We start from the raw sequence: 112,622 nt of genomic DNA, 5'->3' as shown, positions 1-112,622 counted from the left end.
TGCATTGATCCGCTGGGCCAATGTGCACTATCACCTGGAACTTGGGCAGTCGGCGGCAGAGCGCTTCAAGGACGCAGGCCAGATCGCGCCGCGCCTTGCGCTGTGGAAATACGGCTGGACGATGTTCAAGGCGCATCCGCTACTGGGTGTCGGCTGGGGCGAGTTTCCGAGTTACCAGTTCGAGTATGTGAAGTCGCTGGGCGGCGTCGAGATTGCGAACAACTCGCACGACATCTTCATCGACCTGCTCGCGAAAACCGGTTTGATCGGTCTCGCGATCGTGCTGTTCGGCCTGATCACGTGGCTGGTGCGCGTGGTCCGCGCACCGCAGAGCGCCGCGCGCGTGTTCGGTATCGCGCTGATCGGCGTGCTGGTCATGCATGCGCTGGTCGAGTATCCGCAGCAGTACATGTTCTTCCTGCTGCCGGCGATGTTCGTGTTCGGCTTGCTCGAGACACGGCCGCTGCGGCTCGTGCCTGCCCGCCTGTCATTCGGTGCGTTCGTGGTTGTCGTGTTCGGTGGGCTGGCTGCGCTGTATCCGGTGTACAAGGATTACGCGCGCTCCGAGGTGCTGTATTACGGCTCGCGTCCTGCTGAGCAGTATCGGGCGGACCCGTCGTTCCTGTTCCAGGCGTGGGGCGAGTATGGTCTTGCAACGTTGGAGCCCATGAACTCGATGAACCTGCAACACAAGCTCGCCATGCACAAGCAGGCGCTTGCGCTGTTGCCGGGCGAAACCGTGCTGCGCCGGTACGCGGTGCTGCAGGCACTGGGCGGCGATACGGCGGGCGCATTCGACACCGTCGAGCGCCTGAAGATCTTTGCTCAGGAGTTGAAGGACTGGCCATCGCAGTTGGCCTACCTGTATCAGCTGTGCGACGAGCAAAAGACGTTGGCCGGTTTCAAGGCGGAACTGGTCAAGCGCTACGGCATGCCACCGGGCGACGTCAATCCGGACGACGACAGCGACGAGGATTGAGCCGCGCTGTCGTTTTGTAGCGTTAGCCGTAACCGTAGGGGTGGAGCGGGGCGATGACGTTGGCCGGCATCAAACCGCCACCTGATCCCCCGACTTGCCGCCGTGCTTCTCCAGCACTTTCACATCGGTGATCGTCATTCCGCGATCTACCGCCGTGCACATGTCTGGATGCCGTTCATAGCCTTGGGTGACGGTCTTATAAATCAATGACTTGCGGGCTGAGATCTGTTCGATCTTGACCAAATTGGTTAATGAATTTGGACAGCGTTTGGACCGGACTTGCACAACAATCCTGACTACGCAAGTCGCAACTTTACCTGACCGTCTCGGTTCACGGTAGATGAAGTGGTGCGCGGAAGACGCCATCTCGCGACGGATTCTGGGACACGCCCCGAAACGTTCCGACGTGCTTCACCGACACTACGTCAGTCTTGATGCCGGGGATGTGGTTCGTTCGCTTGAAAACATTCAGGCAGCCCTTACTTCGTCGGTCCCTCAGTCCTCATTGTCAGAGATTCATTCCCGTTGACGACATCAACCGAACAACACGACCACTGTCTGCTAGTACACGTGATCAGCCACGGCCCTGTTGCGGGCATGGCATTGCCAGTGGCGACCCCCTATGCCGTATGGCGGTAGAGCTTGTTGCGTGACACACGCCGAGTGCGGGTGCGGTACGATGGTGTGGCATCAATGGAGGCGAACATGGCATGGGGCTTTCAACCAACCACGGCATCAGACCTAGGGCAACGCTTGTCAGAGTTGCGGGAGGAAGCGCTTGCTGCTGTGCACGGTCGGTATTCAGGTGATCTGTGCGGGAAAGTGCTTGACCTGATCGACCATGCTGAACGGCTTCTTGTGCTTGATGCCTTCGATGAAGAAGCAATTGTCATTTCTAGACGGCTTCTCGACGACGGGAACCCTCGTCTTGCGTTGGAGAAGCTGGCTCATGTAATCGAGCCACGTTTTTTAAAGCAATCACCCTGATGGTGGGTTGGTCAGACCGAGATATTCCCTGATAACCTGCGTTTGGAACTGTTCCAGCGCGTGGTAACTGTCAGTCTCGAAACGATGAAGATCGTCAGGTCGCTTCCACGTCTCGATGTTCAGCAGTCGGTTCAGGCCGACTGGCAGCCAATGCAAACGTGGGCGACCCCCAGCGCGTTGGCAATCTAACTTCGCTGACTTGCTTGATCGCCTGCGTCGGCTGCATGGCGATTGCCATATGCAACAACGGATATCGTTTCCTTACGTGGGGCTTTCTTGAGGCTCGGGACCACAGCATGTCGCGGGTTTGCGCACGGACTGCGGACATCCTGGTCGATATGGCGGTCGAACAACAACAGAAGGGGGGGCAGCGTGAGCAGCAAGATAACGAACAGCAGTGTCGTGGTCGAATTCCTGACGAGCACCGGTTAAGAGGAACGATGTCGCTGGTTCGACAGAGATTCGACGCCGCTGAAGATCACAGTTCGTGAAATCATGCGAATGCTCTTTGCATATGGCGAGGGCGATGAAGTTGACGCGATCCTCGCCGAAGCGAAGACTGCTGTCGAGGAGGACCGGAAACGGACGAGTGAACCGCGACGCGGTTGGAGCAACGGAAACGGTGGCTTGATGTGCGTCCTACCGCTGGCGTTGTGGCACATCGGTCCCGACGATTCGTTGGTTCGCGAAGCCCATCTTCAATCGTTGCCGACACACGCACACGCCCGTTCACAGGTGGCATGCGCGTTCTACGTTCTCATCGCACGGGGCTATTTGCAGAAGCTGCCGGACCCGTGGGTGTGGGCTGACCAACGTCTGGAAGGAATCTACCGCGTCTGGTCCGATCAGCAGGGACGAAAGACGTTTCTGGCCGAACTTAACGTGCTCCGCAGCTTTTCGAAGACCGATCAACCGCGTGGGACTGGTTACGTGCTTGATACGATATGGTCGGCACGCTAGGCACTGGAAGCAGAATCGTTCGAGGATGTTGCCCGGACTGCGATCCTGTTCGGACAGGATATGGACACGACTGCGGCGGTCGCGTGCGGGTTGGCCGGAATCAAGTTTGGTTTGGACGGTATTCCGGCTCGATGGCTGCCGCAGTTGCGAGGGTTCGACCTTGTTGAACCGTTGATTGAACCGCTCCTTGCAAGGTCACCGCACAATTGATGGTCACCCCGCACCTAAAGAAAACAGGCCATCGGTCGTAAATAGATTGACACCGACCGCTCTCTACAAAGGCTGAGGCATGAGAAGCAGACTTCTGGCCTGTACTTTAGGACTCGCATGCACGCTCCTGGCCGGCTGCATGACGACCGTTCCTCACGTTGACGCGCAACACGCTGATAGCGTCGAGACAAAACATGCGATTGCCAACAGCATTCAGCCACCGAGGATTGACGCAAACGGGTATCTGGTGACGCCATGGATACGCGTCACGATGATGCATGCGTTCTACGAGAGAGCAGCGCACCTCGGACTAAAAGTTAGTAAAAACGGAGACGGAGTGCCAGTAACCATTCGCATTACAGGTGTAAGAAGTCGATCCGACACTGCTCGAATTCTTTTCAATTTTATGGACGGGGCGGACTATCTCAGTGCCGTCGTTCAGGTGGGCGATACGAGTTTCAAGGTCGAGGAAGATACTTGGCTATATTGGCTCTTTACGGACTTTCGCACAATTACGGACGTTGCCAACGCGGTCGGTGAACAGGCCGCGAACGGTATAGCGCTGGTGGCCGGACTGCCGATTGACGATTAACGCGCGGGACGCAGTCCAGAAGGACGCTGAAGGACTTGCGCAACTGGCCGTGGACACGACAAAGACAAGAATTCGATGGCCGATGCGGTGCTGATCGAAACGTACTTCGAGTATGTACGGACGATGGGCGGCGCGGGGCAACGGTTCGCCTTCGTCACGCACAACAAACACGACTTTAGCGCTGCGGAACACCGCCTGATTCACGATTGTTCGGGATCGCGCTCATCTACAACAGGTTCGGGCGGGGGCTGTACATGGTTGGTGAGATGCTGCCGACACCGTGGCCGGAATTGACGGCGAGTTACACCTTCACGCCCCGCTGACGAGACACCGCTGCTCATAAAGTCTGTCGTTGAGAATCACGGGTTCGCTTTCGCGGCGCATCCCCGTCTGTTACGTTCCGGGCTATTTGAGAGTCGGCATCTCGATCTGAAGGTCAGGTGCGCCGATAGCGACGCAGGTTGCGGCGGCGCGCATTTCGACGGCCCAGCATGCACAGCAGCGCCTCAACGCCCAGCACGAATGAAGTTATCAGGGCCACCGCGAAACCAAACGCGACGGTGAGCCGAACCAAAACAGTAAAAAGCCCAGCCAATTACTTCTCCCGGTCGCGTCACCTTGCCCATTTCTTCATACTATTGCACTTGCCATTCCGATACTGTCTTCCTATTGTGCCGACTTGTTAAATCGGGAAAACGCTACTTAACTTAGGCGAAATCGGTAATTTTTCGATGCGCCCGTCCTGCAAGGCTACCGGGGCGGTGTGCGATGAAAAGCGGCGTTTTATAGGCTCTTTTCGGCGGAAGGATGACGCTTTTTTGCAACAGTTCCCTGACCATATCGGTCACGCGAACCATGCTTCCATATGCGTTCAATGCGGTCTGGCCGGTATCAAATACGGCATCGATGGCATCCCGGCGCGATGGTTGGCGCACTTGCGAGGATTTGAGATAGTGGCACCGTTGGTTGCCCGGCTATTGACGATAACCGCCAACTCGGGCGCTTGATGAGCGCGTGCCGTCTGCCATGACGGGTGCCGCCGCACGCTATGTACCCTTTCGATGTGCTTTCTTGAAGGACAGGTATGGAGTTAGGCCAAGTTGTACTTTGTCGCGCCTTGTGTTCTGAAGCAGAAGGGTATCTTTCCCGCAATACCGGGGTTCACGTCGGACTTGCCGTCTCGATAGCGCAAGATGCGGTCGAATTGTTTCTGCGTGCAGTTATGAAGGATCGACCGGTCTCTGGGCTGAAAATCCCGGACGAGTTCGTCAAGTGCATGGACTACATCGACGCCGCAGCGAACCAAGATGAGAGCAAGTACGTTCCCTTCCGCGCAAGGTTGATCGAGTTAAATAAGGCTCGCGTAAATTTCAAACACTATGGCCTGATCCCCGACAAAGCAGACTCGCGGCGATTGCTCGGGTATGTTGGAGATTTTTTCGACGTTGCAGCCAAACGCTTTTTCGATGTTCGGTTTTCTGAACTGTCCGTGGCTGACCTGGTGACATCAACGGCTGTGCGGAACCGGTTGAAGGACGCCGAGCGTAGTTTGCAGGAAGAAGATCTCGAAAAAGTGTTTGGGTACAGCGCAGAAGCTGTTGAAGTGGCGACCGGTGAATTAATCGCGCTGCTCTATAGTCGGTCGCACCGCTGGTCGCCTTCATCTTCTGCGGGGCTCGACGATGCTGCCATACGATTCGCCCGCGAACTTGAAGGGTATCTCGATGATGCCGCCGCCGGGAGCGAGCGCATGACCATAATGCTCGCCTTGGCTGTAAACATCAGTGAGCTTGTTCGATTCGAATCGGTTGTACCCGTGATGCACCGTATGATCGGGGGACACTACAAGTGGGAACGCATGCAGGATGCATCGGCGTTGACCATATCCGACGCAGCTTTCGCCGTGGACTTCGCAACCAAGTTTGCATTGTCTGTTCAAGGGCGGATGTCCCCCGCCGACTAGTGTTGGTCGCCGTCGCTTGCGTTTGAAGCCCACGCGCTACGCCGTTGAAAACAACGATCTATACCCATGTTTAATGTACTGATCGACACCAGTGTTTGGCTGGACCTTGCGGCAGATGCGAAGCAGACGCCGTTGCTGGACCTGCTAGAGAGTCTGCTTTCGGATGGACGGGTGACGCTGCTAGTACCACGCATCGTTGTCGATGAATTCCACAAAAATCGCGACCGGGTTGCCAAATCAAGCGCGAAAAGTCTTTCGAGTCACTTCGATCAGGTGAAGAGCGCCATTCGCAAGGCTGACGGCGATAAGCGGCAAAAGGGCCGGGTGCTGGACTACCTGTCAGACTTGGATCACCGCATCCCCATCTTAGGTGGTGCCGCTGAAAGCATACTGGCGCGGATCGCTGCGATCCTGTCTGCGTCCACCGTCATCGAAGCGAGTGACACGGCTAAACTTCGGGCCGCAGACCGTGCGCTGCATAGAAAGGCTCCATGCCATGAAAACAAGAACTCGATGGCTGACGCTGTGCTTATCGAAACGTACTTTGAGTGTGTGCGAACGATGAGCGGCGCGGGCCAGCGGTTCGCATTTGTCACGCACAACAAGCACGACTTCAGTATCGTCAACGGCAATCAGAAGCTGCCACACGCAGACTTGGCTGCTTCCTTCTCGAAGATCAAGTCAATGTACTTCATCAACTTGGCCGAGTGCTTGCGACGTATCGACCCGATGCGCGTTACCTATGCAATGTGGGAGCAGGAATGGGACCAAGAGCCGAGAAGTCTTTCGGAGATGTTAGATGCTATGGACCGGCTGACGACGCAGGTCTGGTACAACCGGCACAAGTACACCGAATGGCAAATCGAAAAGGGCAAGGTCAAGATCGTCAGTCAGGAAGAGTGGGACGAAGGATGGAGCAAGAGAAAGTTGAATTCCCAAACCCACATCGCGGAAGACGTTTGGAAACGTGCGCTGAAGTCCGCCAAGAAGTTAGAACGGACGCTGGGCACTTGGTGAAGACTGGGACGAGTTGTACACGTAGCCAGTCGATCTCGGGAAAGCGCTGTTTCGACCCACTGCCAAGTCAGGTAGTGGGTCCCGCGACGGCAATATCTTCCTGTCATTCAGCCAAGTTTTTGAGCCAACTCGGTTGCATGGTAGTACCGCTTCAACATCGCCAAGCTACGATGCCCGGAGACAGCAGCCAGTTCGATGACGTTCGGTAGCTTCTGCGCCAGTCGCGTAATCGCCGTATGTCGAAGGTCGTGCCAGTGGAAGTCGGCGATCCTTGCTCGTTTGCACGCCTTCCTGAAAGCCGCATGCAACGTGTTGCCTTTGACCGGAATGACTCTGCCGTCGATGGATCGTGGAAGGGCGACCAAGGTAGCAACGGCTTTCTTGGACAAAGGAACTGTCCGTGCTGTCCCGTTCTTGGTCATCGGTAAATGAGCGGTCTGGCCTTCGAGATTGACGTTCGTCCATCGCAGTTCAACTAGTTCGCCACGTCGCATCCCTGTTTCCAAGCTCAATATTGTTGCCGGGAGCAGCCATGTGTTCCTTCGTCCAGTCGGAACCAGTGCGGCAAGTAGTCGGGCTTCTTCGTCGGCGGACAATACCCGATCTCGACCTTGGGGTGACGGCGGTTTGCGGATCAACGCGACGGGGTTCGCAATGTTGATGTCCAATTCGCGACGTGCATGATTGATGATCGCAGACAGATACGCTAGTTCTCGAATTACCGTGGCTGGCTTTACCTTTTTCAGACGTTCGTCCCGATAGGCCGCAACTGCCTTTGGTGTCAACGCGGCCATGCTGAGTTTCGCGAGTTTGGTGCGGCAGGTAGCCCGAAGCCGCGATATTTCGTCCGCACCGCTACGCCTTGTGGGACAAACGTCAGTGATGTAACGCTCGATGATGTCTTCGAGAGTGTTCGCTTCAGCTTCACTGCGACTGACGAAACTCCCACGATCCATCTCGGTTTCGACGGATCGCGCCCATCGTTCTGCATCGGCGCAGACGTTGAACGACTTTGTTTCAGCCGGGTATCCCGCACGGCAAACGCGTGCCTGCCACTTGTTACCTCTTTTTCGGATTGATGCCATTTCCTGTCTCCAACTTGGACAGAATTTGGACAAGATCGATTTTTCGTATGCTAGCAGTCAGATTTGTAGCGATTCTGTCAGGCGATGGCTTCGTTGCAGAATCAAGCGTAGCGTCGAATTAAGACTGTAAAAACAATAGTTTAACTCTCTGCCACCCAATCCCCCGACTTCCCGCCGTGCTTCTCCAGCACTTTCACATCGGTGATCGTCATCCCGCGATCCACCGCTTTGCACATGTCGTACACCGTCAGCAGTCCAACCTGCACGGCGGTCAGCGCTTCCATTTCCACGCCCGTACGCCCGAGCGTCTCCACCTGCACCGTGCAATGCACGCCGGGCAGCGTCTCATCGAGATCGAAGTCCACCTTCACGCGCGTCAGCGCGAGCGGATGACATAGCGGGATCAGATCGGCGGTGCGCTTCGAACCTTGAATCGCGGCGATGCGCGCGATGCCGATCACGTCGCCCTTCTTGGCATTGCCATCGCGGATCAGCGCGTATGTCTCCGGCAGCATGCGAATCGAGCCACGCGCGACGGCGATGCGCTTGGTCTCCTGCTTGCCGCCGACGTCCACCATATGCGCCTGGCCGGCGGCGTCGAAATGAGTGAGTTCAGGCATGGTTGGGCTCCTTCAGAGGGCGCCTATCATAGCAGCGTGGTCGGGCGGGCCGGGATGATTACAATTGCCCTATGCCCGCTATCTTAGTCCGAGCGGCGGGCGTCGCTTTTCGACTTCGTCATACCGACCTCGCGATGCGTTCGAAACGGTTTCTTGCTGCGTTGTTGTCTGTCGCGCTCGCGGCGCCGCCGGGTGCGTTTGCGCAATCGCGCGCCGCTCCAGGCACGAACCTCGCGCTCAACGTGCAGCCCGCGGAACCGCCGTTGGTAAGCGGCTCAGTCGAAACTTTCGCCGATCCCATCGTGCCGCCTGACATCGCCCAAGGCGTATTCGGCGTCTATGGCGGTGCGCAGAGCCGCTTCTCCGGCAATAGTGGCGCGACCACCAGTTGGCGTGCCCCGATCGTCACGCAGCAACTGCCCGACCTCGGCAACGGCGGCTCCGGCTCGTTGACGCCACAAGCCGAGCGCAAGCTTGGCGAGCGCGTGATGCGCGAGTTGCGCCGCGACCCCGACTATCTCGACGACTGGCTGGTGCGCGACTACCTGAACTCGGTCGCCGCGAAACTTGCCGCGGCGGCGAGCGCGCTATACATCGGCGGCTATCGTCCGGACTTCGAGCTGTTCGCGGTCCGCGACACGCAGATCAACGCCTTCTCGCTGCCGGGCGGTTTTATCGGCGTGAACACCGGTTTGATCGTGACAACGCAAACCGAGTCCGAACTCGCCTCCGTGCTTGGCCACGAAATGGGGCACGTCTTGCAGCGGCACATCTCGCGGATGATTACCACCGGCGAACGCAGTTCTTATGCCGCGCTCGCCGGCCTGTTGTTCGGCATTCTGGCGGGCGTGCTCGCGCACAGCGGCGACCTCGGCAGCGCAATTGCGATTGGCGGACAGGCTTATGCGGTCGATAACCAGTTGCGTTTCTCGCGCTCCGCCGAGCATGAAGCAGACCGCGTCGGCTTTCTGCTGTTGGCCGGTGCCGGCTACGACCCTTATGCGATGACGACGTTTTTCGGCCGCCTCGATCGCGCGGCAATGAGCGAAACGGGCGTGCCGGCCTACGCACGCACCCACCCGCTGACTGGCGAACGGATTGCCGACATGGCAGACCGTGCGCGTCGCGCGCCTTACCGGCAGCCGCATCAGACGTCCGAATATGGTTTTGTGCGGGCGCGGGCGCGCTTGCTGCAGGACCGCTCGCGCAGTGAATACGCTGATGAGATTTCGCGCCTACGCTCCGAAATCGAGGACCGTACCGCGGTGAACATCGCTGCGAACTGGTACGGGATTGCATATGGGCAGATGCTGCTCGAGCGTTACGACGATGCGGTGGTGTCACTGGCTTCGTCGCGCGCGGCGTTTACAGCCGGCGAACGCGGTGAAGGCGAGCCCATGCGCAGTTCGCCGAGTCTCGATGTGCTGACGGCCGACATCGCGCGCCGCGCCGGGCATAATGACGAGGCGGCTCGTCTGGCCGAGTTTGCGCAGAAGCGCTGGCCGCAGTCGAACGCCGCGATCGACATGCATATCCAGACCTCGCTGACTTTGAAGCGATTTGCCGACGCGCAGGCTTTGGCCCTGAAGGAAACGCGTGCACAACCCGATCAGCCTGCCTGGTGGATGTATCTCGCGCAGGCAAGCGCTGGCAGTGGCGACGCGTTGACGCAGCATCGGGCGTTGGCCGAAAAATTCGCCCTCGAAGGGGCTTGGCCGTCGGCCATCCGGCAACTGAAGGAAGCGCGGAATCTGAAGGCGATCGGATACTACGATCTCGCTACCGTCGATGCCCGGTTACATGAGATGGAGCGCCTCTATAAAGAGGAACGGCTCGACGAGAAGAGTTAGTGGTTTGCGGTCTTCGCTCTCTGACCAGAACGTGGCCTGTGCAAAGGAGCCAGGCGGTAAGCAGGCAAACGACCTAAGCACTTGCCGCCGGACTATCGACAAACCCGAACCGCGCGGCAACGTCATGTCGCTGCACGCCCTGCAAGGGCAAAACAACGCCATTGTTCCAGCGAAGCTCCCCGCTCATCGAGTCATCGCCCAACGCTGCGTGATCAGAAAAAACCTCGAGGTCGTGATCGTGCAAAACGGCGACTCTCGGTGGCGCGGAGCCATCGACAAACAGAATCCCACCTTCATCGTCGACAAACACAGCCGAAGGCTCGAAAGCCCCACCGGCCTGGTCAGTCAAAGAAAGCGCGCCAGCGGCATCGGTATCGGCTGACAACCTCACCACCCACGGCGTATAACCCAACTCGATATACACCCGCTGCGGCCCATTCTGGAAAAACCACTGCCCGCGGTCGTCGGCGTCGTAATTCCGATTGATAAATCCGAGCAACGCCTCATGCCGAATCGGCGTACCGGGCGCACCGCTGGCCTGAGCGGCTTCATCCCGCATACGCCAGTTGCCGCGCCGGTCCAGCATCAACCATCCCGTGCAACTCGGCACGTTCGGCCATTTGGCCAAAGCCTGCTTGACGATTTCATCCATGATCGACGTACCGCTCCAGGTAACCGAGCACGCGCCGCGACAACCAGTCGAGGCGGCCCGGGAAGGGTCCGGTCATAAAGCCGGCGTGGCCGCCGTGGCGGGGTTGATCGAGCTCTACGAATGCCGACACCTCATGCTGCGCCGGTAACGCTTCGGCCGGTAAGAACGGATCGTTGCGCGCGTTCAGCACGAGTGTCGGCACGACAATGCCAGGCAGCAACGGCCGCGTGGTCGCGCTGCTCCAGTAGTCGTCGGTATCGCGAAAGCCGTGCAGCGGCGCCGTCACGACGTTGTCGAAGTCGTACATCGTGCGGCTCGCCAGCATCGCGTCGCGGTCGAACAGCCCCGGAAATTGCGCGAGCTTCTGTTCGGCTTTCTGCTTCAGCGTCTTGAGGAAACTGCGCGTGTAGACCATGCCGAAGCCCTGCGATAACGCACGGCCGCCGGCATGCACATCTATCGGCGTCGAAATCGCCGCGGCGGCCGAGAGCACCGGCGACGCATCTTCACGCCGTTCGCCGAGCCAGCGCAGCAGCACATTGCCGCCGAGCGACACGCCCGCCGCCACGATCGGCCCGCGGTGCGTGGCGCGCAGGCGGCGCAGGATCCAGTCGACTTCGTTGCTGTCGGCGAGATGATAAAAACGCGGCAACAAATTCAGCGGTCCGCTGCAACTGCGAAAGTGCGGCACGACGCCGTGCCAGCCGTACTCGCGGGCGGCCGCCATCAACGCGGCGGCATAGTGCGACGTGGAACCGCCTTCGAGACCGTGAAACAGGACGAAAAGCGGAGCGTCGCTTGCGGGAAGGTGAGACGGGGAGGCGAGCGCAGAGGTGGGTTTGCCGCCGTCATGCACTACCCAATCGAGATCGATGAAGTCGCCATCCGGCGTATCCCAGCGCTCGCGCCGGAACGTGATTGCCGGACGCCGCGCGAACAGCGCAGGGACGATGGTCTGCACATGCCGGTTCGGCAGCCAGAGCGGCGCGCGGTAGAGCAGGTCGACGGTGGCCTCGACAGCGGTCGCGGCGCGTGCTGCGCCGGTAGAGGCGGATTTATTGTGCGTCGTCCGCCAATCCCCCAATCCCCCAATGGGACTTCCTTCCGGGCGGTGGACTTCGTTTGGGGCGGGGGACTTCCTGCGGGGCGTGCTCATGCCAGCGTCAAAGCAAAAAGGTAAAACCGGTAAAACAGGCGAAACGCCCGTCAGGCGTCAGTGCAACGACCCCTGGCCATGCCGCATCTTCGTGGCGAACTGGCTGGCGGCCTCATTCGGCATCGGACTTGCGTGAATATGCGCAATCCGCCACTCGCCGCGTTCATGGACCATCACGTAAGTGGTGAACACCATCGCGGGCGCTGCCTTCGGATCGGCGGGGCGGTGCGCTTCGGCAATGGCGTAGACGACGGTGCCGAGGCTGTCATAGACGCGAATATCGAGCGGTTCAATCGAAACGGGCGCGGTTTCGAGCTGGATTTGCAAGCCGGCGCGAATGCTGTCGAGGCCGTGCAGGTGGGAGCCGTCGGCGCAAATGCAGCTAACGAACTCCTCATCGATCCACAGGCCCATCAAGCTGTCGATATTCACCGCGGCGACGGCCTGGTAATAGGCGTTCAGCGTATCGGCGGCGGCTTCGAAGATATGGGCAAAACGTGGCATGGCTCGTCAGTCTCTTGTGCGCGGCGCGCGGTTGCGGGGCAGCGGTCAGCGGGACAGTCCGGAGCACCGGACAATCGCACCCAAGCGCGAGAATGCCCGCGCCGCAAGGCGCGAACATGACGCGACGCGCTCAGAGGCGTGCGGTGTTGCGTGCAAGTATCAGTCGAATCAGTTTGGTTCAACGTTGCGCAAGCAACATGCCGCGCAAATCGCCGAATACCTGCTCGGCGCTCAACTGCTTCAGGCAGTTCAGATGCCCTAGCGGACACTCGCGCTGAAAACAGGGACTGCATTCGAGATGGAGCCATTGTACCTTCGCAAGCTCGGACAAGGGCGGCGTGTGGCGCGGATCGGTCGAACCGTACACGGCCACCAGCGGCCGGCGCAATGCGGCGGCTACGTGCATCAGGCCGGAATCGTTGGTGACGATTGCGTTGGCTCGCGAGATTAGCGCGCAAGCCTCGCTCAGCGCGGTCTGGCCGCACAGGTTACGCACGTTCGGCGCCTTCTCGGCGATGACCTGGGCCAGCGGCGCGTCTTTTGGCGAGCCGAGCGCGACGATCTGCGTGTACGGGAACGACTGGCCGACCATCTGCGCGAGCGCTGCGAAATGCTCGGGCGGCCAGCGCTTGGCCGGACCGTACTCGGCGCCCGGGCAGAACACCAGCAGTGGCACGCGCGTATCCAGATTGAAGCGCGCCGATACCCGCGAGGCTTCGTTCAGGTCCGCGTCGAGCCGCGGCATCGGCAGGTCGTCGGGGACCTTGGCGCCGGGCGCGTAGGCGAGGGCGGCGTAGTGGCCGACCATCGGCGGGCGCTCATCTTTGCGCGGATTCGCGTGACGCACGTTCAGCAAGCCGTAGCGGCTTTCGCCGGTATAGCCGATGCGTAGCGGAACGCTCGCCATCCACGGAATCAGCGCCGACTTGAGCGAATTCGGCAGGACATAGGCCGCGTCGTACCCGACATCGCGCAAGTCGCTCGCCAGTTGCCAGCGGCGCAGCATCTGCAGCTTGCCGTGCGCAAGGTCCGTGGCGTAGACGTCGCGGATCTCGGGCATACGTTCGAGTACGGGTGCGACCCATGAGGGCGCGACCGCGTCGATCACGATGCGCGGATGCAATTTCACGAGGCGCGCAAACAGCGGCTGCGCCATCAATGCGTCACCGATCCAGTTCGGTGCGATAACCAACGCGCGACGCATCAGAGTGAGTGTCCGGTATCGAAACGAAGCGCCGCGCGAACCATGCGCGTGGCGTTCGATTGTGTCAAATGGGAAAAGCCACGAGCTTTGCTGTGCGGATCCGGCAAGGCCGGCCCTGCCGCGGCTGCGGCTTTGCTGCGAAGCGCTCGCTTTGCCGTTACCTGCTGCAATAGCAAAGCCGGCCCGTCATGTGGCGAACCGGGCAGTGGGCGGGCCGGCAAAGAGCGCAGCAAGCGATCAGCGCTCAGTGCGCAGCGTTCAGGTTTAATGACCCCTGACCACTTCGCCGTCACGCAGCTTGTAGCGCGTGCTGCAATACGGGCATTTGGCTTCGCCGTGCGTGACGTCGATAAAGACGCGCGGATGCGCGCTCCAGCGCGGCATGGCTGGGTTCGGGCAATACGCCGGCAGGTCTTTTGCCGACAGTTCGACCAGCGGCATTTCCTTGATTTCGCTCATGGGGACTTTCTCGTTGAGTGCAGGGTGCGTGCGTTGCGCCGGCAAAAAGCCGAGGGCCCGGGGCCGGCGCAGCGCGCGTTAAATCTTGGTCAGCCAGTGCGCGTACTTCTCGCTCTTGCCGTTCACGATATCGAAGAAGCCCGATTGCAGCTTCTCGGTGATCGGGCCGCGTGCGCCCGAGCCGATCGTGCGGTTGTCAAGTTCGCGGATCGGTGTGACTTCCGCGGCGGTGCCGGTGAAGAAGGCTTCGTCGCAGGTATAGACTTCGTCGCGCGTGATGCGCTTTTCGATCACCTGGATGCCCGCGTCGCGCGCCAGCGTGATGACCGTGTCGCGCGTAATGCCGTCGAGGCACGACGCCAGATCCGGCGTGTACAGCTTGCCGTTGTTCACGAGGAAGAAGTTCTCGCCGGAGCCTTCCGACACGTAGCCGTCCACGTCCAGCAGCAGCGCTTCGTCGTAACCGTCGGCAATCGCTTCCTGGTTGGCGAGGATCGAGTTCACGTACCAGCCCGACGCCTTGGCGCGGACCATCGACACGTTCACGTGATGGCGCGTGAACGACGAGGTCTTCACGCGGATGCCCTTGGCAATGCCGTCTTCACCGAGGTAAGCGCCCCACGGCCACGCGGCGATCGCCACGTGGATCGTGTTGCCCTTGGCCGACACGCCGAGCTTTTCCGAGCCGACCCAGATGATCGGGCGCAGGTAGCAGGATTCCAGCTTGTTTGCACGGACCACTTCGCACTGTGCGGCGGCGAGCGTTTCGTGGTCGAACGGCACGGCCATCTGGAAGATCTTGGCCGAGTTCAAGAGGCGCTTGGTGTGTTCCTGGAGGCGGAAAATCGCCGTGCCGCCGTCCGCCGTCTTGTAGGCGCGTACGCCTTCGAAAACGCCCATGCCGTAATGCAGCGTGTGGGTAAGCACGTGGATCTTGGCGTCGCGCCATTCGATGAGCTTGCCATCCATCCAGATCTTGCCGTCGCGGTCGGCCATTGACATACGATTCTCCAGCAGTGCGGTGAAAGAGCGTCATTTTAGCGTCTTTTGCACACGAAACGGGCATTTGGCCGCATACCGGGCGCTATAATTCGGCGCACGCATAATTCAAATCCGGATGCGCCAGCGGGTGCTTGACGACCTGGCGCCGACTTCCCTTCGTTGCGGCGCCGCCTCGTGCCCGCGTTTCGCCTCATGCTCGCTCGACTGTCAGATACCGATCGCCGTGCCTTCCGTGAGGGCGCGCGCGACTATTCGCCCACGCTGATGGCGATTTTCTCCTGGGGCCTCGTGACCGGCATTGCGATGAGCAAGTCCGTGCTCACGCTGCCGCAGGCGCTCACCATGTCGCTGCTGTGCTACGCCGGTTCGTCGCAACTGGCCGTGCTGCCGCTGCTGGCAGCCAAGCTGCCGATCTGGACCGTGCTGCTCACTGCTGCCATGGTCAATACGCGTTTTGTGATCTTCAGCGCCGGCCTCGCGCCGCATTTCTCCTATCTGCCGATGTGGCGGCGCATCGTGCTGGGCTACTTCAACGGCGACGTGATCTATCTGCTGTTCCAGAAGAAGAGCTTCCAGACCGGTTACCTGCCGGGCAAAGAGGCGTACTTCTGGGGCATGGCGATCTGCAGCTGGTTGTCGTGGCAGGTGTCGTCGATCGCCGGCATCCTGCTGGCGAGCCTGATTCCGGACAACTGGGGCCTCGCGCTGGCGGGTACGCTGGCGCTGCTGCCCATCATGGTGTCGGCGATCGCCACGCGCTCCACGCTGGTTGCTGTCAGTATCGCCGGCCTGGTGTCGCTGCTCGCATTCGACCTGCCGTACCGGCTCGCGCTGCCGCTCGCGGTGATTGCGGCGATTGTCGCGGGCAGTGCCGCCGACCTGATGGTCGAGCGTGCCGACTTGCGCCGCATCCGTAACAGCGCCGGAGATTCCCAATGACATCTACGCAGATCTGGCTGTCCATTATCGGCATGACTTTCGTCACTGCAGTGACACGCGCCATGTTTCTAATCGGCGGCGAGCGCACCGTTTTGCCGGAGCGCGTTCAGCGGATGCTGCGCTATGCGCCGGCCGCGGCGCTTGCCGCCGTCGTGCTGCCCGATGTGCTGGCGACGCCAGAGGGGCTCTCGTTCGCGCCATCGAACCACGAGTTTTACGCGTCGCTGTCCGGTCTTGCGTGGTTTTTGTGGCGGCGCACCATGCTCGGTACGATTGTGGTGGGAATGGTCGTGTTCACGCTCTTGCGCCTCTTTATGTAATTGATTGAGCTGAAAATGTTGCGTTGCGACATGCGCGGCGCATTCTTCAAATACGGGACATTCGCCTAGGTGCGGGTCAGAAGGCAGTGTGGATCAGTTAAAATGGCCGTTTCCGGGATAAGCGCGCCGGTGCATGGCGCGACAGCTGCGGCCATGCCGCCGGCGCCCGATTCAGTGGAGCCGCTGCCGTGCCGAAGCGCTGGAGTTTGCCGCGCTTGAGGCCCAGCGCGTCGTCCGCCACCGCCTTCTCATCAACTCGCACATACACGCCCATGAACAAGGTATTGCGTCTCTCCGATCTGATCGCCGAAGGCAAGCTATCCGGCAAACGCGTGTTCATCCGCGCCGATCTGAACGTGCCGCAGGACGATCAAGGCAACATCACCGAAGACACCCGCATCCGCGCCTCCGTGCCGGCGATCAAGGCCGCGCTGGACGCAGGCGCCGCCGTGATGGTCACGTCGCACCTGGGCCGCCCCACTGAAGGCGAATTCAAGCCGGAAGACTCGCTTGCGCCGGTCGCGAAGCGTCTGGCCGAGCTGCTCGGCCGTGACGTGCCGCTGGTCGCCAACTGGGTCGAAAACGGCGTGAACGTCGCACCGGGCCAGGTCGTGCTGCTGGAAAACTGCCGCGTCAACAAGGGCGAAAAGAAAGATTCCGACGAGCTCGCGCAGAAAATGGCGAAGCTCTGCGACATCTATGTGAACGATGCTTTCGGCACCGCGCACCGCGCCGAAGCCACCACGCACGGCATCGCGAAGTACGCGCCGATCGCCTGCGCCGGCCCGCTGCTGGCCGCTGAGCTCGAAGCGCTCGGCAAGGCGCTGGGCGCACCGAAGCGTCCGCTGGTGGCGATCGTCGCCGGCTCGAAGGTGTCCACCAAGCTGACCATCCTGAAGTCGCTCGCCGACAAGGTCGATCAGCTGATCGTCGGCGGCGGCATTGCCAACACGTTCATGCTGGCCGCCGGCCTGAAGATCGGCAAGTCGCTCGCCGAAGCCGATCTGGTCGCCGAAGCCAAGGCCATCATCGACGCAGCGAAAGCCCGCGGCGCCTCGGTGCCGATTCCGACCGATGTGGTCACGGCGAAAGAGTTTTCGCCGACCGCCAAGGCCGAAGTGAAGGCCGTCGCCGATGTGCAGGACGACGACATGATCCTCGACATCGGACCGGAAACCGCGAAGGTGCTCGCCGCACAACTGGAAAAAGCCGGCACGATTGTGTGGAACGGCCCGGTTGGCGTGTTCGAATTCGATCAGTTCGGCAACGGTACCAAGACCCTGGCTGACGCGATCGCCAAATCGCCGGCGTTCTCGATTGCAGGCGGCGGCGACACGCTGGCGGCGATTGCCAAGTACGGCATCCACGACAAGGTCAGCTACATCTCGACGGGCGGCGGTGCCTTCCTCGAGTTCCTCGAGGGCAAGACACTGCCCGCTGTCGCAGTTCTGGAATCGCGGGCTTAACGTGGCGACGCGCTCCCCCTCAGTGAAGTCTGCAAAAGCGCGCGGCAGCAAGTCGCGCAACACCGCAGCAGCAACGGCAGGGGAGCGCGCAGCGCGCTCCGCCGCCACGACGGCCGCGGTCGAATCTGTTGAATCTGTTATTGCGCAGCAGGAAGAATCCGGGTCGCCCCTCGCGCTCGCGGAGTTGACCACTGCCAGCGAGGCAGCGGAATTGTCCCACGGACAAGCCGCCCATTCGCCGGCAGAACTCCCGGACGAAGAGGTCGCGCTCGCACCCCCACCGGCACCCCCCGTGCTGGTGTCGAACACCGCTTCACCCCATAAAGCGACGCTGGTTTCAACCGGCGCGCAGCCCCCAGCAGCACCCTTCGGTGCGCAGCCTCCGCATCCGACTCGCAGCGCTCATTCCAGCGACCCCACCCAGACGAGGAGACTCATGCATCGCGCCACCAAGATTGTCGCTACCATCGGACCGGCTTCCAGTACGCCGGAAATTCTGCTGCAAATGATTCGAGCAGGGTTGGACGTGGTGCGGCTCAATTTCTCGCACGGCACCGCCGACGACCACCGCCAGCGCGCCGAATTCGTGCGCGAGGCGGCCCGCCAGGCCGGCCGTGAAGTCGCCATCATGGCCGACCTGCAAGGCCCGAAGATTCGCGTCGGCAAATTCGAAAACGGCAAGATCATGCTGGTCGCCGGCGAGCCGTTCGTGCTTGACGCCGAATGCGAACTCGGCAATGAACAACGCGCCGGTCTCGACTACAAGGACCTGCCGCGTGACCTGAAACCGGGCGACGTGTTGTTGCTCAACGACGGCCTGATCGTGCTGGACGTCGAGCGTGTGATCGGCAGCGAAATCCACACCACCGTGAAGATCGGCGGCGAGCTGTCGAACAACAAGGGTATCAACCGCCAGGGTGGCGGCCTGTCGGCGCCGGCGCTGACCGCGAAAGACATGGAAGACATTCGCACGGCGATGTCGCTCGGCGTGGATTTCGTCGCGGTATCGTTCCCCAAGAACGCCACCGACATGGAAATGGCTCGCCAGCTCGCGAACATCGCGGGCGCGCCCTACGGCATCAAGCCGAAGATGATCGCGAAGATCGAGCGGGCGGAAGCAATTCCGGCGCTGCAAGGCATCCTCGACGCATCGGACGGCATCATGGTCGCGCGCGGCGATCTGGCCGTGGAAGTGGGGAATGCCGCAGTTCCCGCACTGCAAAAGCGCATGATCCGTATGGCGCGCGAATCGAACAAGTTCGTGATCACCGCGACCCAGATGATGGAGTCGATGATCTACGCCCCGGTGCCGACCCGCGCGGAAGTGTCGGACGTCGCCAACGCGGTGCTCGACGGCACCGATGCGGTGATGCTGTCGGCGGAATCGGCAGCTGGCAAGTACCCGGTGCAGACCATCGAAACGATGGCTGCGATCTGCCTGGAAGCCGAGAAGTCGGAAAAGTCGGAGCTGGACAAGGATTTCCTCGACCGCACGTTCACGCGAATCGACCAGTCCATCGCCATGGGCGCGCTGTTCACGGCCTATCACCTCGGCGCCAAGGCGATTGTTGCGTTGACCGAATCGGGTTCGACCGCGCTGTGGATGTCGCGGCACTCGACGCACGTGCCGATTTTCGCGCTCACGCCGCGCGTCGGTAGCGAACGGGCGATGGCGATCTACCGCAATGTCACGTCGCTGCATCTGGACACCAGCAGCGACCGCGACACCGCGTTGCAGCAGGCGTTGGAAACCGTGGTCAGCAAGGGCTACGCGTCGCGCGGCGACATGGTGGTGCTGACCGTCGGCGAGCCGATGGGCCAGGCAGGCGGCACGAATACGCTGAAAATCGTGCGCGTCGGCGAGCCGTTTTGATTCGGCGGCAACCATCCTGCCGATCGACACAGGCTTGACCTAAGCGAAGCAGGCTGTCATGCCCCGCGAGAGGCGGCGCACAGACTCCAATCGCGCGTGAAGGAAAACGCGCTTTAGGGAATGTGTGAACGGGTATGCAGCTTGCTTCGCGTAAAATCGCCAAAAAAGATGCCGACGGCACAGAATTCGTTTCAATCTAAGGAGTTACAGCATGCCTCTCGTATCAATGCGTCAATTGCTGGACCATGCCGCCGAAAACGGTTATGGCATTCCTGCATTCAACGTGAACAATCTGGAGCAAGTGCAGGCCATCATGGCCGCGGCCGACAAGGTCAACGCGCCGGTCATCATGCAGGCGTCGGCCGGCGCGCGTAAGTACGCGGGCGAGCCGTTTCTGCGCCACCTGATTGAAGCCGCGGTCGAATCGTACCCGCACATTCCGGTCGTGATGCACCAAGACCACGGTCAATCGCCGGCGGTCTGTATGGCGGCGATCCGCAGCGGTTTCACCAGCGTGATGATGGACGGCTCGCTCGAAGCCGACGGCAAGACCGTCGCATCGTACGAATACAACGTTGAAGTCTCGCGCAAGGTGGTTGAAGCGGCTCACTCGATCGGCATCACGGTGGAAGCGGAACTGGGCGTGCTTGGTTCGCTGGAAACCATGAAAGGCGACAAGGAAGACGGCCACGGCGCGGAAGGCACGATGACCCGCGAGCAACTGCTGACCGACCCGGAGCAGGCTGCCGACTTCGTCAAGCAGACGCAATGCGACGCCCTCGCGATCGCGATCGGTACGTCGCACGGCGCGTACAAGTTCAGCAAGAAGCCCACGGGCGACATCCTGTCGATCCAGCGCATCAAGGAAATTCACCAGCGCATTCCGAACACGCACCTGGTGATGCACGGTTCGTCGTCGGTGCCGCAGGAACTGCTCGCGGAAATCCGCGAATTCGGCGGCGACATGAAGGAAACCTACGGCGTGCCGGTCGAAGAGATTCAGGAAGGCATCAAGCACGGCGTGCGCAAGGTCAATATCGACACCGACCTGCGTCTTGCGATCACCGGCGCAATCCGCCGCTACATGGCGACCAATCCGGGCAAGTTCGATCCGCGCGATTATCTGAAGCCGGCGCGCGAAGCCGCGATGAAGATCTGTCTCGAGCGCTTCACGCAATTCGGCTGCGAAGGCCAGGCTGGCAAGATCAAGCCGGTTTCGCTTGATAAAATCGCGGAGAAGTACAAGTCGGGCGAGCTCGCGCAAGTCGTCCGCTAAGCTATAACCAAGCTCTACACTTGGCTGATTGGCCAGGTTGTCGTTCGATCGCCGTTCCCGCATCATCCGGGGAACGGCGTTTCCCTTTTGTTCCGGTCACACTTTTTGCCCCACTTTTAGCGAACCACGACGATGTCTACCCTTTACGAATCCACGCTCCACTCGCTGCCGCTGCTCGGCCGCGGTAAAGTCCGCGACAACTATGCGGTGGGCAACGACCAGTTGCTGATCGTCACGACCGACCGTCTGTCGGCGTTCGACGTCATCATGGGCGAGCCGATTCCGAATAAGGGCCGCGTGCTCAACGAAATGGCGAACTTCTGGTTCGAGAAGCTGAAGCACGTGGTGCCGAACCACCTCACGGGCGTGGCGCCCGAATCCGTGGTGGCGGCAGACGAAGTCGAGCAGGTCAAGGGCCGTGCGGTGGTGGTGAAGCGCCTCGAGCCGATCCTCGTCGAAGCGGTGGTGCGTGGCTATCTGGCCGGCAGCGGCTGGAAAGACTACCAGGCAACCGGTTCGGTGTGCGGTGTCGAACTGCCGCCGGGTCTGCAAAACGCGCAAAAGCTGCCTGAGCCGATTTTCACGCCGGCAGCCAAGGCCGAAATGGGCCATCACGACGAGAACATCACGTACAACGAGATGGAGCGCCGCATCGGCACCGAACTGTCGGCCACGATCCGCGACATCTCGATCAAGCTGTACAAGGAAGCGGCTGACTACGCCGCCACGCGCGGCATCATCATCGCGGATACGAAGTTCGAATTCGGTCTGGACAACCACGGCCAGCTGTACCTGATGGACGAGGCGCTGACTGCTGACTCGTCGCGCTTCTGGCCGGCTGACCAGTATCAGGTCGGCACCAACCCGCCGTCGTTCGACAAGCAGTTCGTGCGCGACTGGCTCGAAACTCAAACGTGGAAGAAAGAGCCGCCGGCACCGAAGCTGCCGGACGACGTGGTCACGAAGACGGGCGAGAAGTACCAGGAAGCGCTCGAACGCCTGACCGGACACAAGCTCGCTTGATTACGCGCACCTGGTTAGTCCGCATCGCGTGAGAAAACGCCGGGCCGCCCCAAGTTTTATCACCCCCCTCGGGGGGCCTGGCGCGAAGCGACAGGTTTGGGGGCGCTCTCAAGAAACAAGGAAGCCGTAAGATGAGTGAAGTCCAGACTGCCCATACGCATGGCGCGCCCGTTGTCGGCGTGCTGATGGGTTCCAGTTCCGACTGGGAAGTGATGAAGAACGCCGTCGCGATTCTGCAAGAATTCGGCGTGCCGTATGAAGCCAAGGTCGTGTCCGCGCACCGGATGCCCGACGAGATGTTTGCGTATGCCGAAAGCGCGCGCGAGCGCGGCATTCGCGCGATCATCGCGGGTGCGGGAGGCGCCGCGCATCTGCCCGGTATGTTGGCCGCCAAGACCACGGTGCCGGTGCTCGGCGTGCCGGTGGCGAGCAAGTATCTGAAGGGCGTCGATTCGTTGCACTCTATCGTGCAGATGCCCAAGGGCGTGCCGGTCGCCACGTTTGCAATCGGCGAAGCGGGCGCAGCGAATGCGGCGCTGTTCGCGGTGTCGATGCTGAGCGGCACGAGTGCCGAGTATGCGGAGAAACTGGCTGCGTTCCGCATGCGCCAGAACGAAGCGGCCCACGCAATGGTGCTGCCGGCGCTGTAAGCGCCAAGGCTGATTGCTTTTAGACGTCCCCCCTGTCTGACCCCCGGCCGGGTGCTGCTATTGCACGTTTTGCATGCGCATCCGGCCGTGACCGACCACTAAGATGAACCCAGACAACACACCGGTTTCACCGATTCTGCCCGGCGCATGGCTTGGCATGGTCGGTGGCGGCCAGCTCGGCCGCATGTTCTGCTTTGCCGCTCAGGCGATGGGCTATCGCGTCGCCGTGCTCGACCCGGACGAAAACAGTCCCGCGGGCGCGGTTGCCGACCGCCATATCCGTGCGCCTTACGACGACGAAGCGTCGCTCACCGAACTCGCGCGGCTGTGCGCGGCGGTGTCGACTGAGTTCGAGAACGTGCCGGCGGCGAGCCTCGATTTCCTCGCGAAAACCACGTTTGTGAGCCCGGCCGGCCGTTGCGTCGCCGTGGCGCAGGACCGGATCGCCGAGAAGCGTTTTATCGCGTCGTCGGGCGTGACGGTGGCGCCGCATGTCGTGATCGAATCTTCGGATGCGCTTGCCGCGCTCGACGATACGAAGCTCGAAGCCGTGCTGCCCGGCATTCTCAAGACTGCGCGCATGGGCTATGACGGCAAAGGCCAGATCCGCGTGCGCAACGCCGAGGAAGTGCGTGAGGCGCATGCGTCGCTCGCGGGCGTTCCGTGCGTGCTGGAAAAGCGCTTGCCGTTGAAGTTCGAAGTGTCCGCGCTGATCGCGCGCGCGGCGAGCGGCGCGTCAGTGGTGTACCCGCTGGCGCAGAACACGCATCGCGACGGCGTGTTGTCGCACACCATCGTCCCCGCGCCGGATGCAAGCCCGACGCTGGTCGGGCAAGCGCAGCAGGCTGCGCTGCAAATCGCGGACAAGCTCGGCTATGTCGGCGTGCTGTGCGTCGAGTTCTTCATTCTCGAAGACGGATCGATCGTCGCTAATGAAATGGCGCCGCGTCCGCACAACTCCGGCCATTACACCGTCGATGCCTGCGCGACCAGCCAGTTCGAACAGCAGGTCCGAGCGATGACCGGTATGCCGCTCGGCGACACGCGCCAGCATTCGCCGGCGGCGATGCTGAACATCCTTGGCGACGTCTGGTTCCCGGGCGGCCCGAAGGGCGCGTCGGTCACGCCGCCGTGGCACGAAGTCGCCGCGATACCGGCCGCGCGTTTGCATCTGTACGGCAAGGAAGAAGCACGTTGCGGCCGCAAGATGGGTCACGTGAACTTCACGGCCGCGACGCTCGAAGAAGCCCGCACGGCGGCGCGCGATTGCGCGCGGCTCCTGCACATCATCACGCGCTGACGCGAACGCCATGCCGGACCAAAGCAAACCTGCCGAAGGGGGCGCCGCGAGCGCCTTGCCTGTGAGCGCCGAACAGATCGAGTACGCCGCCGAGCTGCTCGACGCGGGCGGCCTCGTCGCGTTCCCGACAGAGACTGTCTACGGACTCGGCGGCGACGCCGAAAGTCCGGACGCGGTCGCGCGTATCTACGCGGCGAAAGGCAGGCCGGCAAATCATCCGGTGATCGTGCATCTGGCGCCGCAGGGCGATCCGAACTACTGGGTCGAGCATTTGCCCGCGGAGGCGCAGCGCTTGATCGATGCGTTCTGGCCGGGGCCGCTCACGTTGATCCTGAAGCGCGCGGCGCGAATTAACGCGGCGGTGAGCGGTGGGCAGGATTCGGTGGGTTTGCGCTGTCCGTCGCATCCGGTTGCTCAGGCGTTGCTGGAGGCATTCAGCGCGTTACGCAACGGGCATGGTGGTGTTGCTGCGCCGTCGGCGAATCGTTTTGGTCACGTGAGCCCGACGACGGCGCAGCATGTGCGCGACGAGTTCGGCAGCGCGATTCATGTGCTCGACGGGGGCGCGTCGGACGTCGGGATCGAATCGACGATTCTGGATTTGTCGCGCGGGTTTCCGGCGTTGTTGAGGCCGGGGCGGGTGACGCCGCAGGATATCGCCGACGTGCTCGGCGAAGCGCCACGCTTGCCAGATGGATCGGATGCGACGGCTCCGCGGGCTTCGGGTACGTTGAAGGCGCACTATGCGCCGCGTACGCCGTTAGCTTTGCTGCCTTTTGATGCATTGCAGACCTTGCTCGCGACGCGCCAGAGCGATGAGCGCGTTGCCTTGGTAGCGCGCGCTTCCCGCGCAGGGGAGTGGGCTTATGCCGAGGGCGTGCATTTCATTGCCGCGCCTGAAGATCCGCACGTTTATGCGCGTGAGTTGTATGGCTTGCTCAGGGCGCTGGATCGCGCGAACGTGTCGCGGATTCTGATCGAGAAGCTGCCTGATACGATCGAATGGATCGCGGTCAACGACCGGCTCGGCCGGGCGGCTGCCGCATTCGAAGCGCAAGGGTAAGGGGCGACTTGGTTTGTGCGGCCTGCCCACTGGCGCCGCCGCAACCCGTCGTTTCAACTTGTCTTTTCGACCCGTCGTCCCAACCAGCGTGCCGCGCGCAACAAAGATAAAAAAACGCCCGGCTTGACCAGCAAGCCAGGCGTTCGCAGAACTCGCATCCTGCTGCCGCTACGCGGCAACCCTCAACTTATTTCCCCAAACCCGTCGCCGCGATCTGCTGCTGGACGAACTGCGCGAACAAGGCGTTCAAGTGCGTGCTCGCGTGGAGCATGTCCGCGAACATGTAAGTCTGGTCAGCGCCAGCCACCGTGTAGGTCTGCGGTGAGCAGAACAGCGACGAGCCGAACAGGGAGCCGTACTGGGCCGGGGTCAGCCCGTTCGTTGCGCTCGGATTGGCGGTGGCGTACGCGGTTGCGTTGGTCTCCATCGCTTTCACGTTACACGCCGTGCCCGTGTTGGACACCGTGAAGCCCAGCGCCTGGTAGTTCGGCAACTGCTGATCCAGCCACGTGAACGCATCAGCCACGATGACCTTGCCCGTACCCAGCAGGCCGAGGCCCGTCAGGTTCTGGACCAGGAGGTAGTTATACGCCGCGGTAATCCCCGATAGCAGTGCAGCCGTGCCAGGCGTCTGCGCGTTGGCTGCGACGCCGAGCGGCGCATTGCCGATGTCCGGCACCGTCGCCACCACCACGTGGGTCGCACCCGAGTTGACGATGGTCTGGACTTGCGCGGCGAGCTGGGTGGCGGCCTGCGCGACCTGGGGGTTGGCCAGCTGCTGCAGGTAGCCGACGATGAACGCTACCTGGCCTGCCTGCGAGTTCGGCAGTTTGCCGGCCTGCACGAGCTGCGGGTATTGCGTCTGCAGCGCGGTACCGAGCGCCGTCAGATTGGCGGTGGTCGAGAACTGGAGGATGTCGTCCGCGCCGCCGTTCACCAGCACGAGCTGGTTCGAGTTGAAGCTCGTATGCGCGCCCAGGTAGTTTGCCACCTGGGTCACCACCGGCACCGTCGTCGCCCCCATGCTGTTCGGTGCCCAACCTATGCCCTGGGCGTTGACGACGTCCGAGCCGCCTTGCGCGTAGCCATACCCGCCCGCCGCAACCAGCGGTTGACCGAAGCCGCCCAGATACGCGGCGGTCAACGTGCCGCCGTAGTACTCCGCGACCTTCTGGGTCCACACTTCGCCCGGGTTGGTCGTGAAGCGGCCACCGCCGAAGCTCGCCTGAATCACCGGCGCGTACGTGCCCACATCCGACAAGCTGTCGCCGAACGACACAACCTGCAATTTCACGCCGCCCGCCGGCGTGCTGCTTGAGCTGTTGTTGTTATCGCTGCCGCCGCCGCAAGCCGCGAGTAGCGCAAACGCAGCACTGGCGATGGCGATCTGCGTGACGCGGACGAAATTGCGTTTCTTCGATGCTGTTTGATTCATGTTGACTACATCTCCTCGTATGGGTGGCCCTGGTGCCATGTATTGCAGGCGGCGCCCACCGCGTCGGCGGCGTGACGACAGCTTACAGAATCATCTACGGCCTGCGCGGTGTTTGAAACGCGGCCGTATGGTTGTCTTCAATGCTCGTATTGCCGCCGGATTTGCCGCCGGATGCCGCGACACTGGCGCTCGCACCGGCGGCGCGGCGCGCATGATAATCCGCGGCCCATGCGGGCGGTGCGAACAGCGCGCGCCACTTGTTGCGCCAGCCTCGCACGCTCACGAAATCGGCGGCCATCGACGCCCATTCATGAAACGTAGCCTTCAGCGGGTTATACGTGTGGAGCGGCTCGACGATGCCGTACATCGGCGCATCGTGCGCATCTTCCTCGACATAGCTGCCGAACAGGCGATCCCAGATTACGAGCACGCCGGCATAGTTGCGGTCGATATAGCGGTCGTTGCGCGCGTGATGCACGCGATGGATCGACGGCGTGTTGAACACATATTCGAACCAGCCGAGCTTGCCGATCGCCTGGGTGTGCACGAAGAACTGAAAGCCGAGGTTGATCAACACGATGGCGACGATCTGCTTCGGCGGAAAGCCGAGCACGGCGAGCGGAATCCAGAACAGCCACATGCCGGCAATCGGATACATCAGGCTCTGGCGGAATGCGGTCGAAAAATTCATCCGCTCCGACGAGTGATGCACGACATGCGCGGCCCACAGCCAGCGCACGCGATGGCTGCAGCGGTGAAACCAGTAATAGAGCAGATCTTGTGCGACGAACAGTACGACGAACGACACCCAGTTCGCCTGCCACGTGGCGACGCGATAGTGTTCATAGAAGAACGCATAGACGGGGATGATCGCTAGCCACGCGAGCTTGTCGGCAGCTTGCTGCATCAGCGCGAGCGCGGCGTTGCAGAACGTGTCGCGCCAGCTATAGAGCTGCGCGCCGGGGCGCGTGCGCCGCAGGTGCCACGCCTCCCAGCCAATGCATGCGAGAAAGACTGGCGCCATGGCGAGCAGCAGCAATTCGGCATCGAATTGCATTGTGTCTTCCTCCGTGGTCCCTGGCCGCTGCGCTTGCCGCAGCGGACGTTTTCGTTTTCGTTTGATCGGGCCACGTGACCGTAACGGCTGCGCGGCTCGTGCGCTACGCGGTACGTTTTACGCGCGCCTCAAACACTGCCCGACAGCGTACACGCTTGGGCGCGTTGCGGCGCGCGGGTTCTATAGAAGGAATCCTCAATGGGCGCCGCGCTTGTGCGGGTTTTTCCTGGGCTTGCTGCTGCGCGGTTCGGCGACGCGGTCGGAGACCTTCGTGAATCCCTGGGACGGTCCCTGATAGACCCATTCGAGCAAGGCGTCGTGCGCAGCGCGCGCGGCCTCCGAATGCGGGTCGTTGATCAGGCTCACCACCACGTAGCTGTTGCCATCCGCCGAGGCCACATAGCCGGCGATCGCACGCACATCGCGCAGGGTGCCGGTCTTGATGTGCGCGTTGCCGCCCGCGCCCTGGTTGGTCAAGCGGTTGCGCATCGTACCGTCGACGCCCGCAATCGGCAGCGATTCCACGAACACCTGCGCGACCGGACTCGCATTGGCCCGCTGCAGCAGATCGGCGAGTGAGAGCGCGGTAATGTGCTCGTCGCGCGACAGACCCGAGCCGTTGTCGAGCGTCAGGTATTGCATGTCGACACTGTCGCGGCGCAGAAACGCCTCGATCGCGCGCGCCGATTTCGCGGGCGTGGCGGGCGGCTTTTCTTCCGTCGCGCCGATCGTCAGGAACAGGTTGCGCGCCATCGTGTTGTTGCTGAACTTGTTGATGTCGCGAACGATGTCGGACAGCACCGGCCCTTGGTGCGTGGCGACGAGGCGCGCGCCGACCGGCACCGGGCCTTCGCGGGTTGCGCCGCTGAAGGTGCCGCCGGTTTGCTGCCACAGCGCGAGGAAGCCGCCCCCGAAGAACGCGGAGTGATCGAGCACCGCGACGTTGATCGTGCGCGGGCCGCAGCGCACCGAGTAGTCGCCGTCGAACGACGCCACCACGGTGCCATTGGGCTGGGGCGTGACGGTGGGCGAGACGGAGGCGGCGTCGCCGCGGCACGGGCCATGGACGGCGTGCATCTGATTGTCGATCTGCAACTGCGAGAGCGCGGGCAGCACGTCGATTGCGACGCTGCCATCCGGGGAAGGCGTCAGCGTGAACGACAGCGACTTGAAGGCGTACAGCAGCGGATCGGGGCCGACGTTGTACGGCGCGGTGGCGTCGTCGTCGAACGGCGGCAGATCGCGCGTGGAGGCGTCGAAGTAGCGCTTGTCGAGCACCAGCGCGCCGTCGACGCCGTTGATCCCCGCCGTGTGGATCTTCTGCACGAGGTCGATCAGCTCTTCGGGAACGAGCTTCGGGTCGCCTGTGCCCTGAATGTACAGATTGCCGTGCAGTACGCCGTTGGCGTCGAGCGTGCCGTCCGTGTAGGCGCTCGTGCGCCAGCGATAGTCCGGACCGAGGATCGACAGGCCGGAGTAGGTAGTGACGAGCTTCATCGTCGAGGCGGGCATCATCGGCTTGCCGGCGTTCAGTGCGACGATCGGCGTGCGGTCACCGACCTTTTCGACCACCACGCTGATCGACGACAAGGGCACGTGCGCGCGCTGCAGGCCGATCATCACCGGTTGCGGCAACACCGTGGTGACGTTGACGCTCGGATGCGCGGCCTTGACGCGTGCCTGCGCGGCGAGCGGCAGCGCTGCGCCGCAGCCGAGCGCAGCGCAGGCGAGCAGCAACGCCGCCGTGCGCGGCGCAAACCGGCGAGGTAGAGAGTCGACGGAAGCAGATGAGAGCGGACGCAGCACCACACGGCGTGCGAGAGAAGACAAAAAAGCAGGGAAAAAAGCGTGCGTCATGGACAGGCGAAGAAGCAAGATTTCGGGGCGCGGTGGCGCGCGGCAATCCAGAGTGGGTCGAAGCATCGCGTGACGCGCGGAAAACCGCGGCGCGACGCAAAGCGCTCATTGTAGAGACATGCCGTGAGGCTGCGGTGAAAAAGCGTCGCGCGGCGCGCACGTCGGGGCCGGGCGCTAGAATGCGGCATCATCAAATGTTTCGGGACCGTACCAACCATGCGCATATTGCTAGTCGAAGACGACCGGATGATCGCCGAAGGCGTGCGCAAGGCGCTACGCGGTGAAGGCTTCGCGGTCGACTGGGTGGAAGATGGCGACGCGGCGCTCAGCGCGGCGACTGGCCAACCTTACGATCTGGTGCTGCTCGATCTCGGCCTGCCTAAACGCGATGGGCTCGACGTGCTGCGCACGTTGCGCGCCAAAGGCCACGCCACGCCGGTGCTGATCGTCACCGCGCGCGACGCGGTCGCCGATCGCGTCAAAGGCCTCGACGCCGGCGCCGACGATTACCTCGTCAAACCTTTCGATCTCGACGAACTCGGCGCCCGCATGCGCGCGCTGATCCGCCGCCAATCGGGCCGCAGCGATTCGACGATTCGCCACGGTAACCTGACACTCGATCCCGCTTCGCATCAGGTCACGCTCGATGGCGCGCCGGTCGCGTTGTCGGCGCGTGAATTCGCGCTGCTCGAAGCGTTGATCGCACGGCCCGGCGCGGTGCTCTCGAAGAGCCAGCTCGAAGAAAAAATGTACGGCTGGGGCGAGGAGATCGGCAGCAACACCGTCGAGGTCTACATTCACGCCCTGCGCAAGAAGCTCGGCGCGGACCTGATCCGCAACGTGCGCGGTCTCGGCTACATGATCGCCAAGGACGCCTGAGCCGATGCGTTCGATTCGCCGTCAATTGTTGGTCTGGCTGCTGGCGCTGGTGTTGCTCGGCGTCGGCATTGCGGGTTGGCTGATCTACCGGCAAGCGCTTGCCGAAGCCAACGAACTGTTCGATTACCAGTTGGAGCAGATCGCCGCGGCGCTGCCGTCGGAACCGTTCTCGCAGGTGCTCGGTTCGCGCGACACCGGCGACGAAGGCATCGTGCTGCAAATCTGGAATCGCAACGGCGTGCTGATGTACTACTCGCGACCGCGTGCGCCGCTCGCGCCGCGCGCCGAAATCGGCTTTTCGACCGAGCATACGGATCGCGGCGACTGGCGTGTGTACGGCGCGATCGTTGGCGATAACGTCGTGCAACTGGCGCAGCCGGTTTCGGTGCGCAACCGGCTCGCGGCGAATGTCGCGTTGCGAACCCTGTGGCCGTTGATCGTGCTGCTGCCGTTTCTGGGGCTGGCGGTATGGGTGATCGTCGGGCGCGGACTGCGGCCGTTGCGGCGCGTGACCAGCGCGCTCGACGCGCGTCACCCCGAGGCGCTCGATCCTTTGCCCGATCAGCGTCTGCCGCTCGAAGTGCAGCCGCTTGTGCGCGCGTTGAACGGCCTGCTCGAACGGCTCGCCACCGCGCTCGATATCCAAAAAGCATTCGTTGCCGATGCCGCGCACGAATTGCGCACGCCGCTCGCCGCCGTGCAGATCCAAACGCAACTGGTGGCCCGCGCGAAAGACGACGCCACGCGCAGCGAAGCGCTGACCGATCTGCAGGCGGGCGTCACGCGCGCCACACGTCTCGCCGAACAATTACTGGCGCTCGCACGATCGGAACCGGACGGTCTTTCCGCCACCAACGCGATCGATCTGCGCGCGTTGCTGCAGGACTGCGTGGTGGCGTACGCGCCGCTTGCGCTGAATCGCGGCGTCGATCTCGGTATCGAGGCGAGCGAACCGGCTACGGTGACCGGCGACGCCGACGCGCTGCGCGTCATGTTCAACAACCTCGTTGATAACGCAACCAAATACACGCCGCGAGGCGGCCGCGTCGACGTCAGTTTGCATGTCGAAGAAGGACATCCGGTGGTGCGGATTGCCGACAGCGGGCCGGGCATCGAGCCGGCCGAACGCGACCGCGTGTTCGATCGCTTCTACCGGGCCGGCGCCGGCGCGAACCGCGTGCGCACCGACGTGGCGGGCAGCGGTCTTGGCCTCGCGATCGTGCGCCGCATCGCTACGCAGCACCATGCGGCGGTGCGGCTCGACGAATCTCCGGCGGGTGGTTTGCAGGTCGAAGTGCGCTTCTGAATGTGAGGCTTTCTGTTCGTAAAGTGGCTCGAACGAGGCTTAAACCAGCCTTAAACAAGCCTCAAAAACGGGCTTGCAGCGATCTGGCGCTGCTTAAGACTCTTTTAAGCGATGCCACGTACGCTTCATCTCATTCCAAAGCCTCTTCTCCCAGTCAGGAGTACACGATGAACGCGAAAACCTTGTCCCGCAGCGCTGTTGCAGTGGCTGTCGCCGTGGCGCTGTCCGCCGGCTATGTGGCGGGGCATCGCGACGTGCCCGCGCCGCAGGTAATCACGCCGGCGCAGGCCGCGATGATGCCTGCTGAAGCCGCCGCGAAAACCGGCATTCCCGATTTCTCCGGTCTGGTCGAAACCTACGGCCCGGCTGTCGTCAACATCAGCGCGAAGCATGTGGTCAAGCAGACGGCATTGCGCGGCAACGGTGGTAGCGGCGGTAATGGCGCCAGCGGCGGCAACCAGTTGCCGATCGATCCGAGCGATCCCTTCTATCAGTTCTACAAGCACTTCTTCGGCGGCATGCCGGGCATGCAAGGCGGCGACGGCGGCGATGCGCCCGATCAGCCGAGCGCGAGCCTCGGCTCGGGATTCATCGTCAGCAGCGACGGCTACATCCTGACCAATGCCCACGTGGTGGACGGCGCGAACGTCGTCACCGTGAAGCTTACCGACAAGCGTGAATTCAGGGCGAAAGTGGTCGGTGCCGACAAGCAGTCCGACGTCGCCGTACTGAAGATTGACGCGAGCAGTCTGCCGACCGTGAAGATCGGCGATCCGCGTCAGAGCAAGGTCGGCCAGTGGGTAGTCGCGATCGGCTCGCCTTACGGTTTCGACAACACGGTGACCTCGGGCATCATCAGTGCGAAGTCGCGCTCGCTGCCGAACGAAAACTACACGCCGTTCATCCAGACCGACGTGCCGGTGAACCCGGGTAACTCGGGCGGCCCGCTGTTCAATCTGCAAGGCGAAGTGATCGGCATCAACTCGATGATCTATTCGCAGACGGGCGGCTTCCAGGGCCTTTCGTTCGCGATCCCGATTAACGAAGCGATCAAGGTCAAGGACGACATCGTCAAGACCGGCCATGTGAGCCGCGGACGTCTCGGCGTCGCGGTGCAGGGCATGAACCAGACGCTGGCCGATTCGTTCGGCATGCAGAAGCCGCAAGGCGCGCTCGTCAGTTCGGTCGATCCGGGCGGCCCGGCCGCCAAGGGCGGTTTGCAGCCGGGCGACGTGATTCTGTCGGTGAACGGCGAGCCGGTCAGCGATTCGTCGGATCTGCCCTCGCAGGTCGCCGGTCTGGCGCCGGGCAGCTCGGCCACCGTGCAGGTGTGGCGCGACAAGGCCACCAAGGATCTGAAGGTGACGATCGGTTCGTTGTCGGATGCGAAGGTGGCCTCGGACAAGGCCGACCAGCCGACCCAGTTGCAAGGCCGTCTCGGTGTGGCGGTGCGGCCGCTGACGCCGGAAGAGAAGAGCGGCGCGTCGGTGTCGCACGGTCTGCTGGTGCAGCAATCGGGCGGCGCGGCTGAAAGCGCCGGCATCCAGCCGGGCGACGTGATCCTGGCAGTCAACGGCCGCCCGGTCACGAGCGTCGATCAGTTGAAGCAGATGATCGCAAGCGCCGGCAACAGCATCGCGTTGCTGATCCAGCGCGATAACGCGCAGATCTTCGTGCCGGTCGATCTCGGCTAACCGGGAATTGATTTATTGACGTAACGCTTGCCGGTCCGTGCACTTACTGCCGACGGACCGGCATTTTTTTACCCGATTCAAAGCCGTGGATCAAAGCCGTGAAGCAGGGCGCTCGGCGCCGCGTGGCATGGCGCAGCAGCGGTTTCCAGACGACGCAAACTGATGCTGGCACGCAGGTTGCGTCTACCTTGTAGCGGACCCACCGAGGGACCCCGGACGACAAGGGCCTTAAAAAGGAGCGAACCATGAAAACCCAACGCAATCAGCGAAGGATCGTGGCCGCCGCGGTATGCGCAGCGCTCACGCTCGGTCTGGCAGGCGGCGCTTATGCCCAACAGGCGAGCCAGGTGGCAGGCGGCACGACCACCGACAGCACTAGCGCCGGCAATGCCAATGGCGACGGTATGCCGCAAATCCAGCAGAAGGGCGACGTTTCGTTCGTGTCGGGCGGCGTCGGTGTCGACGAATCCACGGCGCTGCAGCACGCGCAAAGCCAGTGGCCGCTGTCACTGCGCTTCACCGGCCCCGGCTCCGATTTTCTGGCCGATGTCCATGTGCGGATCGTCGACGCGCACGAGGGCGATGTGCTGACCGCCACCTCGCGCGGTCCGTATATGCTGGTCAAGCTGCGCCCCGGCCGCTACACGGTGCACGCGCAATACAAGGACAGCGACCAGACCAGGTCGGTAACGATCCCGGCCAAGGGCACCGCCAAGGCCGCGTTCTACTGGAGTACGCAATAAGCGCTTCGCCTGCTTGAGCGGCGCCGGGCGAGACGCCCCGGCGGCGTTCAGGAAGGCCGCGCGTTCGGCAGAAGTTTGGTTGATAATGAAGCCACGGGTGTCCCCCGTGGCTTCATTGTTTGTACGACCGCACATCGAGCTGCACACCACCCCGGAGCCGAGACATGAGCGATGCCTTGACACCCCACGAAAACCCCGGCGCGAGCACGGGCGGGCACGCCATCGCGATCAGCGGCAACAATCACCGGGTGCGTGTGATTCATGGCGGCGTGACCATGGCAGATACCCAGGCGGGCCTGACGCTCACGGAAACCGGTCTGCCGGACGTGTTCTATTTCCCGCGTAGCGACGTGAACATGGCGCGCCTCGAACGCTCGACGCATACTTCGTACTGTTCGTTCAAGGGCGAGGCTTCCTACTTCCATCTGCGCACCGAAGACGGTCTGATCGAAAACGCTGTATGGAGCTATGAGACGCCGCTCGAGCCGGCGGTAAAGATAAAAGGGTATCTCGCGTTTTACGCATCGCGCGTCGACCGCATCGATCAGACGTCCTGACCGGCTGTCGCGCGTTCATCGGGGGAGGCTGCCATGGAACTGAACGACGCGTTACGGATTCCGCTTGCACCGTCCGACGTTTGGGACGCGTTGCAGGACCTCGCCTTGTTGCGTGCCAGCCTCGACAACTGCGAGTCGTTCACGCGGCTTGGTCAAGGCGAATATGCGCTCACCATGACCGTGGCGCTTGGGCCGTTGCGCGCGCGTTACGAAGCGCGGGCCCATGTAGCCGGTCAGGATTCCGGACCGGCGGACGCGCAGCGCCGCACCATCAATTTCAAGGCGCGAGCTGAGGGCATCGGCGCGTTGCGCGGACAGATCGAAGTGAGGTTGCGCGCGGAGGATGGCTCGCATGGCATCGGCCGGGAGCGCGGCACGCGGATCGATTACACGATTTGGGCGACCTCGTCGGGACCACTCGCCGAACTGCCTACGCGCCAGCTCGAAAACGCGCTGCATCAATTGGCCGACGATTTTTTCGACGAGTTCGGCGCGGTCGTTCGCGCCAAGCATGGGCACGGGCCGAACCGTGCGCGCGGTTCTTCGGCGCGCCGTCAGCACGTCTTTTTACGGCCGATCAACCTCAGCGGCATTGCGCGGCGCACGCGCCCGCACGATCTTGGCAATACGCTGACCGGACGCGCCGCGAGTGCGTCGCACGGCGCCTCGCATGGTGTTTCGCATCGCCAGCCCAGTCCGCATGCGGTGCCGAACTGGGCGTGGGCGGTGATGATTTTTCTGGTCGCGCTGCTGTTGTATGTGGCGCGCTGGGTCAGCGAGCGCTGACGGCGCGGCTAGACTCGCCGGTGCGTTGGTGTCGCGTCGGTGCTACTACGAAATCTCGGTGATTCACTACGAAACGGCGTTGGCCGCGCGGAGCACTGCGCGGCCTTCTCACGCCCTTTCAAGCGTTCACACACCGCGAAATTCCCGCCTCCACGCGGACGGCGAAGTGCGGAACACCTCCCCAAAATGTTGCCGTAGCGAGGCTGTCGAGCCGAAACCGGCAATCCCCGCGATCGTTTCCACGGACTCATCCGTGCTTTCCAGCAGTTGCTGCGCGCGGGCGAGCCGCTGCGCCAGCAGCCATGCACCGACGGTCGCGCCGGTGGCGAGCCGAAAACGCCGCGTAAAGGTGCGGCGGCTCATCAAGGCGCGCTCGGCGAGCGTGTCGAGCGTATGCGGCGCATCGAGGTTTCCGCTCACCCAATCGAGCAGACCCGACAAGCGGTCGCCGCGCACATTCGGCGGCACCGGCTGCTCAATGAATTGCGCCTGGCCGCCTTGCCGATGCGGCGACACGACCAGCCGGCGCGCGACATAGTTCGCCGCCTGCGCGCCGCACATCTTGCGCAGCACGTGCAGGCAGCAGTCGAGGCCGGCGGCGGTGCCGGCCGAGGTCACCACGTTGCCGTCGTCGACATAGAGCACGTCGGGATCGAGCCGCACGCACGGATAGCGGCGCGCGAAGTCGTCCGCCCACGCCCAATGGGTAGAGGCCGGCCGGCCGTCGAGGATGCCGGCGGCGGCCAGCACGAACGCACCCAGACACAGCCCGACCAGTTGCGCGCCGCGTGCATGGGCGGCGCGCAGTACGTCGAGCAGTGCGGCGGGCGGCGTCTCATTCGGGTCGCGCCAGCTCGGCACGATGATCGTATGCGCGTCGGCGAGCGCTTCGAGCCCATGCGTGACGGCGATCGAGAAACCGGCGGTGGTGGTCAGCGCGCCGGGTTCGGCAGCGCAGACGCGAAAGTCGAACTCGGGCAAGCCGCCGCCGCTGCGGTCCTCGCCGAACACCACGCACGGCACCGAAAGATGGAACGGGCTGATGCGGTCGAACGCGATGACCGCGACGACGTGGCGGGGCGCGTTGTTGCGCTCCGCGATGGAGGAGGTGGGTGTAGCCATGGGTTGCAGTCGCCCTGGGGAAATTCAACGATGGCCCGATTCTAGCGAATATTGTCATTCGGGTCGCTATCGGGAAAACGGCGGCGGCCCAACAATGCAGTCATCGCCGCTGCTTACTCAATGCCCAACCCGGGCCGCGCAGCGCGAACCCTAACCGCTTAACCGACAGGAGTCTTGCCATGACCGCACCACGCCGCGCGCTGATCGTCATCGATGTGCAGAACGAATACGTCACCGGCGATCTGCCGATCGAATATCCGGATGTGCAAACCTCGCTCGCCAACATCGGCCGGGCGATGGACGCGGCCCGTGCCGCCGGTGTGCCGGTGGTGGTCGTGCAGAACTTCTCGCCGGCCACCTCGCCGCTGTTCGCGCGCGGCACCGTCGGGGCGGAGTTGCATCCGGTGGTGGGCTCGCGCCCGCACGATCACTATGTGGAAAAGTCGTTGCCGAGCGCCTTCCCCGAAACGGATCTGGCCGAATGGCTCGCCGCGCAGCAGATCGACACATTGACGGTAATCGGCTACATGACCCACAACTGCGACGCGTCGACGATCAACCATGCGGTCCACCTGGGTCTCACGGTCGAATTCCTGCACGACGCGACGGGCTCGGTGCCCTATGAGAACAGCGCGGGTTTTGCGAGCGCGGAGGACATTCACCGAGTGTTCAGCGTGGTGTTGCACTCGCGCTTCGCGGCCGTAGTGAGCACGGACCAATGGATTGCGGCTGTGAAGAGCGGAGCGCCGCTCGAACGCGGCAACATCTACGCGTCGAACCAGAAGGCGCGGGCGAGCCAAGCGGCTGCATAAGACCGCAGCACAGAGGCCGGCTGTCAGCCGGCCGTCTTCCCCTTGCGCAACGCCGGACTCAGCAGCAGCGCATCGAACATCCCTGCAACCATCCGCTCCGCATGCTTGCCGAAATCGGTCGACTCCGGCAAAAACAGCATGTCGCGCAGCGAGCCGCTGACGAACGCATGGACCATCGCCGCGGCGATTCCGGTGTCGAGATCGGCCGGCATTTGCCCTTTGGAGATCGCATTGCGCAGGCCGCCTTCGATCTTCCTCAGCCCTTCGCGCATATTCGTCTGATAGCGGATCATCACCGGACCCATCTCTTCGACCAGCTCGCACTTCAGAAAGAGGATGTCGAACACCCGCCGGCGGCGTGGGTCGTTGGCGGTGTCACGCAGGCAGACCGTGCAGATTTCCAGCAGGCGCCCAAGCGGGTCGGGCTCATTGGGGTCTTGCAAGCCGGCCTTGAGTTCGTCCAGCGGCAGCAGCACGCGGTCGAACATTTCGGTGAACAGATCGCTTTTGTGCGCGAAATGCCAATAGATAGCGCCACGCGTGACGCCGGCGGCCTGCGCGATGTCGGCGAGCGATGTGCGCGATACGCCTTTCTCGAAGAAAACCCGTTCGGCCGCGTCGAGAATGCTGTTGCGCGTCTCCTGCGCCTCTTCTTTGGTTCTTCTGACCATATGCGTGTGACCTGCCCTGATTGTGGGGTTTTCCCGGGCGCTTTTAAGTGCGCTCGATGACAATCTGTCTGCTGTTGAGCCATTTACGAAGCGATCTTGCAGGCCCCCTGCCTACAAAGACGTAAACGCACTTTTACATGCATTCGTGAATGTATATATAATAGCATCCCACGATCGGATAGCCCAAGCCGTGACGAGCGGTTAATATCCGTCACTGTTGCCTTTCAAAACGCTCTCGCGCCGTGCCTCGACGGGCGGCGCCGTGCGGCATTTCCCCGGTATGGCGCATTTCGCTCAGGATGCCCCTGCAGGTGCGGTTGGCATTCATGGGCTTCCGGTCAGGCGTCGCAAGACGCATGTGTGCGCTGTCGTCCCCGGGGTAGGGATGCGCGCACTTTTTCATTCTCAGTCTTTGACAGAGGTCGCTCCATGCGCGTCGAACGGGTTCCATTCCGCTTAATCAGTGCCGCGACGGCTGCCGTATTGCTGGCAGCATGCGGACCAAAACAATCTGCCCCGCCGCAACAAACCCCCGAGGTTGCCATCGTCACGGTCCAGCCGACGACTGTGCCGGTCACCACCGAATTGCCGGGCCGTACCAATGCGTTCCTGGTGGCGCAGGTGCGTGCGCGGGTTGACGGCATCGTGCTGCGCCGCGAATTCACTGAAGGCAGCCAGGTCAAGGCCGGCCAGCGTTTGTACAAGATCGATCCGGCGCCTTATATCGCGGCGCTGAACAGCGCCAAGGCGTCGCTTGCCAAGGCTCAGGCGAATCTCGCCACGACCACTGCGCAGGCAAACCGCTACAAGGTGCTGGTCGCGGCTAACGCAGTGAGCAAGCAGGATTACGACAACGCTGTCGCAGCAGAAGGGCAGGCCGCGGCAGACGTGGCTTCAGGCAAGGCAGCGGTCGATACGGCGCAGATCAATCTCGGCTATACGGACGTGACTTCGCCGGTGACCGGTCAGGTCGGCATTTCCCAGGTCACGCCGGGCGCGTATGTGCAGGCGAGCGCGGCGACGCTGATGTCGACGGTCCAGCAACTCGATCCGGTCTATGTGGACCTGACCCAATCGAGCCTCGACGGGCTCAAGCTGCGCCGCCAGGTGCAGGAAGGGCGTCTGAAGACGAACGGGCCGGACGCGGCGAAGGTCACGCTGATCCTCGAAGACGGCCGTACCTATTCTGAACAGGGCAAGCTGCAGTTCACCGACGTGACGGTCGATCAGGGCACCGGTTCGGTCACGATCCGCGCAATCTTCGAGAACAAGGACCACGTGCTGCTGCCGGGCATGTTCGTGCGTGCGCGCATCGACGAAGGCGTCAATGACAAGGCAATCGTCGTGCCGCAATCGGGCATTACGCACGATCCGAAGGGCCAGCCGACCGCGCTCGTTGTCGACGCGCAAAACAAGGTCGGGGTGCGCCAGCTCGTCACTTCGTCGACCTACGGTTCGAACTGGGTGGTTGAGAGCGGCTTGAACCCGGGTGACCGCGTGATCGTGCTCGGCACTGACAAAGTACGTCCGGGCATGACGGTCAAGACGGTCCCCGCGCCATCGCCAGCCTCCGACGCAGCTGCTCAGGAAGCGCCGGCGGCCAGTGGTGCACAGATGGCGCAGGCTGCCTCTGCTGCATCGGCCGCGAAATAACAGGGAGCCTGCTTCATGGCAAAGTTCTTTATTGATCGCCCGATTTTTGCATGGGTGATCGCCATCATCCTGATGCTCGCGGGTATCGCGTCGGTCTTTACTCTGCCGATCGCGCAATACCCGACGATCGCGCCGCCGGCGGTGCAGATCAGCGCCGTGTATCCGGGCGCGTCGGCGAAGACAGTGGAAGACACTGTCACGCAGGTGATCGAGCAGCAGATGAGCGGCCTCGACCACTTGCTGTACCTGTCGTCCACCTCCGACGATTCCGGCACGGCGACCATTACGTTGACGTTTGCGGCCGGCACGAACCCGGACATCGCCCAAGTGCAGGTGCAGAACAAGCTGCAACTGGCGACGCCGCTTCTGCCGACCATCGTGCAGCAGCAAGGGATCAACGTCACCAAGTCGAGCAGCAGCTTCCTGCTCGTGCTGGCGTTCAATTCCGAAGACGGCAGCATGAACAAGATCGACCTCGCGAACTACGTCGCGTCGAACGTCAAGGACCCGATCAGCCGTCTGGACGGTGTGGGTACCGTGACGCTGTTCGGCACGCAGTACGCGATGCGGATCTGGCTCGACGCCCACAAGTTGACCAACTTCGGCCTTACGCCGGTGGATGTGCAGACGGCCTTGCAGGCGCAGAACGTTCAGGTGGCAGGCGGTTCGCTCGGCGGCACGCCTTCGGTGCCCGGCCAGATGCTGCAGGCAACGATTACCGAGGCGACGCTGCTGAATACGCCTGAGCAGTTCGGCAACGTGCTGCTGAAGGTGAACACAGACGGCTCGCAGGTGCGCATCAAGGACGTCGGGCGCGTCGAGCTGGGCGGTGAAAACTACAACTTCGACACGCACTACAACGGCAAGCCGACCGCCGGTCTGGGCATTCAGCTCGCGACGGGCGCCAACGCGCTGCAGACCGCGAAGAACGTGAAGACGAAGATCGACCAGTTGTCGAAATACTTCCCGCCTGGTCTGGTCGTGAAGTACCCGTATGACACGACGCCGTTCGTGCGACTGTCGATCGAAGACGTGGTGAAGACGCTGCTCGAAGGTATCGTGCTCGTGTTCCTCGTGATGTACCTGTTCCTGCAGAACCTCCGCGCGACGTTGATTCCGACGATCGCGGTGCCGGTGGTGCTGCTGGGTACGTTCGCGATCATGAGCGCGGTGGGCTTCTCGATCAACGTGCTGTCGATGTTCGGGCTGGTGCTCGCGATCGGTCTGCTGGTGGACGATGCGATCGTGGTGGTGGAAAACGTCGAGCGGGTGATGGCCGAGGAGGGATTGTCGCCACGCGACGCCACCCGCAAGGCGATGGAACAGATCACCGGCGCACTGGTCGGCGTGGCGCTCGTGCTGTCGGCGGTGTTCGTGCCGGTCGCGTTCTCGAGCGGCTCGGTAGGCGCGATCTATCGGCAGTTCTCGCTGACGATCGTGGCGGCGATGGTGTTGTCGGTGCTGGTCGCCTTGATTCTCACGCCGGCGTTGTGCGCGACGATTCTCAAGCCGATCCCGAAGGGCCATCACGAAGTGAAGAAGGGCTTCTTCGGCTGGTTCAACCGGACCTTCGAATCCAGCCGCGACAAGTATCACAGCGGCGTGCACCACGTGATCAAGCGCTCAGGTCGCTGGCTCATCATCTACATGGTGGTGATCTTCGCGGTCGGCCTGCTGTTCGTGAAGTTGCCGAAGTCGTTCCTGCCGGATGAAGACCAGGGGATCATGTTCGTGCTGGTGCAAACGCCGGCCGGCTCGACCCAGGAGCGTACGGCGCGTGCCCTCAAGGACGTGTCGGACTACGTGCTGGACCAGGAAAAGGACATCGTCGAATCGGCGTTTACGGTGAACGGTTTCAGCTTCGCGGGCCGCGGCCAGAATGCCGGTCTCGTCTTCGTGAAGCTGAAGGGCTACGCCGAGCGCCAGCACGCGAACCAGAAGGTGCAGGCTTTGATCGGCCGGATGTTCATGCACTTCTCGTCGTACAAGGATGCGCTGGTGTATCCGGTGAATCCACCGTCCATTCCGGAACTGGGTACGGCATCGGGTTTCGACTTCGAGTTGCAGGATCGCAGCGGTCTGGGCCACGCGAAGCTGATGGAAGCGCGCAACATGCTGCTTGGCATGGCCGCGAAGGATCCGACGCTTGCCCAGGTGCGTCCGAACGGCCTGAACGATACGCCGCAGTTCAAGATCAAAATCGATCATGAAAAGGCGGCGGCGCTGGGCGTGTCGTTGTCGGCGATCGACCAGACGTTCTCGATCGCGTGGGCCTCGGTCTATGTGAACAACTTCCTCGATATCGACGGCCGGATCAAGAAAGTGTACGTGCAGGGCGACGCGCCGTTCCGGATGAATCCAGAAGATCTGAACTACTGGTACGTGCGTAACACGGCGGGCGGCATGACACCGCTCAATTCGTTCGCGTCGGGCAACTGGACCTACGGTTCGCCGAAACTCGAACGCTACAACGGGATTTCCGCTGTCGAAATCCAGGGTGCAGCAGCGCCAGGCAAGAGTACCGGTCAGGCGATGGGGGCCATGGAATCGATCGCGGCGAAACTGCCGGCGGGTATCGGCTACGAATGGACGGGCCTGTCGTTGCAGGAACGCCAGTCCGGTTCGCAGGCGCCGATCCTGTACGGCATCTCGATCCTCGTCGTGTTCCTGTGTCTCGCGGCGCTGTACGAAAGCTGGTCGATCCCGTTCTCCGTGATCATGGTGGTGCCGCTCGGCGTGCTGGGCGCACTGCTGGCCGCTACGCTGCGCGGGCTCGAGAATGACGTGTTCTTCCAGGTGGGGCTGTTGACCACGGTGGGGCTGTCGGCGAAGAACGCGATTCTGATCGTGGAATTCGCCCGCGAGTTGCAGCAGAGTGGAGGAATGGGGCCGATCGAGGCCGCGCTCGAAGCAGCGCGTCTGCGGTTGCGTCCGATTCTGATGACTTCGCTCGCGTTCATTCTCGGCGTGATGCCGCTCGCGATCAGTAACGGCGCGGGCTCGGCCAGCCAGCACGCAATCGGTACGGGCGTGATCGGCGGGATGTTGACGGCGACCTTCCTCGCGATTTTCATGATCCCGATGTTCTTCGTCGTGGTCCGCGCGAAATTCGGCGGTGAGAAGGAAGACCCGGATGCAGCGCTCGAACACTACAACCAGCACCATCCGCACGATCCGCAAGGTGGCGCGTCGGACGGTAATGGCTCGGGCAAGGACGGACATTGAGATGCAAAAACACTCTTTGATTGCAGTGGCGGTTGCGCTGTTCGCCGCGGGTTGCACGATGGCGCCGAAGTACCATCGCCCGGCCGAACCCGTGACGAGCACCTTCCCGACCGGCGGCGTGTACGACACGCAGCCGGCCGCGGCGGGTGCCGCGCGGACCGCGAATGGCCAGGCGGCAGCCGATATCGGCTGGCGTGATTTCTTCGTCGACGCGCGTTTGCAGCGGCTGATCGAAATCGCGCTGAAGAACAACCGCGATCTGCGCGTGTCGGTGCTGAATATCCAGGCATCGCAGGCGCAGTATCAAATCGTCCGCGCGGCGCTGTTCCCGACGCTGAACGCTGCGGCCTCGCAAAGCAAACAGCGCACGCCTAAGGACCTATCGGCCAACGGTCTGACGATCACCAACACGTACTCGGTGGGTCTGAACGCCTCCTGGGAAATCGACTTCTTCGGGCGGATTCAAAGCCTGAAGGATCAGGCGTTGGCTCAGTACCTGGCTACCGCTCAGGCGCGCAAGGCCGCGGAAATCGCGTTGGTCTCGCAGGTGGCCAATCAGTACATGACGGTGCTCGAGGTAGACGATCTGCTGAAGGTCACGCAGAACACGCTGAAGACCGCCCAGGAGTCGTACCGGATCACCAAGCTGCAGTTTGACAACGGCACGGGTTCGGAACTGGATCTGCGGCAGGCGGAAACAGTGGTCGACCAGGCGCAGGCCAACCTGCAGTCGCAGGCGCGTCTGCGGGCTCAGGCGGATAACGCGCTCGTGCTGCTGCTCGGCGAGCCGTTGCCGGGCGATCTGCCGCCGGGCATGTCGTTGGACAATCAGAATCTCCTCACGGATATTCCGGCGGGGTTGCCGTCCGATCTGCTGACGCGTCGTCCGGACATCATGGAGGCTGAAGAGAACCTGCTTGCGGCCAACGCGAACATCGGCGCGGCGCGCGCAGCGTTCTTCCCGAAGGTCTCGCTGACCGGCAGTTTCGGCACGCTGAGCCCAACGCTCGGTGGTCTCTTCAAGCCGGGTTCGGCGGCGTGGAGCTTCGCGCCGTCGATCACATTGCCGATCTTCGAGGGCGGCGCGAACAAGGCCAACCTCGATCTCGCCACCGTGCAGAAGAACATCCAGATCGCCACGTATGAAAAGGCGATCCAGACGGCCTTCCGCGAAGTGGCGGACGGACTGGCGGCACGCGGCACGTACGATCAGCAGATAGATGCGCTGGTGCGCAATACCTTTGCGGAACAGCGCCGGCTGGATCTGTCGAATCTGCGTTATACAAATGGCGTGGACAGTTATCTGTCGGTGCTGACTGCACAGAACGATCTGTATGTATCGCAGCAGTTGCTGGTGACCGCGCGCATGCAGCGTCTGCAGAACCTGGTCACGCTGTATCAGGCACTCGGCGGCGGCTGGATCGAACGGGCCGGCGAGCAGCCGCGTCCGGCCGATGCGCCGGTCGATTACGGTGCGGCGAGTGCGCCGGTGGCGGCTTCGGCAGCGACCGCGGGTTGAGTCTCTTGTAGTCTCGTAGTAGCAGGCGCTTGGGGCGGTTTTGGGTTTTATCAGGAAAGCCGTCCTGCGCAGCGGGTAATAAAAAACGCCACGGCATGCCGTGGCGTTTTTGTTGATGCTCAGATCAATCCAGCTCGGATCAACCCAACTCAGATCAACCCAACTCAGATCAACCCAACTCAGATCAACCCAACTCAGATCAACCCAACTCAGATCAATCCAACTCAGATCAACCCAACTCAACTCAGCGCTCGCGCTCAGCGCGATCTCTGTCGCGCGGCGCCGGTTCCAGTCGGATGCTCAGTGCGCATCCGCGGCACGCAGTATCTCGTCGCCGCCCTTCGGTTCATTGCCGCCGCGTCCGTCGAAATCATGTCCGGCCTTGCGAATTTCGCACTGCGCCTTCTTCTCGCTCTTCACACCGTTGAAGATCAGGTTCAGCACCACCGCCGACACCGACGCCAGCAAGATCCCGCTATGCAACAGCGGCGACAGCGCCGGCGGCAGCTTCGAGAAAAATTGCGGCGACACCACCGGCACCAGACCCATGCCGATACTGACTGCGACGATGAACAGGTTGTGGTGGTTCTTCACGAAGTCGACCTTGGCCAGCACCTTGATGCCGTTCGCCGCGACCATGCCGAACATCACGATGCCCGCACCGCCCAGTACGAAGGCCGGCACCGAAGCAACCACTTGCGCCATCTTCGGGAACAGGCCCAGCAGCACCAGGATCACGCCGCCCATCGCGCAGACAAAGCGGCTCTTCACGCCCGTCACGCCGATCAGGCCGACGTTCTGCGAGAACGAGGTATGCGGAAACGAGTTGAAGATGCCACCGATCAGCGTGCCCAGACCGTCGACGCGCAGACCGCGCACCAGCGTCTTCTGATCGACCGGACGATCGACCATGTCGCCGACCGCGAGGAACATGCCGGTCGATTCGATGAAGGTGACGAACATCACGGTGACCATTGTCGCGATCGCGAGCGGATCGAAATGCGGCAGGCCGAAGTGGAACGGCATCACGATGCCGACCCACGGTGCGTGCGTGACGCCGTCCATGTTGACGCGGCCGAGCGCCAGCGCGATCACGAAACCCGCGACGATGCCGAGCAGCACCGAAATATTGGCGAGGAAGCCCTTGGCGAACTTGTTGATGAGCAGAATCAGCATCAGCACGAGCAGCGACAGGCCGAGGTAGATCGGATTGCCGTAATCAGGGTTGCCCACGCCGCCGGCCGCCCAGTTGATGCCCACTTCCATCAGCGACAGACCGATCACCGAGATCACCACGCCGATCACCACCGGCGGGAAAAAGCGCAGCAGCTTGCCGACCGCCGGCGCGAGAAGGATGCCGATGACGCCGGCCGCGATCGTCGAGCCGAAGATATCGAGAATACCGAGCGATGGATTCGTGCCGATCGCGACCATCGGACCGACGGCCGCAAATGTGCAGCCCATGATGACCGGCAGACGAATGCCGAAGATCCACAGACCGAGCGTCTGAATCAGCGTAGCGATGCCACAGGAAAACAGATCTGCGCTGATCAGGAACGCGATCTGGTCTTTCGGCAGTTTCAACGCGGCGCCAATGATGAGCGGCACCGCAACTGCGCCTGCGTACATCACCAAAACGTGCTGAATGCCGAGCGTCAGCAACTGGCCCGCGGGCAGTCGCTCGTCGCACGGGTGAACCGTGTTCGATTGCATTTTGTCTCTCTCCACCATCTCGTTTTGGGATGGCTCCAAGGTATGCGGAACGATAAAGTGCAACAAGACCACTGGGGCCTATTCCGGCATTCCCGGTGACGATATGCACGAGGCCCGTTTGAAAGCCAAAAGAAATGCGCGCACCGCACAAATCGGCTGTAAGCCCCATGCAGCGGCGAGGCGTGTGCGTGCGCGGCGTCGCTTCAGGTGATATGTGTTAAAAACAATGAGGTGTATCTGGCTGTGCGCATAGTGCTGTTTTCGCCTGGCGTCCCGTTTGACGGGGTTAACCCGCGAATTGAGGGTTTTCACTTAGGCCGCTGCGCGGTTGCCGACACGCCTCGAAAGCCTGTCTCCGATGATGGAAAATACAGCGCTATCCGCACCTTCCGTGTGCGTTTTCCCATGCCTCATTAGATGTTCTATCGCTCATGACTTTTCTTGGCATCGATCTCGGCACAGGCTCCCTCAAAGTCGTTATCGTCGACGAAAACGGCCGCGAGCAGGCGGCAGCGAGCGTCGCTTATGCGCTCGAAACGCCGCACGCGGGTTGGGCGGAAATGTCGGTGCAGACCTGGTGGCGTGCGCTCTGCGGGGCTGCGGCGCGATTACCTGCTGACGCGCGGCGAGACGTAGAGGCGATCGGCTTTTCCGGGCAGATGCACGGCGTGGTTCTGGTGGATGCCGACGGCGAAGCCGTGCGGCCCGCGATGCTCTGGCCCGACACGCGGGCTCTCGCCTTGCTCGATGAGTGGCCCGAGCCGCAACCGAATCCCGTAGCGCCCGGCATGGCCGGCCCGTTGCTGCGCTGGATCGTGCAGCACGAACCGCAGTCCGCGCGCAAAGCACGTTGGGCGCTGCAACCGAAAGACTGGCTGCGCGTGGCGCTGGGTGGCGCGGTGGCAACCGATCCCTCCGATGCCTGCGCGACGGCGCTTGCCGATCCGGCCGGCGTATGGGATCTGGCGCTGCTCGATCGGCTCGAATTGCCGCATGAATGGTTTGCGCCGCTTGCGCCTTCCTATGCGGCAGGTGGCATTTTGTCGCAGAAAGCGGCGCAGGAGCTGGGTCTGCGCGCCGGCATTGTGCTCGCGATTGGTGCTGCCGATACGCCCTGTGCCGCGCTCGGCAGTGGTCTCGCGAGCGACGGCGACGCGTTGCTCACCACCGGCACCGGTGGACAAATCGTCGTGCTCACGGAACACGCACCGCAAGCGGCGAAAGGCCTGCATCGCTATCGCGCGGCGAGCGATCACTGGTATCGGATGGCGGCGATGCAAAACGTCGGCGTCGCGCTCGAACGCGTGCGGGGCTGGCTGTCGTATGAATGGGCCGATGCCTATCGTGAAGCGTTCGGTGATGCGTCTGCCGGTGCGTCGAGCGTTACGTTCGGCAATGCATCCGGCAGTGCCTCAGGCAACGTATCAGGTGGTGCCCTTGGCGATGCGACAGGCGCTACCCCAAGTGCCGCAGCGGGCCTGACTTTTCTGCCGTACCTCACCGGCGAACGCACCCCGTGGCTCAACCCGGCGGCGCGTGGCGGCTGGCTTGGCCTCGCGCTCGACCACACGCGCGGCACGATGATGCGCGCCGCATTCGAAGGCGTCGCGTTCTCGTTGCGCGCCGGGCTCGACGCGATTCGCGCGAGCGGCGCGACCGTGAACACATTGAAGCTCGCCGGCGGCGGTTCCGTGGATGCGCGCTGGCGGCAGTTGCTCGCCGATGCGCTGAACGTCGAGTTGTATGCGGTCGATTGTCCGAACGCGGCGCCGCGTGGCGCTGCCATCCTCGGCGGATTGGCGAGCGGGCATTGGCACGCGAGGGATCTCGCCGCGCTTGCACCGGGCGCGACGCGTGTCGCTTCGCCACAAGGCGATGCGGCGCTCGCCGAACGTTATGCGCGTTTTCTCGACCTGTATGGCCGGGTCGAATCATGGTTCGGCGAAACCCCGCTTCGGTAACTGAGGCGATGTCCGCTATAGACAATGCCGCGACGTACTTTGCAATACCATTACGACTTTCGCGCGCTAAGTTATAGGCCAGCACATGATGCCGGACGAGAACAACCTCGTCCGGCCAGAGCCTGGCACACGAATTAACTGCGGCAGGCGAACTTGCAGCAGCCGAACCGCGACACCGGCACGCCGCGCGACATCCCGCCGCGACGCGCCAGGCATTCACAGACTCACAGGAGCATTCACGATGAAGACCAAAGCAGCAATTGCATGGAAAGCCGACGCCCCGTTGACGATCGAAGAAGTGGATCTGGAAGGCCCGCGCGCCGGTGAAGTCCTGATCGAATTGAAGGCGACGGGGATCTGCCACACCGACTACTACACGCTGTCCGGCGCCGATCCGGAAGGCATCTTCCCGGCGATTCTCGGCCACGAAGGTGCGGGTGTGATCGTCGATGTGGGCCCGGGCGTGGGCACGCTGAAGAAGGGCGACCACGTCATTCCCCTCTACACGCCGGAATGCCGTCAGTGCAAATTCTGTCTGTCGCGCAAGACCAATCTTTGCCAGGCAATCCGTTCGACGCAAGGCCGTGGCCTGATGCCCGACGCAACCTCGCGCTTCTCGCTTGATGGCAAGCCGCTGTTTCACTACATGGGCACGTCCACGTTCTCGAACTACATCGTCGTGCCGGAAATCGCGGTGGCGAAGGTGCGTGAAGATGCTCCGTTCGACAAGATCTGCTACATCGGCTGCGGCGTGACAACCGGTGTCGGCGCGGTCGTGTATTCGGCGAAGGTCGAGGCGGGCGCGAACGTCGTGGTGTTCGGTCTCGGCGGCATCGGCTTGAACGTGATTCAGGGCGCCAAAATGGTCGGTGCGGACAAGATCATCGGTGTCGATATCAACCCGGGCCGCATTGAACTGGCGAAGAAGTTCGGCATGACCCACTTCATCAACCCCAACGAAGTCGAGAATGTGGTCGATCACATCGTGCAACTCACCGATGGCGGCGCGGACTATTCGTTCGAATGTATCGGCAACACCAAGGTGATGCGTCAGGCGCTGGAGTGCACGCACAAGGGTTGGGGCCAGTCGTTCATCATCGGCGTGGCGGCGGCGGGCGAAGAGATCAGCACGCGTCCGTTCCAGCTGGTGACGGGCCGCGAGTGGAAGGGCTCGGCGTTTGGCGGCGCACGCGGCCGCACGGACGTGCCGAAAATCGTCGACTGGTACATGGAAGGCAAGATCAATATCGACGATCTGATCACGCACCGTCTGCCGCTCGAGCGCATCAACGAAGGCTTCGACCTGATGAAGAAGGGCGAGTCGATCCGCTCGGTCGTGCTGTACTAACGCGGCACGGTTTCGCGAAACAGAAGGAGCATGTCGATGCTTGAACTCTTGTCGTCGCATGCCTGCTATGGCGGCGAGCAGCGGATCTACCGGCACGACTCGCAGACCGTCGGTCTGCCGATGCGCTTCTCGGTGTATCTGCCGCCGCAGGCCTTACAGGCCAACGCGAATGTGCCCGCGCTGTTCTATCTCGCGGGTCTGACCAGCACGGAAGAAACCTTTCCGGTCAAGGCGGGCGCGCAGCGCTTCGCGGCACAGCACGGCATCGCGCTGATCGCGCCGGACACCAGTCCGCGTGGTGCGGGCGTGCCGGGCGAAAGCGCGGCGTGGGACTTCGGCGTGGGGGCGGGCTTTTACGTCAACGCGACGCAGCAGCCGTGGGCGAAGCACTATCGGATGTACTCGTATGTGCGCGATGAACTGCGCGAAACGGTGCTCGCGAATCTACCGGTGGACGGTGCGCGCCTAGGCATCTTCGGGCATTCGATGGGTGGTCATGGCGCGTTGATGCTGGCGCTGCGCAACCCGGAGATCTATCGGTCGGTGTCGGCGTTCGCGCCGATCGCCGCGCCTTCACAGTGCCCGTGGGGCGTGAAGGCGTTCAGCGGGTATCTGGGCGAGGACCGTGAAGGGTGGAAGCAGTATGACTCGAGCGAACTGGTCGCCCACGCATCGCGCAAGTTCGCGCAAGGGATTCTGGTCGATCAGGGGCTGGCGGATCAGTTCCTTGCCGAGCAGCTGAACCCGGATGTGTTCGAAGCTGCCTGCAAGGCCGCGGGACAGCCGCTGACGTTGCGTCGTCATGCAGGCTACGACCACGGGTATTACTTCATCTCGACTTTCATCGAGGATCATCTCGCGCATCACGCGAAGGTGTTGTTCGGTTGAAGCGCAGCTTCAACGCCGCCTCAACAAACTTCCGCCATACACCACCGCCGACAGCACGGTGATCCAGAAGCTCGTCGGCCAATCGGTATAGAACGCCAGCGTCAAACCCAGCCACGCCTGCACCAGCGCAAACACGGCGGCGAGCACAAGACCGGTTGAGAGCCGCGTCGTCATGTTCTGCGCAGCGGCAGCCGGCCCGACCATCAACGTGAACACCAGCAGCACGCCGACAATCTGCGTGCACGCAGCCACTGCCAGCGCTGCAATCGACAGAAACAGCACCGACACCTTGCGCAACGACACGCCCTTGGCCTCGGCCAATTCCGGTTGCAACGAAGCAAACAGCAACGGCCGCATGATCGCCGCGAGCGCCAGCAAACTGACGACGCCCAACGCTGCCAGCACACCGAGCGTCGACGCATTTACGCCGAGTACGTTGCCGAACAGCAGCGCGGTGACTTGCGTCGCGTACGCGGTGAAGAAGTGCAGGAACAGCAAGCCGAAGCCGAGCGACAGCGACAGGATCACGCCGATCGCGACATCGCGTCCGGCGAGCCGCTCGCCGAGCGCGCCCATGCCGACCCCTGCGGCGAGGGTGAAGCCGATCATCCCCCAGATCGGCGAGATGCCGATTAGCACCGCGCCGGTCGCGCCGGTGAAGCCGACGTGCGAGAGCGCGTGGCCCGCGAAGGTCTGTCCGCGCATCACCAGAAAGTATCCGACTATCCCTGCCAGCACCGCGACGATCCCCGACGCTGCGAACGCGTTCACCATGAAATCGTATTCAAACATCGTGCGTGTGTCCGTCGCGTGAGTCGTGCTGGTGTGAGTGGCCGTGGTCGTGCGAATGCGAGTGGTTATGGCCGCCGTTTTCGTCGTGTTCGTGCTCGTGATCGTGTTTTTCGACTTCGACGTCGCCCGACATCACGAAGATGCGGCCGTTCACGCGCATCACGTCGATCGGCGAGCCATAGAGGCGCGACAGCACCGGCCTCGTAATGACTTCATCGACGGTGCCGAGCGCGGCGACGCCGCTGCCGAGATACAGCACGCGATCGAGCGCGTGCAGAAGCGGATTCAGTTCATGCGCCGAAAACAGCACGGCAATGCCGAGTTCCTGCTGCACGCGCCGCACCAGTTCAACCACGCTTTTTTGATGATGCGGATCGAGACTGATCAGCGGTTCGTCGAGCAGCAGCAGCTTGGGGTTGCCGAGCAGGCACTGCGCGAGCAGCAGACGCTGACGCTCGCCACCCGACAGTTCCGACAACGGCCGCTCGGCGAGCTGGCGGCCGCCCACCAGATCCAGCACCCGCTCGACATCCGCGCGGGTCTTGCTGTCCGCATGGGGCAGGCCCCAGCGGTGTCCATCGGCAGCCATGGCGACGAAATCGCGGCCGCGCACGCGGCGCCCAGCCAGCGCACTGCGCGTCTGCGGCATATAGCCGATCGACGCATTGCCGCGCTCGACCGGCTGCCCCAGCACGCGGATTGCTCCGCTCGCGGCCGGCACAAGGCCGAGCACGGCGCGCATCAGCGTGGTTTTGCCCGCGCCGTTCGGCCCGAGCACGCCGATGAATTCGCCCTGGTTCACCACGAAGCCGGTGTCGCGCAGAATCGTGCGGCCGCCGAGTTCGAGCGTCACGTGCTCGAGTTCGAGCACGGGAGAATTGGCGCGCCCGCTGCTTGACGCGCTCGTTGATGCATTAGCTGGCGTGCTGCGGCCAGTCTCGTTCATTGAGTTTTTCCTTTGGCGGTAGTTGCCGCCGCATTCGCTGCGCTCGCATCTCCCGCGGCCAATGCCGTGCCCAGCGCGTCGAGCTGCGTCAGCATCCACGTCTGATAGGTCTTGCCGGCCGGTTCGGTTTCGGTGACGCTCATGGTCGGCACCTTCGATTGCTGCGCGAGCTTCAACATGCGTTTGGTCAGGGCCTCGGTTGCCTGGCTGTTATAGATCAGAACGCGCACGTGCTTTTCGCGCAGATCGCGTTCGAATGCGGCGATATCGGCCGCGCTTGCCTCAGTGTCGTTCATCGTCGCCATCTGGAAGCGCAGATTGCGCATCGAGAGGCCGACCGCGTCCGACATATAGCCGAACACTGGCTCGGTCGCCGTCACCGGCACACCGGCGTAGCGGCCATGCAGATCGGCGACTTTGGCGTCGATCGGTTTCAGCGAATCGAGAAACTTCGCGAGGTTCGCATCGTACGCCGACTTGTGCGCCGGGTCAGCTGCGACGAGCGCCTCGCTCACCGCGCGCGCCACTTTCGGCATGGTCGCCGGGTCGTACCAGAGGTGCGGATTATCGCCGCCCTTCTTGCCGACGAGATCCGCGGCGACGATCGTGGTGCGCTTCGCGCTCTTCGAGGCGGCCAGCAGTTTCGCCATCCACGGATCGTAGTCGGCGCCGTTGTAGACCACAAGGCTCGCATGCTGCAAGGCGCGCGCCGTCTTCGGGCTGGCTTCGAACAGATGCGGATCCTGATCCGGATTGCTGAGGATGCTGGTTACGTCGACGCGGTCGCCGCCCAACTGCTGCACGACGTCACCGTAAAAATTTTCCGCTGCCACCACCGGGATTTTCGCATCCGCGGCAAGCGCGCCATGGCTGAGCGTGACAGCAGCAGCGGCCGCCGCGCCCATGGCCACGGTCTTCGACAGCTTCAGCGCCTGACGCGCCCCGTTCAACATCGAGCCGAATTTCTGCATGGTTGTTTCCTGCTGCGTGAGAGTTGAATGAAACACAAACCTTAGGCGCGGCGCGCCTCGGTGTTCTTGCAGTCGCTCAGGCGCGCGCGCCGCCGAGCCGCGTCGCGCGGGGCTGTGCCTATACCGACGGCTCAGAGTCGAGCGAGTTCGAAATGATATAACGTATCTCGAATTTTTGTCAGAGGCTTGAGCAGAAAGCAGAACGGCCGTCTTCGATTTCTCGTATTAGTGCCGATCGGGGCAGGGAGAGGGTGCGGGGCGGTCCTGCCGCGCTGCACCATCGAAATCTGGTCGAGCGCCTTGACATGGCCCGGTCCGTATCCGATCATTCGATCACAAACAGAGCAATTGTTCGCGCAACGAGCGTTCGCTCACCGCGCCTCAAGAAGCGAAACGAACCGGAGACAAGCAGTGGCGGCACGATTGCAAGACAAGGTGGCCATTCTGACGGGTGCGGCAAGCGGAATCGGTGAAGCCGTGGCCCGGCGCTATCTGGACGAAGGCGCGCGTTGCGTGCTGGTCGACGTTAAGCCGGCGGACAGTTTCGGCGACGCGCTCGTCGCCGCATACGGCGACCGCGTGCTGACGGTTAGCGCCGACGTGACGCGCCGCGAAGACATCGAACGCATTCTCGCGAGCACGCTGGGGCGCTTCGGCCAGGTCGATATCCTGTTCAACAACGCGGCGCTCTTCGATATGCGCCCGATCCTCGATGAATCCTGGGACGTGTTCGACCGCCTCTTCGCGGTCAACGTGAAGGGCATGTTCTTCCTGATGCAAACCGTCGCCCGGAAAATGGTCGAGCAGGGCCGCGGCGGCAAGATCATCAATATGTCGTCGCAAGCCGGGCGGCGCGGCGAGGCGCTGGTGTCGCACTACTGCGCAACCAAAGCCGCCGTACTCAGCTATACGCAATCCGCAGCGCTTGCCCTCGCGCCGCACAAGATCAACGTGAACGGCATCGCGCCGGGCGTCGTCGATACCCCGATGTGGAACGAGGTCGACGCGCTCTTCGCCCGCTATGAAAACCGGCCGCTCGGCGAGAAGAAGCGCCTGGTCGGTGAAGCGGTGCCGCTCGGCCGGATGGGTGTGCCGGACGATCTGACCGGCGCTGCCCTGTTTCTCGCGTCGGCGGATGCCGATTACATCACCGCGCAAACCCTGAACGTCGACGGCGGGAACTGGATGAGCTGAGCGGATCACAGCGTGGATGAGCCGAACCCGCTTTATCAACCCGCTACCAACCCGCTTCACCCTTCGTCATTTTCGTAGAACAAACGCAGCACTACATAACGTACGAGAAAGGAGACAACACATGAAACCAGCTACCCAATCCGCGCTGAAGGCGCTAAGTGCCGGCGCTCTTGCATGCTTTGCGTTGAGCGCTCAGGCGGCCACGGTGACCATCGCCACGTTGAACAATCCGGACATGATCGAGCTGAAGAAGCTCTCGCCCGCTTTCGAGCAGGCGAATCCGGATATCAAGCTCAACTGGGTGATTCTCGAAGAAAACGTGCTGCGTCAGCGCGCCACCACCGACATCACGACCGGCAGCGGCCAGTTCGACGTGATGACGATCGGCGCGTACGAAACGCCGCAATGGGGCAAGCGCGGCTGGCTCACGCCGCTCACCGGCCTGCCCGCTGATTACGATCTGAACGACGTCGTGAAGACGGCCCGCGACGGCCTCTCGAGCGGCGGCCAGTTGTACGCGCTGCCCTTCTACGTCGAAAGCTCGATGACGTATTACCGCAAGGATCTGTTCGCGGCCAAGGGCCTGAAGATGCCCGATCAACCGACCTACGACCAGATCGCACAATTCGCCGACAAGCTCACGGACAAAGCCAACGGCATGTACGGCATCTGCCTGCGCGGCAAAGCTGGCTGGGGCGAAAACATGGCGTACGCGACGACGGTGGTGAACACCTTCGGCGGCCGCTGGTTCGACGACAAGTGGAACGCGCAACTGACCTCGCCGGAATGGAAGAAGGCCATCACGTTCTACGTCGATCTATTGAAGAAAGACGGCCCTCCGGGAGCGAGCTCGAACGGCTTCAACGAAAACCTCACGCTGATGTCCTCGGGCAAGTGCGGAATGTGGATCGACGCTACGGTGGCCGCCGGCATGCTCTACAACAAGCAGCAGTCGCAGATCGCCGACAAGGTAGGTTTTGCGGCGGCGCCGACGGCGGTCACGCCGAAGGGTTCGCATTGGCTGTGGGCATGGGCGCTGGCTATTCCGAAGTCGTCTAAGCAGCCTGACGCGGCGAAGAAGTTCATCGCGTGGGCCACGTCGAAGCAGTACATCGAGCTGGTCGCGAAAGATGAGGGCTGGGCTTCGGTGCCGCCGGGAACGCGTCATTCGACGTACGCGCGCCCTGAATACAAGCAGGCTGCACCGTTCGGCGACTTCGTGCTGAAGGCAATCGAAACGGCGGATCCGGATCACCCGACGCTCAAGCCGGTGCCGTACACCGGTGTGCAGTTCGTCGGCATCCCTGAGTTCCAGTCGTTCGGCACGGTGGTCGGTCAGAGCATCTCCGGCGCAGTTGCCGGTCAGATGACGATCGATCAGGCGCTGGCAGCCGGGCAGGCAACGGCGAACCGCGCCGTGCAACAGGCCGGTTATCAGAAATAAGCCGGCCTGACCTGCAAGCACACTGCAACGTAACGTGAAACGCGCCGGCTGACGCCCGTCAGCCGGCCCACGCAGCACAGCGGGCCGTCCTCGCCACTCATTTGCCGCATATGCGCCGCGACATCGCAGGCGTCGCGGTGAGTGATGCGGCTAAGGCGGTGTCTTTGCCGGACAGTCCGCGCATTACCGAACAGGTGGTCAATCATGCGTCCTCTGCGCCTACCTCTCATGCATGCCCAGCCCCAGACAGAAAAAGAACGCGAAGTCCGCAAAGCCAATTCCGCCCGCTGGCTGGTATCGCCCTCGGTCGCGGTACTCGTATTGTGGATGGCCATTCCGCTGGCGATGACGATCTGGTTTTCGTTCTCGCGCTACAACCTGCTGAATCCGGATCTCAAGGGCTTCGCCGGATTCGACAACTACAAATATCTCGCCACCGATCCGTCGTTCGGACCGTCGATCGGGCACACGCTCGAACTGATCATCTCGGTGCTGGTGATCACGGTGGTCGGCGGCGTGCTGATGGCGATCCTGTTCGACCGCAAGTTCTACGGTCAGGGTGTCGCGCGGCTGCTGGCGATCGCGCCGTTCTTCGTGATGCCGACCGTCAGCGCGCTGATCTGGAAGAACATGATCCTGCATCCGGTGTATGGCCTGATCGCGCAGGGCATGCGCGCGATCGGCATGCAGCCGATCGACTGGTTCGCCGACTATCCGCTGACGGCGGTGATCATGATCGTCGCGTGGCAGTGGCTGCCGTTCGCGTTCCTGATTCTTTTCACCGCGATCCAGTCGCTCGATCAGGAGCAGAAGGAAGCGGCGCGCATCGACGGGGCGGGTCCGTTCTCGATGTTCTTCTACATCACGCTGCCTCACCTGAGACGAGCGATCGCTGTGGTGGTGATGATGGAGACGATTTTCCTGCTGTCTATCTTCGCCGAAATCTATACGACCACGGGCGGCGGTCCGGGCACCGCGACCACCAATCTGTCCTACCTGATCTATTCGCTCGGCCTGCAACAGTTCGACGTCGGTCTCGCTTCGGCAGGCGGCATTCTGGCTGTCGTGCTGGCTAACATCGTGTCGTTCTTCCTTGTGCGGATGCTCGCGAAGAACCTGAAAGGGGAGTACGAAAAATGAGCCACGTTGCCTCTACACCGGCGTCCACCACGACGTCCATGAGCGTGCCGGCCAAGTCGCCGTTCGACGCGATTCGCCGCGGCATTCCCGGCGTGATTGCCTGGCTGGTCGCGCTGCTGCTGTTCTTCCCGATCTTCTGGATGACGATCACCGCGTTCAAGACGGAGCAGCAGGCGTATTCGTCGTCGCTGTTTTTCATCCCGACGCTCGACAGCTTCCGCGAGGTGTTCGCGCGCAGCAACTACTTTTCGTTCGCGTGGAATTCAATCCTGATCTCGGCGGGCGTCACGGTGCTATGCCTGATTCTCGCCGTGCCGGCCGCGTACGCGATGGCCTTCTTTCCGACTCGCCGCACGCAAAAAGTGCTGCTGTGGATGCTGTCGACCAAGATGATGCCGTCGGTCGGCGTGCTGGTGCCGATCTATCTGCTGTGGAAGAACAGCGGGCTGCTCGATACGGTGTCCGGTCTGGTGATCGTCTACACGCTGATCAATCTGCCGATCGCGGTGTGGATGTCGTTCACGTACTTCGCCGAAATTCCGCGCGATATTCTCGAAGCAGGGCGGATCGACGGTGCGGCGACGTGGCAGGAAATCGTCTATCTGCTGATGCCGATGTCGCTGCCGGGGCTCGCATCCACCGCGCTCCTGCTGGTGATCCTGTCGTGGAACGAAGCGTTCTGGAGCATCAACCTGTCGAGTTCGCACGCCGCACCGCTGACCGTGTTCATCGCGTCGTATTCGAGTCCTGAAGGCTTGTTCTGGGCGAAGCTCTCCGCTGCGTCGCTGCTCGCGGTCGCACCGATCCTGATCGTCGGCTGGCTGTCGCAGAAGCAACTGGTGCGTGGCCTTACGTTCGGGGCGGTCAAATGACGGCAGGCGCGAATGGAGGTCCGAATGGAGGTCAGTTTGCGCTGATCTGCGATTGCGACGGTGTGCTGATCGACAGCGAAGCCGTGGCGGCGCGCATGCTGGTGCACGAACTCGAAGCGCGCTGGCCTGATGCCGATGTCGAACCCGTGGTGCTGCCGCTGCTTGGCTTGCGCATTGAAAAGGTACTTCAAGGCACGGCGGCGCAACTTGGCAAGATCCTCGGCGCCGACGATATCGAGGCGATCCGCCGAGCGGTGGAAGCGGCGGCGATGGAGGCGCCGGTTGTCGTTGGAATCGAGGCCGCGCTCGCGCAGGTGCCACTCACCAAAGGATGCGCGAGCAACAGTTTCCGGCCGTATGTGGAGAACGTGCTGGTGCGCACGGGCCTCGTGAGGTTCTTCGGCAATCGGCTCTTTTGCGCCGATGCGGTGCCGAATCCGAAGCCCGCACCCGATGTCTATCTCGCTGCAGCGCTTGGTCTCGGCCTCGCGCCGTCCGCCTGCCTCGTGGTGGAAGACAGCGTGACGGGCGTGACGGCGGCGACCGCGGCAGGCATGACGGTGCTCGGCTTTATCGGCGGCGGTCATGCGAGTGACGCGCAGATCGACGCATTGCATGCAGCGGGTGCGCGCCACGTATTCGACGACATGCTGCAGTTGCCGGAACTGGTCGCGCAATGGGCGCTGAGCGCGACGGCAGCGGCGCCGTAAGCGTGGTCGCGTTGGCGAAGCACCTGGATAAACGAATTAACGCAGCAAGAGCAATACACGGAGACACATCATGGCAAGCGTAACTCTGCGCAACATCAGAAAAGCTTACGACGACAACGAAGTGATGCGCGACATCAACCTCGACATTCTGGACGGCGAATTCGTCGTGTTCGTGGGCCCGAGCGGTTGCGGTAAATCGACGCTGATGCGGATGATCGCCGGCCTCGAAGACATCAGCGGCGGCGATTTGACCATCGACGGCACGCGCGTGAACGACGTGCCGCCCGCCAAGCGCGGCATCGCGATGGTGTTCCAGTCGTACGCGCTGTATCCGCACATGACGCTGTACGACAACATGGCGTTCGGCCTGAAACTCGCCGGCACCAAGAAGCCGGAGATCGACGCCGCCGTGCGCAATGCGGCGAAGATTCTGCACATCGACCATCTGCTCGATCGCAAGCCGAAGCAGCTTTCGGGCGGTCAGCGCCAGCGTGTTGCAATCGGCCGCGCGATTACGCGCAAGCCGAAAGTGTTCCTGTTCGACGAACCGTTGTCGAATCTCGACGCCGCGCTGCGCGTGAAGATGCGCCTCGAATTCGCGCGTTTGCACGACGAACTGAAGACCACGATGATCTACGTGACGCACGATCAGGTCGAAGCCATGACGCTGGCCGACAAGATCGTCGTGCTGTCGGCGGGCAATGTGGAGCAGGTCGGCAGCCCGACCATGCTGTATCACGCGCCGGCCAATCGCTTCGTCGCCGGCTTTATCGGTTCGCCGAAGATGAATTTCATGGAAGGGGTCGTGCAGTCGGTGACGCACGACGGCGTCACCGTCCGCTACGAAACCGGCGAGACGCAGCGTGTCGCGGTGGAGCCGGGTGCGGTGAAGCAGGGCGACAAGGTCACCGTCGGTATTCGTCCGGAGCATCTGCACTTCGGAATGGCCGACGACGGCGTGTCGGCACAAACCATGGCGGTTGAATCGCTCGGCGATGCGGCGTATCTGTACGCGGAATCGAGTGTCGCGCCGGATGGTTTGATCGCGCGGATTCCGCCGCTCGAACGCCACAGCAAGGGCGACACGCAAAGGGTTGGCGCCACCCCTGAGCACTGCCATTTGTTCGACAGCGAAGGGAAAGCCTTCCAGCGGAAGATCGTCGAAGTGCTGGCTGCGTGAGTCAGTGAATGGGAAAGCGGCGGGTGAGCCGCTTTCCTTCAATCAGGGTTGGGATAGGCCGCCGTCGCAAGTGTCGCATCCGCGATTCGAGCGGTGCCCGCGTGGGTAACGCGTCGCGCACAAGTCTAGGCAGGCAGCCGTCTTTGTCCGCCGCGCTCAGGCTTCGAGCGCGGCCCGCGCACACAACTCGTCAGTCACCATTCCCGACAGCCAGCCGCCTTTGAGCACCGCGATCAGCGCCTCGCGCTTGCGCTCGCCGCCGGCAAACCCGATGGTGGGGCGCCGCGGCGGGGAGTCCAGCGCGATGCTGGTGACGCGCCGGCCGGTCGGCGATTCGACGTGCGCGCCGGCTGCATCGATCGGCAGTCCGAGCATTTCGGCTACCGCACCGTTCTGCATCAACTCCTTCACTTCCGCGGACGTGATGAAGCCGTCTTCGTGCAACGGACATTTCGGCCCGATATTGCCGATGCCGACGAACGCGACATCCGCCTGGGCCGATAGCGATTCCACGATCCGGTATAGCCGGTGATTGCACCACTGCGCGCGCTCGGCTTCGCTATCGGCGAGCAACGGCGCGGGCAGCAGAAAATGCTTGCCGCCGGTCTTCTCCGAAATGTGCAGCGCGACGTCGTAGCGGTTCGAGGAGCCGTCCGAGGCGATCGCCCCGACCATCGATACCAACCGATGCTGCGGACGCTCCAGCTGGGCGATCTGATCGACCGCGGCTTTCAGCGTACGGCCGCTGCTCACGGCGACCACCATCGGTTTTTCTTCGCTGAGATAGCGTTCCATGACCTGCGCGCCGGCCACCGCCAGCTTGCGGTCGACTTCCTCCGAGGTATCGCTGTCGATCGGGACGACTTCGCACATGCTCAGACCGTAGCGCTTCGAGAGTTGATCGGCGAGCGCAAGACAATCGGCCAGTTTGTGATCGACGCGCACGCGAATCAGGTTCTTTTCCACTGCGAAGGCGACCAGCCGCTGCGCGACCGGGCGTGACACCTGCAGTTTCTCGGCGATCTCGTTCTGGGTGTTGCCTGCGACGTAGTAAAGCCACGCGGCGCGGGTAGCAAGATCTAATTTTTCTGTGGACTTGGGCACGGTGACGGTTCGCTTGAAGTGCGCCGATGATAGCAGCCGGTCCCCGCCTCTCAACGGGGACCGGCTGTGGTTTGCCGGTTAGGCGAGCGGTTGCCGCGCGGGATCGAACAGCGGCCGTACGTGGCGGTAGAGCGCGCGATACGCTTCGAGCCGGTTGCGCAGCTCGGCGTGACGTCGCGGGTTCGGCGTGAACTCCTTTTCGATCGGCGGCTTGGTCAGCACCTTCGCCGGGTCGCCGCCTGCGGCCAGCCAGCCCAGACGTGCCGCGCCGAGCGCCGCGCCGGTCTCGCCGCCACCGTGCTTGCGGGTGGCGGTGTCGAGCGCGTCGGCGAGCAGTTGTGCCCAGTAGTCGCTGCGCGCACCGCCGCCTAGCAGGGACAGCGCCTTCGCTTCCGTGCCGGCCGCGCGCAATGCGTCGAGGCCGTCGGTGAGCGCGAGCGTCACGCCTTCGAGCACCGCGTAGCCGAGCAATGCGCGATCGGTCGCGTGATTCATGCCGAAGAACACCCCCTGCGCGTACGGGTCGTTGTGCGGTGTGCGTTCACCGGACAGATAGGGCAGAAAGAGTGGGGCGGTGTTCAATGCCTCTGCTGGCAGGGCCTCGATTTCGGCGAGCAGGGTTGGCTCGTCGGTTGAGGTGAGCTTGCAAACCCAGCGCAAACAACTTGCCGCCGACAGCACCACGCTCATCTGATGCCAGCGATCCGGAATCGCGTGACAGAACGCGTGCACCGCGGAAGCGGGATTTGGCCGGAAACTGTCGCCGACCACGCACAACACGCCCGACGTGCCGAGCGAGACGAAGCCGTCGCCCGGCTGCGTCGCGCCGATGCCGATCGCGCTCGTGGCGTTGTCGCCACCGCCGGCCGCGACGATCACGCCCTCGCTCAAACCCAACTCGCGCGCCACTTGGGGGAGCAGGGTGCCGGACGGCGCGCTGCCTTCGCACAAGCCCGGCATCTGCGCGCGTGTCATGTTGCAGGCAGCGAGCAGTGAATCGGACCAGTCGCGTTTGGCGACGTCGAGCCACAGCGTGCCCGCTGCATCCGATGGATCGGACACCTTGCCGCCGGTCAGTTGCAGGCGCAAGTAATCCTTCGGCAGCAACACGCAGGCAGTTTGCGCGAAGACTTCCGGTTCGTGGCGCGCGACCCATAGCAGCTTCGGCGCGGTGAAACCAGGCATCGCGAGATTGCCCGCCACGGTGTGCAACTCCGGCGCGCGCTCGGTCAGCTCCGCGCATTCCTTGTCGCTGCGCATGTCGTTCCACAGGATCGCGGGCCGCAATACGCGATCCTGCGCATCCAGCAGCACGGCCCCGTGCATCTGCCCCGAGAGGCCAATGCCGCGAATCTGCGCGAACTCGTCCGGATGTTTGGCGCGCAACGCGGCCAGCGCCGTGCGCGTGCCGGCCCACCAGTCTTCGGGATTCTGTTCGGCCCAGCGCTGATGCGGACGCGAAACGGTAAAGGGTGAGCCTGCGGTGCCGATCACGCGTCCATTGGAGGCGAGCAGCAGGACTTTCACTTCGGACGTGCCGAGGTCGATGCCGAGATACATGGGCGCGAAACCTTCGTCGTTAGGGATGCGCTACTTTAGCCGCATAGGGCACGCGGTGCCATGCGCATTAAGCCTGGCACCGGCGGTGGTTCGATGCCGCGCGGTGCGCGGCGCTGAGTGACGTGACGCCCGTTGCTGCTGGAGTACATGCGTCACATTGCGTCGACGCTGGCCGCCCGCGTACGGGTCAGGCCGCGCCGCGTTTGGCCAGCCACACGTCGACACGCGCCAACGCGCCCGCCAACGCCGACTCCAATTCGGGTGTCTGCGCCATGCTGCCCCATAGCAGCCGGTCAGCGGCGAACGCCTTTAGCGGATCGGGCGCGCTAAAGAAACCGCGGGCGACGCGCTCGTCCATTACGCCATCCTGATACGCATACGGCAACGTGCCGGCGTTCCAGCGTTCGAGGAAGCGGAAGAACAGTGCCGGCAACATCGCCGTCGCCGCAGGCGTGACGCCACGTTCGAAGCATTCGGCAAGCGTCGGCGCGATAAAGCCGGGCAGCTTCGAAAAGCCATCGGCCGCGACGCGCTGGTTGGTGTCCTGGATGTAGAGATTGCCGAAGCGTTCGAGCACCACGTCGCGATAGCGTTCGAGATCGAGCGGGCTCGGCGTGAGGCACGGAATCACGTCTTCGGTCACGTAGTCGAAGGCGAATTTGTTGATGTCCGGGTCGAGCGTACCTTCGTGGATGTAGTTCAGTCCGAGCAGCGTACCCGCCCACGCAATGCAGCTATGCGTCGCGTTGAGAATGCGGATCTTCGCTTCCTCGTACGGCAGCACCGAGTCGACCAGTTCCGCGCCGACCTTTTCCCACGCGGGGCGTCCGGCGACGAAACGGTCTTCGATCACCCATTGGATGAAGGACTCGCCCATCACCGGGCAGGCATCGTCGGCGGCGGTCGCGGCCTTGACGCGTTCGCGCACGTCGGGCGTTGGACGGGGCGTGATGCGATCGACCATCGAACTCGGGCACGCGGTGTTGTCGTCGAACCATTGCGCCAGTTCGCTCGCGCGGCGCCGTTCGAGAAACTCGCTCATGCCCGCATGAAAACGCTCGCCGTTGCTGCGCAGGTTATCGCAGGTCTGCAGCGTGACCGGGCCGGCACCACGCTTCATGCGTGCCTCGAGAATCACCGCGAGCGCGCCGTAAATCGTGGTGTGGCCGCCTTTCAGATCGGCCGCGAGATCCGCATTGGCCGTGTCGAGTTTGTCCTGTTCGTCGAGGTAGTAGCCGCCTTCGGTGACGGTGAACGCAATGATCTTGCAGGCCGGATCGGCGCCCGCCTCGATCAGCGCATCGAGACTCTCGGTCCATGGCACCACGCGTTCGATCGAGCGAATCGTCTCGTACGCGCGCTCGCCCTGCGGCGTGACGGTCTCAAGCGTATAGACGCCGTTTTGCGCGGCGAGCGCTTCGAGCACCGCGTTCATGTCGCTGCGGATATTGCCCACCGTCAGCGACCAGTGCGGCTCGCCCGCCACTTTCGCCTCGTTCAGCCGATGGAGATACCACGCCTGATGCGCGCGATGAAACGATCCCGCGCCGATGTGCAGGATCACGTGTGCGGCCGCGCCGCTGCCTTGCCCGCTGTTCATGTGCGTCTCCTGAATGTCTTTGATCGCACGGCTCGGAGCGTGCGTTTTTTCTTGAGGTGGAGCATTTGCTCTGTCTGTGAGCGAATGATCGTACCCGGCGAAACGAATGTCAAGGCGACGTCAGCGGCTTTTCGTGGCGCAGCGCGGCGTGGCGGGACTTTTGGCGGGATTCGGGAGGCGTCCGCGCGTTGTGGGACGTGTCTCGCGGTGCGTATTGCGTTGCATCAAATTTGAGTTTTACCGCGCCGGGGACGGATAGGCTTGTTCAAGTCTGTAGGAGACTGGCCAAATGACGGCCGGAGCTTTTACGAATGTCTAACTGTGTGTTTGTCTGATAACGATCGCTACGGAAGCACAATGAACAGGGAAATTGCCACGGAACTTGACCGGCTACTGCGTGAGGCATTCGAAAGTCGTCGCTATTCCGTCATGGGCACGTAAAAAAGGCGCGAGTAATTTGAACTGACCCCGCAAAGTTGGACACCAATCCAACTTTTGGGGTGCAGTTCAATTCGCGCCTTTTTCATTGCAGCGGCGCGGTGGCTGCTACTTCACCCTAGTGCTTCACTGCTGCCTGCTGCACATCTGCCCGCGCATACGCAGCAGTCCTTACGCGCTCCTGCTTACGCGTCGCAGGTTTGTCGGGTGCAGCTTCGGCTTCGGCTGCAGCTTCCCCTGCTTCTCGTCCCGCCTGCGCCGCCTCGGAAAGAAGTTGCGCCGCAAGTTTGGCGGTGATGCGACTGTGAGGAACTCCCTTCGCATCGAGCGCGATAACCTGGTACAGGTCACGGTCGCATTCAGCTTCTCGCTGGTATTGCTCGACGGTATCGAGCAGATGTTTCAGCAGGTTGCGCTCACGGCGTCTTTCCTCAACCGTCGTAGCCGGGCATCGGGCGATGCTCGCCGCGAGATCAATCAGGGTTTTAAGCTGACGTATTTGCCGGTCGCATGCTCCAAACGCCGACAGTGCAAGTTTTTCATACTGGAGCGCATCAACTGAAGGGCGTGATGCAGTTTGAGTCTTTTTGGTGGGTTTGCTCATGGTGCGATTTCCGGTGTGTTCCTGAATTGCCCGACACTCGCCAACCAACAGATTGGGTGAGCGGGCACGTAGCGAGTTTGAGAGATCGGCGGTAGTTCAAACCGATGGGCCTTTCGACCCTCTCACTACGGCTCGCCCATTGTATGAACGTACAGAAGCAAGCGCACGACCCACGAATGTAGGTTGTGCGAACTACCGTTCGGGCTCTCACACCTGGCCGTTTTGTCTAACGGCAAATAGAAATCTAACCCAACCGTTTTTTGAGACGATCAACCACACAGGCTAAACGCGCGAACTATAACTAATCTTTACATTTCGGCCGATGCGTCTTCAAGTCACCATGCAGCGCGCGAACGAAGTCAGTGCCCTCTCACAGAGTAAAAAGCAAAGAACCGCTTAAAGCATCGTCCTCACATGCCAAAGCTCAGGAAACAAAACCACATCCAGCATCTTCCGCAGATAAGGCGCGCCACTCGTGCCGCCCGTGCCTTGCTTGAATCCAATAATCCGCTCGACTGTCGTCACATGCCTAAATCGCCACTGTCGAAATGCATCCTCGAGATCGACGAGCTCCTCCGCCATCTCGTACAGCTCCCAATGTTGCGAAGGATTCCGATAGACCTCCAGCCAGGCTGCTTCGACGGAAGCATCATGCACGGTAGGCTGCGTCCAATCCCGCTCCAACCTGGAAGGTGAAATCGCAAACCCACGCCGCGACAGCAAGCGCACGACTTCGTCATAGAACGAGGGCGATTCCAGCGAAGCCTTCACGTCTGCATACACATCCGCCCGATGCGCATGCGGCTTCAGCATCTGCTCATTCTTATTGCCGAGCAAAAACTCGATCTGCCGATACTGATAAGACTGGAATCCGGAAGAGCTACCCAAATAAGGCCGCATCGCCGTGTACTCGGATGGAGTCATCGTCGCGAGAACGCTCCATGCCTGCACGAGCTGCTCCATGATCCGCGACACGCGAGCAAGCATCTTGAACGCCGGCGGCAACTCATCGCGATGCACCGCCTTCAACGCGGCGCGCAACTCATACAGCGCGAGCTTCATCCACAACTCGCTCGTCTGATGCTGGATGATGAACAGCATCTCGTTGTGATCCGGCGACAACGGATGCTGCGCATCCAGCACGGTCCCCAGCGAGAGATAGTCGCCGTAACTCATCGACTCCGAAAAATCGAGCTGCGCGTCGTGCCAGCCATCGCCGGAATCGGCGGCGGCAGGGGCCGTAGCAGTGGCCGAAGGGGCATCCCCACTGCCATGCCCAAACGGACACACTTGTGCCGGTTTCTCTTCCGGCAATCCCGGCGTTTGCATATGATCGGTCATTGCGCGCTCCTCAGGTCACAGCGCCGCGGGCGGCAAATTCAGGCGCTCGCCAGGTCTCTTGCGCAAGCACATCGCGCAGCGTCTCCACCGCATCCCACACATCGACAAAGCGCGTGTACAGCGGCGTAAAACCAAACCGCAACACATGAGGCTCGCGATAGTCGCCGATCACGCCACGCGCGATCAACGCCTGCATCACTTCATAACCATGCGGATGCTCGAAGCTCGCATGCGAACCTCGCTGCGCATGTTCACGCGGCGTCACGAGCGTCAAAGGAAACTCGCCGCAACGCGCTTCGAGCAGCTCGATAAACAAATCGGTCAACGCGAGCGACTTTGCACGGATCGTCTGCATATCCGTTTGAAGGAACACATCGAGCCCGCATTCGACCAGCGACATCGACACCATCGGTTGCGTGCCGCACAAGAAGCGGCCGATACCATCATCGGGTTGATACGTCGGGTCCATTTTGAACGGCGCGCGATGACCCCACCAGCCGGACAGCGGCTGCGCGAAATCGTTTTGATGCCGCTTCGGCACCCATACGAACGCCGGCGAACCCGGGCCGCCATTCAGATACTTATACGTGCAGCCCACCGCGTAGTCCGCGCCGACACCATTCAGGTCGACCGGCACCGCGCCCGCCGAATGCGCGAGGTCCCACAGCGCGAGCGCGCCTTTGTCGTGGATTAGTTTGGTCAGCGCGGCCATGTCGTGCATGTAGCCGGTGCGATAGTTCACGTGCGTGATCATCGCGATAGCGGTGTCGTCGCCGATCGCTGCAGGCAGCTCGGACGGATCGTCGACGAGACGCAGTTCATAGCCGCGGTCGAGCTGTTCGATCAGCCCTTGCGCGATGTACAGATCGGTTGGGAAATTTGACCGCTCAGAAACGATCACGCGACGCTTCGGATCGCGCGCATTCGCCAACCGCACGGCGGCGGACAGCAGCTTGAACAGGTTGATCGAAATCGTATCCGTGACGACCACTTCGTTTTCGGCCGCACCGATTAGCGGCGCGAGCTTGTTGCCAAGGCGGCGCGGCAATTCGAACCAGCCCGCAGTATTCCAGCTGCGGATCAGACCTTCGCCCCACTCGGCGGCGATCACGGTCTGCGCGCGTTGCGCGGCGGAGGCTGGCGGTACGCCGAGCGAGTTGCCGTCGAGGTAGATAGTGGCCGGCGAGAGCGCGAATTGGTCGCGCAGCGGCGCGAGCGGGTCGGTGCTATCCAGCGCCAATGCTTCTTCACGGGTGTTCATGATGGTCCAGTCAGAGAGATCAGGGAGTTCGGTAAATGCTATGAATGCGGTGATTCAGTTTTGCAGAGCGTCGCGGTGATCAGCGCGATTCGGTAGCGCCCGCAACACGGCGCGCACGGGGCTCGCGTCGAGCGTGGTCAACTTGAGCGGCAGCGCGATCAATTCGTAATCGCCGGGTGCGACGGCATCCAGCACGATGCCCTCAAGGATCGCCATGCGGTGCGCGCGAATCCGGTGGTGCGCGTCCATCGTCTTCGATTCCTGCGGATCGAGCGAGGGCGTGTCGATGCCGATCAGCTTGACGCCGCGAGCAGCGAGGAGATCGATGGTCTCCGGCGCAACCGCGCAGAACGCGCTGTCCCAGACCGCAGTCGGTGCGTTCCTGTAAGTGCGTAGTAAGACTCGCGGCGGCAGGTCGTCGAGCGAGCCGCTCAGGTGTTGTGGCGTCACAACAGGCGAAGCACCGATGCAATGAATCACGCGGCAGCGTCCGAGGTACGCATCGAGTGCGACCTCGCCAATCGCCGCGCCTTCGGCGTCGTAGTGAAGCGGGGCGTCGGTGTGGGCGCCGGTGTGCGGCGACAGCGTCAGGCGCGCGACGTTGACGGGCGAGCCCGCTTCCATGCGCCACACGCGTTCGATGCCGACCGGCGTGTCGCCAGGCCAGACGGGCGTCGCGGTATCGACGGCGGGGGTGATGTCCCAGAGTGTTTCCATGTCTCCATCGGCGGATTGTGTCTATCCAGGAATGATAGGTGGCTTGGCGCGAAATGTGATTGCGAAAAAATCTCCTTCTGAGCCGTGTCTTGGAACATAATTTGAGTCAAATGGGAAAGGGAGACCGAATATGAACGCGATCTCGCTCGACGCCACCGATTGCCGTATCTTGACGGTGCTTCAGCAAGAAGGACGGATTAGCAATCTCGATTTGGCGGAGCGCATTTCGCTTTCGCCATCGGCCTGTCTACGACGCCTGCGCCTGCTGGAAGAGCAGGGCGTCATCGAACATTACCGCGCGTGTCTGAACCGCGAAGTGCTGGGTTTCGAACTGGAAGCGTTCGTGCAGGTGTCGATGCGCAACGACCAGGAGAACTGGCACGAGCGTTTTGCGGAGGCGGTGCGGGATTGGCCGGAAGTGGTCGGCGCGTTTGTCGTGACCGGCGAAACCCATTATCTGCTGCGGGTGCTCGCCCACAATCTCAAACACTATTCGGATTTCGTGCTGCAACGCCTCTATAAGGCGCCGGGCGTGATGGATATTCGCTCGAATATCGTGCTGCAGACGCTGAAGGAAGATTCGGGCGTGCCGGTGTCGCTAGTGTCGAAAACCAGCGGCCACAGCGCGCCGCATGGCTGAGTGTGGGTGGGCGGGTCAGCTTGCATCGGCTTGAACCTGCTTGCGGCCGCTGTTGATACACAGCGGCGCCTTGTTCAGAGCTGCTTGAGTCCGTGAAATTGGCCGTTCTGGAAGACCAGCGGCGCAATCTCCGCGGCATTCTCGTGCACGCCGCAGCGCTCCACCTCGCCGACGAAAATCACGTGGTCGCCTTCTTCGTAGCGGCTGCGGTTATGGCATTCGAACCAGGCGAGCGCGCCGTCGAGCACCGGCATGCCGGTGTCGCCTTCGGCGTGCGACACACCTTCGAAACGATCGCCCTTCACCGTGGCAAAGCGTTTGCACAGTTCGAGCTGCGACGCGGCCAGCACGTTGACCACGTAGTGACTGTTCACCCGGAACACCGGCATCGACGCCGAGCGCGTGGCCAGGCTCCACAGCACCAGCGGCGGATTGAGCGAAACCGAATTGAACGAGCTGGCCGTGATGCCGATCAATTGGCCGGACGCGGCGCGCGTTGTAATGACAGTGACGCCGGTGGCGAATTGGCCGAGCGCCTGTTTAAAGGCGGTCTGGTCGAAGTTGGGCGGGCTGGCGCGCTTCATCGGGCGGAAGCCTTTGCGCCAAGCCGGGTGAACCCCGGGCTGAACCCATCGCGCGTGCGGCCGGAAACAAATGATTCAAAAGTCATAGTGAAAATCGTCGATTTGTCCCAATTTTAACTGCAATCGCGGTGGACTGGCCGCGACCCCTGCCGGTTAGTGGAAAAACCGCTAAGCTGGAAAGTCTTGGTGGTGGCGTGAGTGTTGTGTTTAACCGGGACCGGCATCGGCCGACTATGAGTATCAAGGAGCAAGCAGCATGAGTCAGACAGGCGAAGTCGCCATCCTCGGTGGCGGGTGTTTCTGGTGCCTCGAAGCGGTGTATCTGGGCGTCGAAGGCGTGAACTCGGTGGAGTCGGGCTATGCGGGCGGCCAGACCCAACGGCCGACCTATGAACAGGTGTGCGACGGCGTGACGGGTCACGCGGAAGTCGTCAACGTCGACTTCGATCCGGCGAAGATCAGCTATCGCGAGATTCTCGATATTTTCTTCGCGATCCACGATCCGACCCAGTTGAACCGGCAGGGCAACGACGTCGGCACGCAATACCGCTCGGTGATTTTTACCCACTCCGAAGCGCAGCGTGAAACGGCACTGCAGGCGATCCGCGAGATCGGCGAACAGGGTATCTACGACGGCCAGATCGTCACCCAGGTGCTACCGCTCGACGGCAACTATTGGCCGGCCGAGGCATATCACCAGGACTATTTCGCGCAGCATCCGAATCAGGGGTACTGCTCGTTCGTGGTGGCGCCGAAGGTCGCGAAGTTCCGTCAGAAGTTCGCGCATCGGATCAAGGCGAGCTAGGCGTTTGGCGGTCGTGCTCATGAGCCTGCCGCGCATACGCTTCAATAATCGCCCGCGCCAATTCCACGCAGCTTAACGGCGCTGATCCTTCCGCCTTGTTGTTGATTGCGATCACCACCGGCTGGCCGGCCAGCGCATAGCGCGCGGCCAGCTCGGCGAGCGCGGCGCGGGTCGCAGGATCCTGATCGACCAGCTGGTTGAACGGTTCGTACTTGGCCTTCGCCTGTTCGTATTTGAAGCCGCCGTGCAAACTCCAGCGCACGATCAGCGGGCCGGCTGGCTCGCCATCCAGGAGCGCGAGCGCCGCCGCCTGACGCAACGGGTCCGGCATCCGTGCATGAATGCCCACGCAATACCGAACACCCGCCGCTTTCAGCGTGCGGATAAAGCGCGGCGTGAGCAAACTCGCGTCGCGGATTTCGATCGCATAGCAAGCGCTTTCAGGCAGCTTGGGCAACGCCGTCAGGAACTCGGCGAGTCGCTCGATGAACGCCGCCGGTTGCGCGAGCATCTGGTCGGGCAGCGGCGAGAGCTGGAACACCAACGCACCGGCTTTCGCACCGAGGCCTTCAAGGCACGGCGTGACGAACTCGTCGATCGCCATTTGCGCGTTCAGAAAGCACGGGTTCAGCGAGACCGGCTCGCCGCGTTCGGCGCGCACGGTGGCGTCGGTAATCGTCATCGGCGCTTTGACGATGAAGCGGAAGTGCTCCGGCACCTGCTGTGCGTAGCGCAAGTATTCGGTGACGGTGAGCGCCTGGTAAAACGACCGGTCGATGCTGACAGTCTTTAACAGCGGATGCGCGCTATAAGCCGTTAGACCTTCGCGCGAGAGCTTGCTATTGCTGTAGTCGTCGCCGTAGACGATGCCATTCCAGCCTGGAAACGACCATGTCGACGTACCGAGGTGGACCTGCGACGGCAGTTCGGCGGCGAGCGCCAGGAGTTCAGAAGAGGGTGGTGCGGCAAGAATTTCGCGTGAACGGCGTTTCCTGGGCGTATCGGCGGTTGCTGGCGTTGCATTGGCTTCAGCCGCGGTCCCGGTTTCGGGTGGCACCGGTGCGTCGTCTTCCTGCCAGAGCAGCGCAGCGCCGCTTGCCTTTGCGCGCTGCGGTTTCGCGCCCCCATCAGGCTTCGATGCCGGTGCCGGCGTCTGCTCCGCCGGCATCCCGAACAGATCGAACTGCACGGCGTCGGCCGGTGCATCATGCCCGCCGCTCACCGGCTGTTCAACTTCGTTTGTCCCACTCTGGTCCATCGATGTTCGACCTGCTGTTTAAGGTTTGCGCCGCGTCGGCCCGCTCATGCAATGCACTTAGCCCCGGCACGCAGCGACGGTAAATCGCCGCGGCGCAACCGTATCACAACGTTTTGTCGTACATATAGCGGCGCGACCACGGCAACGTTTTCGCGCTACGGCCGGCTTTGCAGCACACCACCTGGAAGATCGAGACATCGTCGTTTTCGAACGCGTACGCGCAACCGGCGAGGTACACACGCCAAATGCGGAATTTTTCGTCGTCGACCAGTTTGCGGGCTTCGTCCGCATGCGCCTCGAAGTTTTCCGCCCAGATGTCCAGCGTGTGCGCATAGTGACGGCGCAGGCTTTCGACGTCAACTGCTTCAAGCCCGCCGCGCTGCATCGCTTCGAGCGCAAGGCTGATGTGTGGCAGTTCGCCGTCCGGAAATACATAACGGTCGATGAATTCGCCGCCGCCCAGCGCGGTTTCGCCGCTGTCCGAATCGCTCGACGTAATGCCGTGATTCATGGCGATGCCGTCGTCGACGAGCAGATCGTGGATTTTCTGGAAATAGCCCGGCATATTCTTGCGGCCAACATGCTCGAACATGCCGACGCTGGTGATGCGGTCGAACTGCCCGTCGATGTCGCGATAATCCTGCAGACGAATCTCGATCTGGTTTTCCAGGCCCGCGGCTTTCACGCGTGCGGTAGCGAGATCGAACTGGTTCTGCGACAGCGTCACGCCGACACACTTTGCGCCGAATTTCTGCGCTGCGCGCAGGACTAGCGCGCCCCAGCCGCAGCCGATGTCTAGCAGGCGCTGCCCCGGTTGCAACTGGATCTTGGTGAGAATGTGGTCGATCTTCTTGATCTGCGCGGTGGCGAGGTCTTCATTGCCATTCTCGAAGTACGCACACGAGTACACCATGTTCTCGTCGAGCCACAGCTTGTAGAACTCGTTCGAGACGTCGTAGTGATACTGGATGGCCTTCTTGTCCGACGACTTCGAGTGATGGAAGTAGCGCCGCACGCGCGCCAGCTTGCTCGCGCTGGAGACGGTGTTGCGCGCCAGCTGATAGCTGACGTTGATGATGTCCGACAGCTTGCCTTCGATATCGATCTTGCCCTTCACATACGCCTCGCCCAGATTGTCGAGGCTCGGTTCGAGCAGATAAGGCAGCGCCGTGGCGCTTTTGACATGTAGCGTGACCCGAGGCGCGGCGAACTGCCCGAAGTCATGTTGCTGACCGTCCCACAGCACAAGGCGTGCTGGCAGGTTAGCCTTGTTTTTTACCTCTTCCACCCACTGCGCCAGCTTTTTCTCCCAGAACATGTGATCTCTCCGTGTTCGTTGAATTAAAGCAAAGCCTGTGTGGATTGCGGCTCAGTGCGGCGCAACTCCCATGCCGCGAGACGCAGTCCGACCGGCGCGCGCTGCTACGTTGGCAACGCGCGTACGGTGTTGTATTTCGATTCAAGGCGATAGGCGGGAGATTTGCCAGTCGCTGTTTTCGCTTGAACGCGTGTAGAGCAAGCGGTCGTGCAGACGCGACGGCCGGCCCTGCCAGAATTCGATTGCTTCGGGTACCAAACGATAACCGCCCCAGTGCGGTGGGCGCGGCGGTTGGTCACCGTATTGCAGGATGATTTCGCGTTCGCGTGTTTCGAGCTGCGAACGGCTTTCAATTAGCTGACTTTGATTGGATGCCCACGCGCCGATGCGTGAACCAAGCGGGCGCGACGCGAAATACGCATCGCTTTCTTCCGCGCTGGTTTTGACGATGCGGCCTTCGACGCGCACCTGGCGTTCGAGTTCGATCCAGTAGAACAGCAGGCTCGCGTAGGGATTGGCGGCCAGTTCGCGGCCCTTGCGGCTTTCGTAGTTGGTGAAGAACACAAAGCCGCGCTCGTCGACACCTTTGATCAAAACGATGCGCGCTGACGGCCGGCCGCGCGAGTCGACCGTGGCCAGCGTCATCGTATTCGGTTCGGGCAGTTGGGCGTCTACCGCTTGCTGAAACCACGTGTCGAATTGACGAAACGGGTTACGGTCGACATCGGCAAAGTCCAATGAACCCAGCGAATAGTTTTTTCGAAGTTCGGCGAGTGAGGTCATGTTCTTATGCGAACGCTACAGTACAACCAGTATAGCTAAGGCGTGAATTCTTTGCGCGCGACCAAGTCAAGGCCTGCTACTGCGTGTGGACATTCACGCCGTCACGTTTGCGGCCATTCGTGCCTAACATTCATGCCTAAGTTGGGGCGGCGATGTTGATCGTCGCGATCAGGCAAAATACGGGCTGCGAGCGCCTTGGCGTTGCCACTTCCTGTTTTGCCTGCTTTGAACGAGCCTTCCACCATGTCCAGCACCACCGCGCATTCCGATCTTACTACCAGCCTCGACGGGAGTGAAACCGCCGACCGCGCGCGGCGCTTCGGCGGCATTGCCCGCCTGTACGGCGCGCCGGCGCTCGCTGCGTTCGAAGGGGCACACGTCGCCGTGATCGGCATCGGCGGGGTTGGTTCGTGGGTGGCGGAGGCGTTGGCGCGTAGCGCGGTCGGCACGCTGACCTTGATCGATCTGGACAATGTCGCCGAGAGCAACACTAACCGCCAGATCCACGCGCTGGATGGTAACTACGGAAAACCGAAGGTCGAGGCGATGGCCGAGCGCATCGCGGCAATCAATCCGTTCTGCGACGTGCGGCTGGTGGAAGACTTCGTCGAGCCGGACAATTTCGCGGCGACGCTCGGCGGGGGTTTCGACTACGTGATCGATGCGATCGACAGCGTGCGTACGAAGACCGCGTTGATCGCGTGGTGCGTCGAAAAGAAGCAGCCGTTGATTACGGTGGGCGGCGCGGGTGGCCAACTGGACCCGACGCGCATCCGGATCGACGATCTCGCGTTGACCATCCAGGACCCGTTGCTGTCGAAAGTGCGCGGGCAGTTGCGCAAACAGCATGGCTTTCCGCGTGGTCCGAAGGCGAAGTTCAAGGTGAGCGCGGTGTATTCCGATGAGCCGTTGATCTACCCGGAAGCCGCCGTGTGCGACATCGACGAGGAAGCGGAGCACGTCACGACGTCGCCGGGTCATACGGGACCGGTCGGTTTGAACTGTGCGGGATTCGGATCGAGCGTGTGTGTGACCGCGAGCTTCGGTTTTGCCGCGGCCGCCCATGTGTTGCGGGCGTTGGCGAAGCAGGCAGCGGGTTGAGGCGGTAGGGCGTTAGAGCGTCGTCGCGTTAGAACGGTAAAGCGATTGACGCAGCGCATGCCGCGACGCATTCAGGCGCGGCTCCCTCGCCGCACCTGAACACCGTACAGATTAGTACAACAACGCGCTCAGCTTGCGCCGCCATTGAGACACCAGCTCCGGCTGATGCGCGGCGAGATCGAACACCGACAGCATCGTCTTACGGCCAATGTCGTCACGGAACGTGCGGTCGCGTTGCACGATCGCCAACAGGTGTTCGAGCGCGCCTTCGTATTTGCGGCGGGCGATGAATGCGCTAGCCAGATCGAAGCGTGCTTCGAGATCGTCCGGGTTCGCTGCGACTTTGGCTTCGAGTGCATCCGTAGGCGGCAGATCAGCCGCCGCGTCCACCGCATCGAGCCGGGTCTTGATCGCGTTGAAGCGGGCGACGCTCCCTTGCGTGGTTTTCGGCGACAACAGGTCGGCTTCATTGCGCGCTTCGTCGATGCGATGATCTTCGAGCAGCATCTCGATGAGGTCCATGCGCGCTTCGTCGAAGCCTGGGTCGTAGGCGAGTGCGGCTTGCAGCGCATTGTAGGCATCCTCACGGCGGCCTTCGGCCACCGCCGCTTGCGCTTCAAGACGTGCCGCGTCCGCGCCTTGCGGCACGAGGCGCTCGATAAACTCGCGCAACTGGCCTTCCGGCAACACGCCGACGAATTGATCGACCGGCTGGCCGTCGGCAAACGCCATGACGTGCGGAATGCTGCGCACCTGGAAGTGCGTGGCCAGTTCCTGGTTCTCGTCCACGTTCACCTTCACCAGCTTCCATTTGCCGGCGGCTTCGGCTTCGAGCTTCTCCAGCATCGGGCCGAGCGTCTTGCAGGGACCGCACCACGGCGCCCAGAAATCGACCAGCACAGGGGCCAGTGTCGACGCCGTGATGACGTCCCGTTCGAAAGTGGCCAGAGTGGTGTCCATTGCGTCCTCGTCGATAAAACGGTTTGTTGACTAGTTGGGGCCGTGTGCCGCGAATTCAATGATTCAACGCGGCGGATGCAGGCCACCGGGGGCCGCAAATGCTCGCACAGACGGCGAAGCTTGCCGGTGGCAACCGCATGGGCGCCGCCATGCTCACCTATTTTCTTGTCGGCAACGGAATCCATTCGGTTTCACCCGGCACCTGGCCCATCCCCTGATTAGTCCACGCCAGCTTCGCGGCTTCGATCTTCTCGCGTGAACTGGCGACGAAGTTCCATTCGATAAAGCGCTCGCCATCCAGCTTCTCGCCGCCGAGCAGCATTACGCGCGCGCCGTGGGTGCTGGCAAGCGTGACCGTTTCGTCGAGCGCGAGCACAGCCATTTGGCCCACTTCGAGCGATGTGCCGTCGATCTCCAGGTCACCGTCCACCAGATAGACACCCCGTTCCTCGTGTTCCGGTTCGAGCGCGAAGGCGCCGCCCGGTGCGAACTCCGCGGCCACATACAGCGTGCCGGAAAAGGTCGCGACCGGCGAGGTTTCGCCGAACGCGGTGCCCGCGATCACGCGTAGCTTGACGCCGTTGCGCTCGACCACCGGCAGCGTGTCGGCCGCGTGATGCGAGAAGGACGGCTCGATGTCTTCGTCTTCGAGCGGCAGCGCGACCCAGGTCTGGATGCCGTGCATGGTTTGGCCACTCGCGCGGTCTTCAGGCGGCGTGCGTTCGGAATGGACGATGCCGCGGCCCGCCGTCATCCAGTTGACGTCGCCCGGGACGATCTTCTGCTCGGAGCCGAGGCTGTCGCGATGCATGATCGAGCCTTCGAACAGATACGTGACGGTTGCAAGGCCGATATGCGGGTGCGGACGCACGTCGAGCCCGACGCCGGGGTCGAGCGTGGCGGGGCCCATATGGTCGAAGAAGATGAACGGGCCGATCAGGCGCGCCGCCATGGCCGGCAGCACACGCTGCACGGTGAGGTTGCCGACGTCGCGCAGATGCGGTTTGAGAACTGCTTTGATCGAGGAAGACATGGGCAGGCTCGGCTGGAAGGGTGAGTTGGATTTTGCTTAATGGATGATTCTACTGCGGTTGCGGTTGCGGCTGCATTCCGCACTCGATGTACACACATGTATTTACATTGCTGGCGCGGATGGCTATAGTATTAGCTCGTACATACAGCGTACATCCGCAGTAGGAGTTCAGCATGCTCACTAAAGTCTTTCGCAACGGCAATTCGCAAGCGGTGCGTATTCCGGCCGAATTGGCATTCGACCGCGCCGACGTCGAGGTTGAAATCGAACGCGTTGGCGAAGAATTGCGGATCCGTCCAACCCGGCGTCCGCTGACCGGTGTGCTCAAGAAATTCGCCAAATTCGGGCCCGACTTCATGGCTGAAGGACGTGGTGACCACGAGCAGGCCGAGCGCGAGGATTTGTAATGCCGCGCTACATGCTCGACACCAATATCTGCATCTACTTGATGAAGAACCAACCGGAACAGGTTGCGAAGCGCTTTGCGGAATGTCTCGTTGGCGATGTGGTGATGTCTGCCATCACCTTTGCGGAACTCGAATACGGCGTGGCGGTATCGGCGAACCGTGCGCGCGATCGCCGTAATCTGGCGGCACTCGCCGAAGACATTCTGGTCATGCCGTTCGACAGCGCTGCGGCAAGCGCGTACGGTCCGATTCGCGAGGCGACGCGCGAGCGTAAGAAGGATCAGCTCGACAAGCTGATCGCGGCACATGCCGTGGCGCTCGACGTGGTGCTGGTGACCAACAACGAACGCGACTTCGCGGCGTATCCGGGGCTGCGCGTGGAAAACTGGCTGAACGACTAACTACGTTTTAACGCACTGTCGAGCGACGCGACGTCCGCTAAACTGCCGGATCCAACAATTAAATGGAGACCGGGATGTCGCCGAGGGACTTACTGCTCGCGCTAGTCGTTGTGGTTGCGTGGGGTGTCAATTTCGTCGTGATCAAGGTGGGCCTGCATGGTGTGCCGCCGATGCTGCTCGGCGCGCTGCGTTTCACGCTCGCCGCGGTGCCGGCGGTGTTTTTCGTCAAGCGGCCGCAGTTGCCTTGGCGCTGGCTGTTCGCTTATGGTGCGACGATTTCGTTTGGGCAGTTCGCTTTCCTGTTCTCGGCGATGTATGTCGGTATGCCGGCGGGGCTCGCTTCGCTCGTATTGCAGGCGCAGGCATTCTTCACACTGATCTTCGCCGCGCTGTTTCTGCATGAGCGCTTTCGTGTGCCGAACGTCGTCGGTTTGCTGATCGCGGCGGGCGGTCTCGCGATCATCGGCATGCAAGGCGGCCACGCGATGACGCTCGCTGGTTTCGTCCTCACGCTGTGCGCCGCGTGTTCGTGGGCGCTCGGCAACATCGTCACGAAGAAGGTCGGCAAGGTCGATCTGGTCGGGCTGGTCGTGTGGGGCAGCCTGATTCCGCCGTTGCCGTTTTTCGCGCTGTCGTACGCGTTCGAGGGACCGCAGCGGATCGTCGCGGCGCTGTCCTGGATCAGCGCGATGTCGATTTTCGCCATCGTGTACCTCGCTTTTATCGCGACGTTGATCGGCTACGGCCTGTGGAGCCGGCTCCTGTCGCGCTATCCGGCGAGCCAGGTGGCCCCGTTTTCGCTGTTGGTGCCGATTGTCGGGCTGGCATCGGCGTCCTTGTTTCTCGACGAACGGTTGTCCGAGGCGCAGATCGTGGGGGCCTTGCTGGTGATGGCGGGGTTGGCGGTGAATGTGTTCGGGGGTTGGGTCGTGCAGCGGCTTTCACCGGCGCGGTGAATGCCACTTAAGCGTGACGCATGTGGCATGCAGGGCGGCGTCAGGTCATGCGGTTCTTCGCCAACGGCGGATTCGCTGCGAAATAGCGCTTGATGCCAGTCATGATCGCATCGGCCATCTTCTCCCGATACGCGTCGTCGTTCAGGCGGCGCTCCTCGTCCGGGTTGCTAATGAAGGCTGTCTCCACGAGGATCGACGGAATGTCCGGCGCCTTCAGCACAGCAAACCCGGCCTGTTCGACCGAACCTTTGTGCAGCTTGTTGATGCCGCCGATCTCGTTCAGCACGAAGTTGCCGTAGCGCATCGAATCGCGGATCTGCGCGGTGGTCGACATATCGAACAATGCGCGGTTGACGGTGGCGTCGGCGGACTTGATGTTGATCCCGCCGATCTGATCCGACGAGTTCTCCTTGTTCGCCATCCAGCGCGCCGCGGCGCTCGACGCGCCATGCTCCGACAAGGCGAATACGGACGAGCCTTTCGCGTCGGGCGTGGTGAACGCGTCCGCGTGGATCGACACGAACAGGTCCGCGCCCACGCGCCGCGCCTTCTGCACGCGCACGTTCAGCGGCACGAAGAAGTCGGCGTCGCGCGTCATCATGGCGCGCATGTTCGGCTGTGCATCGATCTTCGCGCGCAGCTTCTTCGCGATGTCGAGTGCGACGTGCTTCTCGTAGGTGCCCGAGCCGCCGATCGCGCCCGGGTCCTCGCCGCCGTGACCCGGATCGATCGCGACGGTGAGCAGGCGCACCGTGTTGCTCTTGCCGGTTTTCGGATTGGTGAAGGCGTAGCTATCGTCGCCTTCGCTGTCATCGCCACCAAGGTTGCTGCCACTGGTGCCACCCTTGTTGCGGGCGATCGCGGTGGGCGGCGCAATGGGTGCAATCGGCGCCGTCGGCGTTGCGGGCTTGCCGAGGATGGGCGGAGCAGGTGTCGGCGCGATATGCACCGGCGGACGCGGCACGCCCGGCGCCGTCCCGCCGCTGCCGTTCTGCGCATAACGCTCGAAGAAGGCTTCGCTGTTGTCGGCAGTGGGCGGCGTGGTGCCCGGGCCGCTTAGCGTGGCGGGCGGTGCGTTGTTTTCCTCCAGCGTTTGCTGCTTGCGCTCGGTCTGCGCGAGCAGGTCCATCAGCGGATCGGGCGCGACGGCGGGGTACAGGTCGAACACGAGCCGGTATTTGTACGCGCCGACCGGCGGCAGCGTGAACACCTGCGGTTTCACCGAGCCCTTCAGATCGAACACCATCCGCACGACGTGCGGCTGATATTGGCCGACGCGCACCGACTGAATCTGCGGATCGTTCGGCGTAATCTTCGATACCAGATCCTTCAGCGCCTGATCGAGATCGAGGCCGCTCAGATCGACCACCAGCCGGTCCGGGCCCTGCAGCAATTGCTGCGTGTTCTGCAAAGGCTGATCCGACTCGATCGTCACGCGCGTGTAATCGCGCGCCGGCCAGACCCGCACGCCCAGCACCGAGCTCGCCCACGCGAGACGCGGAGCGACAAGGCCGAGCACCAGCGTGGACGCGCCCGCGCGCAGAATCTGCCGGCGCCGCCAGTTATGCGTTGCGGTAGCCGCCGATTCGATCGAGCGGAACGGTTTGATCAACATCTTTCGAGACATGCCTTTCCTGATTCGCTGTATGCCCGTGCAGTGAGTACCCGGCCGTCGCCCTCGTGGTCCAGGTCGAGCGCGAAGACGAGATCCGGCACGCCAAGGAGACGCCCGGCGCGCTCCGGCCATTCGACGAGGCAAATGGCGCCGCTGTCGAAGTACTCGCGAAAGCCCGCGTCGGCCCATTCGGCCGGGTCGGTGAATCTGTACAGATCGAAGTGATAGAGCGCGAGTTCCCCAGCGGGCCGCTCGAGCACGTAGGGTTCGACGAGTGTGTAAGTGGGACTGCGCACGCGGCCGGTGTGGCCGAGGCCGCGCAAGGTCGCGCGCACGAGCGTGGTTTTGCCGGCGCCAAGGTCGCCGACGAGTTGTACTTGCAGGCCGTGGAATGCCTGATTATCGTCAGTGCCCGGCGCGGGTTGCTGCGCTTTTTGCAGCGGGTTTTGTTGCGCTTTTTGCATCGCCCCGCGCACGCTTTCGATTGCCCGTGCAAAGCGCTCGCCGAATGCGTTGGTGGCGGCCTCGTCCGCGAGCGCGAAGGAGCGTTCGAGCAGGACATTGGCGGGCGGTTGGATCGCGAGATCGGGATTGACGGGCATTCTCGTAAAATGGAGTGATGAACCGAAGTCCGGAGTCCCCTGTTTCCTGCACGCCTGCGTCTAACGACGATGCGCGTGCCGAGCGTCATTTCGATGAAGCGGCGCTGAATGCGCTCGCGCTCAACATCAAAACGTGGGGCCGTGAACTGGGTTTCGGGGCGATCGGTATCAGCGACACCGATCTCTCCGCTGCCGAAGCGCCGCTTGCAGCATGGCTGGACGCGGGTTGCCACGGCGAGATGGATTATATGGCGAAACATGGTATGAAACGCGCGCGCCCCGCCGAGCTTGTGGCCGGCACGCGACGTGTGATTACCGCACGCATCGACTATTTGCCTGCTCAGACATTGAGTGGAAAGGCGCACGAAAGCCCTTTGCAGGACACGCCGCGCGCACCGCAAGACTGGCGCGCAGCCGAGCATGCGCGGCTCGCGGACCCATCGGCAGCGGTGGTGTCGATCTATGCGCGGGGCCGCGATTATCACAAGGTAATGCGTAACCGTCTGCAACAGTTGGCCGAGAAAATCGAGGCGGCAATCGGCGCGTTCGGCTACCGCGTATTTACCGATTCGGCGCCGGTGCTTGAGGTGGAGCTCGCCCAGAAGGCAGGGATCGGCTGGCGCGGCAAACACACGCTGCTGCTGCAGCGCGATGCCGGTTCGCTGTTTTTTCTCGGCGAAATCTACGTCGACGTGCCGTTGCCCACCGATGCCGAGACGTCGCCCGACGATGCGCCCGAAACGCCGGGCTCGCATTGCGGCAGTTGCACGCGCTGCATCGGCGCATGCCCGACGGGTGCGATTGTGGCGCCCTATAAGGTCGATGCACGTCTCTGTATTTCGTATCTGACGATCGAATTGAAGGGCAATATTCCCCTGGAAATGCGGCCGCTGATCGGTAATCGTGTGTATGGCTGCGACGATTGCCAGCTCGTATGTCCCTGGAACAAGTTTGCGCAGGTCGCGCCGGTCGCCGATTTTGACGTGCGGCACGGGCTCGATCGCGCGACGCTGGTCGAGCTGTTTGCATGGAGCGCGGAGGAGTTCGATACGCGCATGCAGGGGAGTGCGATTCGCCGCATTGGCTATGAGAGCTGGCTGCGCAATCTGGCGGTGGGGATGGGTAATGCGCTGCGGGCCTCGTCGGAAAGTTTGAGTGCGGATGCGCGCAAGGCGATTGTTGACGCGCTGAAGTTACGCGTCGAAGACCCCTCCGCCGTGGTGCGCGAGCATGTGGAATGGGCGTTGGAAGCGGCGTAAAGTAGCGGCAATCACGGAGCAAGCAACCATGTTCAACGCAGTGATCGATGCACCGTTCGGCAAGATCGGCATCCGCCTCGAAGGCGAGGCCGTGCGCGAAATCGTCTATCTGCCGGAGTCGGTGCAGAGCGTCGCGCCGGACACGCTGCTGGCGAGGCAGGCCGTCGAGCAGATCGAGCGTTATTTCGAGCGTGCGTCCGCGAAGTTCGAATTGCCGCTGGCCGCGGTCGGCACCGCATTTCAGCGGCGCGTGTGGCAAGCGATCAGCGACATCCCGCCGGGTGTCGTGCTGACCTATGGGCAACTGGCGAGGCAACTCGGTAGTGTCCCGCGAGCGGTCGGCCAGGCGTGCGGTGCGAATTACTTCCCGATCGTGATTCCGTGTCATCGGGTGGTCAGTTCGAGCGGCATCGGCGGATTCGCGCATCATGCCGGAGATGGTTTCTTTCGCAACGTCAAACGCTGGCTTCTGGCGCATGAAGGCATTTCTTGCGCATGAGCGACACCGTGACTGAAGACGCGCCCGCCGCGTCACCTTTGTTTGTGGCGAGCTCGGCTTCGATCGATGCGTTCTGCGACGCGTTGTGGCTCGAGCACGGCTTGTCGCGCAACACGCTCGATGCGTACCGGCGCGATTTGCGGCTGTTCTGCGAATGGCTCGTGCAAACCCGCAAGACGTCGCTAGACACCGCCAGCGAGGCCGACCTCAACGCCTATAGCGCGGCGCGCCAGAAAGACAAATCCACCTCGGCAAACCGGCGGCTCTCGGTATTTCGCCGCTACTACGGCTGGGCGGTGCGCGAACATCGCACGAAGGTTGATCCGACGGTACGCATCCGTTCAGCCAAGCAACCGCCGCGTTTTCCGTCGACGCTCACCGAAGCGCAAGTCGAAGCACTGCTCGGCGCGCCGGATATCGACACGCCCTTGGGCCTGCGCGACCGCACCATGCTGGAGTTGATGTACGCCAGCGGTTTGCGTGTCACCGAACTCGTCACGCTGAAGACGGTGGAAGTGGGCCTGAACGAAGGCGTAGTGCGCGTGATGGGCAAGGGCTCGAAAGAGCGCCTGATTCCGTTCGGCGAAGAGGCGCACGGCTGGATCGAACGCTATCTGCGCGAAGCGCGTCCTGCTTTGCTGGGGGCGCGCGCGACGGATGCGCTGTTCGTCACGAGCCGCGCGGAGGGCATGACCCGCCAGCAATTCTGGAACATCATCAAGCGCCACGCGACAGCGGCCGATGTGCATGCGCCGCTCTCACCGCATACGCTGCGGCACGCGTTCGCGACGCACCTGCTGAACCATGGCGCCGATCTGCGCGTCGTGCAATTGCTGCTCGGTCATACGGATATCTCGACCACGCAGATCTATACGCACGTGGCCCGCGAACGGCTGAAGTCGCTGCATGCGCAGCATCATCCGCGGGGGTGAGGCTCGTTAGCGGCTGCGCGGGGCGATGCGCTTGCCGTTGCTGCGGCTGGTAGCGATTAATGCGACCGCCACCAAAGCCACGGCCGCCACCGCAGTCGCCGTCTTTGCCTCGGCCACGGCCATAACCACGGCGTTAGACGAACTCGCGCAACCGGTGCTTGAGAATCTTGCCTGTCGACGCAGCCGGCAGCGCAGCCAGCACCTTTACTTCGGCAGGGCGCTTGTACGGCGCAAGGCGCTCGCCGCACCACGCGATCAGTTCAGCCGGAGACACCTTCGCGCCCGCGATCAATTCGACGAACGCGACCACTTCCTCGTTACCCTCCACGGCGCGCCCGATCACCGCCGACTGCACCACCTGCGGATGCGCATTCAACACATGCTCGACTTCCGACGGATACACATTGAAGCCCGAGCGAATGATCAACTCCTTGCTGCGCCCGACGATATGCAACGCACCGTCCGCGTCCTGCCGTGCGAGGTCGCCGGTCTTGAGCCAGCCGTCTTCGGTGACAGCAGCACGGGTCTGCTCCAGGTTGCGGTAGTAGCCAAGCATCACGTTCGGGCCCCGCACCCATAGTTCGCCGATTTCGCCCGGCGCGGCATCCACACCATCGAGTCCGACGAACCGCACGTCGACGCCGGGAATGACCTCGCCGACCGAGCAATCGCTGCGCGGCGCATCGAGCATGGTGTGCGAGACGGTCGGGCTGCTCTCGGTCATGCCGTAGCCGTTGTGCAGCGGGAGGCCGTAGACGCTTTCGACGTGCGCCTTCAGCGCGGCGTCGAGCGGCGAGCCGCCCGAATAGGCGAAGCGCATGTGCGGCGCGGACCACGCGTGGCCGTGCGTTTGCAAATGTTCGAGCAGTTTGGCGTGCATGGCCGGCACGCCCTGGAAGATGGACACGCGCTCTTCGGCGAGCGCGCGACGCACCGCTTCCGGCGCGAAACGCGGCGCGAGGCGCAAGGTCGCGCCGGCGTGCAGGCTGCCGAGACAAACCGAGGCAAAGCCGTACGCGTGCGAGATCGGCAGAACGGCGTACACGACATCGTCCGGACCGACTTTGCGTAAGCGGCTCGACACGGTCGCGATGAAGAGCAGATTGCGATGCGACAGCATCACGCCTTTCGGCGCGCCTGTAGTTCCCGTGGTGTAGATCAGCGCGGCACATTGGCGGTGATTGGCGGCTTCGACCGGTTCGGCTTTTGCGTGGGTGTCGATCGTGTACGACCGGGCACCGATATCCGGCGTGATGACAGGCGCCGTGACGGCTTGATGCCGCTGCGCATGCTGTTGGGCATCCGCGGAGCTTTCGACCGCATACGCGACCACTCGAGGCTGCGCGTGCGCACGGATCGCGTCGAGTTCGGCGGCGGACAGGCGTGCATTCGACATCAGCGCCCACGCATCGAGTTTCGCGGTCGCGAACAGCAGCACGATCTGCACGATGCTGTTCTCGGCCACGATCATCACGCGATCGCCGCCACGCACGCCCCATTCGCCCAGCAGCGCGGCGGCGGCATCGACGGCTTCCAGAAGTTGCGCATTGGTGAGGCGGCGCGCATCCTCGATCAAGGCGACGTGCTGCGGATCGCGCGCGGCGGCGAGCACCGGGATTTCGGCAATACGCGCGGGAAGGGCGGCCAGCAGCGCCGGAATGTCGATCGTGGAACGGGTGGATGAATCGAGGTTCAACGCTGTCTCCTTTGTCGACCAGAGTTCGCGCTTCAGCGCGTTACTCTGGTCCCATGCAAGATAGTTGCAAAGCGATTCGGTGCTCGGTATGCCATGCGCCGGAAGATTTGCGAACGATCGTGCCACAATCACCGGACCCGCACAATTGGCCGTTCGGCAAATAGCCGTTGTGCAAACTCGCCATTACAATGCGCCGATGAGCAAATCCAGACACGTCTCCGAAACGCCCGCTACGCAGTTTCTGCGCCGTCATGGCGTCGCTTTCGGCGAACATCCTTACGATTACGTCGAGCACGGCGGCACTGAAGAATCGGCGCGCCAACTCGGCGTGGATGAACATCATGTCGTCAAGACGCTCGTGATGGAAGACGAGCACGCCAAGCCGCTGATCGTACTGATGCACGGCGACCGCACCGTCAGCACCAAGAATCTGGCGCGGCAGATCGGCGCGAAACGCGTCGAGCCGTGCAAGCCCGAGGTGGCGAACCGGCATTCCGGCTATCTGATCGGCGGCACGTCGCCGTTCGGAACGCGCAAGCAGATGCCGGTGTACGTCGAGTCGAGCATCCTCGAGATGGACAAGATCTGGCTGAACGGCGGCCGGCGTGGTTTTCTGGTCAGCATCGAACCCAAGGTATTGGTCGACGTGCTGGCGGCGAAGCCGGTTCAGTGTGCGAGCGTCGATTGACGTTTGCCTGAATGTTTTCCGGGCAGGTGGGTTCGGTAGAATGTGCGCCGCCTTGTTCCCTGTTGCGGTTGGAGTATCGAGTATCAGACCGCCGATCCTTATATGAGTCCCAGATGCAAAACCTGATCGTTGCTGTCGTTGCCTACCTGATCGGCTCGGTGTCGTTTGCCGTGATCGTGAGCGCCGCGATGGGGCTGGACGACCCGCGCTCGTACGGCTCGGGCAACCCGGGCGCCACGAACGTGCTGCGCAGTGGCAGCAAGAAGGCCGCGATACTCACCCTGATCGGCGACGCCTTCAAAGGCTGGCTGCCGGTGTGGTTCGTGGTGCACTTCGGCGCGCATTACGGCCTCGACGATACGTCGGTTGCGATTGCGTCCGTTGCCGTGTTTCTCGGTCACCTGTATCCGATCTTCTTCCGGTTCAAGGGCGGCAAGGGCGTGGCGACCGCAGCGGGCGTGCTGATCGCGATCAACCCGATCCTCGGCATCGCCACCTTGCTGACGTGGCTGATCGTGGCGTTCTTCACGCGCTATTCTTCGCTGGCGGCTTTGGCCGCGGCGGTATTCGCGCCGCTCTTCGACGGCTTTCTGTTCGGGCCGCATATCATCGCGCTGGCGATTGTCGTGATGAGTTCGCTGCTGGTATGGCGCCACCGCGGCAATATTGCCAAGCTGATGCGCGGCCAGGAAAGCCGCATCGGCGACAAGAAGAAAACCGACGCAGCGGCTAGCGCGGCGGGCGGTAACGAACCTTGAGCGCGGGCGGGGTGCCCGGCCGGGTGTTAGCTGGCGTGCCTTAGTTCGTTCACGGGGTGCGCACTGGAGGCGCACCGCCTGTGTGCTGAGCGTTCAACCCGTGCCGGGTGTTGAGTCCCTCGTGGCCCGTTGCCGAGCGTTCAACATGCGCCTGTGCTGAGGCTCAACGCAGCTAAGCGCTCCGTAGTGAGCCTTAACGCGGCCCGTTGCCGAGAGTGTTCAACATGCGTCCGTTGCCGAGCCTCAACGCACGCCTATTGCCGAGCGTCAATACGCGCCCGGTACCGCACGTGACGCGCGTTCAGTCGCGGAAGTTGTTGAAGTCGAGCGGCGTATCGGTCACGTCCTTGCGCAGCATTGCGATCACACTTTGCAGATCGTCGCGCTTGCCTCCGGTGATGCGCACCGCGTCACCCTGAATGCTCGCCTGCACTTTGATCTTGCTGTCCTTCACGAGGCGCACGATTTTCTTCGACAGATCGCCGGACACGCCTTTCTTGATCTTGATGACCTGCTTGACCTTGTCGCCGCCGATCTTCTCGATCTTGCCGTAGTCGAGAAAACGCACGTCCACATTGCGCTTGGCCATTTTCGACAGCAGGACGTCTTTGACCTGGCCGAGCTTGAAATCGTCATCGGCGTAGGCCGTGATTTCGCTTTCCTTGTGCTCGACGCGCGCGTCCGACCCTTTGAAGTCGAAGCGGGTTGAAATTTCTTTGTTGGACTGCTCGATCGCGTTCTTGACTTCGATCATGTCCGCTTCGCAGACGACGTCAAACGATGGCATTGTTTTCTCCCAATAGTGCTGCGGTGCGTGGCGCGGCCGGTCGGCTGCTCACGGGGCACTCGCTATAATCACGAACCTGGCGTCATTTTACCGACGCCACTCCCTTTTGCCTAAGGCCGCCGCGCATTGTCGCGCGGCCGGGGGCCAGATGTCGTTTCGTTCGGCGTTCCATACTTCTCATTCTGATGTCTCAATCCGACTCCGCCGCGTTCATTGCCGGCTATCCGCTGAAGACGCATAACACCTTCGGTTTCGATGTTCGCGCGCGATTCGCATGCCGGATCGAGCGCGAAGCGCAACTGATGGCTGCCGTGCGCGACCCGCGTGCCACCGGCTTGCCGCGGCTGGTGCTGGGCGGCGGCAGCAATGTCGTGCTGACGGACGACTTCGCCGGACTGGTGCTGCTGGTGGCGCTGCAAGGCCGCCGCGTCGTGCGCGAGGACGACGACGCATGGTACGTCGAGGCGGCAGCCGGCGAACAGTGGCATGACTTTGTCGCATGGACTTTGTCGCAAGGGCTGCCGGGGTTGGAGAACCTCGCGCTGATTCCCGGCACGGTGGGGGCGGCGCCGATTCAGAACATCGGCGCGTATGGGCTGGAGATGTGCGAGCGGTTTGCGTCGCTGCGGGCGGTTGAGCTGGAAACGGGCGCCGTAGTCGAGCTCGATGCCGACGCTTGCCGATTCGGCTATCGCGACAGTTTTTTCAAGCGGGAAGGGCGCGACCGTTTTGTGATTACTTCGGTCACTTTCCGTTTGCCGAAGATGTGGCAGCCGCGCGCTGGGTATGCGGACATCGCGCGTGAACTGGCTGCGGGTGGCCATGCCGATGCAGCGCCGAGTGCGCAGGCGATTTTCGACGCGGTAGTCGCGGTGCGGCGCGCCAAGCTGCCTGATCCGCTTCAGCTGGGTAACGCCGGAAGTTTCTTCAAGAATCCGGTCGTGGAGGCAACGCAGTTCGAGGCGCTGAAGGTTAAGGAGCCCGAGGTCGTGTCTTACCTTCAAGCGGACGGCCGGGTGAAGCTCGCGGCGGGCTGGTTGATCGATCGATGTGGCTGGAAAGGCCGCGCGATGGGCGCCGCGGCCGTGCATGAGCGGCAGGCGCTGGTGCTGGTGAATCTCGGTGGGGCGAGCGGAGCGGAGGTGCTGGCGCTCGCAAAGGCGGTTCAGCGGGATGTGCTGGCGCGGTTTGGGGTGGAGTTGGAAGCGGAGCCGGTTTGTTTGTGACCGCGTAAGGGGCTTGCAATGAAAAAAGGCGCCGGGAGTTTTCTCCCGGCGCCTTTTTCGCATGTGCGCTTCAGTGTCGGCCGCGCCTTGCGGCGCTTAACTTCGCTAACGCGAAGTTAGCCTTCATCGAAATGCACGTCCTCAGCTCCGCTGACGACGTGCATTTTCAGCAATCCGCATACGCAGCGCGTTCAGCTTGATGAATCCACCAGCGTCGGCCTGATTGTAAGCGCCGCCGTCGTCGTCGAACGTAGCGATGGTCTTGTCGAACAGCGTTTCCTTCGAATCGCGCGCGACAACCGACACGCTGCCCTTGTACAGCTTCACACGCACCCAGCCGTTGACCTTCTCTTGCGTATGGTCGATCAGCACCTGGATTGCGCGGCGCTCCGGGCTCCACCAGTAGCCGTTGTAAATCAGCGCAGCGTAACGCGCCATCAGGTCGTCTTTCAGGTGGGCCACTTCGCGGTCGAGCGTGATCGACTCGATGCCGCGGTGCGCCTTCAGCATGATCGTGCCGCCCGGCGTTTCATAGCAGCCGCGCGACTTCATGCCGACGTAACGGTTTTCCACCAGATCCAGACGGCCGATGCCGTGCTTGCCGCCCAAACGGTTCAATTCGGTCAGCATTTCAGCCGCCGACAGGCGCTTGCCGTTGATCGCGACCGGGTCGCCGTGCTCGTACTCGATGTCGAGGTATTCAGCCTGATCGGGCGCCTGTTCCGGCGACACCGTCCAACGCCACATATCGGCTTCGGCCTCGGCCTTCGGGTCTTCCAGGTGACGGCCTTCGAACGAGATGTGCAGCAAGTTGGCGTCCATCGAATACGGCGCGCCGCCTTGCTTGTGCTTCATTTCGATCGGAATGCCGGCCTTTTCAGCGTACGCGAGCAGCTTTTCGCGCGACAGCAGATCCCATTCGCGCCACGGTGCGATCACCTTGATGCCCGGTTCCAGCGCGTAGTAACCGAGTTCGAAGCGAACCTGGTCGTTGCCCTTGCCGGTTGCGCCGTGCGAGACCGCTTGCGCGCCGGTTGCGCGGGCGATTTCGATCTGACGCTTGGCGATCAGCGGACGCGCGATCGACGTGCCCAGCAGGTACTCGCCTTCATAGATCGTGTTGGCGCGGAACATCGGGAACACGTAGTCGCGCACGAATTCTTCGCGCAGGTCTTCAATGAAGATGTTTTCCTGCTTGATGCCGAGTTGCAGGGCCTTTTTGCGCGCCGGTTCCAGCTCTTCGCCTTGGCCGATGTCGGCCGTAAACGTGACGACTTCGGCGTCGTAGTTGTCCTGCAACCACTTCAGGATGACGGAGGTGTCGAGGCCGCCCGAATAGGCGAGCACGACTTTCTTGATATCGCTCATGGTGAACTCGTAGCTGGAGAAAGCTGGAAAACAAGGCGCGCCGGCGGTTCCGGAGCGCGGAAAACCACTATTTTGACACTAAACCGCCGCTTGCCCGCGTTTTTGGAACAGTGCGGTGGGCGAGCCGGGTTCGCTTGCAACTGCGGACGCCGGCTCGATGCGTGGTGCTAAACGTGGATGCTTAGCCTCGTATTCGAGGCCCCGTCGCGCTTCACACAGATGCTGTGTAGCGGCTCGCTCAGTGATTGAGCTTGCCGAGCAGCAGATATTCCATCAACGCCTTTTGCACGTGCAGACGATTTTCCGCTTCGTCCCACACGACGCTTTGCGGGCCGTCGATCACGTCCGCGCTGACTTCCTCGCCGCGGTGGGCAGGCAGGCAATGCATGAACAATGCATCAGAATTGGCGCGCGCCATCATGTCGGTGTCTACGCACCAGTCCGCGAAGGCTTTCTTGCGGGCTTCGTTTTCGGCCTCGAAGCCCATGCTGGTCCACACGTCCGTGGTGACCAGATCGGCGCCCTTGCAGGCTTCGTTCGGGTCGTCGAATTCCTGATAGAACGGTGCGCTTTCAGCGGCGACCATGGCGCGGTCGAGCTTGTAGCCCGGCGGCGTGGACAGGCGCAGATTGAAACCGAGAATCTGGGCGGCTTCGATCCATGTGTACAGCATGTTGTTCGCGTCGCCGACCCACGCGACCGTTTTGTCGCGAATCGGACCGCGATGCTCGAAGTACGTGAAGATGTCCGCCAGCACCTGGCACGGGTGATATTCGTTGGTCAGCCCGTTGATCACCGGCACGCGCGAATTCTCGGCGAAGCGCTCGAGTATGTCCTGGCCGAACGTGCGGATCATGATGATGTCGACCATGCGCGAGATCACTTGCGCTGCATCTTCGATCGGTTCGCCGCGGCCGAGCTGCGTGTCGCGCGTGCTCATGAAGACGGCGTGGCCGCCCAGCTGGAAGATGCCGGCTTCGAACGACAGGCGCGTGCGCGTCGAGTTTTTCTCGAAGATCATGGCCAGCGTGCGGTCGTGCAGCGGGTGGTAGGTCTCGTAGTTCTTGAATTTGCGTTTCAGAATGCGCGCGCGTTCCAGCACGTACTCGTAGTCTTCCAGCGAGAAATCCTTGAACTGCAGGTAGTGGCGAATTTTCTTGGCGGTCATGAAACAAATACGGCGGTCTCACCCGGCAGGATTGCCGGACGGCGCCGCCGTCGTTTGTGGTAACTCAATGCAGCATAAAGGATTTCGCCCGGTTTGACGAGTCGGCCAAAAGGCCGGGCAAGCTGTCTGAAAGCCTTTCGCAACCGTCAGACTAGTCTTGTGTGCGCTGCGGAAAAAGGTCCGCTGCGCTATAATCTGCCGGTTATCCTTAAGCCCAGCAGGCCGGTATTGAGCTTGCGGGACACGGCTCGCGCGCTCCGGAAAGTTTCCTCGCGGTGCGCCGTCATGATGAGCGCCGAGGCGGCTTGTGCGGCCCTTCGCGGTTTCTGGCGGCGCAGCCCGCCATTCAGGCGTGGTCGACGTGTTCAGGCATCCCAAAGCCGCTTTGCAGTCAGCTTTGCCGTCATCCGCTGGGCAGTCACACAGGTATTCCTACATGGCCGAAGCAGCTCCAACCGAATATTTCATTCAGGGCATCACGTCGACCGGGAAAAAATTTCGGCCGAGTGATTGGTCGGAGCGGCTCGCAGGCGTAATGGCATGCTTCGGTCCCAGCCCGGGCGGCAAGGGGCCGAACGCTTATCTGCAATACTCGTTGTACGTCCGGCCTACTATGATCGGCGACCTCAAATGCGTGATTCTCGATTCGCGCTTGCGCGACATCGAGCCGATGGCCTTCGATTTCGTTCTCAACTTCGCGAAAGACAATGACCTTCTTGTGACCGAGGCATGCGAGTTGCAGCTTGAACATGCCACGCCGCAAGCCAAAAGACATGTGCTATAGCGCAAGCCAACCGGATCGGCAAACGAAAAAACCCGCAAGTAGCGGGTTTTTTTATGACTGAGGTCGAGGCCTCGGTGAGCAAGTCCGTCAATTACGTGCTCGACGAGCCGCGCGGTACAGGGCGGATCAGTCGGTGCCAAGCAAAAAAGCCCGCCGAAGCGAGCCTTTCTGTTGCAGCGGAAACAGGAGGTAGCCCACCGAAGCGGGCTGACCGAATTTACTGCGCTGCGGGCGCTTGCAGACCCTTGAGGGCTGCAGCCAGACGGCTCTTGTTGCGAGCTGCCTTGTTCTTGTGAACGATTTTCTTGTCGGCGATGATGTCGATGGTCTTCGACGATGCCTGGAAGATCTCAACGGCCTTAGCTTTGTCGCCGGCTTCGATTGCCTTGCGGACAGCCTTGATAGCCGTGCGGAACTTCGAGCGCAGTGCCGAGTTGTGCGAGTTTGCCTTGGCGGCCTGGCGGGCGCGCTTGCGTGCTTGTGCGGAGTTAGCCATGACGGTTCCTTATCCTGTTCCTGTTTCCAGTACCTGACCTTCAAGTGGTGAGGTGCTGCTTTTAGATCGAACTCTTGGAAGCGATTGCCCAAGAGCGCAAAAGTGTCGAAATAATTCGAAAAAATCGATCGGACTACGCGAAGGCGGGCCCGTGTTCCGGTGTTTTTCGAGGCTGGTTGGCGCTTCAATACGGCTCGAGCGCTGCTCGCACTCGTGTACTGCGAGCGTGCCTGAACCCCGTCCGAAAATTGAGCGAGCTTCGAAACCGGCGATTATAGCAACAAAATCAGGCACGTGGCAACGGGGAATCGCCAATCCTGATGTGCCGGGCTGCCACGCAAGATCCAGGATTCCGTAAGCCAACGGGGAAGGGGCGGGCGGGCCGGCGACCACACAACGGGCGAGCCGGCGGCGGGCTCGGCACGCAAGGCGTGCGGCAAGCAACAAAAAACGGCTCGATCCGCTCATCCGGACGAACGTCTGCGGCGCAAATCGGTCCGATTCGCGTTCCGGCTCGTCGTCCGCACCTGCGGCACCCGTATAATAAGCGCCCCATGAATCTATTCCGAGCCCTGCTGACGGTCAGCGGCTTCACGCTGCTGTCGCGCGTGACCGGACTGGCCCGCGAAACGCTGATCGCTCGTGCGTTCGGCGCCAGTCAATATACTGACGCGTTTTACGTCGCCTTCCGCATTCCGAACCTGCTGCGCCGCATTTCCGCCGAGGGTGCGTTCTCGCAGGCCTTCGTGCCGATTCTGGCCGAGTTCAAGAACCAGCAAGGACACGACGCCACCAAAGCACTCGTCGACGCCACCTCGACCGTGCTTGCCTGGGCGCTCGCCATTCTTTCGTTGATCGGCGTGGTGGGGGCGTCGGGCGTGGTGTTCGTCGTCGCCTCAGGGCTCGCGCACGAAGGCCAGGCGTATGCGCTCGCGGTCACGATGACGCGCATCATGTTCCCGTACATCATTTTCATCTCGCTGACGTCGCTGGCGTCCGGCGTGCTGAATACGTACAAAAACTTCTCGCTGCCCGCGTTCGCCCCAGTCCTGCTGAACGTCGCCTTTATCGTCGCGGCGGTGTTCGTCGCGCCGCGCCTGCATACGCCGGTTTATGCACTCGCGTGGGCGGTGATCGCCGGCGGCGTGCTGCAATTCATCGTGCAACTGCCGGGTCTGAAGAAGATCGACATGCTGCCGCGCATCGGCCTGAATCCGCTGAAGGCGCTCGCGCACCGCGGCGTAAAGCGCGTGCTGTCGAAGATGGTGCCGGCGATGTTCGCCGTGTCGGTCGCACAGATCAGCCTGATCATCAACACCAACATTGCGTCGCGCATCGGTCCGGGTGCCGTCTCCTGGATCAATTACGCCGACCGGCTGATGGAGTTCCCGACCGCGCTGCTCGGCGTCGCGCTCGGCACGATCCTGCTGCCGAGCCTGTCAAAGGCGCACGTGGACGCGGATCCGCACGAGTATTCGTCGCTCCTCGACTGGGGGCTGCGCGTCACTTTCCTGCTGGCCGCACCGAGCGCGGTAGCGCTGTTCTTCTTTGCGCAGCCGCTCACCGCGACACTGTTTCACTACGGCAAGTTCGACGGCAACTCGGTGGTGATGGTCGGCCGCGCGCTGTCGGCCTACGGCATCGGCCTGATCGGCCTGATTCTCATCAAGATCCTCGCGCCCGGTTTTTACGCCAAGCAGGACATCAAGACGCCGGTGAAGATCGGCGTCGGCGTGCTGATCGTCACGCAGATGAGCAATTACCTGTTCGTGCCGATTTTCGCGCATGCTGGCCTCACGCTGAGCGTCGGGCTCGGCGCTTGCGTCAATGCGCTGTTCCTGTTTCTCGGCTTGCGCAAGCGCGGCATCTATATGCCGTCGAGCGGCTGGCTGAAGTTCTTCGTGCAGCTGTTCGGCGCCTGTCTGGTGCTGGCCGGCACGATGCATTGGCTCGCGATCAGCTTCGACTGGATCGGCATGCATGATCGGCCGGTCGACCGCATCGTGTTGCTGGGGGCGTGCCTCGTTCTGTTTGCCGCGCTATATTTCGGTATGCTTTGGCTGATGGGCTTCAAGTACGCGTATTTCAAAAGGCGAGTGAAGTGATCACGATGACGCGAGTTCTCGACTATTTCAGTACGCTGGTTGCCGAAGATGACAGCCTGCCGCTGACCGAGGCGGCGCTCTCGCTCGCGCAGGACGCTTATCCGGATCTCGATTTGCAAGGCACCCTGGCCGAGATCGACGAGTTGGTCGTGCGTTTGCAGCGCCGCATGCCGGACGATGCCGACATTAGGCAGAAGGTCGGCATTCTGAACCGGTTCTTCTTCCGCGAGCTGGGTTTCGCCAGCAACCTCAATGATTATTACGATCCCGACAACAGCCATCTGAATGCGGTGCTCAAGCGGCGCCGCGGTATTCCGATTTCGCTGGCGGTGCTGTATCTGGAGATGGCCGAGCAGATCGGCATTCCGGCGCGCGGCGTGTCGTTTCCGGGCCACTTCCTGTTGCGCGTGACAACACCGGATGGCGACGTGATGCTCGATCCGATCAACGGGCATTCGCTGTCCGAATCGCAGATGGTGGACATGCTGGAGCCGTATGTGGCGTCGGCGGGCGAGTCGGTGAGCCGGGCGTTGCGCATATTGCTGCAACCGGCAACGCGCCGCGAGATCATCGCTCGCATGCTGCGCAATCTGAAGTCGACTTATCTTCAGACGGAACGCTGGCAGCGTCTGTTGGCGGTGCAGCAGCGTCTCGTGATCCTGTTGCCGGACAGTATCGAAGAAGTGCGCGATCGCGGTTTCGCCTATGCGCGGCTCGATTACCTGCGCCCGGCGCTCGAGGATCTCGAACGATATCTCGGTGACCGGCCGGATGCGGAGGACGCGACGGTGGTGGAGTCGCAGTTGCATGAACTGCGTCAACGCACCCAGTACGACGACCGCGACTAAGAGCGCTTCCAGCCTGCCGGTCAAAACAGAACGCCTGCACATGACTCATGCGCAGGCGTTTTTCATTGGCGCGGCCGCGTCAAGCGGCGCGCTGGATACATCGTTACTTCGGCTGCATCCGGATCGCACCGTCCAGACGAATCACTTCGCCATTGAGCATTGGATTGTCGAAGATTTGCTTGGCCAGCATCGCGTACTCTGCCGGTTTGCCGAGGCGCGGCGGGAACGGCACCATTGCACCGAGCGCGTCCTGCACTTCCTGCGGCATGCCGAGCAGCATGGGCGTTTCGAAGATGCCCGGTGCAATCGTCATCACACGGATCGCGTTGCGCGACAGGTCGCGTGCGATCGGCAATGTCATCCCGACCACGCCGCTCTTGGACGCAGCATAAGCGGCCTGGCCGATCTGGCCATCAAACGCAGCCACCGATGCCGTGTTGATGATCACGCCACGCTCGCCATTCGCATTCGGCTCGTTCTTCGACATCGCCGCGGCGGCGAGCCGGATCATGTTGAAGGTGCCGATCAGATTGATGGAGATGGTGCGCGCGAACGACTCGAGCGGATGCGGGCCATCCTTGCCGACCGTCTTGATGGCGGGCGCAACGCCCGCGCAATTGATGAGGCCGCGCAGCGTGCCGAGCTTCGTGGCGGCTTCGACGGCTTGCGTGGCGTCGTCTTCGCGGCTCACGTCGCATTTGACGAATATGCCGCCGAGTTCCTTCGCGAGCGCCTCACCTGCGTCGACATTCAGGTCGGCGAGCACCACCTTGCCGCCGTTCTCGACGAAAAGGCGCGCGGTGGCCGCGCCGAGGCCCGATGCACCGCCGGTGATCAGGAATACGTTGTCACGAATCTCCATGTCTTCTCCTTTGCTTCAGTTCAGTAATGTCTCGATCGAATATTTTCTCGATGATCGATTGTAACGGCTATGCTGCAATGCGGAAAGCGAAGTGGGGAACTGGCCGCACGGGGCGCCTGCCGGAGACCAACAGCGCCGCCAAACTGCTACGGATGGCTAATTAATGCGAGGCTGGCGGACAACGGAGATCATGGGAAAGAGGACGCCACGCCACGTGGCGAGCAACAAAAAACCCGCCGGAATGGGCGGGTTTTTCGAGCGGCAAACGCAGAGGCGAGATTACTTCAACGCATCGAACGCGCGGTTGCGAATTTCGTCGACCGTGCCGAGGCCCAAAATGCGGCGATATTGCGGCGCCTGCAGCGGGGTCGACGGGTCGCCGTTTTGCGCCCAGTTGTTGTAGTACTCGATCAGCGGCTTGGTTTGCGCAACGTACACGTCGAGGCGCTTCTTGACCGTTTCTTCCTTGTCGTCGTCGCGCTGGATCAGCGGTTCGCCGGTCACGTCGTCGATACCGTCAACCTTCGGCGGGTTGAACTTGACGTGGTACGTACGGCCCGACGCCGCGTGCGAGCGGCGGCCGCTCATGCGCACAACGATCTCGTCGAACGGCACGTCGATTTCCAGCACGTAATCGATCGCGACACCCGCCTGCTTCATGGCTTCAGCTTGCGGAATGGTGCGCGGGAAACCGTCGAACAGGTAACCGTTTGCGCAATCCGGCTGCTGCAGGCGTTCCTTCACCAGGTTGATGATCAGCTCGTCCGTGACCAGTTCACCGGCATCCATGAAGCGCTTGGCTTCAAGGCCGAGCGGCGTGCCTGCCTTAACCGCAGCGCGCAGCATGTCACCGGTGGAAATTTGCGGAATGCCGAACTTTTCCTTGATGAAGGTGGCTTGAGTGCCCTTACCCGCGCCGGGCGCACCCAAAAGGATCAAACGCATGTGATATCTCCAGATCTATGTGAATTCTTTGGCGGCGCTGCAGCCATCCCACGATTCGTCGAGGGAACCGCATCGGCTGCCGTTTCGCGTCTCGCGCAGCACGTTGAAAATGACGGCGCTGCAAGACAAAAACGGCGCGACCGGGGCAAACCCTGACGCTCGCTCCTAATGGGAGGTGCGCACATCCGTCTGATTATGCCATGGGTTTTTACGCTCAAGCCCTGAATAAAGCCTGCACGCGCGCGAGATCGGCGGGCGTGTCGACGCCGGGCAGCGGCGCATTCTGAGTGACGAGCACCGCGATTCGCTCGCCGTGCCACATCGCACGCAGTTGTTCGAGCGCTTCGACCTGCTCGATTGGCGAGATCGGGAGACTCGGATAGGTGCGCAGGAATTGGGCGCGATACGCGTACAGGCCGATATGCCGATGGACGACTGCGGGGGCCGGTGGCGTGGGCATTGACGCCACGTCGGGCCAATGCGGCTGATACGCGTCGCGTGCCCACGGAATCGGCGCGCGCGAGAAGTACAGCGCGATGCCGCGCGCGTCGAGCACGACCTTGACCACGTTCGGATTGAAAATTTCCGCGGGGTCGGTGATCGGATGCGCGGCGGTGGCGATCGCGCAACCGTGGCTCGAAGCGAGGTGCGACGCCACGCGGCACACGAGCGCCGGGTCGATCAGCGGCTCGTCGCCCTGAACGTTCACCACGATCGTGTCGTCGCTCCAGCCGAACTGCGCCGCCACTTCCGCGAGACGGTCGGTGCCCGACGGATGATCGGCGCGCGTCAGCACGGCTTCGAAACCGTGCTCGCGGGCCACATCCAGCACCGCTTGCGCGTCGGAGGCGATCAGCACCTGCTGCGCGCCCGATTCGCGCGCGCGTTCGGCGACCCGCACTACCATCGGCTTGCCGCCGATGTCGGCGAGCGGCTTGTTGGGCAGACGCGTCGAGGCGAGCCGGGCCGGCACGACGGCGATGAACGGAGGAGCGGTGACGTTAGCGTTGGTCATCGGAAGGACGAGCGGCGATGAAACCGGAAGAAAGCACTCGCAGGTGTGCCGCGAGCGCTGATGGGAAAGATGGCAAATGCGGCAATTGCGGATCAGAAAGGCGGGGCGCGCCGAATGGTCCGGCCCCGCACCCGCCCCGCATCGGGTAACGCTGACTCAGGCGACGGAGCCTGGATTCAGATCGACCGGTGTGCCTTCCACGGTCTGCCGCGCTTCGTCGACCAGCATCACGGGAATGCCGTCGCGGATCGGATAGGCAAGCTTGTCCGCGTTGCAGATCAGTTCCTGCGCGGAACGGTCGTAGCTGAGCGGGCCCTTGCAGATCGGGCAGACGAGAATTTCAAGCAGGCGAGCGTCCACGGACTTTCTCCACAACTAATGCAATGAGGCGATGATCGAGCGCGGCTTCGACAGGGACAACCCAAATGCGCGCGTCGTGCCAGGACCCTAATTTTACCGCATCCTTTTCGGTTATCAGGATGGCGTCCGCGTCGACGTCCGTAAAAGGATTGCGCTCGAACGCGTAGTGATCCGGCAAGGCGCGGGTGGTGGGCGTGAGGCCGGCCGCGCGCAGCGTCGCGAAAAAACGTTCCGGCGCGCCGATGCCGGCCGCGGCCAGCACGCGCTCGCCGCTGAATTGCGCGAGCGGGCGGCGCAGACCGGGGTTGTCGAGATGCCAGGCGTCAGCGGATGCGAGTTGCAGCGCGAACGTGTTCGGCCAGGGGGGCAGCGTGCGGGCGTACGGATCGTTGATCAGCGTCGCGTCGCGGCGGCGCGACAGCGGCTCGCGCAGCGGACCGGCCGGCAGCAGAAAACCGTTGCCGCCGAGCCGGTGATCGAAGACCACCAGTTCGGCGTCGCGCTCGAGGCGATAGTGCTGCAAGCCGTCGTCGCTGACGATCACATCGACGTCGCGATGCGCGGCGCACAGTGCTTGCGCGGCCGCGACGCGATCGGGGCAGACCCACACCGGTGCGCCGGTGCGGCGCGCGATCAGCAGCGGTTCGTCGCCGCCGACGCTCGCTGCCGACGTCGCGAGGACCGGCGTCGGCCCCTTGACGCGCGCGCCATAGCCGCGCGACACCACGCCGGGCTTAAAGCCGGCGGCGCGCAAGGCTTCGACCAGCGCGATGACGGTCGGCGTCTTGCCGGTGCCGCCGACGGTCACGTTGCCGACCACCACCACCGGCACGCCGATGCGCACGGATTTCAGCCAGCCGAACGAGAAAGCGGCGCGGCGCGCGGCGGCAATCGCGCCGAACACACACGCGAAGGGCGTCATCGCCCACGCAAGCGGGCCGCGCTGCTGCCACTCACGCGCAAGGCGTGCTTCGAGACGGTCGTTCAGCTCGCTCATCGGCGAGCCGCAAGGACGGGCGAAAGGCGGCGGGACGGTGGCGTGGAAGCGCCAGGTGCGATACGCGGGGCAAGCATCAACGCGGTTCTCCGGGCAATCGAAAAGTGAAGCAAAAAGGTAAAGCGGGTGACGCAGCGGTGGCATCCAATGCGCTCGCGCAGCGTGCCGTCAGTGTGCCGTAATGGCGAGCGCTGCGGGGCGTTTGGCATGCTGTCGAACCCGCCACTCTAGCGCGCGTGCGTCCCGCCCGGCAAGTCGCGCGCCCCGCGGCGCGTGGCAGGCCGCTCGTCCGGACGATGTCCTCAGCCTGTGGATAACTTTGTGGAGAACCTGCCCGTCGATGGGCTGAGAGGGCCGCGCCGAGCGCTCCGTATCGGCAATCGTTCTCTTTAACGAGATGCAAACACCATATAAATCAACGACATGCTTCCAATTCACACGGTCTGGCGGGCGATCTGGCGGCATTCGTCTAACGGGTCCTGACATGTGGACACTTTTAACAATTTACCCGCCGCGCTGGACGCCGATGGCCTCTCGGTCTATCGTCTGTCCGGCCAGCCACAGATATTCCTCGCATGAATCCCGAAAGCCCTTTTTCTTCGTCGGCTATGCCCGGCGGTGAAGTTGTCGTCCCCGTTTCCGCGCTCAACCGTGCGATTGGCACGATGCTCGAACGCTCGTTTCCGCTCGTCTGGGTGGCGGGAGAAGTGTCGAATTTCACGCGTGCCGCGAGCGGCCATTGGTATTTCTCGATTAAGGACGCTCAGGCGCAGATGCGCTGCGTGATGTTCCGCGGTCGCGCGCAATACGCCGAGTTCACGCCGCGCGAAGGCGACCGCATCGAAGTGCGAGCGCTGGTGACGATGTACGAGCCGCGCGGCGAGCTGCAACTGAATGTAGAAGCGGTGCGCCGCACGGGGCAGGGGCGTCTTTACGAGGCCTTTCTCAAGCTGAAGGCGCAACTCGAGGCCGAGGGTCTTTTTGCCGCCGAACGCAAACGTGCTTTGCCGGCCCATCCGCGCGCGATCGGCATCGTGACGTCGCTCCAGGCCGCTGCATTGCGTGACGTCTTGACCACCTTGTCGCGTCGCGCGCCGCACATTCCGGTGATCGTCTATCCGGCGCCGGTGCAGGGCGTGGGTGCCAGCGCCAAGGTGGCCGCGATGGTCGACGCGGCCAACGCGCGGCGCGAAGTCGATGTGCTGATCGTGTGCCGAGGCGGCGGCTCGATTGAAGACCTGTGGGCGTTCAACGAAGAAGTGCTCGCGCGCGCGATTGCTGAAAGCGCGATACCGGTGGTGAGCGGCGTGGGTCACGAAACCGATTTCACGATCGCCGACTTCGCCGCCGACGTGCGCGCACCGACGCCCACCGGCGCCGCTGAACTCGTCAGCCCGCAGCGCGTGCTGTTGTTGCGCGAGCTCGATCATCGGCATGCGACGCTTGCCCGCGGTTTTGGCCGCATGATGGAGCGGCGCGCCCAACAACTCGACTGGCTCGCGCGCCGGCTCGTCTCGCCGGCTGAGCGGCTGGCGCGGCAGCGCACGCATCTGCAGCAATTGAGCGTGCGGCTGGCATCGGCGGGCGCGCGTCCTGTGCGTGACGCCCGAGCGCGGTTTTCTCTGCTGCAGATGCGCTGGCAGCGCTGGCGCCCTGATCTCGCCGCGCACCAGGCGAAGCTCGACAATCTCTCGCAGCGTCTGGACGCGGCATTGTTACGCCAGCATGAACGTCAGTCCGCGCGTATCGACACGCTGGCCGCGCGGCTCGAAGTACTGAGTCCGCAGCGCACACTGGAGCGAGGCTATGCCGCCGTGCTCGATGCGCAGAGCGGCCGCGCGGTGCGTGCGCCGTCGTCGCTGAAACCGGGGCGGCGCTTTACGGTGCATCTCGCCGAAGGGGCCGCGGACATTGCCCTCGCCGATGTGCAACCGCGCCTAACCGACGGTTTCTGACACTTTGCCGACAGCATGCCAAGGCGTATTTTTGACCTCCGCGTGGGCCGGGCACGACCCATGCGAAAGCACTAATTACGCTATGTGTGCGGCATGTTCGCCGATGCCGGGCATAAAGTCCGTTGGTTTGCGGGGTTATTCCAACTCGCCTACAATCCAGTGCTCAATAGCGTTATCCGCAGACTCCCCCACAACAGATACAGACAGAAGGAAAGCACCATGGAACATACGCTCCCGCAGCTGCCGTTTGCAAAAAACGCACTCGTTCCGAACATGTCGGAAGAGACGCTCGAGTATCACTACGGCAAGCACCACCAGACCTATGTGACTAACCTGAACAATCTGATCAAGGGCACGGAGTTCGAGAACCTGTCGCTCGAAGAGATCGTCAAGAAGGCATCGGGCGGTATTTTCAACAACGCTGCTCAAGTGTGGAACCACACGTTCTTCTGGAACAGCCTGTCGCCGCAAGGTGGCGGTGCACCGACCGGCGCACTGGCTGACGCGATCAACGCCAAGTGGGGTTCGTTCGACAAGTTCAAGGAAGAATTCGCCAAGACGGCGATCGGCACGTTCGGCTCGGGCTGGGCATGGCTGGTGAAGAAGGCCGACGGTTCGCTCGACCTGGTGTCGACGAGCAACGCTGCTACGCCGCTGACCACGGACGCGAAGGCACTGCTGACGATCGACGTGTGGGAACACGCGTACTACATCGACTACCGCAATGCGCGTCCGAAGTTCGTTGAAGCGTACTGGAACATCGTCAACTGGGAATTCGCGTCGAAGAACTTCGCGTGAGATTGCTGGTTGCAGCGTGACGAGATAGTTCGGATTTCCAACAAAATTGAAAATCCGAACTGATCGCTGTAATGAAGTCTGGAAAAGGTAGTAAAACAGAAAGCCCTCCTTCGTGAGGGCTTTCTGTTTTTTGGTCCTCCGATTTTGGCGACGCCAGGCACCTTCAACGGATTTCCGGCTCGTGCACGGCGCTGCGCGAACTCGCGGCGTTGACCTTGCGCAGTTGGCATCCAAAACGTCTCACATGCCGCTGCCGGGTCCGTGGGCGTCAAACTTTGTCACAGTTGGTAACTGCCGGAAGAGCCGTCGACCATTGCGCGGACCTTGTGAGCATACGAATCAAGGCTGCGTCGATGCGGCCCCGGTTGCATCGGAATCCGTCGACATCTGCCGATGCCGGTGGCCGCGCCCGCCGCCGGTGGACGCAACCGAACTCGCCGGCGCGGGAGGCGGCGGTGGGTGATTGATGTACTGGAAATTCTGCGCGATCGAGGCACTGGGAAATGTGTTTGTCGACGGTACGAGCACGCTGCTCGGCAATGTCGTGTTCGACTGCGCGAAGACGGGCGATATGCAGCCGACGCAAGCCGCCGCCGCTGCGAAAACAAGCCGGTTCATCGAGTGATCCTCTATTTCATTGACTGGCGCCGCCCGAGCCGACGGGTGAGCGCATGTCTGATGGAGCCGCCGTGCGATGCGGGGCAGCGCGCTTCGGCGGCCAGATCGCGCGGCGTTGGAGGCAGCCAGTTTAGGCCGCAAGGCGCGAAATCAGATTGCCGCTTCGCTTACAAGCGTTACCCTATATAACGACGCGGCGCCGATGTTCGAGGCTCCGTTCCCGCACTGCGCAAGGCAGTACGCGGGCCACAGCGCGAATGTAAGCGAAAAACTTTCTGTAACGATCTCGTAACCAAGGACGGTACCGATTGGCCTAACGTTTGAATTCCAATGTCTCTGAACCGTACCAACATGATCTCCAGCACCAAGTCGATAAGCATCGCCATACCCGCCGCTGTCGTCGCGCTCGCGCTCGGCGGTTGCGCGGTGATGCCGCCGAGTGGTCCGAGTGTGGTCGCACTGCCGCGCAGCGGCCAGCCGCTCGGTCAGTTCCAGCGGGACGACTATGCATGCCGCGACTACGCGAACCGCTCGACCGATCCGAACGCAGCCGCCCAGGCGGCCACCACGAACAGCGTGAATAGCGCGGCGCTGGGCACGCTCGGCGGCGCCGCGGTCGGCGCACTGATCGGTGCGGCGGCGGGCAATGCCGGCGCGGGCGCGGCGATCGGCGCGGGCAGCGGGCTGTTGATCGGCGGCGCGAACGGCGCGAATGGCGCGCAGTATTCCGCGGCAGGCCTGCAAGCGCGCTACGACGCTGCCTACGCGCAGTGCATGACCTCGAAAGGCAACACGATCGCGCAGCCGCCGCAGCCGGCCTACTATGCGCCGCAACCAGTCTATTACGCACCGCAGCCGTATTACTATGCGCCGCCGCCGAGGTATGTCGCGCCGCCTCCGGTGATGTACGCGCCCTATCCGTATTACTGAAATTGATCGGCAGCGTCGCTTCGCCGGAACGAACCGTTTGCGCCAGATACCAGGCAAGCTTGTTGCAGTAGAGCTTTTGTCATGTCTGGCGGAAAGACGCGAAACGATGGCGGCAAACCGCCCGGCAAAGGGCGTACGTTTGGATCGAGGGCTAGGGATGCCGGTTGTCTGGCGTTCCCCCCGGCCCGCAAACTCCACGCCATCCCTGCCGGCACACGCCGTTTCTGACTTCGCCGTGCGACGTAGCCCGACGTACGGAGTTGGCCGGACATCGTGCAAACGAGGCGACTATGCAGCGATCGCAAACCCGCACGTCCAATTCGAGTGCGTGGTCCCGTGTGTGCGAGCGGCTGGCGATTGTGGCGATTGCGTTTGTCACCGCCGGCTTCCTTTCTTGCGGTGGCGGCTCGGGTGGCACATCGGGTTCGGCGGCCGGTAGCGGCACCACCAGTGGTGGCGGCTCGACAACCGGCGGCGGCAGTGGCACGGGCGGTACCGGCTCGACCGGTTCAGGTAGCATGGCCATCGGAACGACGGCCTACGCCACCGACGTGCTGATGCATCACAACGATCTCGCCCGCACTGGCCAGATGCTCGCCGAGACGACGCTGACGCTCGCGAACGTCAATTCAGCCCGCTTCGGCAAAGTCGCGTTTCTCTCCGCGGACGGCAAGGTCGATGCTCAGCCGCTGTTCGTCACCAGTCTGCCGATCGGCGGCACGTCGCACGATGTGGTGTATGTCGAGACCGAACACGACAGCGTGTACGCCTATGACGCCACGACCTTCGCGCAGTTGTGGACGGTCTCGTTGATCGGTAGTGGCGAAACACCCAGCGACAACTTTAGTTGTCCGGACTTCACGCCGGAAATCGGCATTACGTCGACGCCAGTCATAGACCGCAATCGCGGCACGAACGGCGCCCTGTACGCCGTGGCGATGACCAAGGACAGCAGCGGCGCCTATCATCACCGTCTGCATGCGCTCGATCTGACTACCGGCGCCGAAATACTGGGCGGCCCGACCGAGATCGCCGCGACCTACCCGGGCAACGGTGCGGGCAGCGTCAACGGTGTGATTACCTTTAATCCCGCGCTGCATACGGAGCGCGCGGCGCTCACGCTGGTCGGCGGCAACATCTATATGGGCTGGACCTCGCATTGCATGGCGGGCGCATACACCGGCTGGCTTATGGCGTATAGTGCCGACACGCTCAAACAGACCAGTGTGCTCAACATCACGACGAACGGCAGCCAGGGATCGATCTGGATGGCCGGTTCGGGGATGGCGTCGGACGGCACCTCGCTTTACGTCGTGGACGGCAACGGCACGTTCGACACCACGCTGAATGCGCAAGGCTTTCCGGTCGACGGTGACCTCGGCAACTCGCTCATGAAGCTGTCGTTAGGAAACCTGCAGGTCACCGATTACTTCGCGATGGATAACGTCGTGGCCGAGTCAAATGCCGACAACGATTTCGGCTCGGGCGGCGTGATGCTGTTGCCGGATCAGACGACCACCGGTGGCGTCGTCAAACACCTGGCGGTGGCGGCAGGCAAGGACAACCTGATCTACGTCGTCGATCGCGACTCGATGGGTAAATTCAGTCCGACGGCGAACAATAACTGGCAGGTGTTGACCGGCACGCTCGCGGGCGGCATCTGGGGTTCGCCGGCTTACTACGGCGGTGTGGTGTATTACGGTGGCTGGAACGATAACCTGAAGGCGCTGCCGGTCTCGGGTGCATATCTCGCGACCACCGCTGCATCAAAGAGTCCCACCACGTTTGCCTATCCCGGCGCGACACCGGCCGTGTCGGCCAACGGCACGAGTAACGGCATCGTCTGGGCGGCTGAAAACGGCACGACGGGTGCCTTGCATGCGTATGACGCAAGCAACCTCGCGCACGAGCTCTACAACAGCAATCAGGCCGGCACGCGCGATCAATGGGGCGCGGGCAACAAATTCATCACGCCGATGATCGCGCGGGGCAAAGTGTATGTCGGCGCGACGAATGGGGTGGCGGTGTTTGGTTTGCTGTAGGCGGTGCTGGCGCGGTTTCAGGCGCAGCCACATCTTGCCGTCACGGGATGAAGTGAGCTGATAGTGGCGATCGCGGAGCAGACGCCGTTGAACTGTGGGACGTGAAGACGCTGTTGCAGCTTCAGCTCGATCGAGGCGCCGCGGACCGGAAATGGAAAAGCCCCTGTTCATCGCGAGCAGGGGCTTTTTGTTTGCAGCTGAGTGTGTGCTGCGACACTCACATTGCGTCAATACGCGTTAGGCAATGTAAGACGCTTACTCCGCGTCGCTCGTTGCCGCTGTCTTACGCGGACGGCGACTGCGTGGGGCCGCTTTGCGCGCTGCCTTTTTGGCGGCCACGGGCGCTTTTTCTTCGCTGACAGACGCTGCCGGCGCTTCAGCAGGCGCGGCGATCTCCGGTACCTCATCGGTCTTTCGCGGCGTTGCCTTCTTCGTTTTCTTCGCGGCTGTCTTGCGCGGTGCACGTTCCTTGCGGCGCTTAGGTTGAGCGGCGCTCGCTTCCTGTGGCTCTTCTTCGGCTACCGCGACCGATTCAGCCCCAAAGGCCTCTGGTTCTGCCCAAGCCGCTTCCGGCTGTTCGAAAACGAACTCGCCGGCTGATGGCGCATAGGTGTGCACCGCAGCTTCCGCCTGAGCCTGCGCGTGGCGGCCGTGATCGACTGCCGCACGCTCTTCCTGTGCGCTTTCCTGCTGGCCACGGCCGGGTTTGCGATTTCCACGGCTTCTGCGGCGCGACTCGTGCTTGCCGCCCGATTCGGCGACCACTGTTTCGGCAACCTGTGCCTCAACTATCTGTTCTACCAACTCACCGGGTTCGGCCGGCTCGTTCACGTTTTCGGCGACCACATTCGCAGCCGTGCCCCGATAAACGTACGCGCCTGACTTTTCGTCGCGGCCGAATTCGAGCAGCCCGCGCGCCTGCGCTTCTTCCAGCAGATTGCCGAATGCGCGAAAACCGTAGTACGTTTCGTTGAAATCCGGCTTGCGGCGCTTGATCGCCTGCTTCAGCACCGACGCCCAGATCTTGCCGCTGTCACCACGTTCGGACGCGAGCGCGTCGAACGTCTGTACCGCGATCTCGACCGCTTTGGTGCGGCGCTTTTCGAGGTCTTCCTTGTTGCGCGATTTTTCTTCGTCGGGCGCACGTTTGGCCGTCTGCTGCGCGGCCTGTTGCGGGCGCGACGACTCGCGTTTGGCTACTGTGCGCTGACTTTCGCGCACGAGGTCGTCGTAAAAGAAGAATTCGTCGCAGTTCGCGATCAGCAGATCGGAAGTGGATTGCTGCACACCGACGCCGATCACCTGCTTGGCGTTCTCGCGCAGCTTCGACACCAGCGGCGAGAAATCCGAGTCGCCACTGATGATGACGAAGGTATTGACGTGCGATTTCGTATAGCAGAGGTCGAGCGCGTCGACCACGAGCCGGATGTCGGCCGAATTCTTGCCCGATTGGCGCACGTGCGGAATCTCGATCAACTCGAAATTGGCCTCGTGCATCGCGCCTTTGAAACTCTTGTAGCGGTCCCAGTCGCAATACGCTTTCTTCACGACAATGCTGCCCTTGAGCAGCAGACGTTCGAGCACCAGTTTGATGTCGAACTTGTCGTACTTCGCGTCGCGCACGCCGAGCGCAACGTTTTCGAAGTCGCAGAATAGCGCCATGCTGACGGTTTCGTTGGATGACGCCATGAATATCTCCATTGAAGCGATCGTCAAATTCGACGAATCGCGACCATGATAGCGATTCCTACGGCGGCGATCAGCTTTTGTGCTCCTGGCGCACTGGTTAAGGGGAGGAAATCGGCGCGCGTTTTTCGGGTGTGCAGGGCGGCCGGTGGCCTTGCCGCGCTACATGTCGCGGTGACGAGCCGGGTCGCTTGGGCCGCTTCGCGCCGCGCGTGTTTCCAGCACCTCGTCGACGAGGCCATACGCCTTTGCGGCGTGGGCCGACATGAAGTTGTCGCGGTCGGTGTCGCGGGCGATCTCTTCGATGCTGCGCCCGGTGCGCTCGGCCATCATCGCGTTGAGCCGTTCGCGCTGGTAGAGCACCTCCCTCGCCTGGATTTCGACGTCGGCTGCGGTGCCCTGGCTGCCGCCCGAGGGCTGGTGAATCATGATGCGCGCGTTCGGCAGCGCGTACCGTTTGCCGCGCTGGCCCGCGGTCAGCAAAAACGTCCCCATGCTGGCGGCAAAGCCGGTGCACAAGGTCGACACCTCGGGCTTGATGAACTGCATCGTGTCGTAGATGGCGAGGCCGTCATACACCGAGCCGCCCGGCGAGTTGATGTAAAAAGAAATATCCTTGTCGGGATTCTCGGATTCCAGAAACAGCAATTGGGCGACGATCAGGCTGGCCGACTGTTCGTTCACCGGACCGACCAGAAAAACGATGCGCTCGCGTAGCAGGCGCGAATAAATGTCATAGGCGCGCTCGCCGCGGCCGGACTGTTCGATCACGGTGGGTACGAGGCCCAGGCCGGTGACGGAGGGATAGCTGGAATGCATGTTTGCCTCGTTTTAGGCGGTGCGCTGCCGATAGCGGGTAGCGGTGACCGATTCGAACAACCGCGCACCCGTTGCGCGGGTTGTTGTCCGTATGACGCGGGGGAGGGCGGCGGCGTGACAGGAATATTTTTTCGTCGGACTGTCACATCGGCGGGGGCTCGAACGTCAAACTGAAAAGGATGCAGATTGCAGCGCGCGCCTGGACGATGTCGCAGGCCGCAGGCAGCTAACCAAGCAGGTATGCAAGGCGCCGCGCGCCTTTCACCACGCACGATCTGGAGGTTTATGCATGACAGAACAAGGAATCGATAAGCCATCCAGCTTCGAGGCCGCGCGCGCCCGCCTGCTCGCGCTGGCGTACCGGATGCTCGGCAGCCGCGCCGAAGCGGAAGACGTGGTGCAGGACGTCTGGCTCAAATGGCATCTCGCCGATACGCAAGAGGTGCAGACACCGGCCGCCTGGCTCACCACGATCACCACGCGCGCGGCCATCGACCGGCTGCGTCACGTGCAGCGCGAACGCGCGTCACAGGCTGCCGGCTGGTTGCCGGAGCCTTGGCTCGACGAGGTGGCGCCATCGGCGGAGGAACTGGCCTTGCGCGCGGCGGAGATGTCGTACGGCGTGATGCTCCTGCTCGAGCGTCTGAAGCCCGATGAGCGGGCGGCATTCGTGCTGCACGAAGCCTTCGATTGCGACTACGCGGAGATTGCGAAAATCCTCGACCGTCCGCCGGCCAGTTGCCGGCAGATCGTCCACCGGGCGAAGGCGCGTTTGCAGCGCGCGGGTGCGCCGCTGGAACGGCCCGATCCGGCCGCGCATGCGCGGATCGTGGAGCGCTTGCGCGCCGCGCTGGAGGCGCAGGATCGTGTTGGTTTGCTGCGTCTCTTTAGCGACGCTCCCGAAGTTGTCAGCGACATCGTCAGCGACGCGCCGGTGTGCACGCAAGAACTGGCGTCGGTGGCCTGGATGGAGACGGTGACAGCACTCGCGCATCAGGCGAGCCATGCAGAGGTGGTGTCGGTCGAAGGCGCAATGGGTATTGCGTTGCTCTTCGAAGGCGAGGTTGTCGGCGTAATCGACGTGTCCACGCAACGTCTTGCGGACGGTTCGGTGAAGATCGTCGCGTTGCGCGCCGTTACCAGCGCGGTGCGTTTGCAGGCAATCAACCGCTTGCTGGGTCGCGCGGCCGTCATGAAGCTGCTCGCGCGGATCCAGCAGAATGCCATTGCCTCAATTACGATGCGCAGCGACTTCCCAGTTGATGTCGACGCATAGCACCTGCGTGCCGTGCGGCGTATGCGCGGCGATCGAGGCTGTCACGCACAAGTGCGCTTCGTTGATCGACAGGTAGGGTGGCGTGAGGTGCACCTGGCCGGGCATGCGCATTGCCTGAATAAAGTACGGCCGGCGTTCCCAGCTCGCGCCTTCCGAATGCAGCAACGGCCGGAAGCGCTTGGCGCGTTGCGAAGCACGTCGCGGCGGCAGCACGTTGTCGCCGATCTGCCGGCCCGAACCGTCGAGCACGAAGAAGCGTGCCGTTTCGCCGAGCGTGAGCAGCGGCGTGGTCGCCTGGGTAACCGATTCCCCGGCCACGAGTTGTGCCGCCGCCGTTTCCAGCGCCGTGACATAGGGCGCGAGCCGCGTGGACTGTGCGCATTCGCGCGTAGCGACCCGTTCGCGTAGCGCCGCGGAGAGCGAGTCCATCAAGCCGGCCGCCGCTTGCGGTTTCACCGGCTCGACGCTCGGGCCCGCGAAGAACGCGCCCTGCACGAAGTCGACGTTGCATTCGAGCGCGATCAGCGCATCGCGCTCGGTGCCCAAGCCGCCCATCAGCACGAGTTGGCCGGATTCGTGCAGTAGCGAGACGAGGCCCGGCAACACGCGTTCGATATGCGAGTGCTCGCTCGCTTGCGCGAGGATGCAGCGGTCGAGCGTGACGATGTCCGGACGCAGATTCCACACGCGATCGATGTTCGAATGCTTCGCGCCGAAGCCGTCCAGCGCGATCAGGAAGCCGGATTTGCGCAACGCGTCGATGATGTCGGCGAAGCGCGTGGTTTCGCCGCCTGCCTGCTCGGACACTTCCAGCACCACCCGTTGCGGCGGCAGGCCCAGTGCCTTGAGGCCGGCGAGCAGGGCGTCGCCGTAACTGGTGTCCATCAGCGCCGCCGGGTGCAGGCTCAGGAAAAGCCATTCGTCGTGGCTGTCGAATGCATTGAAATTGCCCAGATGCAGCGATTCGGCGAGCCGCCCGAGTTCCAGCAGGTCGCCGCGCCGTGCCGCCTGCGTGAAAACCTCGTGCGACGGTACTTGCAGCGCATGTTCGTCGTGTGCGCGCAGTGAAGCGTGATAACCGATCGCGCGCCGGTGCGACACCGAGAAAACCGGCTGGAACACGCTGAAAACGGTGTAGCCGCCGTACAGAACGGTGCGCCGGGAGCCTTCGTCGCCGGCCATTGGGCGCGGCGGCTGGAAGCCGGGAGGATCGAGTTCGATCATGCTCATCATGTCAGTCGTGTGGAAGTGGCCGCGCGCTCGCATGCTCGACAGGAGTCGAGCGTGCGCAAATTGTGAGTTTACAGGATAGATGAGCAAGAACTATGCGCGAACGGAAACACACCGTACGCGCTCGGTGACCACGGTCAGTACGGCGATTGTGCGCCAGCACGGGCGCGAAAGCGATGATTCGCACTTTAGTGGTGCGACCCGCGCCCCGTTGCGGGTCGGCAACAAGCGCGCGGCGGGTAACGGTGAATCATGGCAACGCCACCGCAACCCGGCGCAAAACTCAGGTCCGCTCAGAAGGATCGGTCTTTTTCGCGGGCGTGCGGATGTCCGGCGACAGTTGCGCGAAGATCCACGACGAGCCCGCGGTGATGATGCCGACACACAGGAACGTCGCATGGAACGCGGGCAGCGAGTTGGCGGCCGTCACGCGGGGCAGGAGGCCGGTGAAGGTCGCGAGCAACGCGCCGGCGACCGTCACGCCGAGACTCATTGACAGCATCTGCACCAGCGAGAACAGGCTGTTGCCGCTGCTCGCGCCGCCGGTGCCGAGGTCCTTGAGCGTCAGCGTGTTCATCGCGGTGAACTGCATCGAGTTGACGCCGCCGAAGAACGCCAGTTGCACGAGCCGCAGCCACAGCGGCTGGCCGGCGCTGGTGAGCGCGAAGCTCGCCATGGTTAGGCCAAGCAGCACCGTGTTGACGATCAGCACGCGCCGGTAGCTGTATTTGACGATCAGCGTCGTGACGAGGCGCTTGGCCGCCATACCCGCAGCCGCCACAGGCAGCATCATCATGCCGGCTTCGAAGGCGCTATAGCCGAGACTCACCTGCAATAGCAGAGGGATCAGATACGGCATCGCGCCGCTGCCGATCCGCGCGAACAGATTGCCGAGCAGACCGACGCTGAAAGTGTGGATCTTGAACAGATCGAGCGGGAAAATCGGCGCGGGCTCGCGCACGGCGTGCAAACCATAGGCGACGAAGCAGGCGAGGCTCAGGATCAGCAGCACCAGCACGGTGGCGTGCTGAATGCCAAACTCCGTGCGGCCGTCGAGCGCGAATGAAATCGCCACCATGCCGAAAATCAGCAGCAGATAGCCTTTCAGATCGAACTTGCCGGTGTGCTCGTTGCGGCTATCCGGCATGAAGATGAACGTGGCGATGCAACCCACGATCCCCACCGGCACGTTGATCAGAAAGATCCAGTGCCACGAAGCGATTTTCACGAGCCAGCCGCCGAGCGTAGGGCCGATCAGCGGCCCGATCAGCCCCGGGATCGCCACGAACGACAAGGCCGGCAAATAGCGTTCCGCCGGGAAGGTACGCAGCACCGCGAGCCGTCCGACCGGCAGCAGCATCGCTCCGCCCACGCCTTGCATGATGCGGTAGATCACCAGCTGATTCAGGGTATGCGCGTTGGCGCACAGCAGCGAGCCGACGGCGAACACGAGGATCGCGCTGAAGAATACGCGCCGCGTGCCGAGTTTGTCGGCGAGCCAGCCGGACACCGGGATCATCACCGCCATCGTCAGCGAGTACGCGATCACCACTGATTGCATGCGCAACGGTAATTCGCCCAGGCTCGTCGCGATCGCGGGGAGCGCAGTGTTGACGATAGTCGAGTCGAGCGTCTGCATGAAAAAGCCGGTGGCGACGAGCCACAGCATCACGGTGAGCGAGCGGGCCGAGGGGGCCGGAGTAATGGCGGGGGCGGCGGGAGCGCAGGCAGGCAGGGACGGCGGGGGGGACATGGGGGCGGG

104 protein-coding genes and 2 pseudogenes (1 of these 106 running past the window's edge) are annotated in these 112,622 nt (G+C 62.5%); 56 read left to right on the top strand and 50 right to left on the bottom strand.

Annotation, left to right across the window (positions count from 1 at the left end; genetic code table 11):
- A protein-coding gene (locus GNZ13_RS06965) for a PglL family O-oligosaccharyltransferase (RefSeq protein ID WP_172161730.1) crosses the window boundary here: on the top strand, window positions 1–979 show its 3' portion. Its footprint begins 806 nt before the window's first position; 979 of the gene's 1,785 nt are visible here — the last part of the coding sequence; its start codon lies off the left edge, out of view; its stop codon occupies window positions 977–979.
- A 69-nt stretch (window positions 980–1,048) separates the two neighbouring features.
- Here GNZ13_RS06965 and moaC (GNZ13_RS06960) read toward each other — a convergent pair.
- Window positions 1,049–1,144 (bottom strand): annotated as a pseudogene (moaC, locus tag GNZ13_RS06960) (cyclic pyranopterin monophosphate synthase MoaC); the annotation flags it as partial.
- A gap of 540 nt (window positions 1,145–1,684) precedes the next feature.
- Here moaC (GNZ13_RS06960) and GNZ13_RS06955 point away from each other — a divergent pair.
- From GNZ13_RS06955 to GNZ13_RS06945, 3 genes and pseudogenes are all read left to right on the top strand, one after another.
- Window positions 1,685–1,966 carry a hypothetical protein gene (locus GNZ13_RS06955; RefSeq protein WP_172161728.1) on the top strand — a complete coding sequence of 94 codons (282 nt, stop codon included), beginning with the start codon at window positions 1,685–1,687 and terminating at the stop codon, window positions 1,964–1,966.
- A gap of 495 nt (window positions 1,967–2,461) precedes the next feature.
- Window positions 2,462–3,136 (top strand): annotated as a pseudogene (locus GNZ13_RS06950) (ADP-ribosylglycohydrolase family protein).
- A 139-nt stretch (window positions 3,137–3,275) separates the two neighbouring features.
- Window positions 3,276–3,728 (top strand): hypothetical protein, encoded by a 453-nt coding sequence (locus tag GNZ13_RS06945; protein ID WP_172161726.1) that lies wholly within the window; start codon window positions 3,276–3,278, stop codon window positions 3,726–3,728.
- Window positions 3,729–4,164: 436 nt separating this feature from the next.
- Here the strand turns inward: GNZ13_RS06945 and GNZ13_RS06940 are convergent, their stop codons facing one another.
- Window positions 4,165–4,323 (bottom strand): hypothetical protein, encoded by a 159-nt coding sequence (locus tag GNZ13_RS06940; RefSeq protein ID WP_172161724.1) that lies wholly within the window; start codon window positions 4,321–4,323, stop codon window positions 4,165–4,167.
- Between the two features lie 112 nt (window positions 4,324–4,435).
- Window positions 4,436–4,663: a hypothetical protein gene (locus GNZ13_RS06935; RefSeq protein ID WP_172161722.1), complete on the bottom strand. Its 228-nt coding sequence runs from the start codon at window positions 4,661–4,663 to the stop codon at window positions 4,436–4,438.
- A gap of 149 nt (window positions 4,664–4,812) precedes the next feature.
- On the opposite strand from GNZ13_RS06935, the gene GNZ13_RS06930 reads away from it, so the two are divergent.
- Window positions 4,813–5,691: a hypothetical protein gene (locus GNZ13_RS06930; protein ID WP_172161720.1), complete on the top strand. Its 879-nt coding sequence runs from the start codon at window positions 4,813–4,815 to the stop codon at window positions 5,689–5,691.
- A gap of 66 nt (window positions 5,692–5,757) precedes the next feature.
- Complete coding sequence (locus tag GNZ13_RS06925) at window positions 5,758–6,708, top strand: PIN domain-containing protein (protein ID WP_172161718.1); 951 nt, start codon at window positions 5,758–5,760, stop codon at window positions 6,706–6,708.
- 107 nt (window positions 6,709–6,815) lie between these two features.
- Here the strand turns inward: GNZ13_RS06925 and GNZ13_RS06920 are convergent, their stop codons facing one another.
- Entirely contained in the window at window positions 6,816–7,793 is a 978-nt protein-coding gene (locus tag GNZ13_RS06920) for a tyrosine-type recombinase/integrase (protein WP_172161716.1), read from the bottom strand.
- 140 nt (window positions 7,794–7,933) lie between these two features.
- Entirely contained in the window at window positions 7,934–8,413 is a 480-nt protein-coding gene (moaC, locus tag GNZ13_RS06915) for a cyclic pyranopterin monophosphate synthase MoaC (RefSeq protein WP_172161714.1), read from the bottom strand.
- A 134-nt stretch (window positions 8,414–8,547) separates the two neighbouring features.
- On the opposite strand from moaC (GNZ13_RS06915), the gene GNZ13_RS06910 reads away from it, so the two are divergent.
- On the top strand, window positions 8,548–10,263 hold the full coding sequence (locus tag GNZ13_RS06910; RefSeq protein WP_172161712.1) for a M48 family metalloprotease: 1,716 nt from the start codon (window positions 8,548–8,550) through the stop codon (window positions 10,261–10,263).
- Window positions 10,264–10,336: 73 nt separating this feature from the next.
- Here the strand turns inward: GNZ13_RS06910 and GNZ13_RS06905 are convergent, their stop codons facing one another.
- The 6 genes from GNZ13_RS06905 to GNZ13_RS06880 form a co-directional block, all read right to left on the bottom strand.
- A complete protein-coding gene (locus GNZ13_RS06905; RefSeq protein WP_172161710.1) occupies window positions 10,337–10,915 on the bottom strand; it encodes a DUF2946 family protein in 579 nt (192 codons plus the stop codon).
- The gene (locus GNZ13_RS06900) at window positions 10,908–12,071 is read right to left on the bottom strand and encodes a YheT family hydrolase (protein ID WP_172161708.1); all 1,164 of its coding nucleotides are present in this window, start codon (window positions 12,069–12,071) and stop codon (window positions 10,908–10,910) included. Before GNZ13_RS06900 ends, GNZ13_RS06905 begins: the two co-directional genes overlap by 8 nt.
- Before the next feature lie 57 nt (window positions 12,072–12,128).
- On the bottom strand, window positions 12,129–12,575 hold the full coding sequence (locus tag GNZ13_RS06895) for a nuclear transport factor 2 family protein (protein ID WP_172161706.1): 447 nt from the start codon (window positions 12,573–12,575) through the stop codon (window positions 12,129–12,131).
- Window positions 12,576–12,753: 178 nt separating this feature from the next.
- Window positions 12,754–13,779, bottom strand: coding sequence for a lipopolysaccharide heptosyltransferase II (gene waaF / locus GNZ13_RS06890; protein WP_172161704.1), 1,026 nt, complete (start codon window positions 13,777–13,779; stop codon window positions 12,754–12,756).
- Window positions 13,780–14,043: 264 nt separating this feature from the next.
- Window positions 14,044–14,238: a zinc-finger domain-containing protein gene (locus GNZ13_RS06885; RefSeq protein WP_042321180.1), complete on the bottom strand. Its 195-nt coding sequence runs from the start codon at window positions 14,236–14,238 to the stop codon at window positions 14,044–14,046.
- Between the two features lie 78 nt (window positions 14,239–14,316).
- Window positions 14,317–15,240, bottom strand: a complete 924-nt coding sequence (locus GNZ13_RS06880; protein WP_172161702.1) for a branched-chain amino acid transaminase — start codon at window positions 15,238–15,240, stop codon at window positions 14,317–14,319.
- A gap of 192 nt (window positions 15,241–15,432) precedes the next feature.
- Here GNZ13_RS06880 and GNZ13_RS06875 point away from each other — a divergent pair, with 192 nt between their 5' ends.
- The 9 genes from GNZ13_RS06875 to GNZ13_RS06835 all read left to right on the top strand — a co-directional run bounded on the left by GNZ13_RS06875 (window position 15,433) and on the right by GNZ13_RS06835 (window position 25,150).
- Window positions 15,433–16,179, top strand: a complete 747-nt coding sequence (locus GNZ13_RS06875; protein WP_172161798.1) for an AzlC family ABC transporter permease — start codon at window positions 15,433–15,435, stop codon at window positions 16,177–16,179.
- On the top strand, window positions 16,176–16,499 hold the full coding sequence (locus GNZ13_RS06870; RefSeq protein ID WP_172161700.1) for an AzlD domain-containing protein: 324 nt from the start codon (window positions 16,176–16,178) through the stop codon (window positions 16,497–16,499). Before GNZ13_RS06875 ends, GNZ13_RS06870 begins: the two co-directional genes overlap by 4 nt.
- A 272-nt stretch (window positions 16,500–16,771) precedes the next feature.
- Window positions 16,772–17,965 carry a phosphoglycerate kinase gene (locus GNZ13_RS06865; protein ID WP_172161698.1) on the top strand — a complete coding sequence of 398 codons (1,194 nt, stop codon included), beginning with the start codon at window positions 16,772–16,774 and terminating at the stop codon, window positions 17,963–17,965.
- A gap of 436 nt (window positions 17,966–18,401) precedes the next feature.
- Entirely contained in the window at window positions 18,402–19,838 is a 1,437-nt protein-coding gene (pyk, locus tag GNZ13_RS06860; RefSeq protein WP_172161796.1) for a pyruvate kinase, read from the top strand.
- A gap of 211 nt (window positions 19,839–20,049) precedes the next feature.
- The gene (gene fba, locus GNZ13_RS06855) at window positions 20,050–21,114 is read left to right on the top strand and encodes a class II fructose-bisphosphate aldolase (protein ID WP_028196246.1); all 1,065 of its coding nucleotides are present in this window, start codon (window positions 20,050–20,052) and stop codon (window positions 21,112–21,114) included.
- A 132-nt stretch (window positions 21,115–21,246) separates the two neighbouring features.
- On the top strand, window positions 21,247–22,137 hold the full coding sequence (locus GNZ13_RS06850) for a phosphoribosylaminoimidazolesuccinocarboxamide synthase (RefSeq protein WP_172161696.1): 891 nt from the start codon (window positions 21,247–21,249) through the stop codon (window positions 22,135–22,137).
- Window positions 22,138–22,268: 131 nt separating this feature from the next.
- On the top strand, window positions 22,269–22,787 hold the full coding sequence (gene purE, locus GNZ13_RS06845; protein WP_172161693.1) for a 5-(carboxyamino)imidazole ribonucleotide mutase: 519 nt from the start codon (window positions 22,269–22,271) through the stop codon (window positions 22,785–22,787).
- 103 nt (window positions 22,788–22,890) lie between these two features.
- Window positions 22,891–24,087: a 5-(carboxyamino)imidazole ribonucleotide synthase gene (locus tag GNZ13_RS06840; protein WP_172161691.1), complete on the top strand. Its 1,197-nt coding sequence runs from the start codon at window positions 22,891–22,893 to the stop codon at window positions 24,085–24,087.
- A gap of 10 nt (window positions 24,088–24,097) precedes the next feature.
- Entirely contained in the window at window positions 24,098–25,150 is a 1,053-nt protein-coding gene (locus tag GNZ13_RS06835; RefSeq protein ID WP_172161689.1) for an L-threonylcarbamoyladenylate synthase, read from the top strand.
- Between the two features lie 187 nt (window positions 25,151–25,337).
- Here GNZ13_RS06835 and GNZ13_RS06830 read toward each other — a convergent pair whose 3' ends face one another.
- The 3 genes from GNZ13_RS06830 to dacB all read right to left on the bottom strand — a co-directional run bounded on the left by GNZ13_RS06830 (window position 25,338) and on the right by dacB (window position 29,499).
- Window positions 25,338–26,585: an SGNH/GDSL hydrolase family protein gene (locus GNZ13_RS06830; protein ID WP_172161687.1), complete on the bottom strand. Its 1,248-nt coding sequence runs from the start codon at window positions 26,583–26,585 to the stop codon at window positions 25,338–25,340.
- Between the two features lie 94 nt (window positions 26,586–26,679).
- Window positions 26,680–27,642, bottom strand: coding sequence for a sterol desaturase family protein (locus GNZ13_RS06825; protein ID WP_172161685.1), 963 nt, complete (start codon window positions 27,640–27,642; stop codon window positions 26,680–26,682).
- Window positions 27,643–27,837: 195 nt separating this feature from the next.
- Complete coding sequence (gene dacB / locus GNZ13_RS06820; protein WP_172161683.1) at window positions 27,838–29,499, bottom strand: D-alanyl-D-alanine carboxypeptidase/D-alanyl-D-alanine endopeptidase; 1,662 nt, start codon at window positions 29,497–29,499, stop codon at window positions 27,838–27,840.
- A gap of 216 nt (window positions 29,500–29,715) precedes the next feature.
- On the opposite strand from dacB, the gene GNZ13_RS06815 reads away from it, so the two are divergent.
- The 6 genes from GNZ13_RS06815 to GNZ13_RS06790 all read left to right on the top strand — a co-directional run bounded on the left by GNZ13_RS06815 (window position 29,716) and on the right by GNZ13_RS06790 (window position 35,464).
- On the top strand, window positions 29,716–30,378 hold the full coding sequence (locus tag GNZ13_RS06815) for a response regulator (protein ID WP_172161681.1): 663 nt from the start codon (window positions 29,716–29,718) through the stop codon (window positions 30,376–30,378).
- Between the two features lie 4 nt (window positions 30,379–30,382).
- Entirely contained in the window at window positions 30,383–31,684 is a 1,302-nt protein-coding gene (locus GNZ13_RS06810) for an ATP-binding protein (protein WP_172161679.1), read from the top strand.
- A 167-nt stretch (window positions 31,685–31,851) separates the two neighbouring features.
- The gene (locus GNZ13_RS06805; RefSeq protein ID WP_172161677.1) at window positions 31,852–33,378 is read left to right on the top strand and encodes a DegQ family serine endoprotease; all 1,527 of its coding nucleotides are present in this window, start codon (window positions 31,852–31,854) and stop codon (window positions 33,376–33,378) included.
- Between the two features lie 245 nt (window positions 33,379–33,623).
- Complete coding sequence (locus GNZ13_RS06800) at window positions 33,624–34,121, top strand: carboxypeptidase regulatory-like domain-containing protein (protein WP_172161675.1); 498 nt, start codon at window positions 33,624–33,626, stop codon at window positions 34,119–34,121.
- A gap of 164 nt (window positions 34,122–34,285) precedes the next feature.
- A complete protein-coding gene (locus tag GNZ13_RS06795; protein WP_172161673.1) occupies window positions 34,286–34,678 on the top strand; it encodes a DUF427 domain-containing protein in 393 nt (130 codons plus the stop codon).
- 33 nt (window positions 34,679–34,711) lie between these two features.
- Window positions 34,712–35,464 (top strand): CoxG family protein, encoded by a 753-nt coding sequence (locus GNZ13_RS06790; RefSeq protein ID WP_172161671.1) that lies wholly within the window; start codon window positions 34,712–34,714, stop codon window positions 35,462–35,464.
- Between the two features lie 126 nt (window positions 35,465–35,590).
- On the opposite strand, the gene GNZ13_RS06785 is transcribed toward GNZ13_RS06790, so the two are convergent.
- Complete coding sequence (locus GNZ13_RS06785) at window positions 35,591–36,586, bottom strand: helix-turn-helix domain-containing protein (RefSeq protein WP_172161669.1); 996 nt, start codon at window positions 36,584–36,586, stop codon at window positions 35,591–35,593.
- Window positions 36,587–36,765: 179 nt separating this feature from the next.
- On the opposite strand from GNZ13_RS06785, the gene GNZ13_RS06780 reads away from it, so the two are divergent.
- A complete protein-coding gene (locus tag GNZ13_RS06780; protein WP_172161667.1) occupies window positions 36,766–37,398 on the top strand; it encodes a cysteine hydrolase family protein in 633 nt (210 codons plus the stop codon).
- A 23-nt stretch (window positions 37,399–37,421) separates the two neighbouring features.
- Here the strand turns inward: GNZ13_RS06780 and GNZ13_RS06775 are convergent, their stop codons facing one another.
- A complete protein-coding gene (locus tag GNZ13_RS06775; protein ID WP_172161665.1) occupies window positions 37,422–38,069 on the bottom strand; it encodes a TetR family transcriptional regulator in 648 nt (215 codons plus the stop codon).
- A gap of 429 nt (window positions 38,070–38,498) precedes the next feature.
- Here GNZ13_RS06775 and GNZ13_RS06770 point away from each other — a divergent pair, with 429 nt between their 5' ends.
- From GNZ13_RS06770 to GNZ13_RS06760, 3 genes are read left to right on the top strand one after another with little or no spacing between them, the layout of a single operon-like run.
- The gene (locus tag GNZ13_RS06770) at window positions 38,499–39,722 is read left to right on the top strand and encodes an efflux RND transporter periplasmic adaptor subunit (protein WP_172161662.1); all 1,224 of its coding nucleotides are present in this window, start codon (window positions 38,499–38,501) and stop codon (window positions 39,720–39,722) included.
- A 15-nt stretch (window positions 39,723–39,737) separates the two neighbouring features.
- Complete coding sequence (locus tag GNZ13_RS06765) at window positions 39,738–42,947, top strand: efflux RND transporter permease subunit (RefSeq protein WP_172161660.1); 3,210 nt, start codon at window positions 39,738–39,740, stop codon at window positions 42,945–42,947.
- A 1-nt stretch (window position 42,948) separates the two neighbouring features.
- Window positions 42,949–44,466, top strand: a complete 1,518-nt coding sequence (locus GNZ13_RS06760) for an efflux transporter outer membrane subunit (RefSeq protein WP_172161658.1) — start codon at window positions 42,949–42,951, stop codon at window positions 44,464–44,466.
- Between the two features lie 300 nt (window positions 44,467–44,766).
- Here the strand turns inward: GNZ13_RS06760 and GNZ13_RS06755 are convergent, their stop codons facing one another.
- Complete coding sequence (locus GNZ13_RS06755) at window positions 44,767–46,179, bottom strand: nucleobase:cation symporter-2 family protein (RefSeq protein WP_172161656.1); 1,413 nt, start codon at window positions 46,177–46,179, stop codon at window positions 44,767–44,769.
- 431 nt (window positions 46,180–46,610) lie between these two features.
- On the opposite strand from GNZ13_RS06755, the gene GNZ13_RS06750 reads away from it, so the two are divergent.
- From GNZ13_RS06750 to fghA, 3 genes are all read left to right on the top strand, one after another.
- A complete protein-coding gene (locus GNZ13_RS06750) occupies window positions 46,611–48,140 on the top strand; it encodes a xylulokinase (protein ID WP_172161654.1) in 1,530 nt (509 codons plus the stop codon).
- Window positions 48,141–48,381: 241 nt separating this feature from the next.
- Window positions 48,382–49,488, top strand: a complete 1,107-nt coding sequence (locus GNZ13_RS06745; protein WP_172161652.1) for an S-(hydroxymethyl)glutathione dehydrogenase/class III alcohol dehydrogenase — start codon at window positions 48,382–48,384, stop codon at window positions 49,486–49,488.
- Window positions 49,489–49,524: 36 nt separating this feature from the next.
- The gene (fghA, locus tag GNZ13_RS06740) at window positions 49,525–50,376 is read left to right on the top strand and encodes an S-formylglutathione hydrolase (RefSeq protein WP_172161650.1); all 852 of its coding nucleotides are present in this window, start codon (window positions 49,525–49,527) and stop codon (window positions 50,374–50,376) included.
- A gap of 9 nt (window positions 50,377–50,385) precedes the next feature.
- Here the strand turns inward: fghA and GNZ13_RS06735 are convergent, their stop codons facing one another.
- The 3 genes from GNZ13_RS06735 to GNZ13_RS06725 are packed head-to-tail and all read right to left on the bottom strand — an operon-like array spanning window position 50,386 to window position 53,085.
- Window positions 50,386–51,168, bottom strand: coding sequence for a metal ABC transporter permease (locus GNZ13_RS06735; RefSeq protein WP_172161648.1), 783 nt, complete (start codon window positions 51,166–51,168; stop codon window positions 50,386–50,388).
- Complete coding sequence (locus tag GNZ13_RS06730) at window positions 51,161–52,114, bottom strand: ABC transporter ATP-binding protein (protein ID WP_172161646.1); 954 nt, start codon at window positions 52,112–52,114, stop codon at window positions 51,161–51,163. Before GNZ13_RS06730 ends, GNZ13_RS06735 begins: the two co-directional genes overlap by 8 nt.
- Window positions 52,111–53,085 carry a metal ABC transporter solute-binding protein gene (locus tag GNZ13_RS06725; protein ID WP_172161644.1) on the bottom strand — a complete coding sequence of 325 codons (975 nt, stop codon included), beginning with the start codon at window positions 53,083–53,085 and terminating at the stop codon, window positions 52,111–52,113. The genes GNZ13_RS06730 and GNZ13_RS06725 overlap by 4 nt, the downstream gene beginning before the upstream one ends.
- Before the next feature lie 411 nt (window positions 53,086–53,496).
- Here GNZ13_RS06725 and GNZ13_RS06720 point away from each other — a divergent pair, with 411 nt between their 5' ends.
- The 6 genes from GNZ13_RS06720 (at window position 53,497) to GNZ13_RS06695 (ending at window position 59,625) form a co-directional block, all read left to right on the top strand.
- Complete coding sequence (locus GNZ13_RS06720; protein ID WP_172161642.1) at window positions 53,497–54,279, top strand: L-iditol 2-dehydrogenase; 783 nt, start codon at window positions 53,497–53,499, stop codon at window positions 54,277–54,279.
- Window positions 54,280–54,400: 121 nt separating this feature from the next.
- Window positions 54,401–55,723 (top strand): ABC transporter substrate-binding protein, encoded by a 1,323-nt coding sequence (locus GNZ13_RS06715; protein ID WP_172161640.1) that lies wholly within the window; start codon window positions 54,401–54,403, stop codon window positions 55,721–55,723.
- A gap of 204 nt (window positions 55,724–55,927) precedes the next feature.
- Complete coding sequence (locus GNZ13_RS06710) at window positions 55,928–56,863, top strand: carbohydrate ABC transporter permease (RefSeq protein ID WP_172161638.1); 936 nt, start codon at window positions 55,928–55,930, stop codon at window positions 56,861–56,863.
- Window positions 56,864–56,901: 38 nt separating this feature from the next.
- Window positions 56,902–57,735, top strand: coding sequence for a carbohydrate ABC transporter permease (locus GNZ13_RS06705; protein ID WP_172161794.1), 834 nt, complete (start codon window positions 56,902–56,904; stop codon window positions 57,733–57,735).
- Window positions 57,732–58,445, top strand: coding sequence for an HAD family hydrolase (locus GNZ13_RS06700; protein WP_172161636.1), 714 nt, complete (start codon window positions 57,732–57,734; stop codon window positions 58,443–58,445). The genes GNZ13_RS06705 and GNZ13_RS06700 overlap by 4 nt, the downstream gene beginning before the upstream one ends.
- 70 nt (window positions 58,446–58,515) lie before the next feature.
- Window positions 58,516–59,625: an ABC transporter ATP-binding protein gene (locus tag GNZ13_RS06695; RefSeq protein ID WP_172161634.1), complete on the top strand. Its 1,110-nt coding sequence runs from the start codon at window positions 58,516–58,518 to the stop codon at window positions 59,623–59,625.
- 156 nt (window positions 59,626–59,781) lie between these two features.
- On the opposite strand, the gene GNZ13_RS06690 is transcribed toward GNZ13_RS06695, so the two are convergent.
- The 7 genes from GNZ13_RS06690 to kynB form a co-directional block, all read right to left on the bottom strand.
- A complete protein-coding gene (locus tag GNZ13_RS06690) occupies window positions 59,782–60,729 on the bottom strand; it encodes a sugar-binding transcriptional regulator (protein WP_172161632.1) in 948 nt (315 codons plus the stop codon).
- 78 nt (window positions 60,730–60,807) lie between these two features.
- Window positions 60,808–62,289 (bottom strand): xylulokinase, encoded by a 1,482-nt coding sequence (xylB, locus tag GNZ13_RS06685; protein WP_172161630.1) that lies wholly within the window; start codon window positions 62,287–62,289, stop codon window positions 60,808–60,810.
- A gap of 187 nt (window positions 62,290–62,476) precedes the next feature.
- Window positions 62,477–63,889 carry a D-arabinitol 4-dehydrogenase gene (gene dalD / locus GNZ13_RS06680; protein ID WP_172161628.1) on the bottom strand — a complete coding sequence of 471 codons (1,413 nt, stop codon included), beginning with the start codon at window positions 63,887–63,889 and terminating at the stop codon, window positions 62,477–62,479.
- 556 nt (window positions 63,890–64,445) lie between these two features.
- Window positions 64,446–64,931, bottom strand: coding sequence for a hypothetical protein (locus GNZ13_RS06675; protein WP_172161626.1), 486 nt, complete (start codon window positions 64,929–64,931; stop codon window positions 64,446–64,448).
- A gap of 396 nt (window positions 64,932–65,327) precedes the next feature.
- Window positions 65,328–66,272, bottom strand: coding sequence for a tryptophan 2,3-dioxygenase (kynA, locus tag GNZ13_RS06670; RefSeq protein WP_172161624.1), 945 nt, complete (start codon window positions 66,270–66,272; stop codon window positions 65,328–65,330).
- Window positions 66,273–66,282: 10 nt separating this feature from the next.
- Entirely contained in the window at window positions 66,283–67,533 is a 1,251-nt protein-coding gene (kynU, locus tag GNZ13_RS06665) for a kynureninase (protein WP_172161622.1), read from the bottom strand.
- Between the two features lie 54 nt (window positions 67,534–67,587).
- Entirely contained in the window at window positions 67,588–68,250 is a 663-nt protein-coding gene (gene kynB / locus GNZ13_RS06660) for an arylformamidase (RefSeq protein WP_172161620.1), read from the bottom strand.
- 130 nt (window positions 68,251–68,380) lie between these two features.
- Between kynB and GNZ13_RS06655 the strand changes: the two genes are divergently transcribed.
- Entirely contained in the window at window positions 68,381–68,890 is a 510-nt protein-coding gene (locus GNZ13_RS06655) for an Lrp/AsnC family transcriptional regulator (protein WP_172161618.1), read from the top strand.
- A 74-nt stretch (window positions 68,891–68,964) separates the two neighbouring features.
- Here the strand turns inward: GNZ13_RS06655 and GNZ13_RS06650 are convergent, their stop codons facing one another.
- Window positions 68,965–69,474: a flavin reductase family protein gene (locus tag GNZ13_RS06650; protein ID WP_172161616.1), complete on the bottom strand. Its 510-nt coding sequence runs from the start codon at window positions 69,472–69,474 to the stop codon at window positions 68,965–68,967.
- Window positions 69,475–69,730: 256 nt separating this feature from the next.
- Here GNZ13_RS06650 and msrA point away from each other — a divergent pair, with 256 nt between their 5' ends.
- Entirely contained in the window at window positions 69,731–70,279 is a 549-nt protein-coding gene (gene msrA, locus GNZ13_RS06645) for a peptide-methionine (S)-S-oxide reductase MsrA (protein WP_172161614.1), read from the top strand.
- Here msrA and GNZ13_RS06640 read toward each other — a convergent pair.
- The 4 genes from GNZ13_RS06640 to GNZ13_RS06625 all read right to left on the bottom strand — a co-directional run bounded on the left by GNZ13_RS06640 (window position 70,266) and on the right by GNZ13_RS06625 (window position 73,895).
- The gene (locus tag GNZ13_RS06640) at window positions 70,266–71,537 is read right to left on the bottom strand and encodes a DUF72 domain-containing protein (protein WP_172161612.1); all 1,272 of its coding nucleotides are present in this window, start codon (window positions 71,535–71,537) and stop codon (window positions 70,266–70,268) included. The genes msrA and GNZ13_RS06640 overlap by 14 nt on opposite strands.
- Window positions 71,538–71,640: 103 nt before the next feature.
- On the bottom strand, window positions 71,641–72,855 hold the full coding sequence (locus GNZ13_RS06635) for an SAM-dependent methyltransferase (RefSeq protein ID WP_172161610.1): 1,215 nt from the start codon (window positions 72,853–72,855) through the stop codon (window positions 71,641–71,643).
- A gap of 141 nt (window positions 72,856–72,996) precedes the next feature.
- On the bottom strand, window positions 72,997–73,638 hold the full coding sequence (gene pdxH, locus GNZ13_RS06630; protein WP_172161608.1) for a pyridoxamine 5'-phosphate oxidase: 642 nt from the start codon (window positions 73,636–73,638) through the stop codon (window positions 72,997–72,999).
- Window positions 73,639–73,739: 101 nt separating this feature from the next.
- Window positions 73,740–73,895, bottom strand: coding sequence for a hypothetical protein (locus tag GNZ13_RS06625; protein WP_172161606.1), 156 nt, complete (start codon window positions 73,893–73,895; stop codon window positions 73,740–73,742).
- Between GNZ13_RS06625 and tcdA the strand changes: the two genes are divergently transcribed.
- On the top strand, window positions 73,882–74,739 hold the full coding sequence (gene tcdA, locus GNZ13_RS06620) for a tRNA cyclic N6-threonylcarbamoyladenosine(37) synthase TcdA (RefSeq protein WP_172161604.1): 858 nt from the start codon (window positions 73,882–73,884) through the stop codon (window positions 74,737–74,739). The two genes, GNZ13_RS06625 and tcdA, sit on opposite strands and share 14 nt — an antisense overlap.
- Before the next feature lie 111 nt (window positions 74,740–74,850).
- Here the strand turns inward: tcdA and trxA are convergent, their stop codons facing one another.
- Window positions 74,851–75,699, bottom strand: coding sequence for a thioredoxin (gene trxA / locus GNZ13_RS06615; protein WP_172161602.1), 849 nt, complete (start codon window positions 75,697–75,699; stop codon window positions 74,851–74,853).
- Window positions 75,700–75,856: 157 nt separating this feature from the next.
- Window positions 75,857–76,732, bottom strand: coding sequence for a pirin family protein (locus GNZ13_RS06610; protein WP_172161600.1), 876 nt, complete (start codon window positions 76,730–76,732; stop codon window positions 75,857–75,859).
- A 173-nt stretch (window positions 76,733–76,905) separates the two neighbouring features.
- On the opposite strand from GNZ13_RS06610, the gene vapB reads away from it, so the two are divergent.
- From vapB to GNZ13_RS06595, 3 genes are all read left to right on the top strand, one after another.
- Entirely contained in the window at window positions 76,906–77,139 is a 234-nt protein-coding gene (gene vapB, locus GNZ13_RS06605; protein ID WP_054034329.1) for a type II toxin-antitoxin system VapB family antitoxin, read from the top strand.
- Complete coding sequence (locus GNZ13_RS06600) at window positions 77,139–77,540, top strand: type II toxin-antitoxin system VapC family toxin (protein ID WP_172161598.1); 402 nt, start codon at window positions 77,139–77,141, stop codon at window positions 77,538–77,540. Before vapB ends, GNZ13_RS06600 begins: the two co-directional genes overlap by 1 nt.
- Window positions 77,541–77,614: 74 nt before the next feature.
- Window positions 77,615–78,496, top strand: coding sequence for an EamA family transporter (locus GNZ13_RS06595; RefSeq protein WP_172161596.1), 882 nt, complete (start codon window positions 77,615–77,617; stop codon window positions 78,494–78,496).
- A 40-nt stretch (window positions 78,497–78,536) separates the two neighbouring features.
- Here the strand turns inward: GNZ13_RS06595 and GNZ13_RS06590 are convergent, their stop codons facing one another.
- Both GNZ13_RS06590 and tsaE read right to left on the bottom strand, forming a co-directional pair.
- A complete protein-coding gene (locus GNZ13_RS06590; RefSeq protein ID WP_172161594.1) occupies window positions 78,537–80,123 on the bottom strand; it encodes an N-acetylmuramoyl-L-alanine amidase in 1,587 nt (528 codons plus the stop codon).
- Complete coding sequence (gene tsaE / locus GNZ13_RS06585; RefSeq protein ID WP_172161591.1) at window positions 80,105–80,713, bottom strand: tRNA (adenosine(37)-N6)-threonylcarbamoyltransferase complex ATPase subunit type 1 TsaE; 609 nt, start codon at window positions 80,711–80,713, stop codon at window positions 80,105–80,107. Before tsaE ends, GNZ13_RS06590 begins: the two co-directional genes overlap by 19 nt.
- A 17-nt stretch (window positions 80,714–80,730) precedes the next feature.
- On the opposite strand from tsaE, the gene queG reads away from it, so the two are divergent.
- Genes queG through xerD form a run of 3 tightly spaced genes read left to right on the top strand, consistent with a single transcriptional unit; the run spans window position 80,731 to window position 83,403 of the window.
- Window positions 80,731–81,972: a tRNA epoxyqueuosine(34) reductase QueG gene (gene queG, locus GNZ13_RS06580; RefSeq protein ID WP_172161589.1), complete on the top strand. Its 1,242-nt coding sequence runs from the start codon at window positions 80,731–80,733 to the stop codon at window positions 81,970–81,972.
- Window positions 81,973–82,000: 28 nt separating this feature from the next.
- A complete protein-coding gene (locus tag GNZ13_RS06575; RefSeq protein WP_172161587.1) occupies window positions 82,001–82,471 on the top strand; it encodes a methylated-DNA--[protein]-cysteine S-methyltransferase in 471 nt (156 codons plus the stop codon).
- Window positions 82,468–83,403 carry a site-specific tyrosine recombinase XerD gene (gene xerD / locus GNZ13_RS06570; protein WP_172161585.1) on the top strand — a complete coding sequence of 312 codons (936 nt, stop codon included), beginning with the start codon at window positions 82,468–82,470 and terminating at the stop codon, window positions 83,401–83,403. Before GNZ13_RS06575 ends, xerD begins: the two co-directional genes overlap by 4 nt.
- A 133-nt stretch (window positions 83,404–83,536) precedes the next feature.
- Here the strand turns inward: xerD and GNZ13_RS06565 are convergent, their stop codons facing one another.
- Complete coding sequence (locus GNZ13_RS06565) at window positions 83,537–85,099, bottom strand: class I adenylate-forming enzyme family protein (RefSeq protein ID WP_172161583.1); 1,563 nt, start codon at window positions 85,097–85,099, stop codon at window positions 83,537–83,539.
- Between the two features lie 196 nt (window positions 85,100–85,295).
- Between GNZ13_RS06565 and ybaK the strand changes: the two genes are divergently transcribed.
- Window positions 85,296–85,787, top strand: a complete 492-nt coding sequence (gene ybaK / locus GNZ13_RS06560) for a Cys-tRNA(Pro) deacylase (RefSeq protein WP_172161581.1) — start codon at window positions 85,296–85,298, stop codon at window positions 85,785–85,787.
- Window positions 85,788–85,900: 113 nt separating this feature from the next.
- Window positions 85,901–86,545 carry a glycerol-3-phosphate 1-O-acyltransferase PlsY gene (gene plsY, locus GNZ13_RS06555; protein WP_172161579.1) on the top strand — a complete coding sequence of 215 codons (645 nt, stop codon included), beginning with the start codon at window positions 85,901–85,903 and terminating at the stop codon, window positions 86,543–86,545.
- Window positions 86,546–86,846: 301 nt separating this feature from the next.
- Here the strand turns inward: plsY and GNZ13_RS06550 are convergent, their stop codons facing one another.
- Complete coding sequence (locus tag GNZ13_RS06550; RefSeq protein WP_028197943.1) at window positions 86,847–87,332, bottom strand: YajQ family cyclic di-GMP-binding protein; 486 nt, start codon at window positions 87,330–87,332, stop codon at window positions 86,847–86,849.
- Window positions 87,333–87,517: 185 nt separating this feature from the next.
- Here GNZ13_RS06550 and murB point away from each other — a divergent pair, with 185 nt between their 5' ends.
- Window positions 87,518–88,558: a UDP-N-acetylmuramate dehydrogenase gene (murB, locus tag GNZ13_RS06545; RefSeq protein ID WP_172161577.1), complete on the top strand. Its 1,041-nt coding sequence runs from the start codon at window positions 87,518–87,520 to the stop codon at window positions 88,556–88,558.
- Between the two features lie 141 nt (window positions 88,559–88,699).
- Here murB and GNZ13_RS06540 read toward each other — a convergent pair whose 3' ends face one another.
- Together GNZ13_RS06540 and argF are read right to left on the bottom strand one after the other, a co-directional pair.
- The gene (locus tag GNZ13_RS06540) at window positions 88,700–89,926 is read right to left on the bottom strand and encodes an argininosuccinate synthase (protein ID WP_172161575.1); all 1,227 of its coding nucleotides are present in this window, start codon (window positions 89,924–89,926) and stop codon (window positions 88,700–88,702) included.
- Between the two features lie 238 nt (window positions 89,927–90,164).
- Window positions 90,165–91,094: an ornithine carbamoyltransferase gene (gene argF / locus GNZ13_RS06535; protein WP_172161573.1), complete on the bottom strand. Its 930-nt coding sequence runs from the start codon at window positions 91,092–91,094 to the stop codon at window positions 90,165–90,167.
- 436 nt (window positions 91,095–91,530) lie between these two features.
- On the opposite strand from argF, the gene GNZ13_RS06530 reads away from it, so the two are divergent.
- Window positions 91,531–91,878 carry a DUF3579 domain-containing protein gene (locus tag GNZ13_RS06530; RefSeq protein WP_172161792.1) on the top strand — a complete coding sequence of 116 codons (348 nt, stop codon included), beginning with the start codon at window positions 91,531–91,533 and terminating at the stop codon, window positions 91,876–91,878.
- A gap of 217 nt (window positions 91,879–92,095) precedes the next feature.
- On the opposite strand, the gene rpsT is transcribed toward GNZ13_RS06530, so the two are convergent.
- On the bottom strand, window positions 92,096–92,374 hold the full coding sequence (rpsT, locus tag GNZ13_RS06525) for a 30S ribosomal protein S20 (RefSeq protein ID WP_054034306.1): 279 nt from the start codon (window positions 92,372–92,374) through the stop codon (window positions 92,096–92,098).
- A gap of 554 nt (window positions 92,375–92,928) precedes the next feature.
- On the opposite strand from rpsT, the gene murJ reads away from it, so the two are divergent.
- Entirely contained in the window at window positions 92,929–94,479 is a 1,551-nt protein-coding gene (gene murJ / locus GNZ13_RS06520) for a murein biosynthesis integral membrane protein MurJ (RefSeq protein WP_172161571.1), read from the top strand.
- A gap of 5 nt (window positions 94,480–94,484) precedes the next feature.
- Window positions 94,485–95,327 (top strand): SirB1 family protein, encoded by an 843-nt coding sequence (locus GNZ13_RS06515; protein WP_172161790.1) that lies wholly within the window; start codon window positions 94,485–94,487, stop codon window positions 95,325–95,327.
- 103 nt (window positions 95,328–95,430) lie between these two features.
- Here the strand turns inward: GNZ13_RS06515 and GNZ13_RS06510 are convergent, their stop codons facing one another.
- The 5 genes from GNZ13_RS06510 to lpxK form a co-directional block, all read right to left on the bottom strand.
- Window positions 95,431–96,189, bottom strand: coding sequence for a 3-hydroxyacyl-CoA dehydrogenase (locus GNZ13_RS06510; RefSeq protein WP_172161569.1), 759 nt, complete (start codon window positions 96,187–96,189; stop codon window positions 95,431–95,433).
- A 279-nt stretch (window positions 96,190–96,468) separates the two neighbouring features.
- Entirely contained in the window at window positions 96,469–97,134 is a 666-nt protein-coding gene (gene adk, locus GNZ13_RS06505) for an adenylate kinase (RefSeq protein ID WP_172161567.1), read from the bottom strand.
- A 214-nt stretch (window positions 97,135–97,348) separates the two neighbouring features.
- Window positions 97,349–98,149 carry a 3-deoxy-manno-octulosonate cytidylyltransferase gene (kdsB, locus tag GNZ13_RS06500; RefSeq protein WP_172161565.1) on the bottom strand — a complete coding sequence of 267 codons (801 nt, stop codon included), beginning with the start codon at window positions 98,147–98,149 and terminating at the stop codon, window positions 97,349–97,351.
- Window positions 98,150–98,305: 156 nt separating this feature from the next.
- Window positions 98,306–98,509 (bottom strand): Trm112 family protein, encoded by a 204-nt coding sequence (locus GNZ13_RS06495; protein WP_006050060.1) that lies wholly within the window; start codon window positions 98,507–98,509, stop codon window positions 98,306–98,308.
- The gene (lpxK, locus tag GNZ13_RS06490; protein WP_172161563.1) at window positions 98,490–99,506 is read right to left on the bottom strand and encodes a tetraacyldisaccharide 4'-kinase; all 1,017 of its coding nucleotides are present in this window, start codon (window positions 99,504–99,506) and stop codon (window positions 98,490–98,492) included. Before lpxK ends, GNZ13_RS06495 begins: the two co-directional genes overlap by 20 nt.
- Window positions 99,507–100,081: 575 nt before the next feature.
- On the opposite strand from lpxK, the gene xseA reads away from it, so the two are divergent.
- The 5 genes from xseA to GNZ13_RS06465 all read left to right on the top strand — a co-directional run bounded on the left by xseA (window position 100,082) and on the right by GNZ13_RS06465 (window position 105,849).
- Complete coding sequence (gene xseA, locus GNZ13_RS06485) at window positions 100,082–101,461, top strand: exodeoxyribonuclease VII large subunit (RefSeq protein WP_172161561.1); 1,380 nt, start codon at window positions 100,082–100,084, stop codon at window positions 101,459–101,461.
- A 219-nt stretch (window positions 101,462–101,680) separates the two neighbouring features.
- Complete coding sequence (locus GNZ13_RS06480) at window positions 101,681–102,259, top strand: superoxide dismutase (RefSeq protein ID WP_172161559.1); 579 nt, start codon at window positions 101,681–101,683, stop codon at window positions 102,257–102,259.
- A 466-nt stretch (window positions 102,260–102,725) separates the two neighbouring features.
- Window positions 102,726–102,884 carry a hypothetical protein gene (locus GNZ13_RS06475; RefSeq protein WP_172161557.1) on the top strand — a complete coding sequence of 53 codons (159 nt, stop codon included), beginning with the start codon at window positions 102,726–102,728 and terminating at the stop codon, window positions 102,882–102,884.
- 344 nt (window positions 102,885–103,228) lie between these two features.
- On the top strand, window positions 103,229–103,807 hold the full coding sequence (locus GNZ13_RS06470) for a glycine zipper family protein (RefSeq protein ID WP_172161788.1): 579 nt from the start codon (window positions 103,229–103,231) through the stop codon (window positions 103,805–103,807).
- Between the two features lie 290 nt (window positions 103,808–104,097).
- Window positions 104,098–105,849 (top strand): PQQ-binding-like beta-propeller repeat protein, encoded by a 1,752-nt coding sequence (locus tag GNZ13_RS06465; RefSeq protein ID WP_172161555.1) that lies wholly within the window; start codon window positions 104,098–104,100, stop codon window positions 105,847–105,849.
- A 255-nt stretch (window positions 105,850–106,104) separates the two neighbouring features.
- On the opposite strand, the gene GNZ13_RS06460 is transcribed toward GNZ13_RS06465, so the two are convergent.
- Window positions 106,105–107,538 carry an NYN domain-containing protein gene (locus GNZ13_RS06460; RefSeq protein WP_172161553.1) on the bottom strand — a complete coding sequence of 478 codons (1,434 nt, stop codon included), beginning with the start codon at window positions 107,536–107,538 and terminating at the stop codon, window positions 106,105–106,107.
- Window positions 107,539–107,697: 159 nt separating this feature from the next.
- Complete coding sequence (clpP, locus tag GNZ13_RS06455) at window positions 107,698–108,354, bottom strand: ATP-dependent Clp endopeptidase proteolytic subunit ClpP (RefSeq protein WP_172161551.1); 657 nt, start codon at window positions 108,352–108,354, stop codon at window positions 107,698–107,700.
- A gap of 289 nt (window positions 108,355–108,643) precedes the next feature.
- Between clpP and GNZ13_RS06450 the strand changes: the two genes are divergently transcribed.
- Window positions 108,644–109,630, top strand: a complete 987-nt coding sequence (locus tag GNZ13_RS06450) for a sigma-70 family RNA polymerase sigma factor (RefSeq protein ID WP_172161549.1) — start codon at window positions 108,644–108,646, stop codon at window positions 109,628–109,630.
- Here GNZ13_RS06450 and GNZ13_RS06445 read toward each other — a convergent pair.
- Window positions 109,586–110,860 carry an EAL domain-containing protein gene (locus GNZ13_RS06445; protein ID WP_172161786.1) on the bottom strand — a complete coding sequence of 425 codons (1,275 nt, stop codon included), beginning with the start codon at window positions 110,858–110,860 and terminating at the stop codon, window positions 109,586–109,588. The genes GNZ13_RS06450 and GNZ13_RS06445 overlap by 45 nt on opposite strands.
- 283 nt (window positions 110,861–111,143) lie before the next feature.
- The gene (gene mdtD, locus GNZ13_RS06440) at window positions 111,144–112,613 is read right to left on the bottom strand and encodes a multidrug transporter subunit MdtD (protein ID WP_268959138.1); all 1,470 of its coding nucleotides are present in this window, start codon (window positions 112,611–112,613) and stop codon (window positions 111,144–111,146) included.
- Between the last annotated feature and the right edge of the window lie 9 nt (window positions 112,614–112,622).

The sequence above is a fragment of the Paraburkholderia elongata genome (assembly GCF_013177735.1).
Classification (GTDB): Bacteria; Pseudomonadota; Gammaproteobacteria; order Burkholderiales; family Burkholderiaceae; genus Paraburkholderia; species Paraburkholderia elongata.
Note: the sequence above shows the minus strand (reverse complement) of the source record. Positions and strands in the feature narration are given on the sequence as shown.

Coding starts and splice junctions, on each gene's coding strand:
- GNZ13_RS06955 (WP_172161728.1), top strand. CDS start 1,685: ATGGCATGGGGCTTTCAACCAACCACGGCATCAGACCTAGGGCAACGC.
- GNZ13_RS06945 (WP_172161726.1), top strand. CDS start 3,276: ATGACGACCGTTCCTCACGTTGACGCGCAACACGCTGATAGCGTCGAG.
- GNZ13_RS06930 (WP_172161720.1), top strand. CDS start 4,813: ATGGAGTTAGGCCAAGTTGTACTTTGTCGCGCCTTGTGTTCTGAAGCA.
- GNZ13_RS06925 (WP_172161718.1), top strand. CDS start 5,758: ATGTTTAATGTACTGATCGACACCAGTGTTTGGCTGGACCTTGCGGCA.
- GNZ13_RS06920 (WP_172161716.1), bottom strand. CDS start 7,793: ATGGCATCAATCCGAAAAAGAGGTAACAAGTGGCAGGCACGCGTTTGC.
- moaC (WP_172161714.1), bottom strand. CDS start 8,413: ATGCCTGAACTCACTCATTTCGACGCCGCCGGCCAGGCGCATATGGTG.
- GNZ13_RS06910 (WP_172161712.1), top strand. CDS start 8,548: ATGCGTTCGAAACGGTTTCTTGCTGCGTTGTTGTCTGTCGCGCTCGCG.
- GNZ13_RS06905 (WP_172161710.1), bottom strand. CDS start 10,915: ATGGATGAAATCGTCAAGCAGGCTTTGGCCAAATGGCCGAACGTGCCG.
- GNZ13_RS06900 (WP_172161708.1), bottom strand. CDS start 12,071: ATGAGCACGCCCCGCAGGAAGTCCCCCGCCCCAAACGAAGTCCACCGC.
- GNZ13_RS06895 (WP_172161706.1), bottom strand. CDS start 12,575: ATGCCACGTTTTGCCCATATCTTCGAAGCCGCCGCCGATACGCTGAAC.
- waaF (WP_172161704.1), bottom strand. CDS start 13,779: ATGCGTCGCGCGTTGGTTATCGCACCGAACTGGATCGGTGACGCATTG.
- GNZ13_RS06885 (WP_042321180.1), bottom strand. CDS start 14,238: ATGAGCGAAATCAAGGAAATGCCGCTGGTCGAACTGTCGGCAAAAGAC.
- GNZ13_RS06880 (WP_172161702.1), bottom strand. CDS start 15,240: ATGTCAATGGCCGACCGCGACGGCAAGATCTGGATGGATGGCAAGCTC.
- GNZ13_RS06875 (WP_172161798.1), top strand. CDS start 15,433: ATGCTCGCTCGACTGTCAGATACCGATCGCCGTGCCTTCCGTGAGGGC.
- GNZ13_RS06870 (WP_172161700.1), top strand. CDS start 16,176: ATGACATCTACGCAGATCTGGCTGTCCATTATCGGCATGACTTTCGTC.
- GNZ13_RS06865 (WP_172161698.1), top strand. CDS start 16,772: ATGAACAAGGTATTGCGTCTCTCCGATCTGATCGCCGAAGGCAAGCTA.
- pyk (WP_172161796.1), top strand. CDS start 18,402: ATGCATCGCGCCACCAAGATTGTCGCTACCATCGGACCGGCTTCCAGT.
- fba (WP_028196246.1), top strand. CDS start 20,050: ATGCCTCTCGTATCAATGCGTCAATTGCTGGACCATGCCGCCGAAAAC.
- GNZ13_RS06850 (WP_172161696.1), top strand. CDS start 21,247: ATGTCTACCCTTTACGAATCCACGCTCCACTCGCTGCCGCTGCTCGGC.
- purE (WP_172161693.1), top strand. CDS start 22,269: ATGAGTGAAGTCCAGACTGCCCATACGCATGGCGCGCCCGTTGTCGGC.
- GNZ13_RS06840 (WP_172161691.1), top strand. CDS start 22,891: ATGAACCCAGACAACACACCGGTTTCACCGATTCTGCCCGGCGCATGG.
- GNZ13_RS06835 (WP_172161689.1), top strand. CDS start 24,098: ATGCCGGACCAAAGCAAACCTGCCGAAGGGGGCGCCGCGAGCGCCTTG.
- GNZ13_RS06830 (WP_172161687.1), bottom strand. CDS start 26,585: ATGAATCAAACAGCATCGAAGAAACGCAATTTCGTCCGCGTCACGCAG.
- GNZ13_RS06825 (WP_172161685.1), bottom strand. CDS start 27,642: ATGCAATTCGATGCCGAATTGCTGCTGCTCGCCATGGCGCCAGTCTTT.
- dacB (WP_172161683.1), bottom strand. CDS start 29,499: ATGACGCACGCTTTTTTCCCTGCTTTTTTGTCTTCTCTCGCACGCCGT.
- GNZ13_RS06815 (WP_172161681.1), top strand. CDS start 29,716: ATGCGCATATTGCTAGTCGAAGACGACCGGATGATCGCCGAAGGCGTG.
- GNZ13_RS06810 (WP_172161679.1), top strand. CDS start 30,383: ATGCGTTCGATTCGCCGTCAATTGTTGGTCTGGCTGCTGGCGCTGGTG.
- GNZ13_RS06805 (WP_172161677.1), top strand. CDS start 31,852: ATGAACGCGAAAACCTTGTCCCGCAGCGCTGTTGCAGTGGCTGTCGCC.
- GNZ13_RS06800 (WP_172161675.1), top strand. CDS start 33,624: ATGAAAACCCAACGCAATCAGCGAAGGATCGTGGCCGCCGCGGTATGC.
- GNZ13_RS06795 (WP_172161673.1), top strand. CDS start 34,286: ATGAGCGATGCCTTGACACCCCACGAAAACCCCGGCGCGAGCACGGGC.
- GNZ13_RS06790 (WP_172161671.1), top strand. CDS start 34,712: ATGGAACTGAACGACGCGTTACGGATTCCGCTTGCACCGTCCGACGTT.
- GNZ13_RS06785 (WP_172161669.1), bottom strand. CDS start 36,586: ATGGCTACACCCACCTCCTCCATCGCGGAGCGCAACAACGCGCCCCGC.
- GNZ13_RS06780 (WP_172161667.1), top strand. CDS start 36,766: ATGACCGCACCACGCCGCGCGCTGATCGTCATCGATGTGCAGAACGAA.
- GNZ13_RS06775 (WP_172161665.1), bottom strand. CDS start 38,069: ATGGTCAGAAGAACCAAAGAAGAGGCGCAGGAGACGCGCAACAGCATT.
- GNZ13_RS06770 (WP_172161662.1), top strand. CDS start 38,499: ATGCGCGTCGAACGGGTTCCATTCCGCTTAATCAGTGCCGCGACGGCT.
- GNZ13_RS06765 (WP_172161660.1), top strand. CDS start 39,738: ATGGCAAAGTTCTTTATTGATCGCCCGATTTTTGCATGGGTGATCGCC.
- GNZ13_RS06760 (WP_172161658.1), top strand. CDS start 42,949: ATGCAAAAACACTCTTTGATTGCAGTGGCGGTTGCGCTGTTCGCCGCG.
- GNZ13_RS06755 (WP_172161656.1), bottom strand. CDS start 46,179: ATGCAATCGAACACGGTTCACCCGTGCGACGAGCGACTGCCCGCGGGC.
- GNZ13_RS06750 (WP_172161654.1), top strand. CDS start 46,611: ATGACTTTTCTTGGCATCGATCTCGGCACAGGCTCCCTCAAAGTCGTT.
- GNZ13_RS06745 (WP_172161652.1), top strand. CDS start 48,382: ATGAAGACCAAAGCAGCAATTGCATGGAAAGCCGACGCCCCGTTGACG.
- fghA (WP_172161650.1), top strand. CDS start 49,525: ATGCTTGAACTCTTGTCGTCGCATGCCTGCTATGGCGGCGAGCAGCGG.
- GNZ13_RS06735 (WP_172161648.1), bottom strand. CDS start 51,168: ATGTTTGAATACGATTTCATGGTGAACGCGTTCGCAGCGTCGGGGATC.
- GNZ13_RS06730 (WP_172161646.1), bottom strand. CDS start 52,114: ATGAACGAGACTGGCCGCAGCACGCCAGCTAATGCATCAACGAGCGCG.
- GNZ13_RS06725 (WP_172161644.1), bottom strand. CDS start 53,085: ATGCAGAAATTCGGCTCGATGTTGAACGGGGCGCGTCAGGCGCTGAAG.
- GNZ13_RS06715 (WP_172161640.1), top strand. CDS start 54,401: ATGAAACCAGCTACCCAATCCGCGCTGAAGGCGCTAAGTGCCGGCGCT.
- GNZ13_RS06710 (WP_172161638.1), top strand. CDS start 55,928: ATGCGTCCTCTGCGCCTACCTCTCATGCATGCCCAGCCCCAGACAGAA.
- GNZ13_RS06705 (WP_172161794.1), top strand. CDS start 56,902: ATGAGCGTGCCGGCCAAGTCGCCGTTCGACGCGATTCGCCGCGGCATT.
- GNZ13_RS06700 (WP_172161636.1), top strand. CDS start 57,732: ATGACGGCAGGCGCGAATGGAGGTCCGAATGGAGGTCAGTTTGCGCTG.
- GNZ13_RS06695 (WP_172161634.1), top strand. CDS start 58,516: ATGGCAAGCGTAACTCTGCGCAACATCAGAAAAGCTTACGACGACAAC.
- xylB (WP_172161630.1), bottom strand. CDS start 62,289: ATGTATCTCGGCATCGACCTCGGCACGTCCGAAGTGAAAGTCCTGCTG.
- dalD (WP_172161628.1), bottom strand. CDS start 63,889: ATGAACAGCGGGCAAGGCAGCGGCGCGGCCGCACACGTGATCCTGCAC.
- GNZ13_RS06675 (WP_172161626.1), bottom strand. CDS start 64,931: ATGAGCAAACCCACCAAAAAGACTCAAACTGCATCACGCCCTTCAGTT.
- kynA (WP_172161624.1), bottom strand. CDS start 66,272: ATGACCGATCATATGCAAACGCCGGGATTGCCGGAAGAGAAACCGGCA.
- kynU (WP_172161622.1), bottom strand. CDS start 67,533: ATGAACACCCGTGAAGAAGCATTGGCGCTGGATAGCACCGACCCGCTC.
- kynB (WP_172161620.1), bottom strand. CDS start 68,250: ATGGAAACACTCTGGGACATCACCCCCGCCGTCGATACCGCGACGCCC.
- GNZ13_RS06655 (WP_172161618.1), top strand. CDS start 68,381: ATGAACGCGATCTCGCTCGACGCCACCGATTGCCGTATCTTGACGGTG.
- GNZ13_RS06650 (WP_172161616.1), bottom strand. CDS start 69,474: ATGAAGCGCGCCAGCCCGCCCAACTTCGACCAGACCGCCTTTAAACAG.
- msrA (WP_172161614.1), top strand. CDS start 69,731: ATGAGTCAGACAGGCGAAGTCGCCATCCTCGGTGGCGGGTGTTTCTGG.
- GNZ13_RS06640 (WP_172161612.1), bottom strand. CDS start 71,537: ATGGACCAGAGTGGGACAAACGAAGTTGAACAGCCGGTGAGCGGCGGG.
- GNZ13_RS06635 (WP_172161610.1), bottom strand. CDS start 72,855: ATGTTCTGGGAGAAAAAGCTGGCGCAGTGGGTGGAAGAGGTAAAAAAC.
- pdxH (WP_172161608.1), bottom strand. CDS start 73,638: ATGACCTCACTCGCCGAACTTCGAAAAAACTATTCGCTGGGTTCATTG.
- tcdA (WP_172161604.1), top strand. CDS start 73,882: ATGTCCAGCACCACCGCGCATTCCGATCTTACTACCAGCCTCGACGGG.
- trxA (WP_172161602.1), bottom strand. CDS start 75,699: ATGGACACCACTCTGGCCACTTTCGAACGGGACGTCATCACGGCGTCG.
- GNZ13_RS06610 (WP_172161600.1), bottom strand. CDS start 76,732: ATGTCTTCCTCGATCAAAGCAGTTCTCAAACCGCATCTGCGCGACGTC.
- vapB (WP_054034329.1), top strand. CDS start 76,906: ATGCTCACTAAAGTCTTTCGCAACGGCAATTCGCAAGCGGTGCGTATT.
- GNZ13_RS06600 (WP_172161598.1), top strand. CDS start 77,139: ATGCCGCGCTACATGCTCGACACCAATATCTGCATCTACTTGATGAAG.
- GNZ13_RS06595 (WP_172161596.1), top strand. CDS start 77,615: ATGTCGCCGAGGGACTTACTGCTCGCGCTAGTCGTTGTGGTTGCGTGG.
- GNZ13_RS06590 (WP_172161594.1), bottom strand. CDS start 80,123: ATGTCTCGAAAGATGTTGATCAAACCGTTCCGCTCGATCGAATCGGCG.
- tsaE (WP_172161591.1), bottom strand. CDS start 80,713: ATGCCCGTCAATCCCGATCTCGCGATCCAACCGCCCGCCAATGTCCTG.
- queG (WP_172161589.1), top strand. CDS start 80,731: ATGAACCGAAGTCCGGAGTCCCCTGTTTCCTGCACGCCTGCGTCTAAC.
- GNZ13_RS06575 (WP_172161587.1), top strand. CDS start 82,001: ATGTTCAACGCAGTGATCGATGCACCGTTCGGCAAGATCGGCATCCGC.
- xerD (WP_172161585.1), top strand. CDS start 82,468: ATGAGCGACACCGTGACTGAAGACGCGCCCGCCGCGTCACCTTTGTTT.
- ybaK (WP_172161581.1), top strand. CDS start 85,296: ATGAGCAAATCCAGACACGTCTCCGAAACGCCCGCTACGCAGTTTCTG.
- plsY (WP_172161579.1), top strand. CDS start 85,901: ATGCAAAACCTGATCGTTGCTGTCGTTGCCTACCTGATCGGCTCGGTG.
- GNZ13_RS06550 (WP_028197943.1), bottom strand. CDS start 87,332: ATGCCATCGTTTGACGTCGTCTGCGAAGCGGACATGATCGAAGTCAAG.
- murB (WP_172161577.1), top strand. CDS start 87,518: ATGTCTCAATCCGACTCCGCCGCGTTCATTGCCGGCTATCCGCTGAAG.
- GNZ13_RS06540 (WP_172161575.1), bottom strand. CDS start 89,926: ATGAGCGATATCAAGAAAGTCGTGCTCGCCTATTCGGGCGGCCTCGAC.
- argF (WP_172161573.1), bottom strand. CDS start 91,094: ATGACCGCCAAGAAAATTCGCCACTACCTGCAGTTCAAGGATTTCTCG.
- GNZ13_RS06530 (WP_172161792.1), top strand. CDS start 91,531: ATGGCCGAAGCAGCTCCAACCGAATATTTCATTCAGGGCATCACGTCG.
- rpsT (WP_054034306.1), bottom strand. CDS start 92,374: ATGGCTAACTCCGCACAAGCACGCAAGCGCGCCCGCCAGGCCGCCAAG.
- murJ (WP_172161571.1), top strand. CDS start 92,929: ATGAATCTATTCCGAGCCCTGCTGACGGTCAGCGGCTTCACGCTGCTG.
- GNZ13_RS06515 (WP_172161790.1), top strand. CDS start 94,485: ATGACGCGAGTTCTCGACTATTTCAGTACGCTGGTTGCCGAAGATGAC.
- GNZ13_RS06510 (WP_172161569.1), bottom strand. CDS start 96,189: ATGGAGATTCGTGACAACGTATTCCTGATCACCGGCGGTGCATCGGGC.
- adk (WP_172161567.1), bottom strand. CDS start 97,134: ATGCGTTTGATCCTTTTGGGTGCGCCCGGCGCGGGTAAGGGCACTCAA.
- kdsB (WP_172161565.1), bottom strand. CDS start 98,149: ATGACCAACGCTAACGTCACCGCTCCTCCGTTCATCGCCGTCGTGCCG.
- lpxK (WP_172161563.1), bottom strand. CDS start 99,506: ATGAGCGAGCTGAACGACCGTCTCGAAGCACGCCTTGCGCGTGAGTGG.
- xseA (WP_172161561.1), top strand. CDS start 100,082: ATGAATCCCGAAAGCCCTTTTTCTTCGTCGGCTATGCCCGGCGGTGAA.
- GNZ13_RS06480 (WP_172161559.1), top strand. CDS start 101,681: ATGGAACATACGCTCCCGCAGCTGCCGTTTGCAAAAAACGCACTCGTT.
- GNZ13_RS06475 (WP_172161557.1), top strand. CDS start 102,726: ATGTACTGGAAATTCTGCGCGATCGAGGCACTGGGAAATGTGTTTGTC.
- GNZ13_RS06470 (WP_172161788.1), top strand. CDS start 103,229: ATGATCTCCAGCACCAAGTCGATAAGCATCGCCATACCCGCCGCTGTC.
- GNZ13_RS06465 (WP_172161555.1), top strand. CDS start 104,098: ATGCAGCGATCGCAAACCCGCACGTCCAATTCGAGTGCGTGGTCCCGT.
- GNZ13_RS06460 (WP_172161553.1), bottom strand. CDS start 107,538: ATGGCGTCATCCAACGAAACCGTCAGCATGGCGCTATTCTGCGACTTC.
- clpP (WP_172161551.1), bottom strand. CDS start 108,354: ATGCATTCCAGCTATCCCTCCGTCACCGGCCTGGGCCTCGTACCCACC.
- GNZ13_RS06450 (WP_172161549.1), top strand. CDS start 108,644: ATGACAGAACAAGGAATCGATAAGCCATCCAGCTTCGAGGCCGCGCGC.
- GNZ13_RS06445 (WP_172161786.1), bottom strand. CDS start 110,860: ATGAGCATGATCGAACTCGATCCTCCCGGCTTCCAGCCGCCGCGCCCA.
- mdtD (WP_268959138.1), bottom strand. CDS start 112,613: ATGTCCCCCCCGCCGTCCCTGCCTGCCTGCGCTCCCGCCGCCCCCGCC.